This is a genomic window from Escherichia sp. KTE52, assembly GCF_000408325.1.
GTDB classification, from domain to species: Bacteria; Pseudomonadota; Gammaproteobacteria; order Enterobacterales; family Enterobacteriaceae; genus Escherichia; species Escherichia marmotae.
Window position 1 is genome coordinate 2404416 of the sequence record NZ_KE138680.1, and the last position, 115343, is coordinate 2519758.

Genomic DNA, 115343 nt, shown 5'->3' on the forward strand with positions numbered 1-115343 from the left:
TAGGCCGGATGAGGCGCTTGTGCTGCATCCGGTAGCCGTGCACTGATGCCTGATGCGACGCTTTGCGCGTCTTATCAGGCCTACGGTCTACGGGCGAAATGTAGGCCGGATAAGGCGTTTACGCCGCATCCGGCATGAACAACGCGCACAGAATGCCGCCCATCACTGCGCCTTCACCCACTCCATCACTTCCGCCCACTCACCGCGAAAGACAACTTTTTCCGCTTTTTTCTCAAGCTGATAGCGATACATCGGGTCGTAATACTCTTCAAGCAGCGGCACCAGCCAGGCCATATGACCGTCGGTGCTGCCGGTTGCGCGTTGCGTTGTCAGCGCCGCATCCAGCCGTGCCGCCAGTTCGTTATAGCGCTGTAATCCCAGCCGACGTTTAATTGCTGAAAGCCCATGATGCAGGTACTCGCAATACTCTTGCCAGCCCTGTTCTTTACCATATGCATGGGTAAAATCATGATGCATACGCAAGAAATACTCTTCGTTCAGGCGTTCAAGACGGATCTCAAACGGATCTTCTACCACCGCAATCGCCGCCTGAGTCATTCGCTCGCGCAGGCATTCCGGCAGGTGATTCGAACCGATCATCCGGCTTTCATCTTCCAGCACCCACAGGCGCAGCTCCTGACGGGCGTCGGTTTTTAGCATTTCGGCGGCCAGCAGGTTTTCAAAACTCGCCTGGCTAAGTTGTGGTTGTAACGTGCGACCAAAAGCAGAACCACGATGGCGCGCCAGCCCTTCCAGATCAACACCGTTCGGTTGCTGTTGCACTAACAGCGTTTTGCCGCTGCCGGTACAACCGCCAATCAGCACTATCGGTTTTTTTGACAGTTCAATGGTCGCCTGAATCGCGGTCTGGCGCAGTGCCTTATAACCGCCTTCCACCAGCGGATAATCAATCCCTGCGTCATGCAGCCAGCGTTGCACAATATGTGAACGTTGACCGCCGCGGGCGCAGCAGAGAATACCTTGTGGATTTTGCAGGCACGCTGCCCGCCAGGCGTCCATGCGATGCTGACGAATTTCACCCGCCACCAGTTTATGCCCCAACGCCAGCGCCGCCTCTGATCCTTGCTGTTTATAGCAGGTGCCAACGGCGGCGCGTTCATCGTTATTCATTAACGGCAGGTTGATAGCGGCGGGCATTGCGCCTTGCTCAAACTCGATGGGGGCACGAACATCAATAATGGGCGTATCAGCAATCAGCAGGGCACGATAGTCCTGTTCCGTGTATCTCTCTTGCATAGTAAAAAGTGAACCTCAAATCAGCTTGCGCGCTATTTTACGCGCCAACGCGCAAGGAAACTTGATTTTTAACTACGTGGGTTGCCGAAAATTTCTAAAAAACCGCTGATTTCCGGCCTGCGCTGGGTAAACAAGGTCACAATATCTTCCACCGCTTTGCCGCTGCCAAACTTGCGCCATGCCAGACTTAATGGCGAAGGAGGGCGCATCGTCGGGATGACCCGGCTGACCAGTTGTTGATTATCAATCATCGACTGGCAAAGTGATTTTGGCAAAAAACCAATGCCAACGCCCGCCAGATGGGCGGCGATTTTCGTTTCCATATCAGGAACAATAATTTCCTTTTGTCCCGGCAAACGCCAGGCGACGCGTTTGGTTAAGGTTCGGGCGCTGTCTTCAATATTGACCGCCGGAAAGCGCCGTAACTGCGCTTCTGTTAGCGGCTCTTCAACGTTCGCCAGCGGATGATCCGCCGCGATAACAAAGCGCCATTGCACCGAACCTAAAGGATCAAGGCTAAAAGTATTTGCCAGTGCTTCGGTCCCCGTGACGCCGATAGCCAGGGAAAAGCCTTCGTACAATAGCGAATCCCAGACACCCATATAGATTTGTCGGGAGATGTGAAACTGGGTAAAGGGATAACGTTCATTCAGCCACGCCAGCAGTTGGGCGACGGCCTGGGGATTGTAGAGCAGGTTGTTGATGACGATATTCACCTGGCGTTCCACGCCATCATTCACCTGTTGCAGCTCGCTGGGCATACTTTCCAGCCAGCTCAGCCAGTCTCTGGCCTGACAAAGCAGATGCTCGCCTGCCGCTGTCAACGTCACGCTGCGAGTCGTGCGGAAAAACAACGCCACCCCGGTATTCTCTTCCAGAAGTTTAATGCGATAACTGATAGTCGCCGTGGTTTTACATAATCGTTCAGCCGCTTTTGAAAAACTTCCTGTTTCAGCAACAGCAATAAAAGTTCGCAAGGTTTCTGGATCAAACATCTTCAGGTATCCCAATTTAAATCAGCAAGTTGCGTGATTTTCCTGTCCTTTGATTTACCTGTATTTTCACATGATAACCCTGCGTGATTTGTGGACTAAATCTGGTTTTGGAAAAATATTCCAACTTTTGTATTGATGTTGTTCTCTTAAGGTTTTAGATTGCCTGTTATTGAAACCTGGCTGACCGGTCGGCGGTGGTTGAACGGAATTATGTTACAAGGACAAAAAGATGAAACTTCAGGTATTACCGTTAAGTCAGGAAGCCTTCAGTGCTTATGGCGACGTTATCGAAACGCAGCAACGGGATTTTTTCCATATAAACAATGGACTGGTGGAGCGTTATCACGATTTGGCGCTCGTTGAGATTCTTGAGCAAGACCGGACGCTTATCAGCATTAACCGCGCGCAACCGGCGAATCTGCCGCTGACCATCCACGAACTCGAACGCCATCCGTTGGGCACCCAGGCATTTATTCCGTTGAAAGGGGAAGCGTTTGTGGTGGTCGTGGCGTCAGGTGATGAAACCCCAGATCTGTCAACGCTGCGGGCGTTTATCACCAACGGTGAGCAGGGGGTGAATTACCATCGTAATGTCTGGCACCATCCGCTTTTCGCCTGGCAGCAGGTTACCGATTTTCTGACCATCGATCGCGGCGGCAGTGACAACTGTGATGTCGAAAGTATTCCTGAACAGGAACTCTGTTTTGCGTGACGCCTGGAACCGACTTGCATAAGATAAACTAATTGTTCATTGTTTATGCTCACTTGTAGGTCGGAGTTAACGTAGGTATGACGGAAGTTAGACGGCGCGGCAGGCCAGGACAGGCAGAGCCTGTGGCACAGAAGGGCGCACAGGCGTTAGAACGGGGAATTGCGATCCTGCAATATCTGGAAAAAAGTGGGGGAAGTTCATCGGTTAGCGATATTTCTCTCAATCTGGATTTGCCGCTCTCAACGACCTTTCGCTTGCTGAAGGTTTTACAGGCAGCGGATTTTGTCTATCAGGACAGTCAGTTAGGCTGGTGGCATATAGGATTAGGTGTCTTTAACGTCGGCGCGGCGTATATCCATAACCGCGATGTCCTCTCCGTTGCCGGGCCGTTTATGCGCCGCCTGATGTTGCTTTCCGGCGAGACGGTCAATGTCGCAATTCGTAACGGCAATGAAGCGGTTTTAATTGGTCAGTTAGAGTGTAAATCGATGGTCAGGATGTGCGCGCCGCTGGGCAGTCGTCTGCCGTTACATGCTTCCGGCGCAGGCAAGGCGCTGCTTTATCCGCTGGCGGAAGAGGAGCTGATGAGCATCATCCTGCAAACCGGTTTGCAGCAGTTTACGCCAACGACGCTTGTGGATATGCCCACCTTGCTGAAGGACCTGGAACAAGCGCGTGAACTGGGCTATACCGTAGATAAAGAAGAGCATGTTGTAGGCCTGAATTGCATAGCTTCAGCAATTTACGACGATGTAGGTAGTGTTGTTGCCGCTATCTCTATCTCCGGGCCTTCATCACGACTGACAGAAGATCGTTTTGTCAGCCAGGGTGAGCTGGTCAGAGACACCGCCCGCGATATTAGTACGGCGTTGGGACTGAAAGCACATCCATAGTGTCTGTCGCATCCCGCTCTGCGGAGCGGGTTTTTTTGACAAAAAATGAAAGTTGGAAAATTTTTCCAATTAATAGAGGTAGGAATAAAATGGCAAAAATGAGAGCCGTTGACGCGGCAATGTATGTGCTGGAGAAAGAAGGTATCACCACCGCCTTCGGCGTTCCGGGAGCAGCAATCAACCCTTTCTATTCAGCGATGCGTAAGCACGGCGGTATTCGTCACATCCTGGCGCGTCACGTAGAAGGTGCGTCGCACATGGCGGAAGGCTATACCCGCGCAACGGCAGGGAATATCGGCGTTTGTTTGGGGACTTCCGGGCCTGCGGGCACGGACATGATCACCGCGCTCTATTCTGCTTCTGCTGATTCCATTCCTATTTTGTGTATTACCGGTCAGGCTCCGCGCGCTCGTCTGCATAAAGAAGATTTCCAGGCGGTGGATATCGAAGCTATCGCCAAACCGGTCAGTAAAATGGCGGTTACTGTACGTGAAGCGGCGCTGGTGCCTCGTGTGCTGCAACAGGCATTTCACCTGATGCGTTCTGGTCGTCCGGGTCCGGTACTGGTGGATTTACCGTTCGACGTTCAGGTTGCGGAAATCGAGTTTGATCCTGACATGTACGAACCGCTGCCGGCCTACAAACCTGCTGCCAGCCGTATGCAGATCGAAAAAGCGGTAGAAATGTTAATTCAGGCCGAACGTCCGGTGATTGTTGCCGGGGGCGGGGTAATCAACGCCGATGCCGCGGCGCTGTTACAACAGTTTGCTGAACTGACCAGTGTTCCGGTGATCCCAACGCTGATGGGCTGGGGCTGTATTCCGGACGATCACGAACTGATGGCCGGGATGGTGGGGCTGCAAACCGCGCATCGCTACGGTAACGCAACGTTGCTGGCGTCCGACATGGTGTTTGGTATTGGTAACCGTTTTGCCAACCGTCATACCGGTTCGGTAGAGAAATACACCGAAGGGCGCAAAATCGTCCACATCGATATTGAGCCGACACAAATTGGCCGCGTGCTGTGTCCGGATCTGGGTATTGTCTCTGACGCTAAAGCGGCGCTGATGCTGCTGGTTGAAGTGGCGCAGGAGATGCAAAAAGCCGGGCGTCTGCCTTGTCGTAAAGAGTGGGTTGCAGAGTGCCAGCAGCGCAAACGCACTCTGCTGCGCAAAACCCACTTCGACAACGTGCCGGTGAAACCGCAGCGCGTGTATGAAGAGATGAACAAAGCCTTTGGACGCGATGTTTGCTATGTCACCACTATTGGTCTGTCGCAAATTGCCGCTGCACAAATGCTGCATGTCTTTAAAGACCGTCACTGGATCAACTGTGGTCAGGCAGGCCCGCTGGGCTGGACCATTCCGGCGGCGCTGGGCGTGTGTGCGGCTGATCCAGAGCGTAATGTGGTGGCGATTTCCGGTGACTTCGACTTCCAGTTCCTGATTGAAGAGTTAGCCGTTGGCGCACAGTTCAACATTCCGTACATCCATGTGCTGGTCAATAACGCCTATCTCGGTCTGATTCGCCAGTCGCAGCGTGCATTTGATATGGATTACTGCGTACAGCTCGCGTTCGAAAATATTAACTCCAGTGATGTAAACGGTTATGGCGTTGACCACGTGAAAGTAGCGGAAGGTTTAGGTTGTAAAGCCATTCGCGTCTTCAAACCGGAAGATATTGCTCCGGCCTTTGAACAGGCGAAAGCCTTAATGAATCAGTACCGTGTTCCGGTGGTAGTGGAAATTATGCTGGAGCGTGTGACTAATATTTCGATGGGCAGTGAACTGGATAACGTCATGGAATTTGAAGATATTGCGGATAACGCAGTGGACGCGCCGACGGAAACCTGTTTCATGCACTATGAATAAGGGAGATAAATAATGTTACGTTTCTCTGCTAATTTATCGATGTTATTTGGCGAATATGATTTTCTCAGCCGTTTTGAGAAAGCCGCTCAGTGTGGTTTTCGCGGTGTTGAATTTATGTTTCCTTATGACTACGACATTGAAGAATTAAAACAGGTACTGGTGAGTAATAAACTTGAACATACGCTGCATAATTTACCGGCGGGTGACTGGGCGGCAGGCGAGCGGGGTATTGCCTGTATTCCAGGGCGTGAAGAAGAGTTTCGTGATGGCGTAGCAGCAGCGATTCGTTATGCCCGTGCGCTGGGTAATAAAAAAGTTAACTGTCTGGTCGGGAAAACACCAGCAGGCTTCAGCAGTGAACAGATTCACGCAACGCTTGTGGAAAATCTGCGTTATGCCGCGAATATGCTGATGAAAGAAGATATTTTATTATTGATTGAGCCAATCAACCATTTCGATATTCCTGGTTTTCATCTCACCGGAACTCAGCAGGCACTGGAACTGATTGAAGATGTTGGCTGCTGCAATGTAAAAATCCAGTATGACATTTATCATATGCAACGGATGGAAGGTGAATTAACCAATACCATAACCCAATGGGCCGATAAAATTGGTCATCTGCAAATCGCTGATAATCCACATCGCGGCGAACCAGGAACCGGAGAAATTAATTACGATTATCTCTTTACGGTAATTGAAAATTCTGACTACAACGGTTGGGTTGGGTGTGAATATAAACCCAAAACCACTACGGAAGCCGGTTTACGCTGGATGGAACCGTACCGTTAAAACGTAACGCTGTTCAGACAATGCTTTTTTAGGCCGCAACATCGGCAGGGGATCGTGTTGTCTGAATTCAGGAATGGCGACATTTAAAAGAGGTTAATTATGAAACTGGGATTTATTGGCTTAGGCATTATGGGCACCCCGATGGCCATTAATCTGGCGCGTGCCGGTCATCAATTACATGTCACAACCATTGGACCGGTTGCTGATGAATTACTGTCACTCGGTGCCGTTAATGTCGAAACCGCGCGCCAGGTAACGGACGCTGTCGACATCATTTTTATTATGGTGCCGGATACGCCGCACGTTGAAGAGGTTCTGTTTGGTGACAATGGCTGTACTAAAGCTGCGCTGAAGGGCAAAACCATTGTTGATATGAGTTCTATTTCACCGATTGAAACTAAACGTTTTGCTCGTCAGGTAAATGAACTGGGTGGTGATTATCTCGATGCGCCCGTTTCCGGCGGTGAAATTGGCGCGCGTGAAGGGACGTTGTCAATTATGGTTGGCGGTGACGAAGCGGTATTTGAACGCGTGAAACCGCTGTTTGAACTGCTCGGTAAAAATATCACCCTCGTGGGCGGTAACGGCGACGGTCAAACCTGCAAAGTGGCGAACCAGATTATCGTGGCGCTCAATATTGAAGCGGTTTCTGAAGCCCTGTTGTTTGCTTCGAAAGCCGGTGCTGATCCTGTGCGTGTGCGTCAGGCGTTGATGGGCGGCTTTGCCTCCTCGCGCATTCTGGAAGTTCACGGAGAGCGTATGATTAAACGCACCTTTAATCCGGGCTTCAAAATCGCTCTGCACCAGAAAGATCTCAACCTGGCGCTACAAAGTGCGAAAGCGCTGGCGCTGAATCTGCCAAACACCGCGACCTGCCAGGAATTATTTAATACCTGTGCAGCAAACGGCGGCAGCCAGTTGGATCACTCTGCGTTAGTGCAGGCGCTGGAATTAATGGCGAATCATAAACTGGCCTGATAAATGAGCATCATGGCTGATGAAGCTACGATGCCCGCAATAAATAATGGCCGATATCAAATAATTGATTCGGCCTGCAGTAAAAAAGAAAGCAGCCAACGATGTTGCTTCAGTATTAAATCTATTTTTTATTTTATTAGTTCCTCATAGCTAGATTAAAACAGCGTTATTCAATACGTGAAATTAAGAGGGATTTATGGAACATCAGAGAAAACTATTCCAGCAACGTGGCTATAGCGAAGATCTATTACCGAAAACGCAAAACCAGCGGACCTGGAAAACATTTAACTATTTTACCTTATGGATGGGGTCGGTACATAACGTTCCCAACTACGTAATGGTAGGTGGCTTTTTTATTCTCGGCTTGTCTACCTTTAGTATTATGCTGGCAATTATCCTTAGTGCCTTTTTTATTGCAGCGGTAATGGTATTAAACGGTGCGGCGGGCAGTAAATACGGCGTACCATTTGCCATGATCCTGCGTGCTTCTTACGGTGTACGTGGCGCACTGTTTCCCGGATTATTAAGAGGTGGTATTGCCGCTATCATGTGGTTTGGCCTGCAATGCTACGCGGGGTCACTGGCCTGCTTGATCCTGATTGGCAAAATCTGGCCGGGGTTTTTAACTCTCGGTGGTGATTTCACTCTGTTAGGACTTTCTCTACCCGGCCTGATTACCTTCTTGTTTTTTTGGCTGGTTAACGTTGGAATTGGCTTCGGTGGCGGCAAAGTTTTAAATAAATTCACCGCCATTCTTAACCCGTGCATCTATATCGTTTTCGGTGGCATGGCGATTTGGGCGATTTCGTTGGTTGGGATCGGTCCAATCCTCGACTACATCCCCAGTGGTGTACAAAAAGCAGAAAACAGTGGTTTCCTGTTCCTGGTGGTGATAAACGCGGTGGTTGCGGTCTGGGCAGCACCGGCGGTAAGCGCATCCGACTTTACGCAAAACGCCCACTCGTTTCGTGAGCAGGCGCTGGGGCAAACGCTGGGTCTGGTCGTGGCCTATATTCTGTTTGCGGTTGCTGGGGTAAGTATTATTGCCGGAGCCAGTATTCATTACGGCGCTGATACCTGGAACGTGCTGGATATTGTTCAACGTTGGGACAGCCTGTTCGCCTCATTCTTTGCGGTACTGGTTATTCTGATGACGACCATTTCGACTAACGCCACCGGTAATATTATTCCGGCCGGTTATCAGATTGCTGCTATTGCACCGACGAAACTGACCTATAAAAACGGCGTACTGATTGCCAGTATTATCAGCCTGCTGATCTGCCCGTGGAAATTAATGGAAAATCAGGACAGTATTTATCTGTTCCTCGATATTATCGGCGGAATGCTGGGGCCGGTAATTGGTGTGATGATGGCTCACTATTTCGTGGTCATGCGTGGGCAAATTAATCTTGATGAATTGTATACCGCATCCGGTGATTTTAAATACTACGATAACGGCTTTAACCTTACCGCGTTCTCAGTAACTCTGGTGGCGGTTATTTTATCTCTCGGCGGTAAATTTATTCCGCTCATGGAACCATTATCTCGAATTTCATGGTTTGTCGGCGTTATCGTCGCCTTTGCGGCTTACGCTTTATTAAAAAAACGCACAGCAATAGAAAAAACAGGAGAACAAAAAGTCACAGGTTAATTAATCCCGATATTGAACATTGAGTTAAAAAACCAATCTGTATTTTACAAGGAGTTTGTTATGTCTTTTGATTTAATTATTAAAAACGGCACTGTCATTTTAGAAAATGAAGCTCGCGTTGTAGATATCGCCGTTAAAGGCGGAAAAATTGCCGCTATCGGTCAGGAGCTGGGCGATGCAAAAGAAATTATGGATGCGTCTGGTCTGGTGGTCTCTCCGGGCATGGTTGATGCGCACACCCATATTTCTGAGCCAGGTCGCAGCCACTGGGAAGGTTATGAAACCGGCACTCGCGCAGCGGCAAAAGGCGGTATTACCACCATGATCGAAATGCCGCTCAACCAGTTGCCAGCTACCGTTGACCGCGCTTCTATTGAACTGAAGTTTGATGCCGCTAAAGGCAAGCTGACTATCGATGCGGCACAACTCGGTGGCCTGGTGTCTTACAACATCGACCGTCTGCATGAGCTGGATGAAGTGGGCGTTGTCGGCTTCAAATGCTTCGTCGCAACCTGTGGCGATCGCGGTATCGACAATGACTTCCGTGACGTCAATGACTGGCAGTTCTTCAAAGGCGCGCAGAAGCTGGGCGAGCTGGGTCAGCCGGTGCTGGTGCACTGCGAAAACGCGCTGATCTGTGACGAACTGGGCGAAGAAGCGAAGCGTGAAGGCCGCGTAACCGCGCATGACTATGTCGCTTCGCGCCCGGTATTTACGGAAGTGGAAGCGATTCGCCGCGTACTGTATCTGGCAAAAGTTGCCGGTTGCCGTCTGCACGTTTGCCACATCAGCAGCCCGGAAGGTGTTGAAGAAGTGACTCGTGCGCGTCAGGAAGGTCAGGACGTTACCTGTGAATCCTGCCCGCATTACTTTGTGCTGGATACCGATCAGTTTGAAGAAATAGGCACTCTGGCGAAGTGTTCACCGCCGATCCGCGATTTGGAAAACCAGAACGGCATGTGGGAAAAACTGTTCAACGGTGAAATCGACTGCCTGGTTTCTGACCACTCTCCATGCCCTCCTGAAATGAAAGCCGGTAACATCATGAAAGCATGGGGCGGTATCGCTGGTCTGCAAAGCTGCATGGACGTGATGTTCGATGAAGCGGTACAGAAACGTGGTATGTCTCTGGCCATGTTCGGCAAATTAATGGCCACCAATGCGGCGGATATTTTCGGTTTGCAGCAAAAAGGTCGTATCGCCCCAGGAAAAGATGCCGACTTCGTCTTCATTCAGCCGAATAGCAGCTATGTTCTTACCAATGACGATTTGGAATATCGCCACAAAGTCAGCCCGTATGTTGGCCGTACCATTGGCGCGCGTATCACGAAAACCATCTTACGTGGTGATGTGATTTACGACATCGAACAGGGCTTCCCTGTTGCGCCTAAAGGTCAATTTATCCTTAAACATCAGCAGTAATCTGGCCCCTGCAATGCCCGCCGCGTGCGGGCATTCTCCGGTTAAGGTGTGTTTATGTTCAATTTTGTAGTCAGCCGCGAAAGCCTGTTATCAGGGTTTCAGTGGTTTTTCTTTATTTTTTGCAACACCGTTGTGGTTCCTCCTACGTTGCTTTCGGCTTTTCAGTTGCCGCAAAGTAGCCTGCTTACGCTCACCCAATATGCTTTTCTCTCTACCGCGCTGGCCTGCTTTGCTCAGGCATTCTGCGGTCATCGTCGCGCAATTATGGAAGGGCCGGGGGGCCTGTGGTGGGGAACCATCCTCACCATCACCCTCGGAGAAGCGTCGCGCGGTACACCGATCAACGATATCGCCACCAGTCTGGCGGTGGGAATTGCGCTCTCCGGCGTACTGACAATAATGATTGGTGTTAGTGGCTTAGGTCATCGCCTGGCGCGGTTATTTACCCCGACGGTGATGGTGCTGTTTATGCTGATGCTTGGCGCACAACTGACCAGCATCTTTTTTAAAGGTATGCTCGGGCTGCCGTTTGGCATAGCCGATCCTGATTTTAAAATTCAGTTACCGCCGTTCGCGCTCTCGGTGGCGGTAATGTGCCTGGTGCTGGCGATGATTATCTTTCTGCCGCAACGTTTTGCCCGTTACGGCTTGCTGGTCGGCACGATAACCGGGTGGTTGTTATGGCATTTTTGCTTTTCGTCCTCGCATTCGCTTTCCGGTGAGTTGCACTGGCAGTGGTTCCCGCTCGGCAGTGGTGGCACGTTGTCACCGGGAATTATTCTGACGGCGGTGATTACCGGTCTGGTTAATATCAGTAATACCTACGGTGCGATTCGCGGTACAGATGTTTTTTATCCGCAACAGGGCGCGGGGAATGCGCGTTATCGTCGCAGCTTTGTGGTGACCGGATTTATGACCTTGATAACCGTACCGTTGTCGGTAATTCCATTCTCGCCGTTTGTTTCATCAATTGGTTTATTAACCCAGACCGGCGATTACTCGCGACGCTCGTTTATTTATGGCAGCGTTATTTGTCTGCTGGTGGCGCTGATTCCTGCACTTACACGACTGTTCTGTAGTATTCCATTACCGGTGAGTAGCGCGGTTATGCTGGTTTCTTATCTACCGCTGCTCTTTTCTGCTCTGGTATTTAGCCAGCAAATAACTTTTACCTCTCGCAATATTTATCGCCTCGCATTGCCGTTATTTGTCGGCATATTTTTAATGGCATTACCGCCTGTGTATCTGCAAGATCTTCCATTAACGCTTCGTCCTCTACTCAGTAACGGCCTACTGGTCGGAATTTTACTGGCTGTTCTTATGGATAATCTAATTCCGTGGGAACGCATCGAATAATTTGTTGAAAAAGGATTAATAATGAAAATTGTCATTGCGCCAGACTCTTTTAAAGAGAGCTTAAGTGCAGAAAAATGTTGTCAGGCAATTAAAGCTGGATTTTCGACCCTCTTTCCCGATGCGCACTATATCTGTTTGCCGATAGCGGATGGTGGAGAGGGGACGGTTGATGCGATGGTTGCTGCGACGGGCGGCAAAATCGTGACGCATGAAGTCTGTGGACCGATGGGCGAAAAAGTGAATGCTTTTTATGGCATTACTGGGGATGGGAAAACGGCGGTGATCGAGATGGCGGCGGCAAGTGGCCTGATGCTGGTCGCACCTGAAAAGCGTAATCCGCTACTGGCGTCAAGTTATGGCACCGGTGAGTTAATTCGCCATGCGCTTGATAACAGCATTCGTCATATTATTCTCGGCATTGGCGGCAGCGCGACGGTAGACGGCGGCATGGGCATGGCGCAGGCACTCGGTGTGCGTTTTCTCGATGCTGATGGTCTGGTGCTGGCGGCAAATGGCGGTAATTTAGCCCGTGTGGCAAGCATTGAGATAGAGGAGCGCGATCCGCGTCTGGTGAGCTGCCATATCGAAGTCGCGTGCGATGTCGATAACCCGCTGGTAGGGGCACGCGGTGCGGCTACGGTGTTTGGCCCACAAAAGGGGGCAACGCCGGAAATGGTCGAAGAGCTGGAGCAGGGGCTGCAAAATTACGCCCGTGTTTTACAACAGCAAACTGAAATTAACGTCTGCCAGATGGCAGGTGGCGGCGCAGCGGGCGGAATGGGCATTGCGGCGGCAGTGTTTCTCAATGCGGATATCAAACCGGGTATTGATATTGTGTTAAATGCGGTCAATCTTGCGCAGGCGGTGCAAGGTGCGGCGCTGGTGATCACCGGTGAGGGGCGCATTGACTCACAAACGGCAGGCGGTAAAGCGCCGCTGGGTGTGGCGTCAGTGGCGAAGAAATTAAATGTCCCGGTGATTGGGATTGCTGGCGTATTGGGTGATGGCGTGGAAGTGGTGCATCAATATGGTATCGACGCTGTTTTCAGTATACTGCCGCGGCTGGCACCTTTAGCCGAAGTGCTTGCCAGTGGTGAAACCAATCTCTTTAACAGCGCGCGGAATATTGCCTGTGCCATTAAAATAGGTCAGGGAATTAAACTCTGATTCTTACCTTAATAAAGTGGATGCGGTTCATATCGCATCCGTTCAGATTACTGACAACGTGCGTGTTGTGTATGCCGGTTCCGTCCTGGAAATCGCGAAAATTATCATGTAGGCCTGATAAGTGAAGCGCATCAGGTAATGTTGCGAAAAAAAAGCCACGGTATAAACCGTGGCGAAATCCAACATAGCTAAAATAAAAATCTCAGCGAGAGTGGTATTAATTAAATCTCAACGTCGCGGTTGCAATCTTTCGAATAAATATAACTAAACGCTTCACCGCGCCCTACGCCATAACCGGCTTGCAAGGAATATGCGCCCATAAAGATGTAATCGCCTTTTTTCACTGGGATCCAGTTATTGTCGAGGTTATAAACCCCCTGACCGGAAAGAATATAGGCACCGTGTTCCTGAACGTGGGTTTCGATATAACCGTGGCTGGCACCTGGCGCAAAAGAGAGGATATGCATGTTCATATCAAAGCCTAACTCTTTTGGCAGGAAGTCCAGCAGGATCACATCGTCCATACCTTCATAGTGAATACGTTCCAGTTCATTTGCATTGCCAGAAACCAGCCACGGCGCATGGCCTTCTACCGGAATATAACGGCGCTTATATAAGAAGATTTGGCTGTCTTCGGTCTGGGAATTAACAAACGTCATTAAGGAACCTGGCGGGCAATACAGATACCCACCTTCGCTTAAGTCAAATTTTTTCCCTTCAGCTTCGGCAGTGATATTTCCAGAAATCACATACAGGAAAGTTTCTATCCCATCGCCGCCGAAACCCTGCTGATTACCGCCGTTTTGATGCAGCGTGACCAGATAATCGACAAACGTAGCGCCCAGCTTTGGTGTAGACAGGATCGTCGAGTCACAATTTTCAAAGCCCGGAATAATATTTTTCACCAGGCCGTCTGGGGTTAACAGTGCGAAATTACCGTGTTTCACAATCGCGCGGTTAGCCAGTAAATCATCGCGGTAACCCGTGACGTTATTTAAATATCCCATTTATGACTCCTTATTTCTGCCAGGCAAGTTGATAAAGTATGAGTGCCAACGTTTTGACCCCTTCGGCAAGGTCGTTAATATTGGTGCGTTCCGCCGGGTTATGGCTGATCCCGTTAATGCTGGGAATGAAAATCATGCAGGTCGGCACGCGAGGCGCGAAAATTTGCGCGTCGTGTCCGGCACCGCTGTGCATTACCCGATAGTTCAGGGCTTCCTTCTTGCACAGCTCCGTCAGGGTGGCGACCAGTTCTTTGTTCATTGGCACGGGTTCTTCATCCATCCATAAATCGATATCAATACCGATATCCATTTCATCGCAAATCGCCCGCATGTCGTTTTCTAACCGTTGGGTGAAATCACGCAACACGGCGGCGTCAGTATGGCGACAATCAATAGTGAAAGTGGTTTTCCCCGGCACCACATTCACCGTATTCGGGCGCGGCTCCACCTTGCCAAAGGTGAGCACCAGCGGATCGCCCATCTTTTTCGCTTTTTTAACCGCTTGATTGCAAATGCGACTGAACGCGTAGACCGTATCACGACGATAGCCCATCGGCGTGGTGCCTGCATGGTTTGATTCGCCGTTCAGCGTCACCGTGTAGCGACGTTGCCCGACAATTGCATTCACGATGCCAATTGATTGACCATTACTTTCCAGCACACAGCCTTGTTCAATATGCAGTTCGACAAAGGCTTTGATGTCCTCGCGTGGTGGTAGCGGCGCGTTCGGCAGGACAAATCCGCAGGCGAGCATCGCATCAAGGAAGCTGTTGCCTTTGGCATCACAGATATTCCGCACATCGTCAGGATTCGCCAGACCGAAAATGTTTTTACTGCCCCAGAAGACATATGGGAAGCGGCTGCCTTCTTCTTCTGCCATCGCCACCACTTCGACTGTACGCAGCGGCGCGCCGTATTGCGTTTTCAGCCAGTCAATTGCCAGCCACGCCGCCAGTGCGCCGAATTGCCCGTCAAGGTTACCGCCGTTAACAACGGTATCGATATGCGAACCGCTCAGAACCACTTCCTGTGGGTATTCGGTGCCGCTCAGGCGGCCGTATAAATTCCCCACTTTGTCGAAATGTGTTTCCAGCCCGCTGACGGCCATTCTTTTTTTGAATTGTTGCTGGGTTTCCAGCCATTCCGGCGAATAAAGTAAACGGGTCATTCCACCCGTTGGGTCTGCGCCAAAAGAGGAAAGCCAGGGCAGCGTTTCTTCTATGGCCTGGCGAAAATGTGTGATCATAGGAAAGTCCTGTCTCAATTATTATTGTGCAAAGGGATTTTTCGTTTCATATGACGTGTTATAAAGCGCGTCGGAAATTAAATACTGGTAAATATCATCAACAATCTCGATACCTTCGACGGCGGCTTTGCGTTGTTTAATATCTTGATCCTGTCCGGGATAATAAACCTGGCTAAAACCGGGCGCGGGGGTAATGGCATTTAATTCGCACATGGTCTGGCTAAGATGTTGTCGGAATAATTCGCTGGAGGAGAAAAAGTCAGGATTAATTACCAGATGTAATTGCCCCAAATTACGTCCGGCGTGTAAATCGTCATACATTGAACTGACCTGACGCCCGAACGGTAAACCGAGTAACACGCCTGAAAGCAGATCAATCATCATCATCAGGCCATAACCTTTCGGTCCGGCAGCGGGCAGCAGGGCGTTAACCGAGAATGGATCGGCTGTTGGTGCTCCGTTTTTATCGACCGCCCAGGTCTCCGGAATAGACATATTGCGCGAGCGCGCGTCGAGTACTTTCCCCCATGCCTGTACGGTAGTCGCCATATCAAAGGTAAGGATCTCGTCACTTTCTCCCGGCGCGGCAAAGGCCAGCGGGTTAGTACCGTAGTAAATTTCCGCCCCACCAAATGGCACCACCATGGGATCGGACTGACACATCGAAATGCCAATTAATCCGGCGTGAGCTGCCTGCTGCACAAAATAAGAGATTGCACCGCTGTGCCCCATCCGACTAATGCCGACCACGGCAACGCCATTTTGTTGGGCGGTTTTGATGGCATGTTCCATAGCCATTTTTGCGGCAACCTGCCCGGCGGCGTTGTCGGCATGTAAAATTGCCGAGCACGGCCCTGTCTCCTCAAGACGGAATGCCGGTTCGCGGTTAGTGCCGCCTTTTGAAATGCGTTCTGCGTAGTATTCCACGCGTACCGCGCCATGAGAGTGGATCCCTCTGGCATCGGCGTAAACCAATACTTCAGCAACGGTTGCAGCGTGCTCACGTTTTAACCCAGCCAGGCAGAGTTTATTCTCAATTAGCTGGTGGAGTGTTTCCCGACTGATTTTCATCTGTCTTCCTTTTTAACGACGGTGTGAAGCATGACTGCAATTAACATACAGGGAAAATATCTGGATTATGTGATCCAGACAGGCAAAAAAATATAGTTAGAATTTATTTGATAATCCGCCTGTTTTTAATCTGATTTTTAAAATTACGTCGCTTGTTAAAAAATAACACGTAATGCTCTGGCGGTTATTTGATTTATTTTACTAATAATCTCTGTGTGATGTTTATCACCTTATTTACCATCGACCGACGATACCGTAATTGACACATTAATACTGCTCGTGCAATTGCCATGGGTGCAATTTTTAAGGAGTTGTTATGAACCACGCCTTTATTAAAAAAGGGTGTTTTCAGGATTCGGTCAGTTTAATGATTATTTCACGAAAACTCAGCGAATCAGAAAATGTTGATGATGTTTCCGTAATGATGGGTACGCCCGCTAATAAAGCGTTATTAGAGACTACAGGTTTCTGGCATGACGATTTTAATAACGCCACGCCGAACGATATTTGCGTGGCAATTCGTAGCGAAGCGGCGGATGCGGGGATCGCGCAGGCGATTATGCAGCAGCTTGAAGAGGCGTTAAAGCAACTGGCGCAGGGGACGGTCAGCAGCCAGGCGTTAACGCAGGTGCGCCGCTGGGATAGCGCCTGTCAGAAATTACCCGACGCTAATCTGGCGCTGATTTCAGTGGCGGGTGAGTACGCGGCGGAACTGGCTAATCAGGCGCTGGATCGCAACCTCAACGTGATGATGTTCTCCGATAACGTCACGCTGGAAGACGAAATCCAACTCAAAACTCATGCGCGGGAAAAAGGCTTGCTGGTGATGGGGCCGGATTGCGGTACGTCGATGATTGCCTCTACGCCGCTGGCTTTCGCTAATGTGATGCCGGAAGGCAATATTGGTGTCATTGGCGCTTCTGGTACAGGGATCCAGGAATTGTGCTCGCAGATTGCGCTGGCAGGGGAGGGGATCTCCCACGCAATTGGTCTGGGCGGGCGCGATCTCAGCCGTGAAGTGGGCGGCATCAGTGCGCTGACGGCGCTGGAAATGCTCAGTGCAGACGAGAAAAGCGAAGTGCTGGCGTTTGTCTCAAAACCGCCAGCCGAAGCCGTGCGCCTGAAAATTGTTAATGCCATGAAAGTAACCGGCAAACCGACGGTGGCGCTGTTTTTAGGTTATACCCCGACGGCGACTCGTGACGAGAATGTGTGGTTTTCCTCCTCGCTGGATGATGCCGCGCGTCTGGCTTGCCTGCTTTCACGCGTTACAGCGCGACGTAACGCGATAGCTCCGGCCAGCAGTGGATTTATTTGCGGCTTGTATACCGGCGGTACGCTGGCAGCCGAAGCGGCGGGATTACTCGCCGGACATCTGGGCGTGCCAGCCGACGATGCCCATCATCACGGCATGATGCTGGACGCTGATGGTCACCAGATCCTCGATCTGGGCGATGATTTCTACACCGTCGGGCGTCCCCATCCGATGATCGACCCGACGTTACGTAATCTGTTGATTGCCGATCTCGGTGCTAAACCACAAGTGCGTGTATTGCTACTCGATGTGGTGATTGGTTTTGGTGCGACTGCCGATCCTGCCGCATCGCTGGTAAGCGCATGGCAACAAGCCTGTGACGCCCGTCCAGATAGTCAACCTCTGTATGCCATTGCCACGGTGACGGGTACTGAACGTGACCCGCAATGCCGTTCGCAACAAATTGCCACACTGGAAGATGCGGGGATCGCGGTGGTCAGTTCACTGCCTGAAGCCACGTTGCTGGCGGCGGCGCTGATTCATCCGCTTTCGCCAGCCACGCATAAATACACTCCATCATTACTGAAAAACGTCGCTGTGATTAACGCCGGGTTACGCAGTTTTGCGCTGGATCTTCAAAGTGCCAGCAAACCGGTAGTGCATTACCAATGGGTGCCAGTCGCTGGCGGCAATAAAAAACTGGCTCGTTTATTAGAACGTTTGCAATAAGGGGTTCCCATGTTTACATCAGTGGCGCAAGCCAATACTGCGGTTATCGAACAAATTCGTCGCGCTCGTCCACACTGGCTGGATGTGCAACCGGCTTCTTCACTCATTAGCGCGTTAAATCAGGGTAAAACACTGCTTCACGCCGGGCCACCGATGCGCTGGCAGGAGATGACCGGGCCAATGAAAGGAGCGTGCGTGGGCGCATGTCTGTTCGAAGGCTGGGCAAAAGATGAAGCGCAGGCTTTGGCGATGCTGGAGCAGGGGGAAGTGAACTTCATTCCTTGCCACCATGTGAATGCTGTCGGACCAATGGGCGGTATTACCTCTGCCAGTATGCCGATGCTGGTGGTTGAGAATGTGACCGACGGTAACCGGGCGTATTGCAACCTCAACGAAGGTATCGGCAAAGTGATGCGTTTCGGTGCCTATGGCGAAGATGTTCTGACTCGCCATCGCTGGATGCGCGATGTGTTGATGCCAGTATTAAGCGCCGCGCTGGGGCGCATGGAGCATGGTATCGATCTCACCGCGATGATGGCGCAGGGCATTACGATGGGCGATGAGTTCCATCAACGCAACATTGCTTCCTCAGCACTGTTGATGCGTGCGCTGGCACCGCAAATCGCCCGTCTCGATCACGATAAACAGCAAATCGCGGAGGTGATGGACTTCCTTAGCGTGACCGATCAGTTCTTCCTCAATCTCGCGATGGCCTATTGCAAGGCGGCGATGGATGCAGGCGCGATGATCCGCGCGGGCAGCATCGTTACGGCAATGACCCGCAACGGCAATATGTTTGGGATTCGGGTAAGCGGTCTGGGCGATCGCTGGTTTACTGCGCCAGTTAACACTCCACAAGGTCTGTTTTTCTCCGGCTTCTCGCAGGAGCAGGCGAATCCGGATATGGGCGATAGCGCGATTACCGAAACCTTTGGTATCGGTGGAGCGGCAATGATCGCCGCCCCAGGCGTAACGCGCTTTGTCGGTGCGGGTGGCGTGGAGGCTGCAAGAACGGTATCTGAAGAGATGGCGGAAATCTTCCTTGAACGCAATATGCAGTTGCCGATCCCCGGCTGGGATTTCCAGGGCGCATGTCTGGGGCTGGATATTCGTCGCGTTGTGGAAACCGGCATTACGCCGCTCATCAATACTGGTATCGCCCATAAAGAAGCGGGGATCGGGCAGATAGGGGCAGGCACTGTACGGGCACCGCTGGCCTGCTTTGAACAGGCGCTGGAAGCCCTGGCTGAAAGTATGGGTATTGGTTGAGGAACGCGCGATGACGATCATCCATCCTCTGCTTGCCAGTCGTAGCGCACCAGACTATCGCCAGTCCTGGCGGTTAGCGGGCGTCTGGCGGCGGGCGATTAATCTGCTGACGGAAAGCGGCGAACTGTTAACGCTGCATCGTCAGGGAAGTGGTTTCGGCCCCGGAGGATGGGTGCTTCGCCGCGCGCAATTCGATGCGTTATGCGGTGGATTACGTGGCAATGAACGACCGCAAGTTGTGGCTCAAGGGATTTGCCTCGGGCGTTTTACGGTTAAACAGCCACAGCGTTATTGTTTGCTACGTATTACGCCGCCTGCGCATCCTCAACCGCTTGCCGCTGCATGGATGCAACGCGCGGAGGAAACCGGGCTTTTTGGGCCACTGGTGTTGGCGCTAAGCGATCCGCTACCCGCTGAATTGCGCCAGTTTCGTCACTGTTTTCAGACCGCACTCAATGGCGTTAAGACCGACTGGCGGCACTGGCTGGGCAAAGGTCCGGGATTAACGCCAAGTCATGATGACACGCTGAGCGGAATGCTGCTGGCGGCCTGGTATTATGGCGCTTTAGATGCGCGCTCCGGTCGCCCGTTTTTTGCCTGTTCCGACAATCTTCAACACGTTACCACGGCGGTGAGCGTTAGTTATTTGCGTTACGCCGCCCAAGGCTATTTCGCCTCGCCACTCCTGCACTTTGTTCATGCTCTGAGTTGCCCGAAACGTATCGAAGCAGCGATTGATTCGCTGTTGGCGCTGGGGCATACGTCAGGGGCAGATACGCTGCTGGGGTTCTGGCTTGGTCAACAATTATTACAAGGAACACCATGAAAACACTGGTTGTAGCTCTTGGGGGCAACGCCTTACTCCAGCGCGGTGAGGCGCTGACGGCAGAAAATCAATATCGCAATATTGCCAGTGCTGTACCCGCGCTGGCACGTCTGGCGCGTTCTTATCGGCTGGCGATTGTTCACGGCAACGGGCCGCAGGTGGGGCTGCTGGCGTTACAGAATCTGGCGTGGAAAGAGGTGGAACCGTATCCGCTGGATGTGCTGGTGGCGGAAAGCCAGGGGATGATTGGCTATATGCTGGCGCAGAGTTTGAGCGCACAGCCGCAGATGCCACCGGTGACGACGGTGCTGACGCGCATTGAAGTTTCACCTGATGATCCGGCATTTTCGCAGCCAGAGAAGTTTATCGGTCCGGTTTATCAGCCGGAAGAGCAAGAGTCGCTGGAAACGGCATATGGCTGGCAGATGAAACGCGACGGTAAATACTTGCGCCGGGTGGTGGCATCTCCACAACCGCGTAAAATTCTCGACAGCGAAGCCATTGAGTTGTTGCTCAAAGAGGGGCATGTGGTGATTTGTAGTGGCGGCGGCGGTGTTCCGGTGACGGATGACGGAGCTGGGAGTGAAGCGGTGATTGATAAAGATCTCGCCGCTGCGTTGCTCGCCAGGCAGATTAATGCCGATGGGCTGGTGATTCTCACCGATGCTGATGCGGTATATGAAAACTGGGGAACGCCACAGCAACGCGCCATTCGCCATGCCACACCGGATGAGTTAGCGCCATTTGCCAAAGCCGATGGTTCGATGGGGCCGAAGGTGACGGCGGTGAGTGGTTATGTCAGAAGCCGTGGTAAACCCGCGTGGATTGGTGCGTTATCGCGAATTGAAGAGACGCTGGCGGGCGAGGCGGGAACCTGTATTTCGTTGTCGTCGTAGGCATTTGTGCCTGATGCGATGCTTGACGCATCTTATCAGGCCTACAACCGGTGCCGGATCGGTAGGCCGGATAAGGCGTTCCCGCCGCATCCGGCAAGAATATGAGCACCAGGTTAACTGAACTTACTCTGCGCCCAAATCACGCCGCTGGCATACTCCGGCGGCAGCAGTGGGATTAATGCTTCCAGCGTCGCGGTCAGACGCGATGTGTCGCTGTCGGTCAAATTCAGATGCCCCACTTTACGACCTGGGCGTACTTCTTTGTCGTACCAGTGCAGATGCACCAGCGGCAGTTTCAGCCAGTCATAGTTCACATCGCTACCAATCAGGTTGATCATCACCGACGGGCTATTAACCACCGGTTGCGGTAACGGCAGATCGGTAATCGCCCGCAGGTGCAGCTCAAACTGGCTGATGCTGGCACCGTTTTGCGTCCAGTGACCGCTGTTATGCACACGCGGAGCCAGTTCGTTGATCAACAGACCTTGCGGGGTGACAAAACACTCCATCGCCATCACACCGACATAACCCAGTTCCTGCATAATCGCTGACAGCATTTCTTCGGCCTGCGCCTGCTGCGGTGCATTAGCCTGCGGGAAAGCCACGCTGGTGCGTAAAATACCGTCCTGATGCAGGTTGTGCGTCAGCGGATAAAACACTGTGCTGCCATCAAAGCCGCGCGCGCCAACCAGTGACACTTCGCCAGAGAAGTTAATGCCCTGCTCGACAATACATTCGCCGTAGCATTCAGCCGGTAACTGTTCGGTTTCATCGGTGCGTAAACGCCATTGACCGCGACCGTCATAGCCACCAATACGACGCTTAACAATCGCCAGCTCACCTAAACGATCAAACACCGCAGGCCACTCGCTGCGATCGGCAAGTAACTGCCACGGCGCGGTCGGTAGGTGAAGTTTGTCGAAAAGCTGCTTCTGAGTCAGGCGATCGGCAATAATCGGGAATACATCGCGGTTCACAAAGGCCGGATGGCGCGCCAGCTCGCGAGTTAATGCAGTTTCTGGCCAGCGTTCGATCTCAGCGGTAATCACGCTTTGTTGAAAGGGCACCGCCGCCGGTTCAGCGTCCAGCCCGACCGGCCAGACAGCAATGCCTAACGGTTCGCCTGCCTGGCGCAACATACGGCCTAACTGCCCGTTACCGAGGACGCAAACCTGTTTCATGCCGCACCTCGCGGGTCCGGGTTTTCCAGTACTTCGTCGGTCTGGGCTTTGCGCCAGTCATTCAGACGCTGGTGCAGTTCTTTATCATGAGTAGCAAGAATTTGTGCTGCCAGTAACGCCGCGTTTGCCGCGCCCGCTTTACCAATCGCCAGCGTACCCACCGGAATGCCGCGCGGCATTTGCACGATGGAGTAGAGGCTATCGACACCGCTCAGTGCGGCGCTCTGTACTGGTACGCCCAGCACCGGCACCAGCGTTTTTGCGGCAATCATGCCTGGCAGGTGCGCTGCGCCGCCAGCGCCCGCAATAATCACCTGATAACCGTTCTCTTCGGCGCTTTCAGCGAAGCTGAACAGTTTATCAGGGGTGCGGTGAGCAGATACCACTTCTACGTGGTGCGGGACATTCAGGATTTCGAAGATTTCGGCGGCGAACTGCATGGTAGCCCAGTCGCTTTTGGACCCCATCACGATGGCGACACGCGCCGGATTATTGCGGGAAGACATGCGTCTTAAAACTCCTGTGGTGCACAACTCTCGGCTTTAGAGGGCACAGAGAATAGCACGGAAAGAGAGCAAGGAAAACGGTTGCGTAGGCGAGATTAACCGTCATTTGTTGAGTTTTCAATCTGATCTGCGTGTTGATTATGCGCTCTGGATGAACTGGCAAAGAATGCCCATATCAGCACAATGCTCCACGGAAAAAAGCAAATACCGACAATCAATACAAATCTTTCGACAAAACGTTGGTTATGGGGGCGGGTGAGTACTAAGTAAATGAGCCAGAAATAGACTATCCACGAAATGACCGCCGCAGCTACCAGTGACAATACGCCAAAATAGAAGCCGACAAGGCCAAACCAGCTAATACACAGAGGCGCTCCTGCCGTAAGGGCGATGCCAGAAATCAAAAATCCGTTGCAGCGTCGCATAATAATATTCCCTGTTGTTATTTCACTCAGGGACTTATTACCTTGCTGACTCAGAAAAAGATATACAGGTTGCGGTAGTCTGGCGCTTTTTCAGAATCTGTTCATTCGCGGTCAGAAAGGAAAATGGATTAGCTCAACGTCATCTGCCGTGACTTTCACCATCGAACCTTCGGTATGCCAGGCTCCCAGCACGACGCGGAAAGCAGGTTGCGCATTGGCGATGAGTTCATGCACCGCCGGGCGATGCGTATGCCCGTGGATCAGCCATTGCACCTGATGCTTTTCCATCGCACTGACCACCGCGTTTTGGTTAACGTCCATGATCGCCAGCGATTTACTGCTGTTGGCTTCTTTACTGTTTGCGCGCATTCGCGCAGCAATACGTTTACGTAAAAACAGCGGCAGGGCGAGGAATAGCGTTTGCAACCAGGGCTTGTGGACTTTGGCGCGAAAAGCCTGATAACCGACGTCATCGGTGCACAGCGTGTCGCCATGCATAATCAGCACCCGACGACCATAAAGTTCGAGCACTTTTTCTTCTGGCAATAACGTCATACCGCTTTCACGGGCAAAGCGTTTGCCGAGCAGAAAATCACGGTTGCCATGAATGAAATAACAGGGAACGCCGGAGTCGGATACCGCTTTGATCGCCGCCGCCATCTGGCGATGAAACGGGCTGGGATCATCGTCGCCAATCCATGCTTCAAACAGATCGCCAAGAATATACAGCGCGTCGGCCTTGCGGGCTTCTCCCGCTAAAAAACGCAGAAAACCGGCGGTGATCGCCGGTTCTTCCACGCAGAGATGAAGATCTGCAATAAAGAGTGTCGCCACGATTACTCGCTAACGGTCACGCTTTCAATGATAACGTCTTCTTTTGGCACGTCCTGGTGCATACCGCTACGACCGGTTGCGACACCTTTGATTTTGTCGACTACGTCCATGCCTTCAACCACTTCGGCAAATACGCAGTAACCCCAACCTTGCAGGCTCTCGCCGGAGAAGTTCAGGAAGTCGTTATCAACCACGTTGATGAAGAACTGGGCAGTTGCAGAGTGCGGAGCCTGAGTACGAGCCATTGCCAGCGTACCACGGGTGTTTTTCAGACCGTTGTTGGCTTCGTTTTTGATTGGCTCTTTGGTGGCTTTTTGCTTCATGCCCGGTTCAAAACCGCCGCCCTGAATCATAAAGCCGTTGATAACACGGTGGAAAATGGTGTTGTTGTAAAAACCTTCGCGGCAGTAGTCCAGGAAGTTTTTAACTGTTTCAGGTGCTTTATCGTCAAAAGTTTTGATGACAATATCGCCGTGATTGGTGTGGAAAGTAACCATTTTTGCATCCTGTTCCGTTTGATTGGTGCTTCAACCCGGTTCGGGTCATATATAGGGTGGTGTTATAGCATAACCGCACGATCGGATCATCTCGCAATGTATGCTGATTCGCGCGGGAAATATGGGTATTATACGCAACTCAATTACCCACACATGTCTAAACGGAATCTTCGATGCTAAAAATCTTCAATACTCTGACACGCCAAAAAGAGGAATTTAAGCCTATTCACGCCGGGGAAGTCGGCATGTACGTGTGTGGAATCACCGTTTACGATCTCTGTCATATTGGTCATGGGCGTACTTTTGTCGCCTTTGACGTAGTTGCGCGTTACCTGCGTTTCCTCGGTTATAAGCTGAAGTATGTGCGCAACATTACCGATATCGACGACAAAATCATCAAACGCGCCAATGAAAACGGCGAAAGCTTTGTGGCACTGGTGGATCGCATGATCGCTGAAATGCACAAAGATTTCGATGCTTTGAATATCCTGCGCCCGGACATGGAGCCGCGTGCAACGCACCATATCGCAGAAATTATTGAACTCACTGAACAACTGATTGCTAAAGGTCACGCCTATGTGGCGGACAACGGCGACGTGATGTTCGACGTACCGACCGATCCAACTTACGGCGTGCTCTCGCGTCAGGATCTCGACCAGTTGCAGGCAGGCGCGCGCGTTGACGTGGTCGATGACAAACGCAACCCGATGGACTTCGTGCTGTGGAAGATGTCGAAAGAGGGCGAACCGAGCTGGCCTTCTCCGTGGGGCGCGGGTCGTCCTGGCTGGCACATTGAATGTTCGGCAATGAACTGCAAACAGTTGGGTAATCACTTTGATATCCACGGCGGCGGTTCTGATCTGATGTTCCCGCACCACGAGAACGAAATTGCCCAGTCCACCTGTGCGCACGATGGTCAATACGTCAACTACTGGATGCACTCCGGCATGGTGATGGTTGACCGCGAGAAGATGTCCAAATCGCTGGGTAACTTCTTCACCGTGCGCGATGTGCTGAAATACTACGACGCCGAAACCGTGCGTTACTTCCTGATGTCGGGTCACTATCGCAGCCAGTTGAACTACAGTGAAGAGAACCTGAAACAGGCGCGTGCGGCGCTGGAACGTCTCTACACTGCGCTGCGTGGCACAGACAAAACCGTTGCTCCTGCGGGTGGCGAAGCGTTTGAAGCGCGCTTTATCGAGGCGATGAATGACGACTTCAACACGCCGGAAGCCTATTCCGTGTTGTTTGATATGGCGCGTGAAGTGAACCGTCTGAAAGCAGAAGATATGGCAGCGGCGAACGCAATGGCGTCTCACCTGCGTAAACTCTCTGCCGTGCTGGGTCTGCTGGAGCAAGAACCGGAGGCGTTCCTGCAAAGCGGCGCACAGGCAGACGACAGCGAAGTGGCTGAGATTGAAGCGTTAATTCAACAGCGTCTGGATGCTCGTAAAGCCAAAGACTGGGCGGCAGCGGATGCGGCGCGTGATCGTCTTAACGAGATGGGGATCGTGCTGGAAGATGGTCCGCAAGGAACCACCTGGCGTCGTAAGTAACACCCTCACTCTTATCCTCTCCCGCAAGGGAGAGGATACGCTCAGCGCAATTTACGCCTGCGCCACCACAATATTCCCATCACTATTATTCCTGGTAGCCATACCCACATTAGCTCTGAAATAATCACCTGATGCCCATATGGCGTGGTGTAACGCGATAACGCAAACGGCGCGACTTTAATCACCTGCCAGGGGGCGAAAAATCGTTCCTCTGACCACGGCCACAACCAGCCAACACCTTTGCCGCCAGTGGTTACCGAATCCAGCAAGCTGTGTGATAACAGCGATACGGTTAAAAATAGCCAGCAGCGAATCAGCCCCGTCCTGAACCATCGATGCCCAATAAGCACGCATAACAGCGGGACAACAAACGCAAATACCAGCGAATGAGTAAAACCGCGATGGCCAAAAACATTGCCGTAGGCAACGCCAAATTTAAACGACAATACGTCGGCGTCTGGCAGCATCGCCAGGATGATTCCGGCAAATAACAGACGCGGCGGGATGATTTTCGACCCCAACCCTAAACCAATACAAAGGGGGACGGCGGCGTGGGTAATAACGGTTGGCATGATGATTGCTTCGGCAAAATGTTGATGCTAACAGCATGAATGAAAGCAACGAAGAGGGCAAAGGTCTGAAAAGAGAATCGGCCTGCATACAGGCAGGCCGGAATGGGGTCAGGCAACAACCTGTACGCTGTGACCTGCAAAACTCACTGTCTGACCGGCGACGATTTTGCAACGTTTGCGCGTTTCAACTGCGCCGTCGACTTTCACCTGGCCTTCAGCAATCGCGATTTTCGCCTGCGCGCCGCTTTCGCTCCAGCCTTCCAGTTTCAGCAAGTCGCACAGCTCAACGTGCGGATGTTTACCTAAAGAAAATGTCGCCATGTTACTCACCCTGTGGATCATGATATTCAACGCACGCCTGTAGCGTGTTTTCAATCAGCGTGGCAACCGTCATTGGGCCAACGCCGCCAGGAACAGGCGTAATGTATGAGGCGCGCTTAGCCGCTTCTTCAAACACGACGTCGCCCACAACTTTGCCATTTTCCAGACGGTTGATACCGACATCAATCACAATTGCGCCTTCTTTGATCCAGTCACCGGGAATAAAGCCTGGCTTGCCGACGGCGACGATCAACAAATCGGCGTTTTCCACATGATGACGCAGATTTTTGGTGAAGCGGTGAGTCACGGTGGTGGTGCAACCTGCCAGTAGCAGTTCCATGCTCATCGGGCGACCGACGATATTCGATGCACCAATCACCACAGCATTAAGGCCAAAGGTATCAATGTTGTAACGCTCAAGCAGCGTGACGATACCGCGCGGGGTGCAAGGACGCAGGCGCGGCGCACGCTGGCACAGACGACCAACGTTATAAGGATGGAAACCGTCTACGTCTTTGTCCGGGTGAATACGTTCCAGTACTTTGACGTAGTCAATTCCCGCCGGAAGCGGCAACTGCACCAGAATACCATCGATGGTATTGTCGGCATTCAGCGCATCGATAAGCTCAAGCAGTTCTGCTTCGCTGGTGGTTTCAGGAAGGTCATAGGAGCGGGAGACGAACCCGACTTCTTCGCAAGCTTTGCGTTTGCTTGCGACATAAATTTGCGATGCAGGGTTGCTGCCGACCAGCACAACGGCCAGTCCTGGCGCCCGCAGTCCGGCCGCAACGCGTGCCTGAACTTTTTGAGCAACTTCAGAGCGCACCTGCTGCGCAATCGTTTTACCGTCAATAATCTTTGCTGCCATCAGAGAGAGGATTCCATCTGTTACGTAGGTCGAAGGGGATGCGTCTATTTTGTCAGAAGCGTAGCGCGCTGTCAGTTTTCGTTTTCTGAAAAGTAAAACCTTCTGTACCAGGCAGATTAACGCCGATAATGATAACCGCCGTTGGTTTGCCGTCGTAGTGAGATAAATCAGACACGACCGTACACTTGTTCAGCAACCAGTTCAAAAGCCATTGACTCAGCAAGGGTTGACCGTATAATTCACGCGATTACAGCACATCGTGGTATCAATGCGCCCTTAGCTCAGTTGGATAGAGCAACGACCTTCTAAGTCGTGGGCCGCAGGTTCGAATCCTGCAGGGCGCGCCATTACAATTCCACCAGTTACACCTTCTTTACCACCTTCATAATTTCAGAGTGGACGTATTTGGGGCATCATTACCAAAAATATCGTCTATTTTCCTCGCGTGCTCTGTCAAATGATTAGACGTAAGGTGAGCATATCTACGCACCATTTCTATGGATCCCCATCCGCCCATTCCCTGAAGCACTGATGAAGAGCATCAATGAATGCACCAGGGGGAACCAGTGAGTTAAGTTCGAACTGTAGTACAATTCCCTCCGGTATTAACAGGAATGAATATGCTATGAACCCTTATATTTATCTTGGTGGTGCAATACTTGCAGAGGTTATTGGTACAACCTTAATGAAGTTTTCAGAGGGTTTTACACGGTTATGGCCCTCTGTTGGTACAATTATTTGTTACTGTACATCATTCTGGTTATTAGCTCAGACGCTGGCTTATATTCCTACAGGGATTGCTTATGCTATCTGGTCAGGAGTCGGTATCGTCCTGATTAGCTTACTGTCCTGGGGATTTTTCGGCCAACGGCTGGATCTTCCAGCCATTATAGGCATGATGTTGATTTGTGCCGGAGTGTTGGTAATTAACTTATTGTCACGAAGCGCACCACATTAAAAATAGTTTCGTTCGAGTTTAATGAAATACGTCAGCTCGTATGTTTATACGGGCTGCTTTTTTATACTGCAGGTAAATGTTTTTTGGCAAGTGGAGCAGGGGATTGCCATATTTGTGTTTTGAATAGCAATAACAAAGTTGTAGGCAAGAAATACTGTCGGCATTTTGTGATTAAATGGTTTATAGCAATATAACAAGAAACTCTTAAGTCTGTTTGTTTTTTAAACTTCATCCACATCGTGGATAAATATGAGAACCACCCGCTGAACGGGTGGTTTTACGTAAGTTAAATTTTATAATTTCAGTGAATGTTTACGCTACAATAATACAAATGATAGTGGACAAAAACACAATCAGGCGATGGATTCACCGTAGGATGCAACTGCCTGAGCGGTGAAACCCACGCTCAATTCCTGTCTGACCCCATCATTTTTAAGCCAATAATAAATATTATCTTCTTTATTAAAAGCGTAAATTCTACAAATGCCCGCACATTCACTATTTGTTTTCCATCCACTATTAGCTACATCGCCCCATTCCTGGTAAAGTCCTGCGTTAACTTCTCGCTTAATAATATGCCCTGAATCATGATTATTATAATCGTAACTATCGATATCCTGCGCTTCGGGAAATTCTCCGTTCATTTTTTTAACCCACGGTAAAATATCTTTAACTGAATCATAGGCTTCAATGCTGTATTTGAAAAAACGCTTCACGGTAAAAATATAAATACCGGCAGATTTGTTCGTTGATTTATCAGTAGCGAAAATGGCAAAAATATTCCCGATGCACTTTTCGTCAACGTCAGGAAAAGTTACTGTGCCATCCTGACTGATCGCCAGAACATTATTGTCTGCATCAGTGCTACAGCTCCATTTTACCTTGCCATTATTAACCGGGTCATTATCAATGACCATCTTAAAGGTGGCACCTGGAAACAAGCAGTTAGGGAAATGGTAACCATTCGTCATATCATTTTTAATATCATAGATATAGTTGTCAACTAAAACGCCTGTAATTTTACTCATCATTGACTCTCTTTGTTTATTAAATAAAAGGTTTTATTCCTGTGTAAAGGAATATGCTGATATTAATGCGCTTGATGAATAATTGTTCTTATTTAAAAGTCATATAGTGGTATAAATATGATTATATAATCCCTCTGAGAAGTGGTTACGCCGCTTATTTGTGTTATATACGGGAATATCTGGAAAGTGCCAAATCGTCGCAAGCGTAATCCTGAGCCGAAGAATTGCAAGATCTGATGGCAACTATCATGTGGTGACAAATGGTAAAGCGGGTAATGATGTTTATTGTGAATATAATGGTGTAACCGCTGATAAGAATATTTGATTGGAGGGCAGATAATTAAAAGATAACGTATGAAAGAATGAGCTTTGAAGTTTCATGACAAACAGCAGTTTAAAACCTTCCGGTTATCTATTGACCGGTAGGAGAATGAAGACCTCCAGAACAAACAGTTAGTCGATGAAATTAGTTTCACCTATATTCTTCCTTTAACGCCTCCTCTTTCGCAAATTACACTATCACTTTTTGATCGCGGTTTGGTTAAATAATTGAAAAACGTCAGACGCATAAAATGCGTTGAAAACTGAGAATTAATACAGACAGGATTCTGATCAGGCAAGTGAAAAGGAAGGGAGCAAGCAAAGTTGCTCCCTTAAACAATTAATACTCGAGGATGCCACGCGCGACGGGCAAATAGCGCAGAGAGAAATAGAGTGCGTCTTTGCCACAGGCGGAACGTTTTGCTAGTAGCGAGGCGATCTCCGCATTCGGTTTTGGTTTAGCTGCAAACGTTTTACCTTTGCCCGCGACAAACAACTCATAAACAATGCCGCTGGCGGGTGAGGCAGTTTGGCAATCTGCGCTGGCTTGCAGATAACGGTCACGCTGTTCGGCGGTGAGTTTATCAACGCCGCCGCCATCCTGTACCCAGACATTAACGCCTGTCGCTCTAACTTGTTCCAGCAGTTGCCGATAGCCATCGGGCGACATATTGCCAGCGAAAAAGCTACTGATATAAACTGGTTTTGCTGAAGCATTGCTAATCAGTCGCTGCGTATTGTTTAACCATTTTAGTAAAGGTTGTCGGGCGGCTTCACTGCGCCAGTTCAGATCGTCAATTTCCGCACTGATGTACCAGCCATCCGGCGTTACGCCAGGCGCGGCACGCCATAATCTGGCTTGCTGGAGATCGGCGGCCAGCAGGCGATTAAGGTAGCTTTCCAGCGCTGCAGATGACTGCTTCTGATGCAGAAAAAATTCCGGATCGGCGTTCAGACCAACAATCAGCTTCAGACCAGCCTGTTGCGCTGCTGCGGCACGCTTAAACAATAACGCGCGCTGTTCTGGCTGGGTGAATGCATCGCCATAACGAGTCCATTGCAGAATCAGGGTGTCGAAGCCCTGGAGACGCAACTGACTCATCAGTCCCTGCCACTGGGCGTCGGTGACCTGACTGTCACGGTTTTGCGGTTGCCAGATAATACCTTTCATTGCAAAGGAAAAAGGGCTGACCAGGAGCAGTGTCAGCAATACGAAAATGAACTTACGCATTTACCAGTGCACTCCAATGGTGAGAAACGCGTTGTTGCGCTCCCCGCTACGTTGATTAATCACCTTAAAGGTATGCTGATATTCGACGCCGAGACTGACTTTGTGCGGCCAGGCATCGTAATGCGTCTCGCCGGTCCAGATATTCCAGCGCACGCCGACGCCACCAAGCTGTGCGCCCTGAGTGTCTTTATCACGATAGCCGTTATCCTGTATGTGAGCGTAAGGTTCGATTGTCTGCCCGTTCGCGACTTTCTGATGCCAGCTCACACGGTAATCAGCCGTCCACGCCTGAATATCCTGGCGGACATATTGCGCCGCATCGAGATACAGGTTTTGGGCAAACCAGCCTGAACCGTTCGGGTGCCACTCATCGCTGTATTTGCCGCCGTTAAAGAACGAGGCGCTGGCACGCAGCATGGTGTCGGAGGTGCCATTTTGCCCATTCAGCGGGAACTGCTGTTCAACGGCAAGGAAAAAGATCTGATCGCGCAGCGGCTTCCAGCGCAGGCCGGTGCCGGACATCGGATTTTTCACCGGCATCACCACACCGTTTTCTCCGGTATCGGCAAACACACGGCTGTAAACCGAAAGCAGGTCGCCTTCCAGCAGTATATTGCGCCCGATGCGGTATTCGGCTTCCAGTTGTCCGTAGCTACGATAGCTTTTACCTGGCGCAGCGCCACCGACGTTATTGCTAGCTGAACTCATCGCGCCGGAACGCAAGCCGATGGAGGAATCGAAACTGAACGTCCAGCGGCGACCTACGTCCTCATGCAGACGACGGAAATTGAAGCGTTGCTGATTTTGTTCCGGTGTCAGCGGTGTAATCAGCGCCTGGTTATCAATGTCATCAATCACCAGCCGGGCGTAGTGTTGCGTCGCAGGCATATCATCCAGACGCTGATTCACGTAAGCCAGTTGTCTGATGAGTGCCGGATCGTCCGGTAGCCCTTTATGCGCCTGTTCCAGCATCTCCCGCGACTGCGCGATATCGCCGCTATCCCACAAGGCGTAACCGAGCGCCGCCTGGGTATTGCTGTTATTCGGTTCCAGTTCCAGAGCGGCGCGCAAATCGCTCACTGCCGCTGAGACATTATGACGTTGCCGATAAATCGTCGCCCGCGCAACGTAAGCGTTAGCTGAAGGCGCAATGTTAATTGAGCGAGTGAGATCGTTCAGTGCAAGTTCTGGCTGAGCAGGAATATAACGTTGTGCATGTAGCCACCAATACTGAGCATTGTTGCCCAGCCCGCGTTGTTCTGCCTGCTGAAGCCAGCGATCGCGAGCCGTGCCATTTCCAGCCGCCTGAGCGGTATTGGCGGCAGCGAGCAGATCTTCATTGCTCATGTCGTGAAGACTGATTTTCTGCCAGGCCGCCAGTGCGGCGGCGTAGTCTTCAACCTGATACGCCTGATAGGCCACCGCGCGATGTTGCCACGCGTTCGGTTGCCGTTTTTCTGCCTGAAGCCATGCATACAACGCCACACCAGGTAGCGTCTCCCGATAACACTTCGCCAGACGGTTCCAGGCGGCTGCATCGTAAGTCGGTGACATATCGCCCAGTAAACGGACGATTGCCGGGCAATTGTCAGCAATACCCGGCAACTGGCTTTGCCACTGGCGTTGCGCCGCCAGCGGCAACGGTTTCGATAAAATCGCCACTTTCGCTGGCGTTGCCAGGTAAGGATGACTTTCCAACAGAGACGCCAGCCGCGTCATTAACGTATGGCTGGCGCTTGCATCGCCCTGGAAAGGGTAGCGTTGCAGTAACAAATCGGCAGCTTCACGTGACTGTCCGTTCTGCATCAGTTGCCAGGTCAGTTGATCCAGGCGCGTAAGATTTGCTGGTTCTCGCTGATACAGCAACCGCGCCAGACGTAGTGCTTCAACTCTGTTGTGGGTTGCCACACTGACGGCATAACGCTCTTCAAGCATTTCATTGGCGGGGAGGGTGGCGAGCAGTTTTTGCGCCGCGTCGTACTGACCCTCTTTTAACAGCTCCGGAAGCGTTGCGCCAATAACGTACTGGCGGTTATCGGCAAACTGTACCGTGTAATTCGCCAACGCTTGCACCGGAGTGTCACTGTATTTTGATAACAGATAGAGCCAGCTTTTCTCTTGTAAGTCCGTAGTGAACAGAGGTTTGTTTTCAGCGAGATAACGCTGGAGGCGTGCTTTTTCGCCACGATAAGCCAGTGCGGTCGCGTAAGTAATATACGACTGTGGATCGGTGAAGATCCCCACTGATTGCAGCGCCAGGATCCGATCATCCAGATGCCCGGCAAGAAGCACGTCAAACCACTGACGGCGCTCTGCTGCGCTTAATGTATTCTGCTGGCGTGCTTCATTGTATAGCGTATCCGCCTGGGACCATTGTTTCAGGTAGATTGCGCGTTGCAGCAGATCGGTACGTAACGTTTTTCCTTCCGGCGATGCGGCAAACGTCGCATCGTTCAGTTGCGCTTTGGCAACAGATAACTGTGCCAGCCGCAGCGCATTCTGCCCAACTTCACTGCGGCAACGCAGAGTCGGCGCAGCATCGCACGCTTTTTGCTGGGCCAGCAGCTCCTCGACGGTATTCACTGTTTTGACTTCCACAGGAATTGCCGCAAGGCTACGTTGAAGTCGGGCATCGCCGGGAGTTCGTTTAAGCTGATCCTCAAGCAACAGCCGCGCGCGGTCATCATGACCAAAATGGCGATAGGCTTCTGCCAGATATAAAGTCAGCGGAATATTATCCGGCACCTGCTGATGAATATATTCAAATTCACGGATGGCGGTTGCTTCGTCGTTATTTTTCTGTGCTTTCAGCGCCTTATCGAGGCGGGGATAAATAACAAAATGGCGATAGTCGCTAAGCCCCAGCTCTTTGGCGCTGGTGCCAATATTGTCTGCGAGTGCGCCAGTACTCAATAAAGACGTCAGCAGTAAACCAGACCATCCGATGATGCGATTAAGGTTATTTTCCTTCATTTTCGGACCCCAGTTGCGCAACCTGTTCTGTGGTTAAACCTGCTTTGAGTAATAGAGATTGCATCGAAACTTGTAATTCGCGTTGAATTGTCAGTACGCGATCCAGCGTTTCCTGGCTGATGACACCTTCAGTAACCAAAAATTTGCCGAGCGGCAGAGAGCTGCGTTCATGACGCAGTAGCAGCACATTAATCGCTGAACGATTAATATGGCCGAGTGTGGTCAGTATTTCGGCAAACAGGAACTGATGCGGCACATATTGCTGCCAAATATCGCTGGCCTGTTGTTCTGTGAGCCACTGATGCTGAACCGCATTGTACAACATTGCCCGCGGATCGTGACCGCGGCGGCGTGCATACCAGTGGCGTAATCCGGTGACAATTTGCCCGCGCAGAACAATGACGTAGCGCACTTTACGTCCAACCTTGCGCGTCAGTGCCGCCAGTGACACCGGATCAATGCCGTCTTCACTACCGACAATTAACTCATCATTTTCCAGACGCAGCGGCAGCACCGCATAATGCAGCGCTACGGAAGCTGGCATTTCGGCAATCAACGAGGAAGGGATCTGCCAGGCATCGATCGATTCCCATGCCACGCCGTTTTGCTCAGCCAGCGCCTGCGCCAGTTGTTCGGCGCTGATCAACCCCTGCATCAGCATCGAACCGCCGAGACGCAGACCTTCGACACGATTACGCAGTGCTGTATCGAGTTGTTCTTCGGTGATGACCTGATTTTCCAACAAAATTTGACCTAACGGGCGCAACGAACGGGTATCGCCAGTCACGCTGGGGAAATCGTGCGTCGTTTTATCCCACGCTACGCGACGCGGATCGCCATGTTGAAGCACCTGTTTCAACGCGCGCCAGTTAGCCATAAAGTTAATCAGGTTGCCCCAGAATAGCCGCAGGACGGATAGCAGGCCCTGCGTCAGGCCGTAGTAACCAGTGACAAAAATCACCCGTTGCACAATACGGTTAACCATCAAGCCAAAGTTTAGCCATAGCAGGGTCATTAACCATGCGCTGCCGCTGAAAATAGAAAGAAAATGCCAGGCATCAGGCCATAAACTTTCATACGCCAGTAACAGCAAAAGCTGGATCATCACCAGCATCGCGAGGAAACTAACAAAGTTGCTGATTGCCCCTTTGCGGTCACGCCAGAGAAAGTAGTTGAGTGTCAGGCTGGAAGTCCATTTATGGGTTTTAAATCCCTGGAAAACAATGCCGATGATCCAGCGAGACTTTTGCCGCACTGCGGTGGAAAAGGTATCGGGGAAATATTCGCGCACGCAGATCATGTTTGACGTCCGCGCGTGCTGTAAAAATTTACGCTGCTCGCGTTCTTTAGCTTCGTCCACCACCGGAAAACGGACAAAAATCTCCGTCATTCCTTTCTCTTTCAGGCGGAAACCAATGTCGTAATCTTCGGTGAGACTTTGCACGTCAAAAGCAATGCCGTCACCGTCAGCCAACAGCGCGGTCACGGCGCGGCGGCTGAAACAGGTGCCAACACCTGCGCTGGGCACCTGTCCGGCGAGGGCTTCACGCACCGGAACATCTTTGCCATGCAGTTCGGAAAACTCATCGATATAGGTCATGCTGGTGAAGTGCGTCCATTCGCGTTCGAACGGATACACCGGGATCTGAATCAGATCCTTACGCTCGACAAGGTAGTTGAACAGACGCAGTTCCATTGGCGAAATCACATCTTCGGCGTCATGCAGAATAAAACCCGCAAAGGCGAAATTGGCGCTTCGCTCAAACTGGGTGATGGCGTCCAGCACATTGTTCAGACAATCTGCTTTGCTGGTGGGGCCAGGACGTGCGCAGACCACCTTATGCACGTTCGGGAAGCGAGCACACACTTCGTCAACATCACGCTGAGTATCGGGGTCGTTCGGGTAAGTGCCGACAAAGATATGATAGTTTTCATAGTCGAGCGTGGTTGCCGCCAGCTCGGCCATATTGCCGATGACGCCAGTTTCATTCCACGCCGGAACCATAATCGCTAACGGTTTTTCATCTGGTTTGTACAGTTCGCGGTAACTCATTCGTGGGTAGCGCCGATAAACACTCAACTTGCGCTTAATGCGACGAACCCAGTAGACGACATCAATGAAAAAATCGTCCAGTCCGCTGATGAACATTACGACCGCTAACGTTATCGCGATTACTTTTAAGCCATAAAGCCAGGTAGCAAAAACATCAAGAAGCCAGTCCACGCCAAAACCTTACATTAACGCTGCTTATGTTTAGGGTGGCGTATATTAAGGTTTTTTATGAATTGTGACAGCTTTTTACCATTAATAGGTATGACTATTGCGGCACGTTATTTTTACACTGGTGATAAAAGTTGCTGTTTGCTGAATGATTAAGCGGGTAATGAGATCACAAACCTTGTCCCACGCGCATCTGACGTTACCGCAACCGTGCCTTTATGCGCGACAACAATCGATTTCACAATCGCCAGGCCAATGCCGCTACCTTCACCTTTTCGTTGGCGGGAGGGGTCAACGCGGTAGAAGCGGTCGAACAATCGCGGTAAGTGTTCGGGCGGAATGGGCGTACCGGGGTTTTCGACGGTAACCTGTACCTGGCGATCGGTAGTCTGGCAACGCACTACAATTGCCTCTCCGGGCGGCGTATAACGCAGGGCGTTAGAAAGCAGGTTGCTTAACGCCCGACGCAACATCAGCGGATCGCCCGCGACCTGACACTTGTCGCCAACAAATCGCAGTTCCACGCCGCGATCTTCCGCTAACGCCTCGAAAAAATCGAAAACTTTGCTGACTTCATCTGCCAGGTTGAGCATTTTCTTTTCCGGGATTAGCTGGTTGTTATCGGCCTGGGCGAGAAACAGCATATCGCTGACCATTTTCGCCATTCGCGTCAACTCTTCCAGATTAGAGTAGAGCACATCTTCCAGTTCCTTCTGGCTGCGCGACTGACTCAGGGCAATTTCCGTTTGCGTCACCAGATTCGTAATTGGCGTGCGAATTTCGTGGGCGATATCTGCCGAGAAGTTGGACTGGCGGGTAAAGACATCTTCAATACGTTCAATCATATGATTAAACGACAGCACCAGTTGTTCCAGCTCAATCGGCACGGTCTGCGGGGCCAGGCGAACGTCGAGATCTTTCGAAGTGATATTCTGGATCTGGCGGCTGACGCTGCGGATCGGCGCGTGACCTTTATGTACCGCCAGCAGCACGATAAAGACGATCAGGATGCTGATGATCGATGCGGTCATTACGAGTTTATTCATCAAATCATTTATGTAATGAAGATGAAAATCGATCGACAGCGCAATGTAGAGCGTATAAGCCGGTTTGCCGTCCACCAGCGGGCCAACCGACAAGTTAATCATCCGCCAGTTGCTGTGTTCCCTATGCCCGTGACCGTGGCCCGGCATCATAATCGTCGGGCCGGAGAGGAGATACACCTCACCACCACGTGCGTCTTTATCGGGTATGGCATCGCGTGCAAACTCGCGGATATCCGGCGCGCCTGGGGAGTGATATACCGTTTTACCGTGGCTATCTGCCAGGGAAATCAAGACGTTGGAATAACCACTGACGATATCTTCCAGCGTCATTAAGCGTCGGGTTTGTGTCTCGTCAGGGTGATTAAGTACCCGTTCAAGGGTGGTGCTAATCTCTTTTAAATCATTAATATCCTGCTCAGCAAAATGGACTTTTACCGAGTGGATCATGATCCATGCAAAGGCGAAAAATGCCGCGATGGTGGCAAGGCTGATAAAAAAGGTCAGGCGGGTTGCCAGCGAAAACGGGCGCTGAAATGGCTTATTGGCCATCCGGCACCTCAAGCATGTAACCCACGCCACGCACGGTTTGAATCAGCTTTGGCTCAAAATCATTGTCGATTTTGCCGCGCAGTCGCTTCACCGCCACATCAATGGCGTTGGTGTCGCTGTCAAAATTCATGTCCCATACCTGTGAAGCGATAAGCGAGCGGGGCAGTACTTCGCCCTGATGACGGAGGAAAAACTCCAGCAGGGTAAATTCTTTACTGGTCAAAGTGATACGCGTGCCGCTACGGGTGACTTTGCGGCTGACAAGATCGACCATCAGGTCGGCAACCTGAAACTGGCTTTCGATAATCACCGCCGCTCCGCGCCGCAGTAAGGTGCGCACCCGCGCCAGCAGTTCAGCAAAAGCGAATGGCTTCACCAGATAATCATCCGCTCCCAGCTCCAGCCCCTTGACGCGATGTTCAATCGTACCCAGCGCGCTGAGCAGCAGAATCGGCATCCCTTTGTTGGCAGAACGCAACATGCGCACGATATCCCAGCCGTTCACGTCTGGCAGCATAATATCGAGGATTATCAGGTCGTAATCTCCAGTCATCGCCAGATGGTAGCCGTTAAGTCCGTTATCGGCCAAATCGACCACAAAACCGGCTTCGGTTAACCCTTTGGTCAGATATTCGCCGGTTTTCTTTTCATCTTCGACAATCAACAGTTTCATGTTTCCTCCGCATACTGCCCGGCCAATTCTAGAGGAGCGCGATCAGATGGCAATCGCTTATTGGCAAAATGACAATTTTGTCATTTTCCTGTCACCGGAAAATCAGAGCCTGGCGGGTAAAGTTGGCGGCATAAAATCACCAGAAATTATGCGCCTATGTCTCATTGTAAACTCCTGACACTTTGTGTGGCCCTCGCGCTAAGTGGTTGCTCACTGGCACCGGATTATCAGCGCCCGGCAATGCCCGTGCCGCAGCAGTTTTCGTTAAGTCAGAACAGCCTGATCAACCCGGTCGATAATTACCAGAGTGCGGGCTGGCGCACCTTTTTTGTTGATAATCAGGTGAAGACGCTGATTAGCGAGGCGCTGGCGAATAACCGGGATTTGCGTATGGCGGCGCTAAAAGTGCAGGAGGCGCGGGCGCAATATCGACTGACCGATGCCGATCGCTACCCGCAACTCAACGGCGAGGGTAGCGGCAACTGGAGCGGTAATCTTAAAGGCAATACCGCCACGACACGGGAGTTCTCGACTGGCCTTAACGCCAGTTTTGACCTCGATTTTTTCGGTCGCTTAAAGAACATGAGCGAAGCCGAGCGACAAAATTATTTAGCTACTGAGGAAGCCCGGCGCGCGGTGCATATTCTGCTGGTTTCGAATGTCGCGCAAAGCTATTACAACCAGCAACTGGCTTATGCGCAATTGCAAATAGCCGAAGAAACGCTGCGTAATTATCAACAGTCATATGCGTTTGTCGAAAAACAACTGTTAACCGGTAGCAGCAATGTTCTGGCGCTGGAACAGGCTCGTGGGGTGATTGAAAGTACCCGTAGCGATATTGCTAAACGTCAGGGGGAACTGGCGCAGGCGAATAATGCGTTGCAACTGTTATTGGGACGCTACGGCAAGCTGCCGCAAGCGCAGGCAGCAAACAGCGACAGCTTGCAAAGCGTTAAATTACCGGCGGGTTTGTCATCGCAAATCTTATTGCAACGCCCGGATATTATGGAAGCCGAACATGCATTAATGGCGGCCAATGCCAGTATTGGTGCTGCACGCGCGGCATTTTTTCCGTCTATAAGCCTGACCAGCGGAATATCAACCGCCAGCAGCGATCTGTCGTCATTATTTAACGCCAGCAGCGGGATGTGGAATTTTATCCCCAAAATTGAGATCCCCATTTTTAATGCCGGACGTAACCAGGCCAATCTGGATATCGCTGAAATTCGCCAGCAGCAGTCGGTGGTGAATTATGAACAGAAAATCCAGAACGCCTTTAAAGAAGTGGCCGATGCGCTGGCGTTACGCCAAAGTCTGAATGATCAAATCAGCGCTCAGCAGCGTTATCTGGCGTCGTTGCAAATTACCCTGCAACGGGCGCAGACGTTATATCAGCACGGCGCGGTAAGTTATCTGGAAGTGCTGGATGCCGAACGTTCTTTATTTGCTACCCGACAAACCTTACTCGACCTGAATTATGCCCGTCAGGTTAACGAAGTTTCCTTATATACCGCTCTGGGTGGCGGTTGGCAGCAATAATTTTTTAACTCCAGGAGATATAAAATGAAAAAGACACTGCAAGTCGCAATGTTCAGTCTGTTTACCGTTATTGGCTTTAATGCGCAGGCTAACGAACATCATCATGAAACTATGAGCGAAGCACAACCGCAGGTAATTAGCGCCACCGGTGTGGTAAAAGGTGTTGATCTGGAAAGCAAAAAAATCACTATCCATCACGATCCGATTGCTGCCGTGAACTGGCCGGAGATGACCATGCGTTTTACCATCACCCCGCAGACGAAAATGAGCGAAATTAAAACCGGCGACAAAGTGGCGTTTAATTTTGTCCAGCAGGGCAACCTTTCTTTATTACAGGATATTAAAGTCAGCCAGTAACCCAGGTTTAATGAAATGAAAAAAATCGCGCTTATTATCGGCAGCATGATCGCGGGCGGTATTATTTCCGCGGCAGGTTTTACCTGGTTTTCCCAGGCGGAACAGCCAGCAGAAAAAACACCAACCGCAGAACGTAAAATTTTATTCTGGTATGACCCGATGTATCCCAATACGCGGTTCGATAAACCGGGTAAATCGCCGTTTATGGATATGGATCTGGTGCCGAAATATGCCGATGAAGAGAATTCTGCGTCTGGTGTGCGTATTGACCCGACCCAGACGCAGAATCTGGGGGTGAAAACGGCCACCGTCACGCGCGGGTCGTTGACGTTTGCCCAGAGTTTCCCGGCAAACGTCAGTTACAACGAGTATCAGTTTGCTATTGTGCAGGCCCGCGCCGCCGGGTTTATCGACAAGGTTTATCCGCTTACCGTGGGCGATAAAGTGAAAAAGGGCGCGCCGCTTCTCGAGCTGACTATTCCCGACTGGGTGGAAGCGCAGAGTGAGTATTTACTGCTACGTGAAACCGGCGGTACGGCGACCCAGATCGAAGGCATTCTTGAGCGGCTGCGACTGGCGGGAATGCCGGAGGCCGATATTCGCCGCTTGAGCGCCACGCAAAAAATCCAGACTCGCTTTACGCTCAAAGCGCCCATTGATGGCGTGATCACCGCGTTTGATCTGCGCGCGGGAATGAATATCGCCAAAGATAACGTGGTAGCGAAAATTCAGGGTATGAACCCGGTGTGGGTCACTGCCGCGATCCCGGAGTCCATCGCCTGGCTGGTGAAAGATGCCTCGCAGTTTACGCTCACCGTTCCGGCGCGACCCGATAAAACGCTCACCATTCGCAAATGGACGCTGCTACCCGGCGTGGATGCCGCGACCCGCACGCTGCAACTGCGTCTGGAAGTCGACAACGCCGAAGAGGCGCTAAAACCGGGAATGAACGCCTGGTTGCAACTCAATACCGCCAGCGAACCGATGCTGCTGATTCCGTCACAGGCGCTGATCGACACCGGCAGCGAACAGCGGGTGATTACCGTTGATGCCGACGGGCGTTTTGTTCCGAAACGTGTTTCCGTTTTCCAGGCATCACAAGGTATCACCGCGCTACGCTCTGGTCTGGCGGAAGGTGAAAAGGTGGTTTCCAGCGGGCTGTTTCTGATTGATTCCGAAGCCAATATTTCTGGTGCGCTGGAGCGGATGCGCTCTGAAAGCGCTACCCATGCGCATTGAGGGAATAACCAATGATTGAATGGATTATTCGTCGCTCGGTGGCGAACCGTTTTCTGGTGCTGATGGGCGCATTGTTTCTGAGTATCTGGGGCACCTGGACCATTATTAACACGCCAGTGGATGCACTGCCGGATCTCTCCGATGTGCAGGTGATTATTAAAACCAGTTACCCCGGTCAGGCACCACAAATCGTTGAAAATCAGGTCACTTATCCGCTAACCACTACCATGCTGTCGGTGCCGGGCGCGAAGACAGTGCGCGGTTTCTCGCAGTTTGGCGACTCTTATGTGTATGTCATTTTCGAAGATGGCACCGATCCGTACTGGGCGCGCTCGCGGGTGCTGGAGTACCTCAACCAGGTGCAGGGTAAGCTGCCTGCGGGTGTCAGTGCCGAGTTGGGGCCAGATGCCACGGGCGTTGGCTGGATTTATGAATACGCGCTGGTGGATCGCAGCGGGAAGCACGATCTGGCTGATTTACGCTCATTGCAGGACTGGTTTCTTAAATATGAGCTAAAAACCATCCCCAATGTTGCGGAAGTGGCATCGGTGGGCGGTGTGGTAAAAGAGTATCAGGTAGTTATCGATCCTCAGCGCCTGGCGCAATATGGCATCAGTCTCGCAGAAGTGAAAAGTGCGCTGGATGCCTCAAACCAGGAAGCAGGCGGTTCGTCGATTGAACTGGCGGAAGCAGAGTATATGGTACGTGCCAGTGGCTATCTGCAAACGCTCGACGACTTTAATCACATCGTTTTAAAAGCCAGTGAAAATGGTGTTCCCGTTTATCTGCGTGATGTAGCGAAGGTTCAGGTTGGGCCGGAAATGCGCCGGGGTATTGCGGAGCTGAACGGCGAAGGCGAAGTGGCGGGTGGGGTCGTTATCCTGCGCTCCGGCAAAAACGCCCGTGAAGTTATTGCCGCCGTGAAGGACAAACTGGAAGCGCTGAAAAGCAGCCTGCCGGAAGGCGTGGAGATAGTTACAACATACGATCGCAGCCAGCTTATTGACCGCGCTATCGACAATCTCAGCGGCAAGCTGCTGGAAGAGTTTATTGTGGTGGCGGTAGTCTGTGCGCTGTTCCTCTGGCATGTGCGTTCGGCGCTGGTGGCGATTATTTCGTTGCCGCTGGGGTTGTGTATTGCTTTTATTGTCATGCACTTTCAGGGGCTGAACGCCAATATTATGTCGCTGGGCGGTATTGCGATTGCCGTCGGGGCGATGGTCGATGCCGCTATCGTCATGATCGAGAATGCCCATAAACGGCTGGAAGAGTGGCAGCATCAGCATCCTGACGCCCCGCTGGATAATAAAACACGCTGGCAGGTGATCACCGATGCTTCTGTTGAAGTAGGGCCAGCGCTGTTTATCAGTTTGCTGATTATTACGTTGTCGTTTATCCCGATCTTCACCCTTGAAGGACAGGAAGGGCGTTTGTTTGGTCCACTGGCGTTCACTAAAACCTATGCGATGGCGGGGGCTGCGCTGCTGGCGATCGTGGTGATCCCGATCCTGATGGGTTACTGGATCCGTGGCAAAATTCCGCCAGAAAGTAGTAATCCGCTCAACCGCTTTTTGATTCGGATTTACCATCCGCTGTTGCTGAAAGTATTGCACTGGCCAAAAACCACGCTGCTGGTGGCGGCGCTTTCGGTGCTGACGGTAATCTGGCCGCTCAATAAAGTTGGCGGCGAATTTTTACCGCAGATCAATGAAGGGGACTTGCTGTATATGCCTTCGACGCTACCGGGGATTTCCGCGGCGGAAGCGGCGAGTATGCTGCAAAAAACTGACAAGCTGATCATGAGCGTGCCGGAAGTGGCGCGGGTATTTGGCAAGACCGGGAAAGCGGAAACGGCAACTGATTCTGCTCCGCTGGAGATGGTAGAAACGACCATTCAACTTAAGCCGCAGGATCAGTGGCGGCCAGGTATGACGATGGACAAAATCATCGAAGAGCTGGATAACACAGTGCGGCTGCCGGGGCTGGCAAATCTGTGGGTGCCGCCAATCCGTAACCGTATCGATATGCTCTCGACCGGCATTAAAAGTCCCATCGGGATTAAGGTTTCCGGCAACGTGCTGGCGGATATCGACGCGATGGCGGAACAAATCGAAGAAGTGGCGCGAACGGTGCCTGGCGTGGCTTCTGCGCTTGCCGAACGCCTGGAAGGTGGGCGCTATATCAACGTTGAGATTAACCGCGAAAAAGCCGCGCGTTACGGTATGACGGTGGCGGATGTGCAGTTGTTTGTGACATCCGCAGTGGGCGGAGCGATGGTTGGCGAAACGGTGGAAGGGATTGCTCGTTACCCGATTAATCTGCGTTATCCACAAAGCTGGCGCGACAGCCCGCAGGCGCTGCGACAGCTACCGATTCTGACGCCGATGAAACAGCAAATCACCCTTGCTGACGTTGCTGACGTCAAAGTCTCTGGCGGACCGTCAATGCTGAAAACCGAGAATGCGCGACCGACGAGCTGGATTTATATCGACGCTCGCGACCGTGACATGGTGTCGGTGGTTCACGATCTGCAAAAAGCGATTGCCGAGAAAGTGCAGTTGAAACCGGGCACTAGTGTGGCGTTCTCCGGGCAGTTCGAGTTACTGGAGCGCGCGAACCATAAGCTGAAACTCATGGTGCCGATGACGTTGATGATCATTTTCGTGCTGTTATATCTGGCGTTCCGTCGCGTAGGCGAAGCGTTGTTGATTATCAGCAGTGTACCGTTTGCGCTGGTGGGCGGTATCTGGTTCCTGTGGTGGATGGGCTTTCATCTTTCCGTGGCAACGGGCACCGGTTTTATCGCTCTCGCCGGAGTCGCTGCCGAGTTTGGTGTGGTGATGTTGATGTATTTACGTCACGCCATAGAGGCAGAGCCGTCGCTGGATAATCCGCAAACCTTTAGTGAACAGAAGCTGGATGAGGCGTTGTATCACGGCGCGGTACTGCGCGTGCGGCCGAAAGCGATGACGGTGGCGGTGATTATCGCTGGTCTGCTGCCGATTCTGTGGGGAACAGGGGCGGGTTCCGAAGTGATGAGTCGCATCGCTGCGCCGATGATTGGCGGTATGATCACCGCACCGTTGCTGTCGCTGTTTATTATCCCGGCGGCGTATAAGTTGATGTGGCTGCACCGTCATCGAGTTTAGGCAAAATTGCCTGATGCGCTATGCCTTATCAGGCCTACAGCGTGAATTATAATTTATTGAATTTGCACGTTTCTGTAGGCCAAATAAGGCGTTAACACCTTATTTGGCAATAACAGAGTACTTTTTGTCGGCAATTTGCATAAGAAAAGGATACCCGGTTTAACTGTGTGGATTGTGTCTTGCGACGACCAGCACTAAATGTTAAAAGATGCCCCTCATTAAAAAAGACACACAGGGGAAAGGCGTGAAAAACGCGTCAACCGTATCGGAAGATACCGCGTCGAATCAAGAGCCGACGCTTCATCGGGGATTACATAACCGTCATATTCAACTGATTGCGCTGGGCGGTGCAATTGGTACTGGTCTGTTTCTTGGCATTGGCCCGGCGATTCAGATGGCGGGGCCGGCCGTGTTGCTGGGCTACGGCGTCGCCGGGATCATCGCTTTCCTGATTATGCGCCAGCTTGGCGAGATGGTGGTTGAGGAGCCGGTTTCCGGTTCGTTTGCCCACTTTGCTTATAAATACTGGGGACCGTTTGCAGGCTTCCTTTCCGGCTGGAACTATTGGGTAATGTTCGTGCTGGTGGGAATGGCAGAGCTGACCGCTGCGGGCATCTATATGCAGTACTGGTTCCCGGATGTTCCTACGTGGGTCTGGGCCGCCGCCTTCTTTATTATCATCAACGCCGTTAACCTGGTGAACGTGCGCTTGTATGGCGAAACCGAGTTCTGGTTTGCGCTGATTAAAGTGCTGGCGATTATCGGCATGATCGGTTTTGGTCTGTGGCTGCTGTTTTCTGGTCACGGTGGCGAGAAAGCCAGTATCGATAACCTCTGGCGCTTTGGTGGTTTCTTTGCCACTGGCTGGAACGGGCTGATTTTGTCGCTGGCGGTGATCATGTTCTCCTTCGGCGGCCTGGAGCTGATTGGGATCACTGCCGCTGAAGCGCGCGATCCGGAAAAAAGCATCCCGAAGGCGGTAAATCAGGTGGTTTATCGTATCTTGCTGTTTTATATCGGTTCGCTGGTGGTATTACTGGCGCTCTACCCGTGGGTGGAAGTGAAATCTAACAGTAGCCCGTTTGTGATGATTTTCCATAACCTCGACAGCAACGTGGTGGCTTCTGCGCTGAACTTCGTCATTCTGGTGGCATCGCTGTCAGTGTATAACAGCGGGGTTTACTCTAACAGCCGGATGCTGTTTGGCCTTTCCGTCCAGGGTAACGCACCGAAGTTCCTTACCCGTGTTAGCCGTCGCGGCGTGCCGATCAACTCGCTGATGCTTTCCGGGGCGATCACCTCACTGGTGGTGTTGATCAACTATCTGTTGCCGCAAAAAGCGTTTGGTTTGCTGATGGCACTGGTGGTGGCAACCTTGCTGTTGAACTGGATTATGATCTGCCTGGCGCATCTGCGTTTTCGTGCAGCGATGCGACGTCAGGGGCGTGAAACACAGTTTAAGGCGCTGCTCTATCCGTTTGGCAACTATCTTTGCATTGCCTTCCTCGGCATGATTTTGCTGTTGATGTGCACGATGGATGATATGCGCTTGTCGGCAATTTTGCTGCCGGTGTGGATTGTGTTCCTGTTTGTGGCGTTTAAAACACTGCGCCGGAAAGCGAAATAATAGTGTAGGTCGGATAAGGCGTTCACGCCGCATCCGACAAAATGATGTCAACAATTTGAAGCCGCTCTCATCCATTCGATGAGAGCGGTTTTTTAATTACTGCTTAAATGCTTCTGCCAGGGAGCGAATATCATTGCTGGTTGGTGACTGATGAAGTCGCAGACCAAACTCTTCGACGATGGCAAATATGTGGTCGAATATATCAGCCTGAATGCTTTCATATTCCAGCCACACCACAGTATTAGTAAACGCATAGATCTCAAGCGGTAAACCATTATCGCCGGGAGCTAACTGGCGCACCATTAAGGTCATATCTTTACGAATCCGCGGATGATTGCGTAGATATTCGTTCAGATAGGCGCGAAACGTTCCAATATTGGTCATTCGGCGCAGGTTTAATACTGACTCCGTAGAACCTTGCTGGCGATTCCACTCGTTAATTTCCTGATGGCGGCTGGTTAAATAGGGTTTCAACAAATGCGCTTTATTCAGCCGCTGCATTTCGGTTTCATCAAGAAAACGAATACTGGTGACATCAATACTGATGCTGCGTTTAATACGTCGACCGCCAGAGGCTGACATCCCGCTCCAGTTTTTAAAGGAGTCGGATACTAACGACCAGGTGGGAATAGTGGTAATGGTATTATCCCAGTTACGCACTTTGACGGTAGTTAAGCCGATATCGATCACTGAGCCATCCGCGCCGTATTTTGGCATCTCCAGCCAGTCGCCCAGTTTCAACATATCGTTCGCGGAAAGCTGAATCCCTGCAACCAGACCAAGAATCGGATCTTTAAACACCAACATCAGTACGGCAGCCATCGCGCCAAGACCACTGATCAGAATTGCCGGTGACTGACCAATCAGCAGTGAGATCATTAATATGCCGACCAGAATCGCGCCGATCAGTTTGATCCCCTGAAATATCCCTTTTAACGGCAACTGTTTTGCCGCCGGGAATTTCTGAGCCAGATTTAAAATAACATCCAGCAGGGAGAAGACTGAAAGCAGCGCATACATCATGATCCACAACTGCGCACAGGTGGTCAGGATATCAGCCGCTTCGGTGCCTTTTTGCAGCCAGAATACCGCCTGAATATTGACGATAATCCCCTGCAGGGTAAAAGCTAAACGGTGGAAGAGTTTATTCTGGGTAATGATTTGCAACCACAGCCGTGAGCTGGCGATGGCGCGTTTTTCGAAGGTACGCAGTACCACCCAGTGCAAAATAATATGCACTATTACGGCGGTCAGAAAAATAATACCGAAAATCATCACCATTGAGGTGGTGTGATCGATCTCAATACCCGCTAAATCTTCAACCTGGGATATTAAATCCTGCATAACGTCTCCTTTATACAACAGCGGCCTATGATGACGGGTGAAAGGGGGTTATGCAAATAAGTAAAATCTGAGGATAAATAGCCGGGCGGATGCCCGGCAAGGGAGAATTACACTTCGGTTAAAGTGATACTTTGTGGCAGACGAGATTTCGGCAGGGTAGCGTTAAAATCTTCGACGCTATGATGACCCACCGGAACGATCACCAGACTGGTGTAGCCTTTCTCTTTCAGACCAAATTCTTCATCGAGGATCGCGGCGTCAAAACCTTCGATTGGCACCGCGTCCAGACCCAGTGCCGCAACGCCCAGCAGGAAATTACCGACGTTGAGATATACCTGTTTTGCCATCCACTCTGCATCATCTTGCAGATCTTTACGGTGCATATCCGCGAAGAATTTGCGGCCTTTATCGTTCGCGGCTTTCGCTTCCGGCGTGGCAAAGCGGCCATCAGCATCTTCCTGGTCAACAACCAGCTTCAGCCAGGCATCGTCCATTGCGGTTTTCGCGCAGAACACCACGACGTGCGAGGCATCAAGTATTTTACGTTCGTTGAACACGTAATTATCGGCAGCGGATTTGGCGACACGCGCTTTGCCTTCTTCAGTGCTGGCAACGATAAAATGCCACGGCTGGGAGTTGGTGCTGGAAGGGCTGTATTGCAGCAGGGTTTTGATCTGCTCCGCCTGTTCTGGGGTAAGTTTTTTGTTGGCATCGAATGCCTTAGTGGAATGACGCTTTAAGGCGACAGAAATAATATCCATAAAGACTCCTTGTGAAAGACATTTGTGTGCCAGCAGATTACAAGGATCGAAGTAAAATGGTAAGCGAGAAAAATGCTCTATAGATTTACGTTTTAGCCTGGGCGCAGTCTTTTTTGATCGCGTTTGGCTAAGCCATCAACCACTAAATTCCATGAATCGTTGATCAGATCGCGAAGTAACGCTTCGGAGATTTCCTTGCCGGGATACACCGAAATCCAGTGCTTTTTATTCATGTGATATCCAGGCTTAATGTTCGGATATATCTGCTGATTTAACAGGGATTTTTGTGGATCGGACTTCAGATTTATGAAGGGGACGCCGCGCAGTTCTGACGACAGCATAAAAATCTTGCCGCCAATTTTAAAAACATCAAACTCCGGGCCAAACGGCCAGCAAAGCTCGACGAAAGGCAGCTCAAGCGCCAGGCGTTTCGCCGTTTCAAGCAGTGATTGCTTATCCATAAACTTTCCTTAAGGCGAAGGAGAATAAGCAAAGTATGCCGCGAACCGCGGCGATAATCGATGTTTAATCCGCCAGCGAGAACCAGCGTCGCCAGATAAATCTAAGAATAAAATATTCAATAGCGCCCAGCACTAAAAACCACAGACAAAATAACAAAGTGTAAAGCTGACTCAGATCCATCAGATGGAACGTGGCCATCAGTTTCTGTGCCAGCGTCAGCCCCAGCGCGGGGGCGGGCAGCAGCAGGCAAGAGAGGAAAGCCATCAACAAAATGCCTGCTGCGGCGGTCAAGGTTTCTAAAGGATGTTTCATAACATTGTTAAATGTAAGTTAAAACACCATTGTCAGGGATATTCTTCTGTAAGGCAATTCCCGACTTAGTCTCCGGCCCAAATCTCACAATGCTTTTTCACCAGCCCAATCAGCGAGCCGCCATCGGCAACGAAATCACGCATCAACTGTGCTTCATTCAGACCGCTGGCGACCTGGCGATGTAGGGCCTCAACCGCACTCGACGCACCAATTTTATGCGCAGAAGGGGCGATTTTTTCCAGCAATCGTAAGGTGTCTTCTGTTAGTGGCCGACGATCGCCGGTGTGTGGATCGGTAACAACGCCTTCCAGACCATAGCGGCAGGCCTGGAAACGGTTGAACTTATACAGCAGATAATCCTTTTCCTGATGCTTAAAAGGGCGTTCCGTCAGCAGCCAGTGAGCGGTGGACTGAATCAATCCCGCCATATTTATCGCATGGCTAAGGGTTAACGGGGTATCCATCACCCGAACTTCTACTGTGCCAAAATGAGGGCTGGGGCGAATATCCCAGTGCAAATCTTTAATGCTGTCGATCATCGTGGTGTAGCTCAGGCAGCGAAACAGGGCTTCGAATTGCTGCCAGTTACTGACCCACGGCATCGGACCATTATCGGGAAAGGCGGAAAAGATATTTGGCCGTGAGGAGACAAAATGGGTATCTGTTCCCTGCATATACGGCGACGCGGCAGAAAGGGCGATAAAGTGCGGCACAAAGCGCGATAAGCCGTGTAGCAAATAAATGGCGTCATCGCCACTGGCGCAGCCAACGTGAACATGCTGACCAAAAACAGTCGCCTGCTGAATGAGATAACCAAAGTGTTCCAGCGTCCGCTGATAGCGTGCGTTATCGCACACCTCCTGACGCTGCCATTTCTGAAATGGGTGCGTACCGCCACCGCAAATTTCCAGATGATTCTCCGCCGCAGCTTGCAGAACGACTTTCTGCATCGCTGAAAATTGCCCGGCAGCCTGGTTGATATCACGGCAAACACCAGTTGCCAGTTCCAGCATACTTTCGGTGATATCGTGCTTCACTTCCCCGGCGCTAATCTCACTTTTTACCGCATCAATTAGCGTTGAAGAGTCCTGACTAAGATCGTAGCCCGGCGGATTAACCACCTGCATTTCCAGCTCAATACCGAGGGTAAAAGGTTCAGAAATATGAAAATCGGGTAATGACATAGGTTTCTCTTATGTGGGCGTTTTCGTTTCAGTATAGAAGTGGGCGCGGCTGGGCGAGACGCGGAAGTTCTGGAATGTTTCTTTTTTTGGTGATGATGAACCGATTGCTACTGAAGCAATTTGGCTACTTTTGCAATGTGACAAGTTATGGCTGAGCTGGCTGGTGGCGAAGAATTTTGACGGTTGGGGCGTACAGAAAAACTGGCTCAGCTTCAGTTGATCTGATGAATTGTGGAAAGCCCGAAACAGGATTTACTGTATAAACAAACAGTTATTTTACTAAGGAAGGGTAAGATAACCGCGGGTGCCTGAAGCTTTCCGGTTTCAGGTTTACTCTGAGGTCTGGAAAGATGAAGCCCAGGAGATATTTCTATCAACCCTGGGGCTACCTACCCAAACCTGAACAATTTGGATGCTAGTCCCTTCTTCGCATGGAGGCAATATAAACACGCTGACGAAATATGCCCTTGTGGCAGTCATAGTACTGTGTTTGACGGTACTGGGATTTACGCTTCTGGTCGGAGACTCGCTGTGTGAGTTCACCGTAAAGGAACGTAATATTGAGTTTAAGGCTGTTCTCGCTTACGAACCGAAGAAATCGCCGCTGTGCGGGGAGAAATCCCTGCATATCCGGTTGTCAGGTCAGGAATGGTAGGGCACCTGCTTTACACTTTCGCCCGCGCTCAGTGATGGCTGCGGGCGAGCCACAGCAAGAGTTATCCATTAATCGTGTTGGCACAGCGTTATGATGTGTTTTCCTCTTATCTGCCAGTGCACAGCAAACATCTCGTCCTCCCAACGAATAATGATTCGCTGTTTATTCCAGTTAACCACCTGATAATTTAGAAATCCTGCGTCGGTCTGTATCTTGCTTGCCTTAAATGCACTCTCTTTTGCTGAAAATGCCAGTGTAAGTGCCACAGGGAAAGGTAAATTGCAGCCTGTAATAAACTCGCGTTCAGTGGGGGTAATGATGTTATCTGTCAATTCTCTGGCTGTGTGTGCAGAAAAAATTTCTTCGATATCCACACCAATCGGTTGGTGAGAGACGATTGCTATAGCCGTATCCCCGCAGTGACTAATACTGCCGTATAAGCCCGTAGGCCAAAGTGGTTGGCGATGTTCACCGATTGCGGGCACACATTTATAGCCATATCCCCGCAACGCATGAACAGCAGCAATCCGTCCGGCTAAATGTTCGGCTTTGCGTTTACGTCCGGCATGTTGCAGTTGTGCGTAATGCGGCAGCCAGAACAAATCCTGCTCGTGAAAACTTGCAGGATCGAACTCAACAATGTGCAGCGTATGTCCGGCAAAGGGAAGGGAGGTATGCGTGGTTTTCATTTCGCCCATATTAGAGACTGATGACAAACGCAAAACTGCTTGATGCGCTACGCTTATCAGGCCTACGTGGTTCTGCAATATATTTGAATTGGCAAGATTTTGTAGGCCGGATAAGTCGTTCACGCCGCATCCGGCATGAACGACACGCCCTTTGTCAACAATCTGACGTTAGTATCAGAAGTGAGTATTAATGCTCATATACCATGTCCGTCCTGGTTCGTTATAGGTATACGCGCCAGCACCTGCGATATAGTTCGCACCGGCAAGATCACCCGTGGTCTGGGCATTCCCTTCACGCCACAAACGCTTGTCGAACAGGTTATCCACGCCGCCAGTCAGACTGACGTTCTTCGTCACGTCCCAGGTCGCACTCAGGCCAACAATACTGTACGGGCTAATCTCTTTGGTTTCCGGGCCAACCGCTGGCTGGCCTTTGTAGTTATATTTCTTCGGCTGCTGTTTGCCATACCAGGTGAAGGTGGTTTGCATCGACAAATCTTCCCGCGCCTGCCAGCTCAGCGTTGAGTTCAACGTATACTCCGGGATGATCGACAAACGGTCTCCCGTGGTTTTGTTTTCACTCTTCAGCATATAAGTGATGTTGTTGGTCCACATCACCGTCTCGCTAACCGGCACGTTTAACGATCCTTCCAGACCTTCAACCACCGCTTTCGGCACGTTATCCCACTGATAGAGATCGGTGCCTGCCGCATTTTTCCCTACAGCCACATAGCCCGCTTCAATCTTGTTGCGATAGTCGTTACGGAACCAGGTCACGCCCGCCAGCCAGCCGTCGCGTTTGAATTCCAGACCAATCTCTTTGTTGATGCTGGTTTCTGCTTTCAGGTCATCGTTACCTTGTAGATAGCAGCCGCCTGCGCTGGCATAGCAGCCCTGACCTTTACTGTAGAGAATGTAGTTCGGGTTAGTCTGATACAGGCTCGGCGCTTTATAGGCGCGTGCGATACCCATTTTCAGCGTGAAGTCATCGCCTAAGCCTTGCGATACGTTTAACGCCGGGCTCCAGTTATTACCGACAATGCTGTGATGATCGAAACGCAGCCCCGGCGTTACGATGGTGCTGTCGGTCAGTTCTATATTGTCTTCTGCAAACAGCGAGAAAATTTCTGCTTTTGAATATGGGCTACGGTCGGTGGCACTCACACCATCAATAGCACCGCCGGTATTCGTTCCGGTCAGCGCCTGGGTGTTGGAACTCAAGTCCTTCATCCGCTGCTGATTCCACTCCGTACCCAGCGTCAGCGTCTGGTTAACGAAGAAATCAATCGGCAGGTTAACTTCGCTATGCAGCATCACGTCATCGAGATCGATATCGACGAAATCCTGCGTCGCTTTTTCGTTAAATTTTCCTTCGGTGCCGCCCGCCAGACCTTCCGGGATACGCGAGTTACGGGTGTGTTCATACTGCACCCAGTTGCTGGTGGTCACGCCGTTATCCCAGCCGCCGTTCCAGGTCAGCGAGTAGTTCTGGCGATAGAGACGGTTGGTTTCATCGCCGTATTTAGAGCGAGTGTAAGCATCAGAGTTGGTGTTCTGGGTATCGCCCGCATACAGGTTGCCCTGGCGGCTGTAACCTGCTTCCAGTTCCAGCGATTGCAGCGGTGCGAAGTCCCAGCGAACTACGCCGTTAATGTCTTTGTTGATCACCCCTTCGCGCCCGGCTGGTAGGGTAGTTGCATAGGTTCCTGCACGTGCGGACTGATGACCTTTGTTAATATCCCACGCGTCGGCCTGCGTTTTGTCGAGGTTGCCGTACAAACGGAAGCTGAACGCGTCGCCCAGTGGACCGGTGAGGCTGAAGTTGGTGCGTTTGGTGGCACCTTCCTCTTTATGTTCAGGGGCATTGAAATAAGCATCCCAGGAACCGTGCCACTCGCCACTGCCTTTTTTGGTGATGATGTTAACCACGCCACCTGCCGCACCGTTACCGTAACGGGCCGCCGCCGGACCACGCAAAACTTCAATACGTTCGATCATCTCAGGTGGCACCCAGGAGGTATCGCCACGGGTATCACGCTCACCGCGCCAGCCCTGACGCACCGAGTTGCGGCTGCTGACCGGTTTACCGTCAATCAAAATCAGGGTGTTTTCCGGACCCATGCCGCGAATATCAATCTGGCGGTTATTACCGCGCTGACCGCTGGTGGAGTTACCCGTCAGGTTTACGCCTGGCATGGTACGGATGATTTCCGATACATCGCGGGCCACCGGGTTTTTGCGGATTTCATCTGCGGTGATGGTCGAAACGCCGGGAGCCTGCAAGTTCTGCTCGGCGGCGGTCACGACAATGGTATCGTCCTGTGAAACAGGGGTATCGGTTGGCTCTTGTGCCTGCGCTACTCCATAAATCCCCAGATTGACCAACAAGGCCAGGGAATGAATCTTCTTGTTCATTGTTTTTTTTCCTGCATTTTTGCCACGAATTCCAACGGTCTAAAGAGACGTAAGCTGGATTGATGTCGCCCGTCACTGCGAAAACCTTTGATTCCTGAAAGACACGCAGTGCAGTTGGTTAATTAATGCCCGCGCTTGACATAGCGCGCCAATACGCTATTGCAAATGCAAATAGTTATCAATAATATTATCAATATATTTCTGTAATCAATGAAAAAATTCACAATAAACATAAGGTTATGATGTGACGGCGTTAAAGGTGGGAAGTGATAGCTGGTGGCAGTCGAAACATGGCCCGCAATGGCAGCGTCTTAATGACGAAATGTATCAGGTCACTTTCTGGTGGCGTGACCCACAAGGTTCTGAAGAACGCTCAGCGATAAAGCGCGTATGGGTCTATATCACTGGTGTTACCGATCATCATCAGAACAGCCAGCCCCAGTCGATGCAACGCATAGCAGGCACCGATGTCTGGCAGTGGACGACACAACTTAATGCCAACTGGCGCGGCAGCTACTGTTTTATTCCCACCGAACGTGCTGACATTTTTTCTACATCATCACCAGATCGCCTCGAATTACGCGAGGGATGGCAAAAATTACTCCCTCAGGCGATAGCCGATCCGCTGAATCCGCAAAGCTGGAAAGGAGGGCGAGGGCACGCTGTTTCCGCACTCGAAATGCCGCAAGCGCCCCTGCAACCTGGTTGGGATTGCCGGCAAACGCCAGAAAATTCAGCCAGGGAAATTACCTGGAGAAGTGAACGGCTGGGAAATTCACGCCGTGTATGGATTTTTACCACCGGCGATGTACCAGCCGAAGAGCGTCCGTTAGCCATTCTGCTCGATGGTGAATTTTGGGCGCAAAGCATGCCCGTCTGGTCGCCGCTGACTTCGTTGACCCGCCGTCAGCAACTTCCACCTGCTGTGTATGTGTTGATCGATGCCATCGACACCGCGCATCGTGCACGCGAACTTCCGTGTAATGCTGATTTCTGGCTGGCAGTACAGCAAGAGTTATTACCCCTGGTGAAAGCCATTACCCCTTTCAGCGATCGTGCTGATCGTACCGTGGTCGCCGGGCAAAGTTTTGGCGGCCTTTCAGCACTGTATGCCGGACTGCACTGGCCTGAACGTTTTGGCTGTGTATTAAGCCAGTCGGGATCGTACTGGTGGCCGCATCGGAGTGGGCAGCCGGAGGGGCAACTGATCGAACAGCTTAAATCAGGCGATGTTAGTGCTGAAGGCTTGCACATAGTGCTGGAGGCCGGGATTCGCGAACCGGTGATTATGCGAGCTAACCAGGCGCTGTATGCACAATTACAGACCACACAACAATCCATTTTCTGGCGTCAGGTTGACGGCGGACATGATGCGCTTTGTTGGCGCGGCGGTTTGATGCAGGGGCTAATCGACCTCTGGCAACCGCTTTTCCATGACAGGAGTTGAATATGGCATTCAGTAATCCCTTCGATGATCCACAGGGAGCGTTTTACGTTTTGCGCAATGCGCAGGGGCAATTCAGTCTGTGGCCGCAACCGTGCGCGTTACCGGCGGGTTGGGACGTTGTTTGTGAACCGCAGTCGCAGCAAGCTTGCCAGCAGTGGCTGGAAGCTAACTGGCATACTCTGACACCCGCGAATTTCACCCAGCCGCAGGAGGCGCAATGAGTCAGCATTTACCTTTGGTTGCAGCGCAATCTGGCATCTGGATGGCAGAAAAACTGTCTGATTTACCTTCCGCCTGGAGCGTGGCGCATTACGTTGAATTAACCGGAGATATTGATGCGCCATTACTGGCCCGCGCGGTGGTTGCCGGGGTAGCACAGGCTGATACGCTGCGGATGCGTTTTACGGAAGATAACGGCGAAGTCTGGCAATGGGTCGATGACGCGATGACGTTCGAACAACCAGAAATTATCGACCTGCGTACCAACATTGATCCTCACGGCACTGCGCTGGCATTGATGCAGGCTGATTTACACCAAAACCTGCGCGTCGATAGCGGTAAACCGCTGGTGTTTCATCAGCTCATTCAGATTGCGGATAACCGCTGGTACTGGTATCAACGTTATCACCATTTGCTGGTTGATGGCTTCAGTTTCCCGGCGATTACCCGCCAAATTGCCAACATTTACTGCACATGGCTGCGGGGCGAACCAACGCCTGTTTCGCCGTTTACTCCTTTTGCTGAAGTGGTGGAAGAGTACCAGCAGTACCGCGAAAGCGACGCCTGGCAGCGTGATGCAGCATTCTGGGCAGAACAGCGCTGTCAGTTGCCGCCGCCAGCTTCACTCTCTTCCGCACCTTTGCCTGGGCGTAACGCTTCGGCGGATATTCTGCGCCTGAAACTGGAATTTACTGACGGTGAATTCCGCCAACTGGCTACGCAATTACCAGATGTACAACGTACCGATCTGGCTCTTGCACTGGCAGCCTTGTGGCTGGGGCGATTATGCAACCGCATGGACTATGCCGCCGGATTTATTTTTATGCGCCGCCTGGGATCGGCGGCGTTGACGGCAACCGGACCTGTGCTCAACGTTTTGCCATTGGGTATTCACATTGCAGCGCAAGAAACGCTGCCGCAACTGGCAATCCGGCTGGCAGGGCAGTTGAAAAAGATGCGCCGCCATCAACGTTATGATGCGGAACAAATTGTGCGTGACAGCGGACGTGCGGCGGGAGAGGAACCGCTTTTCGGCCCGGTACTCAATATCAAGGTATTTGATTATCAACTGGATATTCCGGGCGTGCAGTCGCAAACTCACACCCTGGCAACCGGTCCGGTTAATGACCTTGAACTGGCGCTGTTCCCGGATGAGCACGGTGATTTGAGTATTGAAATCCTCGCCAATAAACAACGTTACGATGAGTCAACGTTAATCCAGCACGCTGAACGCCTGAAAATGCTGATTGCGCAATTTGCCGCGGATCCGACGCTGTTGTGTGGCGATGTCGATATTATGCTGCTAGACGAATATGCTCAGTTGGCGCAGATCAACGCCACCCAGGTCGATATTCCTGAAACCACACTGAGCGCGCTGGTGGCAGAACAGGCAGCGAAAATGCCGGATGCTCCGGCTCTGGCAGATGCACATTACCAGTTCAGCTATCGGGAAATGCGCGAGCAGGTGGTAGCGCTGGCTAATCTGCTGCGTGAGCGCGGCGTTAAACCCGGCGACAGCGTAGCGGTGGCATTGCCGCGCTCGGTCTTTTTGACCCTGGCATTACATGCGATTGTTGAAGCAGGCGCGGCCTGGTTACCGCTGGATACGGGCTATCCGGACGATCGTCTGAAGATGATGCTGGAAGATGCACGCCCGTCGTTGTTAATCACCAGCGACGATCAACTGCCGCGCTTTAGCGATGTAGCAAATTTAACCCGCCTTTGCTATAACGCCCCACTTACCCCTCACGACAGTGCGCCACTGCAACTTTCGCAGCCGCACCACACCGCTTATATCATCTTTACTTCCGGTTCTACCGGCAGGCCGAAAGGGGTGATGGTCGGGCAGAAGGCTATCGTTAATCGCCTGTTATGGATGCAAAACCATTACCCGCTGACAGGTGAAGATGTCGTTGCTCAAAAAACGCCGTGCAGTTTTGATGTCTCAGTATGGGAATTTTTCTGGCCGTTTATCGCTGGGGCAAAACTGGTAATGGCAGAGCCGGAAGCGCACCGCGATCCGCTCGCTATGCAACGGTTTTTTGCCGAATACGGCGTGACGACCACACACTTTGTACCGTCGATGCTGGCGGCGTTTGTTGCTTCGCTGACAGCGGAAACCGCTCGCCAAAGTTGCGCGACGTTGAAACAGGTGTTCTGTAGTGGCGAAGCATTACCGACCGATTTATGCCGTGAGTGGCAGCAATTAACCGGCACGCCGTTACATAATCTCTATGGCCCTACAGAAGCGGCGGTGGATGTGAGCTGGTATCCGGCCTTTGGCGATGAACTGGCGGCGGTGAGTGGTAGCAGCGTACCGATTGGCTATCCGGTCTGGAACACGGGGCTGCGCATTCTTGATGCGATGATGCATCCAGTACCGCCGGGTGTTGCGGGAGATCTCTATCTCACCGGCATCCAACTGGCGCAGGGTTATCTTGGACGACCCGATCTCACAGCCAGCCGTTTTATTGCCGATCCGTTCGCTCCTGGTGAACGCATGTATCGTACTGGCGATGTGGCTCGCTGGCTGGAAAATGGCGCGGTGGAGTATCTCGGGCGCTGTGATGATCAGCTAAAAATCCGTGGTCAGCGTATTGAACTGGGTGAAATCGATCGCGTGATGCAGGCGCTGCCAGATGTCGAGCAGGCCGTTACCCACGCTTGTGTCATTAACCAGGCGGCAGCAACCGGCGGTGATGCGCGTCAGTTGGTGGGGTATCTGGTGTCGCAATCAGGTTTGCCGCTGGATACCACTGCACTGCAGGCGCAATTGCGCGAAACATTGCCGCCGCATATGGTGCCTGTAGTTCTGCTGCAACTTGCGCAGTTGCCGCTCAGTGCCAATGGCAAGCTGGATCGCAAAGCTCTGCCGTTGCCGGAACTAAAAGCCCATACGTCGGGACGTGCGCTGAAAACGGGCAGTGAATCGATTATTGCTGAAGCGTTTTCGTCATTACTGGGTTGTGACGTGCAGGATGCCGACGCTGATTTCTTCGCTCTTGGCGGTCATTCGCTACTGGCGATGAAACTGGCAGCGCAGTTAAGTCGACAGTTTGCTCGCCAGGTCACACCGGGGCAGGTGATGGTGGCATCAACCGTCGCTAAACTGGCAATGATTATTGATGGCGGAGCAGAAAACGCCCAGCGTCTGGGATTTGAAACCGTTCTTCCACTGCGTGAAAGCAATGGCCCGACGCTGTTCTGTTTCCATCCGGCGTCCGGTTTTGCCTGGCAGTTTAGCGTGCTCTCGCGTTATCTCGACCCACAATGGTCGATTATCGGTATTCAGTCACCGCGCCCCAATGGCCCCATGCAGACGGCGACAAACCTGGATGAAGTATGCGAAGCGCATCTGGCAACATTACTGGCACAACAACCTCGTGGCCCTTATTACTTGCTGGGTTATTCGCTGGGCGGTACGCTGGCGCAGGGTATCGCGGCGCGACTGCGTGCTCGTGGCGAACAGGTAGCATTTCTTGGTTTGCTGGATACCTGGCCACCAGAAACGCAAAACTGGCAGGAAAAAGAAGCCAACGGTCTGGATCCGGAAGTGCTGGCGGAGATTAACCGCGAGCGCGAGGCGTTCCTGGCGGCACAGCAGGGAAGTACTTCAACGGAGCTGTTTACCTCCATTGAAGGCAACTATGCTGATGCGGTGCGATTGTTGACCACTGCTTATAGTGTGCCATTTGATGGTAAAGCCACGCTGTTTGTTGCTGAGCGTACATTACCGGAAGGTGTCAGCCCGGAGCGCGCCTGGTCACCGTGGATTGCAGATCTGGATATTTATCGCCAGGATTGCGCGCACGTGGATATTATTTCTCCGGAGTATTTTAAAGAAATAGGGCCATTAATAAATACACTAATTAATAACTAACCGTACGTTATTAACGAATCTGCCATAACCTCATGCAAAACCATAATCCGACTAAATGATTATGGTTTTTTTATTCTTAAAAATTATTTATTTCTCTGAGAACGGCATCATTGCTGGGATTGCTGAGTTTGCTATTCACTTTTGGATAATAATAGTGAAAGAGTTCTTTCGGATAATTCTCAGATCCTGTTAGAATGTTATAAACATTGTTGTGCTTTTATGGACTAAAATCTCAGGTTCAACCACATGTCATCACTGAATATTAAGCAGGGAAGCGACTCTCATTTTCCCGATTATCACCTGGCGTCGCCCAGTAATAATGAAATTGATTTACTTAATCTAATCGACGTTTTATGGCGGGCAAAAAAAACGATCATGGCAGTCGTTTTTGCGTTTGCCTGCGCAGGTTTACTTATCTCTTTCATCCTGCCGCAAAAATGGACCAGTTCGGCTGTCATCACCCCCGCAGAGGCTGTTCAGTGGCAAGACCTGGAGAAAACTTTCACTAAACTCCACGTGCTGGATCTCGATCTCAATATCGACCGCGGTAGTGTTTTTAATCTTTTTATCAAAAAGTTTCAGTCGGTTAGCTTGCTGGAAGAGTATCTGCGTTCATCACCTTATGTTATGGACCAACTAAAAGAGGCGAAAATCGACGAACTGGATTTGCATCGCGCTATTGTCGCATTGAGCGAAAAAATGAAAGCGATTGATGACAATGCCAGTAAGAAAAAAGATGAGCCGACACTTTATACTTCCTGGACGCTAAGTTTTACCGCGCCCACCAGTGAAGAAGCCCAGACCGTTCTGGCAGGGTATATCGATTATATCTCTACGTTGGTGGTGAAAGAGTCGCTAGAAAATGTGCGTAATAAACTGGAAATTAAAACCCAGTTCGAAAAAGAAAAACTGGCCCAGGATCGGATTAAAACCAGAAACCATCTTGATGCAAACATTCAGCGCCTCAATTACTCACTCGATATTGCTAATGCGGCAGGAATTAAAAAACCCGTTTACAGTAATGGTCAGGCAGTAAAAGACGACCCTGAGTTCTCTATTTCTCTCGGCGCAGACGGTATTGAGCGTAAACTGGAAATTGAAAAAGCGGTCACTGATGTTGCCGAACTGAACGGTGATTTACGTAATCGCCAGTATCTTGTTGAGCAATTAACAAAAGCAAATGTCAGCGATGTCAATTTTACGCCGTTTAAATATCAGTTGCGTCCGAGTTTGCCGGTGAAAAAAGACGGTCCTGGCAAAGCGATTATTGTGATCCTTGCCGCGTTGGTCGGCGGTATGGTTGCGTGTGGCAGCGTGCTTTTGCGCCATGCAATGGCATCCAGAAAACAGGATGCCATGATGGAAGGTCACTTAGTTTAAATCTTCGCGGTTGAAGGTGCCGTTCGTCCGAGCGGCACCACCAATGGTGTTCCTGCCACGGGATCATCAATAATCATGCAGCGCAAACCATAGATACGCTCAATTAATTCGGCAGTGACAATCTCCTTAGGTGCACCCTGGGCGATAATTTTTCCTTCTCGCAGCGCAATCAAATGGCTGGCGTAACGACAGGCCTGGTTGAGATCGTGCAGCACCGCAGCCAGCGTATAGCCTTTCTCGCGGTTTAGTTCACTGAGCAACTCCAGCAAATCAATCTGATGACTGATATCCAGCCAGGTCGTTGGCTCATCGAGCAACATAATCGCCGTTTCCTGGGCCAGCACCATCGCGATCCACGCTCGCTGTCGTTGCCCGCCGGAGAGGGTATCCACGCTTTGATTCGCCAGATGAGTAATTCCCGTGGCCTGCATCGCTTTTGTAACCGCCTCTTCGTCTTCTTTCCGCCAGCGGGTAAACAACGGCTGATGCGGATAGCGCCCACGCGCTACCAGCTCCTGAACGGTGATGTCGCCCGGCGTGGTAGCGTTTTGCGCCAGCAGACCAATCCGGCGTGCGACCTCTTTACTGGCGAAACGCTGAATCTGTTCGCCATCCAGCCAGACATGCCCGTGAGCGGGTGTCATCAGACGACTTAACGTGCGCAGCAACGTGGATTTACCGCAGCCGTTTGGCCCGATAATCGCCGTGAAATGACCGTCAGGGATCTCTACGGTCAGATTTTCCGCAACGGTATATTTGCCATATCCCAGGGTTAACTGCTCGCCGCGCAAACGGGCTACTGATTCGGTCATTTTTTGCGAGACTCCTGAATTAACAAGACGATAAGGTAAATACCGCCGAGGCTGACGGTGACGACGCCAACCGGAAGTTGATACGGCATAAACAGTTGCTGAGCGCAGAGGTCTGCTGCCAGCAGTAACAGCGCGCCACATAGCGCCGCCTGGGTCAGCCCCCAGCGAGCGGTGCCGCTAATGCGTCGGGCAATATGCGGCGCGACCAGCGCAATAAAGGAGATCGGCCCCGCCAGTGCAGTTGCAGCAGCGGTAAGCACCACCGCCACCAGCATCATTAACAGACGCGAGCGTTCGACGCTGACGCCCAGCGCGCAGGCGGTATCATCGCCCATCTCCAGCAAGCGCATCCGCCTTACCAGCAAGGCTGCGGCAATTAACATCAAAATAATGATTGGTGCGGAAGGCCAGGTTTTCGCCCATGTCAGGCCGTTGAGCGAGCCGGCATTCCACAAACCCGCCGTTAGCGCCGTCTCTAATGAGGCTTTAAGCAATAGCCAGGTATTAAAGGCCACCAGCATGGCGCGAACGCCGATACCGATAATAATCAGGCGAAAGGTGTCGATACCGTTACGCCAGGCGAGCAGCCAGACCAGTAGTGAAGTGACAATGCCACCCGCCATTGCTGCCAGGGCGATAGCCGTCAGGTCCTGACCAAACAGTACCATCGCCACCAGCACGCCGCTCCACGCCCCGGTGTTAAAGCCCATCACGTCAGGGCTGCCGAGTGGGTTACGCATCAGCGACTGAAAAATAGCGCCGCTGACGCCCAGCGCCGCGCCAATTAACAGCGCCATCAGCACGCGCGGTAAGCGCCATTCGGTGACGACCATTGTCATACTGCGGGGAGCATCACCCATCAGCGCGGCGAATACCTGCGATGTTTCCAGTGTCACAGCACCACTGCGTAATCCCCAGATGCCCGCCACGATACAGGCGGTAATCAGCAACAAACAGGTTATGAGTAATCTGCGAGAGACGTAAATCATGCGCCACCTCGCGTTTTACGTCGGACGAGGAAGATTAATACCGGTGCGCCAATAAAGGCGCTGACCACGGAAACGCGCAGCTCGCCGGGCACAATCACACGCCCGATGATATCGGCAAACAGCAGCAGGACAGGCGTGGCGAGTAGTGTAACGGGGAGTGACCAGCGATGATCTGCTCCTACCAACCAGCGTGCCATATGCGGCATCATCAGGCCAATAAAGGCAATCGGACCCACCACTGCCGTCGCACTACCGCAAAGCACAGTAATCGCCAGCAGACCAATCAACTGTGTGCGCGCTACGCGGCTACCCAGCGCCGTCGCGGTGTCGTTTCCCAGACTTAAACTATTCAACGCACGACTCAGTAAGAGTGCGGTTGCTCCGGCGATCAGCACCGGGATCAGCACCACTTTTAAGGTATGGAGGTTGCGAATATCCAGTGAACCGGCTTGCCAGAAACGCAACTGATCGTAGACGTCAGGATTAAGCAGGGCGATGCCGCTGGTCAGCCCTTCCAGTACCGCCGCCAGCGCCACGCCCGCCAGGGTTAAACGCACCGGACTTAACTGCCCGCCGCCCTGGCTGCCGGTAAAGGCAACAATCAACGAGGCCACCAGCGCGCCAGCGAAAGCCATCGCCAGTTGTTCCTGGGCGGAAGAGTAACCAAACAGCGCTGCGCCGAGCACAATGGCAAAGCTGGCTCCGGCGTTCACGCCAAGCAAACCGGGATCGGCAAGCGGGTTTCGGGTGAGGGTTTGCATTAACGCCCCGGCAAGGCCAAGCGCTCCGCCCGCCAGCAATCCGGCAAGGGTGCGCGGCAGTCGGGCGTCGAGCACGATGGTGCAGTCGGCGCTCTGGCAGGTGCCGGAGAGTGCCTCCAGTACCACGGAGGCGGGGAGTGATTTTGCCCCAATGAGCAGGCTTAATGCCGTCGCGATAATCAGTAATAACAGCAATCCGGGCACGGCAATGGCGCGTGTCACGGCAACAGAACCAGACATACGAACTTCCATGATAATGAAATTAATTATCGTTATCGATCTTATTTGGATATGTTAGCATGTGCAGCCTAAGAATAGGTATTTAAAATATTTGATGGCAAGGCATTGTAATGAATAAACAATCCTGGCTGCTTAACCTCAGCCTGTTGAAAACGCACCCGGCGTTTCGCGCAGTATTCCTCGCTCGTTTTATCTCAATTGTTTCTCTGGGGTTGCTCGGCGTCGCGGTGCCGGTGCAGATCCAGATGATGACGAATTCCACCTGGCAGGTTGGGCTTTCAGTGATGCTGACCGGCGGCGCGATGTTTGTCGGTCTGATGGTCGGTGGTGTGCTGGCGGATCGTTATGAGCGCAAAAAAGTGATTTTGCTGGCGCGCGGCACCTGTGGCATTGGCTTTATTGGTCTGTGTCTGAACGCGCTGTTGCCGGAGTCATCACTATTGGCAATCTATTTACTCGGTTTATGGGATGGTTTTTTTGCCTCGCTGGGCGTTACGGCGCTGCTGGCGGCAACGCCTGCGCTAGTTGGGCGGGAAAACTTAATGCAGGCCGGGGCGATTACCATGTTGACCGTGCGCCTGGGATCGGTAATTTCGCCCATGATGGGTGGCTTACTGCTGGCGACTGGCGGCGTCGCCTGGAACTACGGGCTGGCGGCGGCAGGAACGTTCATCACTTTACTGCCTCTGTTAAGCCTTCCGGCACTGCCGCCGCCACCGCAGCCGCGTGAGCATCCGCTGAAATCGCTTCTGGCAGCCTTTCGTTTTCTGCTCGCCAGCCCGCTGGTGGGCGGCATAGCGCTGTTGGGTGGGTTGTTGACGATGGCGAGTGCGGTGCGGGTACTGTATCCGGCGCTGGCAATCAACTGGCAGATGTCGGCGGCGCAGATTGGCTTTCTCTATGCGGCAATTCCGCTCGGTGCGGCAATCGGGGCGTTGACTAGCGGGAAACTGGCGCATAGCGTGCGGCCAGGATTGTTAATGCTGCTTTCCACATTAGGTTCATTTCTCGCCATTGGTTTGTTTGGCCTGATGCCAATGTGGATTCCGGGCGTGGTTTGTCTGGCGCTGTTCGGCTGGCTGAGCGCGGTCAGTTCGTTGCTGCAATATACAATGCTGCAAACGCAAACTCCGGAAGCGATGTTAGGGCGGATTAACGGTTTGTGGACGGCGCAGAACGTGACAGGCGATGCGATTGGTGCGGCGTTGCTGGGCGGTCTGGGGGCGATGATGACACCGGTTACATCCGCCAGTGTCAGTGGCTTTGGCTTGTTGATTATCGGTGTATTGTTGTTGCTGGTGCTGGTGGAGTTGCGCCGTTTTCGCCAGACGCCACCACAAGCGGCAGCGTCCGACAGTTAATGCTTAGAACAGCGCCTTAAGTCGTTCCAGCACTTGCATGGCGCTGTAGTAATCCAGACGGAACGTCTCGGTTCCCAGTGCATAAACCTGCTTGTTCTGTACTGCAGGCAGGTGCGCGAGCAGCGGATTAGCATAAATTGCATCGGCATCTTTCTGATCGCCGGCGAACAGGAACAGCGACTCACCGTTTAACCCGGCAGCCAGATTTTCTCCACCAAGCTGAATGATGTCATGGCGTTTGCCCTGACTTTGACTGGCGTTTAAGCCCGCTGGCAGTTTTGCCAGCGTAAAGCCGAGTTGTTCCAGCATCTGCCCTTGTGCTGATTCCGGCGTCCAGAGATTGGCACTGTGTGCAGCGGCGGTATAGACAATGGCAGTGACCGGCTGCGGCGGTAATTTGATTTGCTCTTTCGCTGCCGCCAGTTGCTTATCAAACTGCGCAATCCGCTCTGCCGCTTGTTTCTCATGCCCGGTAATTTCGCCAAGTTGCGTTAACAGCGACTGCCAGCTTTTGTCGTCGTAATTGATAATTAAGGTCGGCGCGATGGTGGAAAGCTGATCGTACAGTGGCATTGCAGAATCGCCGCCGGTTGCGCTAATCAAAATCAGATCCGGCATTTGTGCGGCTACCGCTTCGGCGTTCGGTTCTCCGATATAGAGGCGCTGCAGTTTGCGTTCCTTCGCAACATCGCTCCACTGGCGCAAGAATCCCTGGTCGTCCGCGACGCGGTTATTCGGCGTAGTTGCACCACTGGCAATCACCGGAGCGTCTATCGCCAGCAGCGACCCCGTCAGCGTGACGCTGGTTGAGACGATGCGCTGTGGCTGGCTTTCCAGCGTATGGCTGCCGCGGCTGTCAGTCACCTGACGCGGCCAGTCGGCGGCCTGCACTGCGGATATTCCTGAAAGCAAAAGTCCTGCTAAGAAAAGGGTCTTACGGTAGAGCGGGGCGAGTCTCACGAATCAGCGTCCTGTTATTAGTGAAGTTAATGCTTCTCATTTTCATTGTAACGACAAGCAGATGCAAGCCCGAGTCGTAGATTGTGTTGCGGCAAGAGTTGACATAGTGGCTGTTTGCTTTTAGGTTAGCGACCGAAAATATAAATGATAATCATTATTAAAGCCTTTATCATTTTGTGGAGGATGATATGGATACGTCACTGGCTGAGGAAGTACAGCAGACCATGGCAACACTTGCGCCCAATCGCTTTTTCTTTATGTCGCCGTACCGCAGTTTTACGACGTCAGGATGTTTCGCCCGCTTTGATGAACCGGCTGTGAACGGGGATTCGCCAGACAGTCCCTTCCAGCAAAGACTCACCGCCCTGTTTGCTAATGCCAAATCGCAGGGCATTAAAAATCCAGTGATGGTCGGGGCAATCCCCTTCGATCCACGTCAACCTTCATCGCTGTATATTCCCGAATCCTGGCAGCCATTCTCCCGCCAGGAAAAACAAGCTTCTGCGCGCCGTTTTACCCGCAGCCAGTCGCTGAATGTGGTTGAACGGCAGGCAATTCCGGAACAAGCCACGTTTGAACAGATGGTTGCCCGTGCCGCCGCACTTACCGCCACACCGCAAGTCGACAAAGTGGTGTTGTCACGGTTGATTGATATCACCACCGATGCCGCCATCGACAGCGGCGTACTGCTGGAACGGTTGATCGCGCAAAACCCGGTTAGTTACAACTTCCATGTGCCGCTGGCCGATGGTGGCGTCCTGCTCGGAGCCAGCCCGGAACTGCTGTTGCGTAAAGATGGCGAGCGTTTTAGCTCGATTCCGTTAGCCGGTTCCGCGCGTCGTCAGCCGGATGAAGTGCTCGATCGCGAAGCGGGTAATCGTCTGCTGGCGTCGGAAAAAGATCGCCATGAACATGAACTGGTGACCCAGGCGATGAAAGAGGTACTGCGCGAGCGCAGCAGTGAGTTACACGTTCCCTCCTCTCCACAATTGATCACCACGCCGACGCTGTGGCATCTCGCAACGCCCTTTGAAGGTAAAGCGAATTCGCAAGAAAACGCACTGACGCTGGCCTGTCTGCTGCATCCAACCCCCGCGCTGAGCGGTTTCCCGCATCAGGCCGCGACCCAGGTTATTGCTGAACTGGAGCCGTTCGACCGCGAACTGTTTGGCGGCATTGTTGGCTGGTGCGACAGCGAAGGTAACGGCGAGTGGGTAGTGACCATCCGCTGCGCGAAGCTGCGGGAAAATCAGGTGCGTCTGTTTGCCGGTGCGGGGATTGTGCCTGCGTCGTCACCGCTGGGGGAGTGGCGCGAAACGGGCGTCAAACTTTCTACCATGTTGAATGTTTTTGGATTGCATTAAGGAGTGAGGATGAGCATTCCATTCACCCGCTGGCCGGAAGAATTTGCCCGTCGCTATCGGGAAAAAGGCTACTGGCAGGATTTGCCACTAACTGACATTCTGACGCGACATGCTGAGAGTGACAGCGTCGCGGTTATTGACGGCGAGCGGCAGTTGAGTTATCGCCAGTTGAATCAAGCGGCTGATAACCTCGCGTGTAGTTTGCGCCGTCAGGGCATTAAACCTGGTGAAACCGCGCTGGTACACTTAGGTAACGTCGCTGAACTTTACATTACCTTTTTCGCGTTGCTGAAACTGGGCGTTGCGCCGGTGCTGGCGCTGTTCAGCCATCAGCGTAGCGAACTGAACGCCTATGCCAGCCAGATTGAACCGGCATTACTGATTGCCGATCGCCAACATGCGCTGTTTAGCGGGGATGATTTCCTCAATACATTTGTTGCAGAGCATTCCTCCATTCGCGTGGTGCAACTGCTGAACGACAGCGGCGAGCACAATTTGCAGGATGCGATTAACCACCCGGCAGACGGTTTTACTGCCACGCCGTCGCCTGCCGATGAAGTGGCGTATTTCCAGCTTTCCGGCGGCACGACCGGCACGCCGAAGTTGATCCCGCGTACCCATAATGACTATTGCTACAGTGTGCGCCGTAGCGTCGAGATTTGTCAGTTCACGCAACAGACACGCTACCTGTGCGCGATTCCGGCGGCTCACAATTACGCCATGAGTTCGCCTGGATCGCTGGGGGTTTTTCTCGCAGGCGGCACTGTGGTTCTGGCGGACGATCCCAGCGCCACGCTCTGTTTCCCATTGATTGCCAAACATCAGGTTAACGTTACCGCACTGGTGCCACCGGCAGTCAGCCTGTGGTTACAGGCATTGAGCGAGGGCGAAAGCCGGGCGCAACTCGCCTCGTTAAAACTGTTACAGGTCGGCGGCGCGCGTCTTTCTGCCACGTTGGCGGCGCGTATTCCCGCAGAGATTGGCTGCCAGTTGCAGCAGGTGTTTGGCATGGCGGAAGGGCTGGTGAACTACACCCGTCTTGATGATAGCGCGGAGAAAATTATCCATACCCAGGGCTACCCAATGTGTCTGGACGATGAAGTGTGGGTTGCCGATGCCGACGGAAATCCATTGCCACAAGGGGAAGTCGGGCGTCTGATGACGCGTGGGCCGTACACCTTCCGCGGTTATTACAAAAGCCCGCAGCACAATGCCAGTGCCTTTGACGCCAACGGTTTTTACTGTTCCGGTGATCTGATCTCCATAGATCCAGACGGTTACATCACTGTGCAGGGGCGCGAGAAAGATCAGATCAACCGTGGCGGTGAGAAGATCGCTGCCGAAGAGATCGAAAACCTGTTACTGCGCCATCCGGCGGTGATCTATGCCGCGCTGGTGAGCATGGAAGATGAGCTGATGGGCGAAAAAAGCTGCGCTTATCTGGTGGTAAAAGAGCCGCTGCGTGCGGTGCAGGTGCGTCGTTTCCTGCGTGAACAGGGTATTGCCGAATTTAAATTACCGGATCGCGTGGAGTGTGTGGATTCACTTCCGCTGACGGCGGTCGGGAAAGTCGATAAAAAACAATTACGTCAGTGGCTGGCGTCACGCGCATCAGCCTGAAGGAGAGAACACGATGGCTATTCCAAAATTACAGGCTTACGCACTGCCGGAGTCTCACGATATTCCGCAAAATAAAGTCGACTGGGCCTTTGAACCGCAACGTGCTGCGCTATTAATCCATGATATGCAAGACTATTTTGTCAGCTTCTGGGGCGATAACTGCCCGATGATGGAGCAGGTGATCGCTAATATTGCCGCCCTGCGTGACTACTGTAAGCAACACAATATTCCGGTTTATTACACTGCCCAGCCAAAAGAGCAGAGCGATGAAGATCGGGCGCTGCTGAATGATATGTGGGGGCCGGGCCTGACGCGTTCGCCGGAACAACAAAAGGTGGTGGATCGCCTGACGCCAGATGCTGACGATACAGTGCTGGTGAAGTGGCGCTACAGCGCGTTTCATCGTTCCCCGCTGGAGCAAATGCTTAAAGAGAGCGGACGTAACCAACTGATTATTACCGGAGTGTATGCGCACATCGGTTGTATGACCACTGCGACCGACGCGTTTATGCGCGATATTAAACCGTTTATGGTGGCTGATGCGTTGGCCGATTTCAGCCGTGACGAGCATTTGATGTCGCTGAAATATGTTGCCGGGCGTTCCGGTCGGGTGGTGATGACTGAAGAGTTACTGCCAGCACCGATCCCTGCCAGTAAAGCGGAGCTGCGCGAGGTGGTTCTGCCGTTGCTGGATGAATCTGATGAACCGTTTGATGACGACAACCTGATCGACTACGGTCTGGATTCGGTGCGCATGATGGCGCTGGCGGCGCGCTGGCGCAAAGTGCATGGCGATATCGATTTTGTCATGCTGGCGAAAAATCCGACCATCGACGCCTGGTGGAAGCTACTCTCTCGCGAGGTGAAATAATGAATTTCAGCGGCAAAAATGTCTGGGTAACCGGCGCGGGGAAAGGCATCGGCTATGCCACGGCGCTGGCGTTTGTTGACGCGGGAGCAAAAGTCACAGGCTTTGATCGGGCATTCACGCTGGAGCATTATCCCTTTGCGACTGAAGTGCTGGATGTTGCTGATGCCGGGCAGGTGGCGCAAGTCTGCCAGCGGCTGTTAGGCGAAACGCAGCGCCTGGACGTGCTGGTCAATGCGGCAGGAATTTTGCGCATGGGCGCGACAGACCAACTGAGTAAAGAGGACTGGCAGCAGACTTTTGCGGTCAACGTCGGCGGTGCGTTTAACCTGTTTCAACAGACCATGAATCAGTTTCGCCGTCAGCGGGGTGGAGCGATTGTTACGGTAGCGTCCGATGCCGCACACACGCCGCGTATTGGTATGAGTGCTTATGGCGCGTCGAAAGCGGCGCTGAAAAGTCTGGCGTTGAGCGTCGGGCTGGAACTGGCAGGTAGTGGAGTACGTTGCAACGTGGTTTCGCCGGGTTCCACCGACACCGACATGCAACGCACGCTGTGGGTGAGCGATGACGCGGAAGAGCAGCGTATTCGCGGCTTTGGTGAGCAGTTTAAGCTTGGCATTCCACTGGGGAAAATCGCCCGTCCGCAGGAGATCGCCAACACGATTTTGTTCCTCGCCTCCGATCTCGCCAGCCATATCACGCTACAGGATATCGTGGTGGATGGCGGCTCAACGCTGGGAGCATAACTGTGATCTGGAAACGTCATTTGACCCTGGATGAACTGAACGCTACCAGCGATAACACGATGGTGGCGCATCTGGGAATTGTTTACACCCGTCTGGGGGATGATGTGCTGGAAGCCGAAATGCCGGTCGATACCCGTACTCATCAGCCGTTTGGTCTGCTGCACGGCGGCGCGTCGGCGGCGCTGGCAGAAACGTTGGGATCGATGGCTGGATTTATGATGACTCGCGACGGGCAGTGCGTGGTGGGGACGGAACTTAATGCCACCCATCATCGCCCTGTCTCGCAGGGAAAGGTGCGTGGCGTCTGTCAGCCGCTGTATCTTGGGCGACAAAATCAGAGCTGGGAGATTGTCGTTTTCGATGAACAGGGACGGCGTTGCTGCACCTGTCGGCTGGGTACGGCGGTTTTGGGATGAACCCGACAGAATAAAATGAGATTGCAGGAAAACTCGGTTAATGGAGTGATCGAGTTAACATTGTGAAGTTAATTATTGGTTTTAACTCTTATTTGTTTAGTTATCGCGTTGTTAAATTTTGCAAAGGTGTTATAGAAACAAAATGTAACATCTCTATGGATACGTACACGGATAACAATTATGAACAAGTCAGGGAAATACCTCGTCTGGACAGTGCTCTCTGTGATGGGAGCATTCGCTCTGGGATACATTGCTTTAAATCGTGGGGAACAGATTAACGCGCTGTGGATTGTGGTGGCGTCGGTCTGTATCTATCTCATCGCTTATCGTTTTTACGGTCTGTTTATCGCCAAAAAAGTGCTGGCGGTTGACCCGACACGTATGACGCCAGCCGTGCGCCATAACGACGGTCTGGACTATGTGCCGACGGACAAAAAAGTGCTGTTCGGTCACCATTTTGCGGCCATTGCCGGCGCAGGCCCACTGGTCGGGCCGGTGCTGGCGGCGCAGATGGGCTACCTGCCGGGGATGATCTGGCTGCTTGCCGGGGTGGTTCTCGCCGGTGCGGTGCAGGACTTCATGGTGCTGTTTGTTTCCACGCGCCGCGATGGTCGCTCGTTGGGTGAACTGGTCAAAGAAGAAATGGGACCAACCGCCGGGGTGATTGCGCTGGTGGCCTGCTTTATGATCATGGTGATCATTCTGGCGGTGCTGGCGATGATCGTGGTGAAAGCCCTGACCCATAGTCCGTGGGGAACGTACACCGTTGCGTTCACTATTCCGCTGGCGCTTTTTATGGGGATCTACCTGCGCTACCTGCGTCCAGGTCGCATTGGTGAAGTGTCGATCATCGGTCTGGTGTTCCTGATTTTCGCCATCATTTCTGGCGGCTGGGTGGCAGAAAGTCCGACCTGGGCACCGTACTTTGACTTTACGGGCGTGCAGTTGACCTGGATGCTGGTGGGCTACGGTTTTGTGGCGGCAGTGCTGCCGGTATGGCTGCTGTTGGCTCCGCGTGACTACCTCTCTACCTTCCTGAAAATCGGGACTATCGTTGGTCTGGCGGTGGGAATTCTGATTATGCGCCCCACGCTGACCATGCCGGCGCTGACCAAATTTATCGATGGTACTGGCCCGGTATGGACCGGTAACCTGTTCCCGTTCCTGTTTATCACCATCGCCTGTGGTGCAGTGTCTGGCTTCCATGCGCTGATCTCTTCCGGCACCACGCCAAAGATGCTGGCGAACGAAGGTCAGGCGTGCTTTATCGGTTACGGCGGGATGTTGATGGAATCCTTCGTGGCGATTATGGCGCTGGTTTCCGCCTGTATCATCGATCCGGGCGTGTACTTCGCCATGAATAGCCCGATGGCGGTGCTGGCTCCGGCAGGTACGGCAGATGTGGTGGCTTCTGCAGCGCAAGTGGTGAGTAGCTGGGGCTTTGCAATTACCCCGGATACGTTAAACCAGATTGCCAGTGAAGTCGGTGAACAGTCGATCATTTCTCGTGCGGGCGGTGCGCCAACGCTGGCGGTAGGGATGGCCTACATCCTGCACGGCGCGCTGGGCGGCATGATGGATGTGGCGTTCTGGTATCATTTTGCCATTCTGTTTGAAGCGCTGTTTATTCTGACGGCGGTAGATGCGGGTACGCGTGCTGCGCGCTTTATGTTGCAGGATCTGCTGGGCGTGGTTTCTCCTGGTCTGAAACGGACGGATTCACTGCCTGCTAACCTGCTGGCGACGGCGCTGTGCGTACTGGCCTGGGGTTACTTCCTGCATCAGGGCGTGGTCGATCCGCTGGGCGGCATTAATACCCTGTGGCCGCTGTTTGGTATTGCTAACCAGATGCTGGCGGGGATGGCGCTGATGCTTTGTGCCGTGGTGCTGTTCAAGATGAAACGTCAACGTTATGCCTGGGTGGCACTGGTGCCAACGGCCTGGTTGCTGATTTGTACCCTGACCGCAGGCTGGCAGAAAGCGTTTAGCCCGGATGCGAAGGTCGGCTTCCTGGCAATTGCGAACAAGTTCCAGGCAATGATCGACAGCGGTAATATTCCGTCGCAGTATACCGAGTCACAACTGGCGCAACTGGTGTTCAACAACCGTCTGGATGCCGGACTGACCATCTTCTTTATGGTGGTTGTGGTGGTCCTGGCGCTGTTCTCGATTAAGACGGCACTGGCGGCATTGAAAGAGTCGAAGCCGACGGCGAAAGAAACGCCGTATGAGCCGATGCCGGAAAATGTTGAGGAGATCGTGGCGCAGGCGAAAGGCGCGCACTAAATTATCACTATTACGCTCTCTCTTTTGGGAGAGCGTAAGGCTGATGACAAACGCAAAATTGCCTGATGCGCTGCAACATTTGTAGACAGGATAAGGTGTTCACGCCGCATCCGGCAATATCTCAGCAATCTGATTACCGGAGGTATTGATGTTTGATTCACTGGCAAAAGCCGGAAAATATTTAGGTCAGGCGGCGAAGCTGATGATTGGCATGCCCGATTACGATAACTATGTCGAACATATGCGGGTCAATCATCCTGATCAGACGCCGATGACTTATGAAGAGTTTTTCCGCGAGCGGCAGGACGCGCGCTACGGTGGCAAAGGCGGCGCGCGCTGTTGCTAAATCTGCATGTCAGACGGTAAATGATTCCACTTTTTCGAACGCTGCACGCAACGTATCAGGTGTCAGCGTGACCGGCAGATAATGAATGGACTCCACCGGACGCAAAGTATGGGCAATCACTTTGTCGATTTCCGCCTGATTATTGATATCCACTTCCAGTTCCGCCAGCGTGGTCGGTAGATGAAAACGCTTATATGCCCCGGTTAATTGCGCCAGCACGTCATCCTGTCCCAGCAAGGCGCTTTGTACCAGAATGCCGTAAGCAACTTTGGTGCCGTGGAGAAATTTCTCGGTTTGCGGCAGCACGGTCAGACCGTTATGCACGGCATGAGCTGCCGCCACACGCGTAAAACGATCGCCCAGACCTCCTACCATACCTCCACCGGCGATAATCGCATCCACCACATCGCAAAATGACTGCGTTAACTGCTTGTTTTGCTGATCGGCAAGAGCCTGTTCGCTACTGCTTAACAATACGTCGCGGATGGCCTGTGCGCTATTGAGCCCCAGACGCACAGTCAGCGGCAATGTTTCCGGTTGCGGTGCCAGCACCACCGCTTCATACCATTTCGCCAGCGTGTCACCGATACCCGCCAGCAGATATTCTTGCGGTGCATTGAGGATAATCTCTGGTTCCACCAGCACCATAAAATTGGTGTCGTCGAAAATCTCATAATGTAGCGCCTGTCCGGCGTCGTTATACCAGACGGAGAGCGGTGTCCAGGCAGCGCAGGTAGCGGCGATCGTCGGAACGGCAACAAACGGCAGACCCAGACGGCGGGCGAGGGTTTTCGCGGTGTCGAGCAGTGCGCCGCCGCCGACGCCAATCACGACGCTGCGATTGTCACCAGACTCAGCCGCCAGTTGTTGCACATCGTTTTCGCTGCAATGACCACGAAACAAAATATGTTTTGCGCCGGGCAGCTCAAACGCTGGTGGAAGTTTTGTTTCTGCCGCAGCAATGGCACGTTCGCCATAAATCCACACGGCACGAGCAAGCTGTTCGTTGGTGAAAAAATCATGCAGGTGATTCAGGCTTCCGGGATGAGAAAAGTAGTTAGCAGGGCCGACGACGACGCGGATAGGATTGTGAGGCATGTTGTGTTGTCCTTATTGTTTTATTTAGACATCTAAACGTCTTGATTGCCAAATACTAACATCGTGTTATAGTGCCTTCAACACGCAACTTCGTCAGGCATGATAAAAATGACAAATAACCCTCTGATTCCACAAAGTAAACTTCCACAACTAGGCACGACTATTTTTACCCGGATGAGCGCGTTGGCGCAGCAGCACCAGGCGATTAATCTGTCGCAAGGTTTTCCTGATTTTGATGGCCCGCGCTATTTGCAGGAGCGGCTGGCGTATCACGTTGCTCAGGGCGCAAATCAATACGCGCCAATGACCGGCGTGCAGGCATTGCGCGAGGCGATTGCTGAGAAAACCGCACGGCTGTATGGCTATCAACCGGATGCTGAACATGACATCACCGTAACAGCAGGAGCGACGGAGGCGTTATATGCGGCGATTACCGCGTTGGTACGTAGTGGCGATGAGGTTATCTGTTTTGATCCCAGCTATGACAGTTACGCACCCGCCATCGCGCTAGCGGGTGGGGTAGTGAAACGCATCGCGCTGCAACCGCCGTATTTTCGCGTTGACTGGCAAGAGTTTGCTGCGTTACTGAGCGAGCGTACCCGGTTGGTGATCCTCAATACGCCGCATAATCCCAGCGCCACTGTCTGGCAGCAGGCTGATTTTGCAGCCTTGTGGCAGGCGATTGCCGAGCGCGAGATTTTTGTCATTAGCGATGAGGTCTACGAGCACATCAATTTTTCACAGCAGGGCCATGCCAGTGTACTGGCGCATCCGCAACTGCGTGAGCGGGCGGTGGCGGTGTCATCGTTTGGCAAGACCTATCATATGACTGGCTGGAAAGTGGGGTATTGCGTTGCGCCAGCGCCCATCAGCGCCGAGATCCGCAAGGTGCATCAGTATTTGACTTTTTCGGTCAATACTCCCACACAACTGGCGCTTGCCGATATGCTGCGGGAGGAACCTGAACATTATCTTGCGTTACCGGACTTTTATCGCCAGAAGCGCGATATTCTTGTGAATGCATTACGAGAGAGCAGACTGGAGATCTTACCCTGTGAAGGCACTTACTTTTTGCTGGTGGATTACAGCGCCGTTTCTACGTTAAATGATGTCGAGTTCTGTCAGTGGTTAACGCAGGAGCATGGTGTAGCGGCGATCCCTCTGTCGGTGTTTTGTGCCGATCCCTTCCCGCATAAACTGATTCGTCTCTGTTTTGCCAAGAAGGAATCGACGCTGCTGGCGGCGGCTGAACGCCTGCGCCAGTTGTAATTATTTCACCGTCCAGGCACGGGAATATCTACGGTCGGCAAACAACTCTTGCAGGCCGTTTATTTGCTTGAGGCGTAGCACTTCGTCGCTGTCCATACCCAGTTCTATACTGATTTTATTATCGTCCCATCCCAACTGGCTGAGTTCACGAACGATTTCTGACATTGCTGTGATTTGGTGGCGGCCACGCGCGCGGTTGTGGCGAATCGTTGCAGCGATGCGTTCGTTACGATCCCTTTCCAGACAGGTAACCGGTAAATACCCTTTTAAGCGCGTTTTTAACGTGTTAGAGCCTTTACCAATTTCATGGCGGTGGAAACCATCAACAATTTCAAGCGTATTAGCTCTGGTGTTGGTTACTACAATCGGTTGGGTAAAACCATCAATTTCAATGGATTTTTTTAATAGCTTCTTCTCTGGCGGTGCCACATTATTGGGATTGTAATCGTTTGGCACGAGTTGGCTATTTTTAACCCATAACACACAATCCACCGGCTCGTCGCGAAATGGACTCACTTGATGTATCGCCATCCGGATCTCATTGATCGCCTTAATGCGATCTTCTTCCGCTAAACTGGCGAGAAATTGCGTTAAATCCTGAGTTAATCGCTGTTGCATAATATTCCCCACTCCTGACGTTTTTCTTTCATCCGTTCGTTATAACGTTGATAATTTTTAGCTTTTGTAGGGCTGAATGATAACGCCCGGCACCAATAATCATTGTTGAGTAATACCTTGCAGATACGTCGCCAGGAGGGGACGTCTTTTGAGCCAATATCTCCTTGTTGAGTCTGAGGAATTTCGATTCCTTTTTTTTGATACCAGTGCAAATAAACAGCAATTTTATTGCGATAATGGTCAGCCGTTTTTTCTGGCATGCTGTTAAGCAGTAATAAGGCATATTCCTGCCAGTCTAAATGGTCAGGTTTTAGGATCTTCCTGTGGCCATAGAATTGATTATTGTGACCAGCGTAAATTCCACCGCTTTTTACGCCACTGACCCGGGCGCACATTGCGGCCCATCGATCAGGTTCAAGAACATGATATAGCCACAAACCTTGCCGTTGCTCTGGACCAAAAGGTTCGCAAATTCGCATTTGACGCAGAGGGACGCCAGCCTGGTACATCAGGTTATACAGCGGATTACAGAGGTTTTGGCCTTTAGCGTACCAGGTCCAGATATCAGCGACTTTCCAGTCGTAAATGGGGTAAATGTACCAACAATGACCGCCTGGCGCGGCGGTGGTCCACGGCTTATCGTCAGCAAAACGTTGTTTATTTAAACTGGCAATGGCGACGAAACGATTATAAGACTCGTCGGCACGGATCCCGACCATCATTGCGGCTGGTCGTTGTTGTGAAAACCATTCGGCAAATTCACGCACGAAATGTTCAAACGTCATACCCGATTGATAAAACGAGAAAAATGCCGGGTCGGTTATCGCATCTTCTGGTGGCTGTCGAACCCATTCAGTATCAGGTTGCCAGCACTGCCATTCAGGTTGATATTGGGATAATGAATTTTGTGTTGTTAACGGTAGAGCCACCCAATAAAACGTTTCGATGACATCCGCATATTGTTCCCGTAGCGATTGAACATAGTCAATAGTACAAGAAAACTGTGCTTCCCAGTCGATAAACAGGACGTGTATTTTTTTTCCTATTTTCCTGGCCAGACCGGCGGTCAAATGAAGCATTAAGCCAGAATCTTTACCACCAGAAAAAGAGACGCATACGCGGGGCAGTGTATTAAGTGTCCAGGTGATACGGTCTTGTGCTGCTTCCAGAATATTGAGAGGAAGCGGAATTTTATAAATGGACATCTGTAAACGCTCTCTTAACATGACCGGGAGAAAGTGCAATAGTTTGCTGATTATAATATTAATAAACTTAAATGAAATATCTTATTTTATATTCACTAGGTGAATTTTTTTATGATGAATATTGTTCTTATTGATAGGTTTTCAGGATAAGCTGTCATTTAAGCGATCAATAAATCGAGAGAACGCCAGATTGTTTAATGATGATTTATTATAGGAAATATAAAGTGTATTAGAGGGGAGGTTATGTTTTAGTTTTATTTGTTTTAATTGCAGGTTTTTCTGATGACAACGATATAGTTCAAAGGGAACAATACCCAGTAAATCGGTTACCGCAATAGTATTGATAATAGTAAACAGAGAAGAACTACGGAATGCTATTTTTCGGTTTGCCAGAATCGCTTCTATTTCCATCTGAAAATCTTCAAGGCCAGATGCTTTTGATGTCAGAAAAGTAAACTCTTCATCAAGAATGTCTTCGCGGCTACTGTATTCCGTTATTCTCGGATGAGATGCACTACAGATAAGCGTGTTGCGTATCGATTGAAAAGGTACACAGCTCACCGAGCGACTGATGACTGGTATTAATGTAATAACCAGATCTGCTTTGCGATAAGCCAATAAATTTTCGGCGCTTTCTGCTGACATCATAATGTCATGATGTTCAATTTCTACCGATGTGTCTTGTCGTAGGCATCCGATCAAAAGACTACTGTTGGTTGACGAGATAAGTTGCGGACCATAAATAATAAATTTTTTCTTCAGCTCGGATTTATTGACAATGTTGATGGTTTGCTCAAGGTTTTTGAGATTTTTCTCAAGATGATGATGCAGATTTAATCCTGTCGTTGTTGGTGCAATTCCTTTACCGGAGCGAATAAATAAGGGGTCATTAAATTGCGCCCGTAGACGTTGTAAAGACTGGCTTACCGCAGAAGGCGTTATATATAATGATTCTGCGGCCTTGCTAATACTAAGATGTTGGTAGATGCACTCAAAAATGACAAGCAAGTTTAAATCAAATTTTTTTAAGTCGTAAAGATTAGCCATGATGCACTCCATTCATATGCTTGTTCTCATAATATTCACCAAGTCAATGATATGGCTTTATGTATTTTTATATATTATGTTATTTTACTTAATTCACGATTAAGTTTTTCTAAAATAGCATAGCTGATATGAGAGGGGTGAACAATACTTGCGATTTTTTGGATAACTGAAAAGAGATAAATATTCCAGTTATCCATAGAATGAAGGTTATTTATTTCCCATAATGATATTAAATGTTTTTTGATCTGGTAATCCGACAGCCTGCTGTAATGTGTTTTCTGGGCTCATGTAATAAATAGCAGGGGTAACATTTGCGCCCAGTTCGTCCATCAACGTCTCGTTGGCACTGAGAATCTTCATCTGTTCAGGTGTGATGCTCCCTGAGAGGTTCAGCTTTAACTTGCCGCCAGATGCCTCATACTCTTGCCACGTTTTTGCCGGATCTTTAGACGCGAGGATTGCCGCCGCGGTGGCCGGGCTTTCTGGTTTTATCACGCCAACCAGCAGAGTACGAATCTGAACTTTACCGGCATCAACCCATGGGCGTGCTTGTTGCCAGAATTGTTTGCAATACGGGCAGAAAGGATCGGCAAAAACATAAACCACGACCGGCGCGTCTTTTTTACCGTCAAGTAACCAGTTTGATTGTTCCATACGCTGCCACATTTCGCGTCCGGCAGGTGCGTAAATCTCTTTTTCAATAAGAGCGTTACTGAGGTTTTCTCCCTTTTCGTTGTACATATAGCCAGAGATGGCATGCTTACCGTCTGGCGTAAGGTAGATAGTGACCCCCATATCCTGATATTTCCCCAGATAACCTTTCATACCGCCTGGCGCATCGAACGATTTAATAATCGTAATTCCCTGTTTTTCAATCGCTTTAACGGGCGCAGGAAGCTCTTCGGCGTAAGCAATTCCTGGGAGCAGGGTAAAAAAAATTATCTTTTTTAACATTGTCTTGTCCTTTTCGTTCAGTGCAAATACACAATAAAAGGCTTAACCTATCACTGTCATAGTTAAGACCTTATCTCAGGTGATTGCCCTTTGTTTATGAGGGTGTTGTAATCCCTCTCGTCGTTGCGATTATCATCGCAACACCCTAGCCTGTTGAACAGGCGCTGAAGATACCAAAGGGTAGTTCAGGTTATGCGGTCACCTGGAAAGGGGACCCATTTTACTTTTTATCGCCACTGGCGATGCAAAGTTCACAAAGTTGTCTTACGAAGGTTGTAAGGTAAAACTTATCGATTTGATAATGGAAACGCATTAGCCGAATCGGCAAAAATTGGTTACCTTACATCTCATCGAAAACACGGAGGAAGTATAGATGTCCTTGATTAACACCAAAATTAAACCTTTTAAAAACCAGGCATTCAAAAACGGCGAATTCATCGAAATCACCGAGAAAGACACCGAAGGCCGCTGGAGCGTCTTCTTCTTCTACCCGGCTGACTTTACTTTCGTATGCCCGACCGAACTGGGCGACGTTGCTGACCACTACGAAGAACTGCAGAAACTGGGTGTAGATGTATACGCAGTATCTACCGATACTCACTTCACCCACAAAGCATGGCACAGCAGCTCTGAAACCATCGCTAAAATTAAATATGCAATGATCGGTGACCCGACTGGCGCCCTGACCCGTAACTTCGACAACATGCGTGAAGATGAAGGTCTGGCTGACCGTGCTACCTTCGTTGTTGACCCGCAGGGTATCATCCAGGCTATCGAAGTTACCGCTGAAGGCATTGGCCGTGACGCATCTGACCTGCTGCGTAAAATCAAAGCAGCACAGTACGTGGCTTCTCACCCAGGTGAAGTTTGCCCGGCTAAATGGAAAGAAGGTGAAGCAACTCTGGCTCCATCCCTGGACCTGGTTGGTAAAATCTAAATTTTCTTCGTCTTTCACGCCATAGCAGTGTTGGCGTCGCCCGCTCACCCCGGTCACTTACTTGTGTAAACTCCGGGGGTTCACAGGCTAGCCGCCTTGCTCTGACGCGAAATACTTCGGAAATTCACCTAATTAATCGGGTGCTGCGGCACCCGATTTTCTTCCCCGCACCATGATGCAAGCTGCATCCAGGTAGCCGCAGAGGCCGCTTGCATGATGATGTTTAAAGCCCAGGAGATAAACATGCTCGACACAAATATGAAAACTCAACTCAAGGCTTACCTTGAGAAATTGACCAAGCCTGTTGAGTTAATTGCCACGCTGGATGACAGCGCTAAATCGGCAGAAATCAAGGAACTGTTGGCTGAGATCGCAGAACTGTCAGACAAAGTCACCTTTAAAGAAGATAACAGCTTGCCGGTGCGTAAGCCGTCTTTCCTGATCACCAACCCAGGTTCTAACCAGGGGCCGCGTTTTGCAGGCTCTCCGCTGGGCCATGAATTTACCTCGCTGGTACTGGCTCTGCTGTGGACCGGTGGTCATCCGTCGAAAGAAGCGCAGTCTCTGCTGGAGCAGATCCGCGACATTGACGGTGATTTTGAATTTGAAACTTATTATTCGCTTTCCTGCCATAACTGTCCGGACGTGGTGCAGGCGCTGAACCTGATGAGCGTACTGAACCCGCGCATTAAACACACGGCAATTGACGGTGGTACGTTCCAGAACGAAATCACCGATCGTAACGTGATGGGCGTTCCGGCCGTATTCGTGAATGGTAAAGAGTTTGGTCAGGGGCGTATGACGCTGACTGAAATCGTTGCGAAGATTGATACTGGCGCTGAAAAACGTGCGGCAGAAGAGCTGAACAAGCGTGACGCTTATGATGTGCTGATCGTTGGTTCTGGCCCGGCGGGTGCTGCGGCGGCAATTTACTCCGCACGTAAGGGTATCCGTACTGGTCTGATGGGCGAACGTTTCGGTGGTCAGATCCTCGATACCGTTGACATTGAAAACTACATCTCCGTGCCGAAAACCGAAGGCCAGAAACTGGCTGGTGCGCTGAAAGTTCACGTTGATGAATACGATGTTGATGTGATCGACAGCCAGAGCGCGAGCAAGCTGATCCCGGCCGCGGTTGAAGGCGGTCTGCATCAGATTGAAACAGCTTCCGGCGCGGTACTGAAAGCCCGCAGCATTATCGTGGCGACCGGCGCAAAATGGCGCAACATGAACGTTCCGGGTGAAGATCAGTATCGCACCAAAGGCGTAACCTACTGCCCGCACTGCGACGGCCCGCTGTTTAAAGGCAAACGTGTAGCGGTGATTGGCGGCGGCAACTCCGGCGTGGAAGCCGCGATTGATCTGGCGGGTATTGTTGAACACGTTACCCTGCTTGAGTTTGCGCCAGAAATGAAAGCCGACCAGGTTCTGCAGGACAAACTGCGCAGTCTGAAAAACGTCGACATCATTCTGAATGCGCAAACCACTGAAGTAAAAGGCGACGGTAGCAAAGTTGTTGGTCTGGAATACCGTGATCGCGTGAGCGGCGATATTCACAATATCGAACTGGCCGGTATTTTCGTTCAGATTGGTCTGCTGCCGAACACCAACTGGCTGGAAGGCGCAGTAGAACGTAACCGCATGGGTGAAATCATCATCGATGCGAAATGCGAAACCAACGTCAAAGGCGTGTTTGCAGCCGGTGACTGTACGACGGTTCCGTACAAACAGATCATCATCGCCACTGGCGAAGGTGCCAAAGCCTCTCTGAGTGCCTTTGACTACCTGATTCGCACCAAAACTGCATAAGAAGAAGTAAGATTCACCTGCAATTGTTTAGCCGCCGGGGTCAAACCTGGCGGCTTTTTTTCGTTATAGAAAACCCTGCCGGGATGGCTCCGGGCAGGGCACCATAAATACGTTAATTTGTTAACGAACGACTAATACAGGCAGATGGGCGTGGCGGATCACGCTGGAAGCGTTAGAACCTAACAGATGGGTTGAAATTGATGGATTACGCGAACCGATAACCACAACATCCGCATTCAGTTCTTTGGCTAATTCATTCACCTCATCTCTCACGCTACCAAAACGGACATGTGGTTTGATACGGGAGGGATCAATAGTGAAATGACCCACCATTGTCTGCAGGCGCTCTTCCGCCTCATGTTGCAAATGCTCTTCGAAACGACGCACATCGGCAGCAAAACGGTGCAGACTAAGGCTTGCAGCGCCTGGTAATACATGGAGTAAATGAATTACACCATCATCCTGGGCGAGAAATTCAGCGTGACGAACGGCTTTGTCGCTTAATTCCATTTCAAATACGTCTACTGGCATAATGATTGTTTTGTACATAAGCATTCTCTCCTTGCTGTTGCATGCATGCATACATAACATCATATTATTGATTTTAGATCTGTGATTTGCGACGTTGATTTTATATCTATTAAATATTGATGCTTAAAATGTATTCGTGTTGGCACTACCAGTGTTGCTCAAGGTATAGCACCGCTACAACAATTATTGCTGCGATGAAAATATAAAACGCTGTAATACCAAGAGCTTCACTCATAATGGAGTCCGCAGGTTGATAACCTGTTCAGATTAGAACGTAGCGGGGAAGAGCAAAATGATAAATCTGGTTGATATTTGAGCGGAAAGAGGATGCGGACGCATCCTCTGAGCAAAGCGATTTAACGCTTGTGCAGATGGGATTAAAGCAGGTATTCGCCAGCGGCTTCTGGCTGGTATTCGAGTTCCAGCACTTCAAGGTGGGTGGTAACGCCGCCCGGAAGTTCCCAGTGAATGGTGTCGCCAACGCGCAGCCCCAGCAGTGCGGCTCCAACCGGAGCCATAACGGAAAGCTGAGTATTGCTGTCGGTCATTTTGGCCGGATACACCAGCGTGCGCACACGCACTTCGCCATCGCTAAGATTGCGGAATTTAACCCGGCTGTTCATCGTCACCACATCGTGTGGCATATCTTCTGGCGAACACATTTGGGCGCGATCCAACTCTGCGTTTAACGCGTCAGCGACTGGCAAACCGGCGTAGGCGGGTTGCTCCAGCAGAATATCGATGCGTTCGGCATCCAGGTCGTTAATGATGATAGTTGGTCTGGACATTTTTACTCCATGTCGTCGGTACTGCGAGTGTCGCAGATAAACATACCCAAAAGAAAACCCTCACCGTCAGGCGGCGAGGGTTTAACTCATATGATGATACTGGCTGTTGCTCACACTTTGAAGTGATTTACGTCACATTCAGGGAATTCCTCAATGCAGCGCATTATTGTAGAAATCTTAATCGCCATGTTTCATGAAAAACGTACCACAGCGTTTTGCCTGTCAGATTATTGATAGCCCGCTTTATCAATCACAAAGGCTTTGCCACAGTTACCGGGATGTGGTTGTGGCAAGAATGAGTTTGCGGAAAGCGGTGCGTTGATGGCGTCAGCTTTGAGCGAAATCTGGATTTCAGTCAAATATGCCGGATTACCCTGACACGTTAACTTGACCGCTTTGACGTTCTCTTTCCCCCAGCTTTTGGCGAAGGCGGCGTCAAAGTCATTTCGACTCACGGTTTTACCATAGTTTTCAGCGAGAAATTTTCCAGCGTCGCTTTCTTTGATTTCTTGATTCAGACGCACCATCGTGCCGAAGTAAGCGTCCGGATCAAAACCAAAACAGGCGCCGTGTTTCGCATATTCGTAACGTTCCAGGCAGGAACGCCCACCCGCGCCGGGCATCACTTCACTTAGTTTAGCTGCCGTTTCCAGCGACAACCCCGTTTCCGGTGACGAACACATTCGGCTGGCGCGTGCCTCTGGCAAGTTTGGGATTGGGCGGGTGGCGCAGCCAAAGCGCATCCAGCGGCGTTCATCAACACCGCGTGCCGCAACCGACTTTGGCAACCCAGGCCACAGGCCGTGTACGGTCAAGAAATCAGCTTTGTTGGTCGTTTCGGTTTGCAGACGACATTCATCGCGTTCGTTACGATTGCGATCGTGCTGGCTTTGGCAAAATCCGGTTTGCCAGGAAAGAGCCAGCACATAGCGATCAAAATCGCCGTACTGTTTTGCCTGTAACGCCACGGCGTTAGCTGAAGAGAAGGGGAGCAGAGAAGCCGTCAGTAAAGCGGCGTTACGCCAGAATGCTTTCATAATGGGTGTGGGACTCATACATACACTGAATACTATCTATTAAATCATAAAAAAGCCCGCCGGGTGGGCTTACCTGGCGGGCGTGATGATTTATTCAGCGTTTGGCGAACGTATTAGTTCCACATTGCCAGAATTGGCCAGCCAACCAACAGCAACATGGCGATGTAAATGACCCCGAAGATGGCACCCAGACGCCAGTAATCTTTCGATTTCACATAGCCGCAGCCGTAAATAATAACTCCTGGGCCAGTTGCATATGGAGTCAGGCAGCCCATGATACCGATAGACAGAACCAGCAGGATACACAGTTGTTCCATCGGTACGCCCGGAATACCTTTACCGACGGCCAGAATCACCGGCAGCATGGTTGCGGTATGCGCAGACAGGCTGGCAAACAGGTAGTGCGCAAAGTAGAACACCAGAACCAGTACAATCACTGTCGCGTTTGGTGAGAAACCTTCCAGGTGCGTACTCATGGTGTTGGCAAACCAGTCGATAAAGCCAGAACGGGTCAGGCCATTAGCCATGACAACCAGTGTTGCCAGGTTAACCAGCGTGTTCCATGCGCTGTTATAGCGGGTAATGTCTTTCCACGGCACAACGTGCAGCGCCAGCATCAGCGAAACCGCCAGCAGGCCAACAGCAGTGGCGTTAATGACTTCACTACCAAATACCCATAAACCCAAACTAAGCAGAACAAGACCAATCAGCGTCCACTCTCTGCGAGTCAGGCGACCCATTGTTTTCAGTTCGTCACCCGCCCAGGTTGCCACTTCTTCACTATGAGTGACTTCCGGTTTGTACAGTACATAGGAAAGCCACGGCGCAATGATAAGTAAGATAACGCCAACTGGCAGGAAGCAGAGGAACCACTGCAACCAGCTAATCTGGATACCGGCAATTTTGCTGACAAACTCCAGACCCAGCACGTTCGGTGCAGCACCGGTGACAAACATGGAGGAACTCAGACTGGTACTGATGACCATCATCCACATTAAATAACCGCCAATACGACGTGCAGACGGATCGTTCGGGAATGATTTAAACAGTGGCGGCAGGTTTTTAATGACCGGGAAAACGGTCCCACCTGTACGTGCGGTGTTAGACGGTGTAAATGGTGCCAGCAGAATATCGATGATGACAATCGCATAACCCAACGTCAGTGTGCGTTTCCCCATGAATTTCACCAGGAAAAGGGCGATACGACGACCTAATCCGGAAACTTCATACCCTAATGCAAAGATAAATGCGCCAAATACCAACCAGACAGTGGTACTGGAAAAACCAGCCAGTCCCCATTTCAGCGCCTGTTTTTGGGCATTAAAAGCGGGGTTAGCTAATTCTTTGGCGTCAAAGAGCAGATAATTACTGCCAATAACGCAAATAGTTACTGCAATAAAACTGATTGCTGTTGCCGGAATTGGCTCGAGGATCATACCGACAATCATTGCCACAAACACGGCGAAGTAATGCCATGCCTGCGGCGGCATACCGTCGGGTACAGGGATAAGAAACATGACGCCCATCACCACCAGTGGGGCCAATAATTTCCATATCTTATCTTTTGCTAAAGACATACGGGTTCTCCGAAAATTAATATTTCCAAATTTATCAAGTACTTAAATTTTTAAATCTGTGCTAAAAACCAGGTAAGAATCAGCAGGTCGGCGCTGCCGCCTGGGCTGAGATTTCGTTCGATACACTCCCTGTCGAACTGCCGGAGATAATCGAGATCGGCGGGGGTTCGGATGCCCCCTTTTTGCAATAGTGTTTGCGCCTGGCGTTGTAGCCAGCGCAGCCCCCCTTCGCCACCGCGTGATGCAACGTTGGTATCGCCGTTCATCGCCATCAGCAGCAGTAAGGTATCGAGCAATGCCAGTTCAGGATCTAACCCCTGATCCAGCAGAGTGAGGTAGTGCGGCAGGGCGTGGTTGATCACCAGCGGATAACCCGCTTCGGCTTCGCCGCGCGCGCCGGTTAGGCCAAGTTGTTGATACAACCGTTGACCTGCCGTCAGTTGTTGATTATTGGTACGTAGTTCGCGATCGGTCAGACCGCGGCAGAAACTTGCCGCCGTCGCACAAACGGTTTTGGGCGTTACCGGCTGGTTGAGCTGATGCAAACGACCAATCGCCGCACACAGTAGCCCTAAAGAAAAAATGCTGCCTTTATGGGTGTTTACGCCCGCAGTGGCGCGGAACATATCGCCTTCGCAGGCCATACCAATTGGGCGTAATCCGTTGAGTACCGCTTCCGGTGTCATTTCTGCGCTACAGGCACCAAATTCAATGAAACGCGGTAACCAGCCCTGAATTGCCAGTGCGCTACGGTGGAAATCTTCCAGCGCCATATCTTTGTGCGCACCGCAGTTAATGCGATCCACCAGGCCAGGTTTTGGTGACAGATTGACTTCAGTCAGCATGGCGCGCCAGCCCAGCAGGGCGTAGTCATCGATTAATGACGCAGCAAGCTTTGTGGTTTTAGTTGACGTTGCAGGCATCGACATCGTTCAGCAGCGCCTCCATGCGGTTGAGTAAATCGGTCAGTTGATGGGTTTTCCCACGCGCGCAAACAGCCGCGCTTTGTTCGCACAACAGGCAGCGGCGAGGCGGTAGTGAATAATTGCGGCGGGAGAGAATTTCGCCTTCGGGCGTCAGCACATCGATATCCCACAAACGCCCGAGAGGATGACTATGCTCAAGCTCAATGGTCACGAGCTTGAGGTCGCGAGCCGGGGCGGCAATGCTCAACATGCCCTCCGGCCCGCTGGCAGAAACCAGTGCAGCCTGCTCCTGAATTTGCCAGCCCTGTTTTGCGGCTAAGGCATGCAGGGCAGTTACGCCATGATTAAAAATACGGCGTGTGACCTCGCTGTCTTTAATCGGCCCAGGCGCAACCACGGTAAAGGAGACCAGTGGAACAGGATGGCGCTTGAGCCAGGCGTGTTGCCGTGCTTGCCTTTCATCCCGGCTGATGAGCAACTCGGGAATCGAAACCGCATGGTGGCTGGCGAGTTCAGGGAGCAGGTGCATGGCTTATTCCTTCACCTGATGTACAACATCAATCACCGATCCATCGCGGTAACGCACGACGGCAACGACGCGGTCGGTGAATTCAATCGGCTGTGGTTCACCGGTCAGCAGACGCGCACGTTCACGCAGCCACTCAATGGAAACCACTTTAATTCCCGCTTCCTGCAGACGTTCTGCCAGTTCCGGACGTGCCGGGTTAACAGCGATACCGTGGTCGGTGACCAGAATATCGACGCTGGAGCCAGGGGTAATGCAGGTCAGCACGTTATCCACCAGAGTTGGAATACGACCGCGAACCAGTGGCGCGACGATGATGGAAAGCGCAGAGGCAATTGCGGTATCGCAGTGACCGCCGGAAGCACCGCGCAGTACGCCGTCAGAACCAGTCAGCACGTTAACGTTGAACTGGGTGTCAATTTCCAGCGCGCTCAGTACCACTACATCGAGACGATCAACTGATGCACCTTTAGAACCCCAGTTGGCATACTGGTTGGCGCTGATTTCGATGTGATTCGGGTTACGGGCCAGTGATTGTGCGGCGTGGCTGTCAAAGCTCTGTACGTCCAACAGTTTGCGGATCAGACCTTTTTCATGCAGATCAACCATCGTGGCGGTGATGCCGCCGAGGGCGAAATCGGCGCGAATGTCACGGCTACGCATTTTGTCTTCCAGGAAACGCGTTACCGCCAGCGATGCGCCGCCGGTGCCGGTTTGCATGGAGAAACCTTCTTTGAAGTAGCCGGAGTTGACAATCACGTCCGCGGCGCTGCGGGCAATCAGCAGTTCGCGCGGGTTCGTGGTCATACGGGTCGCGCCAGCGCCGATTTTCGCGGCATCACCAACACGATCAACTTTGACGATCAGATCAACCTGATCCTGTTCAATGCTTGCCGGGTTATGCGGATAAGGCAGCAGCTCTTCGGTGAGCATCACGACCTGTTTTGCATTGTCGGCATCGACCATCGCATAGCCGAGGGAGCCGCAGCAGGCTTTGCCAGTGTAGCCGTTGGCATTACCGAACTCATCACAGGATGGGACGCCGAGGAAGGCCACATCGATGTTCAGTTCACCGCTCTGCACCAAATGCACACGACCGCCGTGGGAGTGGATTTGCACTGGTTCAGCCAGCAGACCACGGGAGATTTCTTCTGCCAGTGGGCCGCGCAGACCGGAAGTATAAATACGGGTTACCACGCCCTGACGAATATGTTCTACCAGTGGCGCGTGGCAATCACTCAGGGAACTGGATGCCAGGGTCAGGTTTTTAAAGCCCATTTTCGCGATGACGTCCATCACCATGTTGACGGTCAGGTCACCACCGCGGAAAGCGTGGTGGAAAGAGACGGTCATGCCATCTTGCAAACCAGAACGACGAATTGCTTCTTCCAGGTTGGCGCACAGTTTGCGATCGCGCGCTTTTTCTGCCTGATAAGTTTGTTTCGGTGAGTTCTGGAAAGCGGCAAGATCGCATTCAGCGTGACGATTCCAGGCCGCTACCCGTTCTTGTCGTTGAGATTGTTCAATTTTATGCGTCATTTTGATTGCCTTATTCTTCGCGGATGCCGGAAAGTTCTGCGCGGGAGAGCACCAGACGGGCGCGATCGATAACCGGACCGTCAACCATCTTGCCGTTCAGAGAAACCACACCGAGGCCTTCGCGAGCAGCGGCTTCAGCGGCTTCTACGACGCGGCGTGCGTGATCCACTTCTTTCTGGGTTGGTGCGTAGAGGTTGTGCAGCAGATCAATCTGACGCGGGTTGATCAGCGATTTGCCATCAAAGCCCAGTTGCTTGATGTGGGCAGCTTCTTGCAGGAATCCGGCTTCGTTGTTGGCGTCGGAATAGACGGTGTCAAACGCCTGAATACCGGCAGAGCGCGCGGCCTGCAAAATGGAGCAGCGAGCAAACAACAGCTCAGTTCCTTCCGGGGAGCGTTCTGTACGCAGGTTGCGCACATAGTCCTCTGCGCCCAGCGCGATACCGATTAAGCGCTCGGAAGCGTGAGCGATTTCTACCGCGCGGGTAATGCCCAGCGGAGATTCAATCGCTGCCAGCAGACCGGTACTACCCGGTTCACGACCGCAGGCTTTTTCAATGCGCAGGATTTCTTTCTCGATATCCAGAACGTCCTGAGCGGTATCGGTTTTCGGCAGACGTACAACGTCTGCGCCGCCGCGAACGACAGCTTCCAGGTCGTTAACGCCCCATTCAGAATCCAGCGCGTTAACACGCACGATGGTTTCGATATCGCGATACAGTGGGTGTTGCAGCGCGTGGTAGACCATGCGGCGAGCGGTGTCTTTTTCGCGCAGTGCCACGGAGTCTTCGAGATCGAACATCAGGGCATCAGCCGGGTAGATGAAAGAGTTGCTGACCATCGCGGCATTAGCGCCAGGTACGAACAACATGCTGCGGCGGGTGCGGGTTTTACGTTGTTGCAACGAAGCGGAAATCATTGGCAATCCTCCCATGGCAGAGCCGGGATACCGCTGGCGCGCGCCAGCAGAGCTTCCAGTCGTGCACGTAAAATGCAGTCCAGTGCGCCTTTGTCATCGACATTTAGCTGTACGCCGCGCACGTTATAGCGGGCAAGAACGTCCAGAATGGTGCTACGAATTGCATCGCCAAACTGTTTCTCAACGCTGCTGTTGATTTGCAGGTCGATATCCTGCGTATCGAGTGGGGCGATGCGTATCATCACATCCCCAGACTCTAGGGTGCCTGCAACGGCGGGCTGGTTTATTTTCATTTTTCACCTGTTTTTTATGCGGGGGTCTTTTGACGAACTGCCGCGTCGTGGCGGGAGTGTTCAAGCAGATTCTGCAAGTAATGCAGCGTGGCTGCCGGGACCAGCGGCGCGATAGCCGTGAGATCGTTTTTCACCAGTAGTTGGCGCACCCGTGAAGCGGATATCGGCATCTCCTGGTAACGCAGTCGCTCAATTTCAACCAGTTCGATGGGCGGTGCTGAGATAGTCGGTGTTTCCAGCCAGTAGCGCATATCCTGGTTGTACTGGGCGGTCACGCGACAATACGGTTCAGTACCGACAAAGCGGTGGGTTACGCCAAGCGCAGGAGCGAGGTACTGACGGAAAATCTTCAGATCAATTTCGGTGTAACAATGGTTAATGACGCTCTGTTCTTTAATGAAGTAGCAAGGGAACGTGGCGCGGGAAATGATGTACTCGGAACCGCGATGCACTGTCAGGCGCGGAATATCAGCGGTGCCTTTCAACACCAAATCCAGCCGGTCTTCATAGGGAAAGCGCGAAGAATCTTCTTTGACTAAAAATAGATGCAGCCAGTCGCACTGTGCTGCGGCTTGTTGAATCAGATAACGGTGGCCGTTGGTAAAGGGATTGGCGTTCATCACTATGCAGCCAATCTTCTTCCCTTCATGACGAAATTTTTTCAGCGATTCAGCATAGCGTTTCAGCCGCGTGGCACTGTTTTCCATCAGTACCATCACGCCTGGTACGCTGGTCAGCGTGGAGAAACCGCACTGGCGGAACAGCGCTTCGTATTCGGTTTTGGTATAAATAAACAGATGTGTGCAGTGCCGTTCATAGGCGAGGTTTATTAGTTCGGTGGCTAATGTCAGCGCCAGTCCTTCACCGCGAACAGATTCACTGATAGCCACGCACTTAATAATATTTCCGGCAATTCCACCGCAAGCGATAAGTTTTTCATTGCGGGTTACGGTAATAAATACTTCGACTGTTGTGTCAACGCTCAAATCATTTTCATGTAGAAATTGCGCGATTTCCGCCATTTTTTTATTTTCTGAACGTTTTACCCGGGTGAAAATATCATTGCCGAACATAATAAGTCGTATCCTGAAGGTATGTGTTGTTATCAATTTGCAATAAATGTTGCAAGTTGGTAATCATTTATTTTCAGTTGGGAGAAAGGGCTGCGAGTGAGGTATATCTGTTTCTCCTTTTGCTATACATCCTAAGGAGTATTGCAGTGAGAAATTTTGATTTATTTCACATAGAGTTAGTGGTTTTTTATTTATTTAATGGTTTTAAGTTTTTTAATTAATGTAATTGCGAATTGGCGCGTGGTTTTAAGTTGTTTAATTGATTTAATGAATGAATTTTGCCACGATTATATTTTATTTTTATCTGTCAAGATTCAACATTTTAATTACATTCACCAAAAACAGGGTTTACCCCGCAAGGAAAACAATGTTGCAGTTTAATGAGAATAAACAGTTTGCTTTTTTCCAACGACTGGCATTTCCGCTGCGTATCTTCCTGCTGATTCTGGTGTTCTCAATATTTGTCATCGCAGCACTGGCGCAATATTTTACGGCCAGTTTCGAGGACTATTTAACGCTCCATGTGCGTGACATGGCAATGAATCAGGCAAAAATTATTGCCTCCAATGACAGCATCATCACGGCGGTTAAAACGCGTGACTACAAACGACTGGCGACCATTGCCAACAAATTACAAAGAGATACTGATTTCGATTATGTGGTGATTGGCGACCGCGACTCGATCCGCCTTTACCATCCTAATCCGGAGAAAATTGGTCATCCTATGCAATTCACCAAACCCGGCGCACTGGAGAAAGGAGAGAGTTACTTCATTACGGGTAAAGGGTCGATAGGTATGGCGATGCGCGCCAAAACACCGATCTTTGATGATGATGACAACGTCATCGGCGTGGTGTCGGTGGGTTATCTGGTCAGTAAAATCGATAGCTGGCGCGCCGAATTTTTATTACCGATGGCAGGCGTGTTTGTCGTGCTGTTGGGCATTCTGATGCTGTTGTCGTGGTTCTTAGCCGCGCATATTCGCCGCCAGATGATGGGGATGGAACCGAAGCAAATTGCGCGCGTGGTTCGTCAGCAAGAGGCGCTATTTAGTTCTGTTTATGAAGGACTGATTGCGGTGGATCCACACGGTTACATTACCGCCATCAACCGTAATGCAAGAAAGATGCTGGGGCTGAGTTCCCCCGGACGGCAGTGGCTGGGCAGACCCATTGCTGAAGTGGTCAGGCCCGCCGATTTCTTCATCGAGCAGATTGATGAAAAACGCCAGGATGTGGTGACAAATTTTAACGGCCTGAGCGTCATTGCTAATCGGGAAGCTATTCGTTCTGGTGATGATTTGCTGGGGGCAATAATCAGCTTTCGTAGTAAAGACGAAATATCCACCCTTAATGCGCAACTGACGCAAATTAAACAATACGTCGAAAGCCTGCGCACATTGCGTCATGAACATCTAAATTGGATGTCTACGCTCAATGGTCTGTTGCAAATGAAAGAGTATGATCGCGTGCTGGCGATGGTTCAGGGAGAGTCTCAGGCCCAGCAACAGCTTATTGACAGCCTGCGCGAGGCATTTGTCGATCGCCAGGTGGCGGGGTTGCTGTTTGGTAAAGTGCAGCGCGCTCGTGAACTGGGGCTAAAAATGACAATCGTCCCCGGCAGCCAGCTTTCCCAACTGCCGCCAGGGCTGGACAGCACTGAGTTTGCGGCGATTGTGGGCAACTTACTCGACAATGCCTTCGAAGCCAGTCTGCGCAACGATAAAGGGAATAAGATCGTCGAATTATATCTGAGCGACGAAGGCGATGATGTGGTGATTGAAGTGGCCGATCAGGGTTGCGGCGTCCCAGAGTCTCTGCGTGACAAAATATTTGAGCAGGGCGTCAGTACGCGTGCTGATGAACCCGGTGAGCATGGCATTGGGTTGTATCTTATTGCCAGCTATGTAACGCGCTGCGGGGGAGTTATCACTCTCGAAGATAATGATCCCTGCGGTACTTTATTTTCAATCTATATTCCGAAAGTGAAACCTAATGACAGCTCCATTAACTCTATTGATCGTTGAGGACGAGACGCCGCTGGCAGAGATGCATGCGGAATATATTCGTCACATCCCTGGATTCAGTCAGATATTGCTGGCGGGAAACCTGGCGCAGGCCCGAATGATGATCGAGCGTTTTAAGCCGGGGCTTATCTTGCTGGATAACTATCTCCCTGACGGTAGAGGTATTAATTTGCTGCATGAGCTGGTGCAGGCGCATTATCCCGGCGATGTGGTGTTTACTACTGCTGCCAGCGATATGGAAACGGTGTCTGAAGCAGTACGCTGCGGTGTGTTTGATTATCTGATCAAGCCAATTGCTTATGAGCGTCTGGGGCAGACATTGACCCGCTTTCGCCAGCGTAAACATATGCTGGAAAGTATTGATAGTGCCAGTCAAAAGCAAATTGATGAGATGTTTAATGCTTATGCTCGCGGGGAACCGAAGGACGATCTTCCGACCGGTATTGATGCGTTGACACTGAATGCAGTGCGGAAACTTTTCAAAGAGCCGGATGTGCAACATACGGCGGAGACGGTAGCACAGGCATTGACCATCAGCCGCACTACCGCCAGACGTTATCTCGAATATTGTGCCAGCCGCCATCTGGTTATTGCCGAGATTGTTCACGGCAAAGTCGGCAGACCGCAGCGTATTTACCACAGTGGGTGAAGAGAGTGCCGGAGGAAGCACGCCTCCGGCCAGAGAATTACTTACCAGTAACGGCGGCGGTTGTACCGGGGACCATCAACTCCGTGGCCACGATGACAATTACCAGCCCAACAAGCACCGGCACCGAGGTGCGTTTTACCACTTCAAAAGGTGAAATTTTCGCCATTCCGGCAACCGCAACCACCACGCCAGAGACTGGCGAAAGTGTACGACCCAGGTTTGATGCTTGTAGCATCGGAATTGTCAGGTATGCCGGGTTAATTCCGGAAGAGTGCGCCAGTTTCGGGATCATCTCAACGAATGCATAGAACGGCGCATTGCCGGAACCAGTAGTCACCGCCGCCAGCATCGTCAGGATAACCAGCACCAGCATGAGGATAATGCTCGCTGAACCGAATGAGGTAGCGATTGAGATCAGGCTCTGGATAAAGCCAATGGTGCTAAGGCCCTGGGCAAAAACACCGGCGGCAACTAATAGCATTACCACGTTAGCGAAGGCATCAGCCATGCCACGATAAGCCACTTCCAGGCCAGAAAAGACTTTTTGCGTATTAAAGCTGCGAATAAATTCCAGAATGGAGGCAATTAGCATACATATCACCAGAATGGTGATGATGTGCAATTGCGGCCCCCATTTGCCGTCAAAAAACAGCACGCCAATGATTGGGGTGAACGGCAGAATGGCGTAAAACGCAGGAGCGGTGGTCGTGATTTCGCTGACATCTAACATTTCATGGGAAATGTGCTCTTTGTTGTCCAGATAGCGCTGCCAGAAAAAGTGGGCAATCGCCATGCCGATAATTGCAGCAATTGAGATTGGCAGTGTCGTTTTGAAGGCGAAGTCAATTAACGGCATTTCGGAAGCCTGCGCCGCCAGTACCACATCACCTGAAGTCGGCGCGAGAATAATCGCCGCAGGTGAGGCACAAATGGCAGCCGCCGCGCCGCGACTGATACCAACGTTCACCATGACCGGGAACAGCGTTGCCATCAGTAAAACGCCCAGGCCGGTTGCGGAGGAAACTGCCAGTGACATCAGACAGGCAACAAAATAGGCGGCAATCATCAGCAGGTAAGGGGAGTTAATGTACTGCAATGGTTTTGACGCCAGTTTGACGACCATATCGTTTGCGCCGATATGGGTCATGTAAGCGGCAAAGCCACACAGCATCATGATCATCATGCCGAGGTCGCCACCGCGACTCATCAGTAATATTTTAATGTATTCAACGATATCCGTGGCGCTATAGCCCGTTGAAGTCTGGCTGGATGGTAAAACTTTGTGCCCCATAATGGCACTGATTATCAGTAATAACAGACCGCCTGCAAATAACACCCCGGTGGCGGAATACCCTTTAATGATGTAGCGAGCTACACCCACAATAACTACAACTCCAATAAGGAGCTCAATAACTGTCAGCATAATTTTTCCTGTTTCCAGACTCCAAGATAAATAATAACAAATTCCTAAAACTAGTGAAAAATATGCCGAACAAATGGGTGGTGAATGCTGATTAAAATCAAGAAAAGCGACCATTAATACATTGATGTTGTTGTTTTTTATACATGAATAACAAAATGAATTTTTATAGTTGGTAATTACCAGTGTGATAATGTGTATTAATTGATAAGTTAATGATGTGATTTTGTTAAATTGCGCGATAGTGGTTTCTTTACTTGTTTAAAAAATATGCGCTCATGTGTGCGCGCTGGTAGTGTTAGTGATATTTATTTGTTAGCTTGTCATTGCATCTGATTAAAAAGCAAGAGATTTTTTCTTTTGTTTATTGCTGTCTATGTCGGGGAAGATTTTTTTTGCTTAAGTTGTCATTTGGAAGGAAATATTGCTTAAGTCTCCAGAATAATTTGGTGATATTTATTTGTGTAAGCCTATAAAATATTAATAGTATTCTTTATGTAGGTGTTAATACGGTTATGTTCATTTTAGTCCAGCTATGCTGGAAGTGAATTTTTGATAAATATTTTATAGTCACTAATGGATATAAGTGAATGTATTACCGTAATTCCCTTTGTTTTTATTAAGTTAATCAGCGTGATGAGATTTCTGTCTGTACAGAACAATGGATTACGGCATTTAGAGAGAATGTCGCAGCAACCTGACGGCAGCCAGAACATATGATTTGTATATTCCTGCCATCACCAGGCATGCACGTTTCGCTTACGATAAAGAAAAAGCTGATCGCTATAACTAAAAACGTGGGGCGGCGGTTTCGGTTAGTCGCGTTGGGATGAGAAAGGCAACTGGCACGGTTTGTACGTGATGACATTTGAGGATTCGTGGAATAAATGGGAGCCTGTTGCTGGATAGGGCCGTGAAAGCCGCTGGCTATCTTTCAGATGACTTACATCCCTGGTATCTACAACAATGGCAATGTTTACTTTGCCTGGATGCGGTTTCAGTTTTAGACAAGTTGCGGTTTTATAAAAGCCTTAAAAAACATAATGTAAGGCAAGGAGCATCAAAAATAACGCGACTTTTATCACTTTTTAGCAAAGTTGCACTGGACAAAGCGTACCACAATTGGTGTACTGGTAACCGACACAGCATTTGTGTCTATTTTTCATGTAAAGGTAATTTTGATGTCTAAGATTAAAGGTAACGTTAAGTGGTTTAATGAGTCCAAAGGATTCGGTTTCATTACTCCGGAAGACGGCAGCAAAGACGTGTTTGTACACTTCTCTGCAATCCAGACTAATGGTTTTAAAACTCTTGCTGAAGGTCAGCGCGTAGAGTTCGAAATCACTAACGGTGCCAAAGGCCCTTCTGCTGCAAACGTAATCGCTCTGTAAGATACGTCAGCAAGAATTCAAAACCCGCTTAATCAGCGGTTTTTTTTTGCCTTTAATGTGCTGTTGACGCCAAAAAAAGCCAGAAAGCCAGCGCGGTCATGGCAAATGAACCTAACAGGTTAACGAAGACGTTCAGTAACGCCCAGCCAAAGCGTCCTTCTTGCAACAAAAACACCACTTCTGCTGAAAATGTAGAGAAAGTCGTCAGCCCGCCACAAAACCCGGTAGTGATTAGCACTTTCCACACGGGATCAATGTTCGTCATCCGGCTAAACCAGGCAAATCCCATTCCAATGATGAATGCCCCAATCAGGTTTGCTGCCAGCGTCCCCAACGGAATAGCCTGATGCAGCGGGTTAAACCGCATACTTAACAGCCATCTCGCCACGCTTCCCGTACCACCGCCAATAAAAACTGCTAAAAGGAGTTGTAACACTGCAAAATCCTGCTATTTGATTTGTATGAGTGATAAGTGTAACGCCGAATAATCGTCGTTGGCGAATTTTACGACTCTGACAGGAGGTAGTAATGCTGGTTGCCGCAGGACAGTTTGCTGTTACATCTGTATGGGAAAAGAACGCTGAAATTTGCGCCTCGTTGATGGCGCAGGCGGCGGAAAGCGATGTCTCTTTGTTTGTCCTGCCGGAAGCCCTGCTGGCACGAGACGATCATGATCCCGATCTGTCTGTTAAATCAGCACAGTTGCTGGAAGGTGAATTTCTCGGACGTTTACTGCGAGAAAGTAAACGTAACATGATGACGACGATTCTGACGATTCATGTTCCTTCAACGCCGGGGCGCGCGTGGAATATGCTGGTGGCCCTCCAGGCGGGAAAAATCATCGCACGTTATGCCAAACTGCATCTTTATGATGCGTTCTCCATTCAGGAATCGCGTCACGTGGATGCCGGGGATATGGTTGCTCCACTGCTGGACATGGAGGGGATGAAAGTCGGTCTGATGACTTGCTATGATTTGCGTTTCCCGGAGCTGGCGTTGGCACAGGCTTTACAGGGAGCAGAAATCCTTGTACTTCCCGCTGCCTGGGTTCGCGGACCGCTGAAAGAGCATCACTGGTCAACCTTACTCACCGCTCGTGCTCTGGATACCACCTGTTATATGGTGGCGGCGGGGGAGTGTGGTAACAAAAACATCGGGCAAAGCCGTATCATTGATCCTTTTGGTGTCACTATTGCCGCAGCGGCTGAAATGCCTGCACTCATTATGGCGGAAGTGACGCCCGAACGTGTGCGTCAGGTGCGCGCGCAACTCCCCGTCTTAAACAACCGACGGTTTGCGCCGCCGCAATTATTATGATGTTTTTTTACTCGGTGCTTGATTCACCTTGTTACAGATTGCTATTGTGTGCGCGCGTCGAATGACCGTTAATATTCTCTGGTTTTTAAGGCGCGTTCTGCTGCCTGTTTTATGTCAAGAAGGTATCTATGGGTGAGATTAGTATTACCAAACTGCTGGTAGTTGCGGCACTGGTCGTTCTGCTGTTTGGGACTAAGAAGTTACGTACGCTGGGCGGAGACCTTGGAGCGGCCATTAAGGGATTCAAGAAAGCGATGAATGACGACGATGCTGCGGCGAAGAAAAGCGCAGATGTTGATCTTCAGGCTGAAAAGCTCTCTCATAAAGAGTGACGTGGCGAGCAGGACGCTCCCTCAATATCTTGTTCGATAAAAAAACCCGCTTCAGATAGCGGGTTTTTTATCAGACAGATGTAAGTAATTATTACAGAATTACTTAACTTCCATCCCTTTCGCCTGCAAGTCGGCGTGGTAAGAAGAGCGGACAAACGGACCGCATGCAGCATGGGTAAAGCCCATCGCCAGCGCTTCGGCTTTCATTTCGTCGAACTCATCCGGGCTAACGTAACGTTGAACCGGCAGGTGATGGCGGCTTGGCTGCAAATATTGCCCCAGCGTTAACATGGTCACGCCATGACGACGCAGATCGCGCATTACTTCAATAATTTCTTCATTGGTTTCACCCAGACCGACCATCAGACCAGATTTGGTCGGGATTTCCGGATGCGCTTCTTTAAAGCGTTCCAGCAGTTTCAGCGACCAGTTGTAATCTGCACCCGGGCGTACCTGACGGTAAATACGTGGTACGTTTTCCAGGTTATGGTTGAACACGTCTGGCGGTGTGGCGGTCAGAATATCCAGCGCGCGATCCATACGACCACGGAAATCCGGCACCAGAGTTTCAATTTTGATTTCCGGGCTTTTTTCCCGGATGGCAGTAATGCAATCTGCAAAATGCTGAGCACCGCCATCGCGCAGGTCATCGCGGTCAACGGAAGTGATAACCACATAGCGCAGTGCCATATCGGCAATGGTCTGCGCCAGTTTCACCGGCTCATTGGCATCCGGAGCTACCGGGCGACCGTGGGCAACGTCACAGAAAGGGCAACGGCGGGTACAAATAGCGCCGAGGATCATAAACGTTGCTGTACCGTGGTTGAAGCATTCCGCCAGGTTAGGGCAGGAGGCTTCCTCGCAGACAGAATGCAGGCCATTTTTGCGCATTGCGGCTTTGATGCCCTGGATACGTGTAGAGTCCGCTGGAAGCTTGATTTTCATCCATTCCGGCTTGCGCAGCAGGGCTTCGCGCTCTGTTGCCACGTTTTTAACCGGGATAAGGGCCATCTTATCGGCATCGCGGTATTTAACACCGCGTTCCATCACAATGGGTTTACTCATAGCGTGCGTGTTCCAGTTGCGAATTACGAAGGAAAGCGTTTCAATTCAATAGATTGTTGTAATTATCAACTATTTTTGAATTAACGACTGGCAGTATATCATTGAAACGAACCTGAAAGCAGCCAAAGCGGTCGCGAAAATGTAAAATTGTTGTTGGATTGTGCCATTTTATCGTTCTACGCTGTGAACTGGCTGTAACAATACTTTTTTCAAAATGCGTTATCGGTAACATCAATCATTCACCGTGAAGTAGGGGGGTGGCGGATGAATCGTTTGTAATGAACAGCAAAATCAATTTGCTCTTCATTTAATGTTGGAAAGGGCTATCTCTCCAGAGGCCAGCAACGGCTAAAGAGGACATAAACGTGGGCGGGAAAGCAATGACCCAGTGTAAGTTGGGCCATTTATGAGAGCCATTAAACAGGGATGTATTCTACGACAGGGTTGTTTAGCAGCATTAAAATATTTGCCAGCAAACGCGGTGCTACATTATCGGTTGTCGCATCAGGTTTCCATTGCGATATTTTAGCCATTTCCATTCCCGCATAGCCACAAGGGTTAATGCGTAAAAATGGAGAAAGATCCATATTGACGTTTAATGCCAGACCGTGAAATGAACAACCGCGACGAATACGTAAGCCGAGTGAGCAAATTTTCTTTTCCCCGACATAGACCCCAGGGGCATCAGCACGAGGATGCGCTTCAATATCCAGTTCAGCCAGGGTATTAACGACCGTTTGTTCGAGTAAGGTCACCAGCTCACGCACGCCCAGTTTGCGGCGTTTAAGATTGAACAGAACGTACATCACCTGCTGACCTGGGCCGTGATAAGTCACCTGACCGCCACGGTCGCTTTGGATCACCGGAATATCGCCCGGCATTAAGATATGTTCTGCTTTCCCCGCCTGCCCCTGAGTAAATACAGGGGGATGTTCTACCAACCAGATCTCATCCAGGGTGTTTTCATCGCGGGTATCGGTGAATTCATGCATAGCCTGTGAAATAGGCTCATAGGGCTGAAGGCCGAGCTGGCGGACAAGAATTTTATCCTGATACAAAACGGCATCTCCGTGGAGAATGAGTAAAAGAGGAGAAAAAGTATATCACAGCGGGGGGAGGGGAGTTACCCGACCAGGGCCGGGTAACGGAGAAACGAATTACAGTACCATGCGGACAATATCGATTTTGCCCAGCTCTTCATACAGAGTTTCAACCTGCTCGATATGAGTGGCGTTGATAGTGATAGATACCGAGTGGTAGTTGCCTTTGCTGCTTGGTTTTACCGTTGGGGTGTAGTCACCTGGCGCATGGCGCTGTACCACTTCAACCACCTGATCAACCAGCTCAGGTAACGCCTGCCCCATTACTTTGTAGGTAAACGGAGTAGGGAATTCAAGCAGTTCGTTAAGTTTGGTTTTCATGTCAGCTCCGGCGTAACGTAATTAAATAGCAACTCCCGCCAGAAGGCGGGAGTTTTTACTGATGTTTAGTATATGGGGGCGGAAATTACACTTTCAAGTGTTCAATTTTTAGCCAAACCAGTGATGGAACATTAATTTAATGTAATCAATGATTTTACCGAAGAAGTTACCTTCCGGAATTTCCTGTAACACTACCAGCGGACGCTGTTCAATGGTTTTGCCGTCAAGCTGGAAGTTAATTGTGCCGACCACCTGATTCTTCTGCAGCGGCGCATGCAGTTCGCTGTTGTTCAGCACGTAACTGGCTTTCAGATCTTTCATGCGGCCACGCGGAATAGTCAGGTAAACATCTTTATCGACACCTAACGAAGCGCGGTCAGTATTACCAAACCATACCGGTTCAGAGGCAAATTCTTTGCCGACTTTCAGCGGGTTAACGGTTTCGAAGAAACGGAATCCCCAGGTCAGCAGTTTTTTACTTTCGGCTTCACGGCCTTTGAAAGTGCGCCCGCCCATGACTGCGGAGATCAGACGCATCTGACCTTCTGTCGCGGAAGCGACAAGATTGTAACCTGCTTTGTCAGTGTGACCGGTTTTGATACCGTCAACATTCAGGCTGTTATCCCACAGCAGGCCGTTACGGTTGAGCTGACGAATACCGTTAAAGGTGAACTCTTTCTCTTTATAGATAGAGTATTCATTTGGCACATCACGAATCAACGCCTGTCCGATCAGCGCCATATCACGTGCGGAGCTGTACTGACCGTCAGCGTCCAGACCATGTACAGTCTGGAAGTGGGTATTTTTCAGACCCAGCGCGTTAACGTAGCTGTTCATCAGGCCAACAAAAGCATCCTGACTACCGGCGGCAAAGTCTGCCATCGCCACACAAGCATCGTTACCGGATTGCAGGTTGATACCGCGGATCAGCTGTGAAACCGGCACCTGCATACCAGGTTTGAGGAACATCAGTGAAGAACCTTTGAACACCGGGTTACCGGTAGCCCAGGCGTCGTTACCGATGGTCACTAAATCCGTTTCTTTAAATTTACCTGCTTTCATCGCCTGACCGATAACGTAGCTGGTCATCATTTTTGTCAGGCTGGCAGGGTCGCGGCGGACATCTGCATTTTGCTCAGCGAGCACTTTGCCAGAGTTATAGTCGATCAGGATGTAGGACTCCGCGTCGATCTGCGGTACACCCGGGATCATAGTTTTGATATTCAGGTCATCGGCATGTGCAGCAGAGATAAAGGCTGTGCAAAGAGCCGTGGTGAGCGCCAGGCGCTGCATGAAACGAGCGGAAAAAATGGTATTCATGGTCTGAACTACGACATCCGTGATGGAATTAAAAAAGTGCCCTACTATAGCAAATGCACTACCGCCAGGCATCTGACTTTCCGCGTGACTTTGTTAATGTCATTTACAGAAATTGACATTTCAGATGCCTGCTTTACGCTACTGCGCGGTGGTAATAAATGACTGTAATTGGGCTTCGGTTTGTAAACGTTGCTGCAAAGCACTGGCTTCGGCTTTGCTGGCAAATGGGCCAAGTTGAATACGCCAGACTGCGCCGTTTTGCGTCACACGCCCGGGTACTCCGAACTTCTGTCCTAACTGCTGCTGATACTGTTGCGCGCGCGCCTGATCGCTAACGGCGCCAACTTGCACCATAAAGTTACCGCTGGAGGCTGGCGACGCGGCTTGTGGTGTCACCATTGCTGACGTTGTAGCCGGTGCTGTGACCACGGGCTGTGGTGCAGGCGTCGGTTCACTGCCTTCCAGCACGCCAGGTGCCAGGGTGGTTGGCGCGCCGAGGAAGCCGCTGCTGGTTACCGGGGCTCCGGTTGGATCTTCGCTTTTCAGCGTCGAATTGCTGACGGGAAGAATATCGCCCTGCGGGCCAGATACTGAACTTGTTCCCGCTCCGCCGCTTAAATCAGGTGGTGCGGGCAGGGCGTAAGTTTGCTTGGCGACGGTGGTGCAGGCCATACCGGGACCAGACAGCGAACCATCTTGCGCCACAATAATGGGATCGATGCGAACTTTGGTGTTGTTCGACGTGTTAAGACGGTCGGCTGCTGCGCGAGAAAGCGAAATTACGCGATCATTGCCATAAGGACCACGATCGTTAATGCGCACCACAATCATCCGACCGTTAGCCAGGTTAGTGATTCGCGCATAGCTGGGGATCGGCAACGTCGGGTGCGCCGCTGTTAGCTGCATCGGATCGAATGCTTCACCTGAGGCCGTCAGATTGCTGCCAGGTTCGGCATCATAAATAGCAGCCAGGCCCGCCTGACTAAAGCGAGAAGGATCCTGCACGATTTTGTAGCTTTTGCCATCGCGCTGGTAATCCTGATTCGCCGTCGCGTTCAGTGGTTCGAAACGCGGTTCTGCCCCGCCAATCTCAACTATTGGGCCGTTACATACCGCAGGCTGCGGCACACTTACCGTCTGTTGCTGACCATCATCGCTTGTACATGCCGCGAGCATTCCTGCCGCGATGCAGATCCCGAGCCACTGCTTACGCATTGCACACCTCTTACACGCTTTTCGACAACATTTTCCTGTGGGTGTGGATTGACATAACAATCCCGAACCCAGCCATCAGCACTATGAGCGCCGATCCTCCATAACTGACCAGTGGGAGCGGAACCCCTACAACCGGCAGAATACCGCTTACCATACCAATATTTACGAAGACATAAACGAATAATATCAGCATTAAACCGCCAGCCATGACGCGACCAAAGGTGGTTTGCGCTCTGGCGGCTATCCACAGTCCGCGCATGATCAACAGAATGTAGAGGGCGAGCAGAATCAAAATGCCTACTAACCCCAGTTCTTCCGCCAGTACCGCGAAGATAAAGTCGGTATGGCGTTCGGGCAGAAATTCAAGCTGTGACTGAGTGCCGTGCAGCCAGCCTTTGCCGCGTAATCCACCGGAGCCAATAGCAATTTTAGACTGAATAATGTGATAGCCCGCGCCGAGTGGGTCTGATTCCGGGTCAAGGAGCATCATTACGCGCTGGCGCTGGTAATCATGCATCAGGAAGAACCACAGAATTGGAATGAATGCTGCTACCAGCACCACCGCAACGCCAATCAAGCGCCAGCTAAGGCCAGAGAGGAAAAGCACAAACAACCCGGAAAGCGCAACGAGGATTGATGTCCCCAGGTCTGGCTGCGCTGCCACCAGCAGTGTTGGCATAAAAATCAGCACCAGCGCGATGGCGGTATTTTTTAACGATGGCGGACAAACGTCACGGTTGATAAAACGAGCTACCATCAACGGTACGGCTATTTTGGCGATTTCCGATGGCTGGAAACGGACGATACCGAGATCCAGCCAGCGTTGAGCGCCTTTGGATATGGCACCAAAGGCATCTACTGCCACCAGTAAAATAATACAGATGATATAGAGATAGGGTGCCCAGCCTTCATAGACGCGCGGAGGGATTTGCGCCATGACCACCATAATGACCAGACCCATTGCGATTTGGCCAATTTTACGCTCCATCATGCCGATATCCTGGCCGCTGGCGCTCCAGATTACCAGAGCACTGTAGACCAGCAATGCCAGTAAGATCAGCAGCATTGTGGGATCAAGATGGACTTTATCCCAGAATGTTTTTTTATTCGGATTATCCGTCATGATTAATGGTCCTCCGCTGCGGTAACCGCTGGATTTTCCGCAGGCAGATCGGTGTTGTTATCGCCAAGCATAATGTGGTCGAGGATCTGGCGCATTAGCGTACCGACCGCCGGGCCCGCGCCGCCGTTTTCCAGAATCATAGCGACAGCCACTTGCGGATTGTTATACGGTGCAAATGCGGTCATCAGTTTGTGGTCACGCAGACGTTCGGCAATTTTGTGCGCATTATAAGTTTCGTTCGCTTTCAGACCGAAGACCTGCGCCGTACCAGATTTCGCCGCAATTTTGTACGGTGCGCTGGCAAAGTATTTATGCGCCGTGCCATTAGGGCGGTTGGCAACCCCGAACATGCCATCTTTTGCCAGCTCCCAGTAACCTGAATGAATATCGCCAACTGGTGGTTCATGTGGCGGCACCCACGGCACCTGTTTGCCATCTTCGGCGGTGCTCATCAGCAAATGTGGAACCTTCACGATACCGTCGTTAATCAGGATCATCAGTGCTTTACTCATCTGGATAGGGGTTGCAGTCCAATAACCCTGACCGATACCGACCGGAATGGTGTCACCCTGATACCACGGTTTTTTAAAGCGTTTCTGTTTCCATTCGCGGGTAGGCATGTTACCGGAACGTTCTTCAGCAAGATCGATACCGGTGTAATGACCGTAACCGAATTTACCCATCCATTCGGAAAGGCGATCGATCCCCATATCGTAGGCAACCTGATAGAAGAAGGTATCCGCAGATTCCTCCAGCGATCTCGTGACATTCAGGCGGCCATGCCCCCATTTTTTCCAGTCACGGTAACGTTTTTCCGAACCCGGTAGTTGCCACCAGCCGGGGTCGAACAAGCTGGTATTGCGGGTAATGACGCCCGCGCTAAGCGCAGAAACAGCCACATACGGCTTAACAGTCGAGGCTGGCGGATAAACCCCCTGCGTGGCGCGGTTCACCAGCGGTGTGTTCGGGTCGTTCAGCAACGCGGAATAATCTTTGCTGGAGATGCCGTCAACAAACAGGTTCGGGTCATAGCTTGGCGTGGAAACCAGCGCCAGAACGCCACCTGTACGCGGATCGGTGACCACGACAGCCGCACGACTGCCTGCCAGCAGTGTCTCAATATACTGCTGGAGTTTGAGATCAATCGTCAGGTAAATATCGTGCCCGGCTTGCGGTGGGACTTCTTTTAACTGGCGGATAACGCGACCACGGTTGTTAACTTCAACTTCTTCATAACCCGTCTGACCGTGCAGCACGTCTTCGTAATAACGCTCAATTCCCAACTTACCAATGTCATGCGTCGCGGCATAGTTGGCCAGTTTGCCGTCATTATTCAGGCGTTCGACATCTTTATCGTTGATTTTCGAGACGTAACCGATGACATGCGTCAGTGCTGAGCCGTAGGGATAGTAACGGCGTTTATAGCCTTTCACTTCCACCCCCGGAAAACGGTACTGATTGACGGCAAAGCGTGCAACTTGTACTTCGGTCAGATTAGTTTTCACCGGAATGGAGGTAAAACGGTGTGAACGTGCGCGCTCTTTTCTGAAGGCTGCAATATCGTCATCGGTCAGATCGACCACGTTGCGCAGGGCATCCAGCGTTTGCTGCACGTTATCGACTTTCTCTGGCATCATCTCTATCTGATAGATAGTGCGATTGAGTGCCAGAGGGATGCCGTTACGGTCGTATATAATGCCGCGGCTGGGGGCGATAGGCACCAGCTTGATGCGGTTTTCATTAGAACGGGTCTGATAATCGGTAAAACGAACAATTTGCAGATTATACAGGTTGGCGATAAGCACGCCGGTCAGCAGCAAAATCCCCAAAAAGGCGACCAGCGCCCGGCGCACAAACAGCGCGGACTCTGCCGTATAGTCGCGAAAAGAGTTCTGTAGTTTCATCCGCTGCGTTTTCTACTCAAAGCTTTCTTATCACTCACGATGATAAGGATGGTTGGTGGTGATGCTCCACGCCCGGTACAGACTTTCTGCGACCAGTACGCGAACCAGCGGATGGGGGAGTGTCAGCGCGGAAAGCGACCAGCTTTGTTCTGCTGCTGCTTTACAGGCAGGCGATAACCCTTCCGGCCCGCCAATAAGCAGGCTGACGTCGCGGCCATCGAGTTTCCAGCGTTCCAGTTCAGCGGCTAACTGCGGCGTGTCCCAGGGCTTGCCTGGAATATCGAGGGTGACAATGCGGTTTTTACCTGCGGCTGCCAGCATTTGCTCACCCTCTTTGTCGAGTATGCGCTTGATGTCCGCGTTCTTGCCGCGTTTTCCGGCCGGTATTTCAATCAGCTCAAAAGGCATATCTTTTGGAAAACGACGCAGGTACTCGGTAAAACCGGTTTGTACCCAGTCCGGCATTTTCGTTCCTACGGCGACAAGTTGCAGCTTCACACATTAACTCCAGAGTTTTTCCAGCTCATACAGGCGACGGCTCTCTTCCTGCATAACATGGACAATCACATCGCCCAGATCGACGACGATCCAGTCAGCGCTGTTTTCACCTTCAACGCCGAGCGGCAACAGACCCGCTGCACGGGACTCCTGCACCACATGGTCGGCAATAGACATGACATGACGGCTGGATGTACCCGTACAGATGATCATGCAGTCGGTGATGCTGGATTTGCCCTGAACGTCTAAGGCGATGATGTCCTGACCTTTGAGGTCATCAATTTTGTCGATAACAAAATCCTGGAGTGCTTTACCCTGCAAGTTTTCCCCCTGGGTGAATCAAAAAAGATAAAAATGGTCTGTCAGTATACCTGAACCAGAGGCGATTTCGGGACAATTGTCTCCGAATCGGCTTCGAAAGTGGGCTATCATCCCACCCCGCGCCGCAGATTGCATCGCCATTTTTGTAAAACAATTTCTACAAAGTCGTGTTTAGCGGAAAAAGTCTGGCTGCGGAGAATATCAGCCTGCCCGGGGCTGTCAATGGTCGTTGCGGCTTACCCGTAAAAAAACAGAAAAGTCATGCGCTCTCGAACCCGATGGCACGGCTATTGAGGACACGCAAGGTTACAAATGTTTCGTTGATATCAATGGCGCTCCAGCATCCCTGGTCGATGCGGAAATGCCACATTGCCCCGGCGGGCATGCCAATTAAACGGGCAATTAACAGGCTCAACACGCCCTGATGGCTGACGACTAATATATTTTTATATTGCTGATATTCCTTAAGCCCGGCGATAAAGCGCTCTACGCGTTGCGAAAACGCCTGAAACCCTTCACCGTTAGTCGGGATGGTATGCTGCCAGTCATCGCACCACGCGCTGTAATTTTCAGCATCTTCTTGCATCAAATCGCGATGGTGCCGCATCTCCCAGTCACCAAAAAACATTTCGTTGAGTTCAGGGACGGTGTGTAGGGAGAGCTGACGATCGCTGAGAACCAGCCGCGCGGTATGCTGCGCACGTTCCAGTTCACTGCATAAAACTATATCGAAGGGAACATCACGCAGCAGGGTATGCAGGCTTTGCGCTTGCTCGACACCGCGCGCGGTCAGTGGCGTTGGCGCATGACCACTATATAAACCATCGACATTCGCTTGCGTTTCTCCATGACGAATTAACCATAGTCGCATCATTCCCTCCGTGATGACAGGTATCAGCGATACAAGCCTTGTTGGTTAATGTAGGTCAATACTGATTCCGGCAACAAATCCTCACACGATTCACCGTTTTGCAAACGTTCGCGGATAATGGTCGCAGAAATGTTAAACCACGGCGTTTCAGCAAGATAAATTTTACCGGCAGACTGAAGATGCAGATCTTCCGGGTTATGCGTCAAATGATCTTCCAACCACTGTTGATACTGTGGTTGCGCCATTTCAAGCGGATAACCGGGACGCCGACAGACAATCAAGTGTGCATTGTCGAGAATAGTTTCGTATTCGTACCAGGTCGGAAAGGTCAGCAATGAATCCTGACCGATAATAAACGCCAGCGGCGCATCTGGTCCTTGCTCTTGCCGCCACTCTTTTAGTGTTTGTGCAGTGTAAGAGGGGGCATTGCGCTTTAACTCGCGTTCATCCAGGGTAAACAGAGGCTTGTCGGCAATCGCCAGTTCAAGCATGTGTTTTCGCTGTGCGCTGTTCGCTTCCGGCTGCGGACGATGCGGAGGAACATTGTTAGGGATGATAGTAACCCGCGTCAGACCAATCAAATTCGCCAGTGTTTCCACGGGTTTAAGATGACCATAGTGCACCGGATCAAAGGTGCCGCCAAACAGAGCCTGTAAAGATTTCATATCAACCATCGATAAATACGTCCGCCAGTGGTTTATGGCTTAACAGAAGAGATAACCCCTCCAGCTCTGCCCACACCGACTGACCGTAATCTTGTTTGAGGGTGAGTTCCGTTCGTGCCAGAAGTTGCACGGCCTGACGTAACTGCGGCTGGCTTAGGCGATTTAACGCCTCACCCATCATGCCCCGGCGGTTCTGCCAAACGCGATGCTTATCAAACAACACGCGTAATGGCGTATGGGCAGACTGGCGTTTCAGGTTAACCAGTAACAACAGTTCACGTTGTAACGTGCGCAACAAAATAACCGGCTCGCTGCCTTCCAGACGCAGTTGCTGAAGAATATGCAACGCGCGCTTGCTTTTGCCCATTAACAAAGCATCAACCCAATGAAAAGGGGTGAAATGCGCGGCATCATTCACCGCTTGCTCAACGCGTGGCAGCGTCAGTTTGCCGTCAGGCCAGAGTAACGACAATCGCTCCAGTGCCTGTGCCAGCGCCAACAGGTTACCTTCATAACAATAGCAGAGTACCTGATTTGCGGCGTCATCCAGTTCCAGGTTGAGCTGTTTGGCTCGCGTGGCAACCCAGCGAGGGAGCTGGGCCTGTTCCGGCGTCTGACAGGTTACCTGCACACTTCGATTGGCAAGTGCGGTAAACCAGGCGGCATTTTCCTGCGCTTTACTTAACTTATTGCCGCGTATGATCAACAGCAGATCGTCATGCAGAAGTCCGGTGAGCGTGAATAGTTGTTCATTGATCGCTGCATTTGGCCCATTTTCTGGTAATAACAGCAACAGCGTTTGTCGACTGGCGAACAGGCTCATGGCCTGGCATAACGAAAAAATCGCATTCCAGTCCGTGTTGGGATCAATGGAGAAAGTGTGGTGTTCTTCGAATCCTTGTGCTGCAGCCACCTGACGAACAGCGTCCTGGCTTTCCTGCAACAACAGGGGATCGTTACCAAGTAAAAGATACGCCGCGCGCAGCCCTTCATTGAGCTGCGCGCGGAGTTGTTCTGGGTACAACCGAATCATCAGTTACCCAGTGTGGTGGAGACGCGTGCAGGCGTTGCTGTAGTATCCGTTGTTGTCGACGTATCTTCGTCGGAACGGATATCCGCAGCGCGAATGCTTGGCAGCTTACGAATAAGCTGTTCGGCGGCACGGTCGTACATCTCTTGAATGATCATGCTCTGCTCATTATCTTTCGCTAACGCCATTTGCGGGTTATCGAAGAACGAACGGAAGACTTTGGCGCTAATCGGGTAGATGTCACGGCCAGGGATCAATACGGTCGCATTCACCGTCATGATCATCTGATACTCTGCTGTTTGACCGTTACGGAATACCGAGGCGGTATCTTTCGCGATGCTCACTTTGCCCAGACGCAGAGATGGGACATCCTTGCGTGTAGTTTCTTTATCAAGTAGCTCAACACCGTTCAGACGCAACTGATTACGCACCGCACGGCTTAACGGCCCGTTCGGGTCGCCAGAGTCCAGGATCATGACTTTCATGGTGGAAGGAATCTGCGTGGTGTTACGCAGATGCCAGCCACACCCGGCGGTGATTAACACCGCCAGAGATAACAACAATGTTGCCAGATATCGCACGCTTCCTCCCGCGCTTAGCCAACGACCAGATTGAGGAGTTTACCCGGTACGTAAATCACTTTACGTACGGTAACGCCATCAAGATATTTTGCCACCAGATGTTCCTGGCCAGCACGTTCGCGAACCTGCTCTTCCGTTGCATCCACCGGAACGGTGATTTTGGCACGGACTTTACCGTTAACCTGCACAACCACCAGCGTGGAATCTTCCACCATCGCTTTTTCGTCAGCAACCGGCCACGGCGCGTTGTCGATATCGCCTTCGCCTTTCAGCTCCTGCCACAAGGTGAAGCAGATGTGCGGCGTGAACGGGTTAAGCATACGCACAACGGCCAGCAGAGCTTCCTGCATCAGCGCGCGATCCTGCTCGCTATCGGTCGGCGCTTTCGCCAGCTTGTTCATCAGCTCCATAATCGCCGCAATTGCGGTGTTGAAGGTCTGACGACGGCCGATATCATCGGTTACTTTAGCGATAGTTTTATGAACATCGCGACGCAGAGCTTTCTGATCTTCAGTCAGTGCATCGACGTTCAGTGCCGCAACATCACCTTTTGCAGTGTGCTCGTAAACCAGTTTCCAGACACGTTTCAGGAAGCGGTTAGCCCCTTCAACGCCGGACTCCTGCCATTCGAGCGTCATATCTGCCGGAGATGCGAACATCATAAACAGACGAACGGTGTCCGCACCATAACGTTCAACCATTACCTGTGGGTCGATACCGTTATTCTTCGATTTGGACATTTTGCTCATGCCGGTATACACCAGCTCATGACCTGCCGCGTCTTTCGCTTTCACGATACGGCCTTTCTCGTCACGCTCAACGATGGCATCAACCGGAGAAACCCAGTTACGCTCGCCGTTTTCGCCAACGTAGTAGAAAGCATCTGCCAGCACCATGCCCTGACACAACAACTGTTTCGCTGGTTCGTCAGAGTTCACCATACCTGCATCACGCATTAGTTTATGGAAGAAGCGGAAGTAGAGCAGGTGCATGATGGCGTGTTCGATACCACCAATGTAGATATCTACCGGCAGCCAGTAGTTAGCCGCTTTGGAATCCAGCATACCTTCTTTGTACTCCGGGCAAGTGTAGCGCGCATAGTACCAGGAGGACTCCATAAAGGTGTCGAAGGTGTCGGTTTCACGCAGTGCTGGCATACCGTTAACAGTGGTTTTCGCCCACTCAGGATCTGCTTTGATTGGGCTGGTAATGCCGTCCATCACCACATCTTCCGGTAGGATCACCGGCAGTTGGTCATCCGGAGTTGGCATTACAGTACCGTCTTCCAGCGTAACCATTGGGATTGGCGCACCCCAGTAACGTTGACGGGAAACACCCCAGTCACGCAGGCGATAGTTAACTTTACGCTCGCCAACGCCCATTGCCGTCAGTTTGTCGGCAATGGCGTTAAAGGCCGCTTCATGGTCAAGACCGTTGAACTCGCCAGAGTTGAACAGCACGCCTTTTTCCGTCAGCGCCTGCTGGGAGAGATCCGGTTCAGAACCGTCAGCCGCCAGGATAACCGGCTTGATGTTCAGACCATATTTAGAGGCAAATTCGTAATCGCGCTGGTCGTGACCCGGAACGGCCATGACTGCGCCAGTGCCGTACTCCATCAATACGAAGTTTGCCGCCCAAACCGGAATTTCTTCGCCAGTTAATGGATGAACAGCTTTAAAGCCGGTATCGACGCCTTTTTTCTCCATTGTCGCCATTTCAGCTTCGGCAACTTTGGTGTTACGGCATTCATCAATAAAGGCCGCCAGTTCAGGATTATTTTCCGCTGCCTTCTGTGCCAGCGGGTGACCTGCCGCTACCGCCAGGTAGGTACAACCCATAAAGGTGTCAGGGCGGGTAGTGTAAACGGTCAGTGTGTTGTCATAGTCGTTAACGTTGAAGGTGATTTCCACGCCTTCGGAACGACCGATCCAGTTACGCTGCATGGTTTTAACAGTGTCTGGCCAGTGATCCAGTTTATCCAGATCGTTAAGCAGCTCGTCAGCGTAAGCGGTGATTTTGATAAACCACTGCGGGATCTCTTTACGTTCAACTTTGGTATCACAACGCCAGCAGCAGCCGTCGATAACCTGCTCGTTCGCCAGTACGGTCTGGTCGTTCGGGCACCAGTTGACCGCAGAAGTCTTCTTATATACCAGGCCTTTTTTATACAGCTCGGTGAAGAATTTCTGTTCCCAACGGTAGTATTCTGGCGTACAGGTCGCCAGCTCGCGGCTCCAGTCATAACCAAAGCCCAGCATTTTGAGCTGGTTTTTCATGTACGCGATGTTGTCATACGTCCACGGTGCTGGCGCGGTGTTGTTTTTCACCGCTGCGCCTTCCGCAGGCAGACCAAACGCATCCCAGCCGATCGGCTGAAGAACGTTTTTGCCCAGCATACGCTGGTAGCGGGCGATCACGTCACCAATGGTGTAGTTACGAACGTGGCCCATGTGTAGTCGACCAGAAGGATAGGGAAGCATAGACAGGCAGTAATACTTCTCTTTGCTCTCGTCTTCGGTTACTTCAAATGTGCGCTTCTCATCCCAGTGAAGCTGTACTTTGGATTCTATCTCTTCCGGGCGGTATTGCTCTTGCATGGCAGCCAGTGGTCCTGTTTTCAATACGGCTACAAATGTAGCGTTGAGGTGGTTTTTCAGATCCGCATAGCATAGCCCAAACGTCCGCGTCAAAACAGCCTTTCGCGCACTCGACGTTGAAATGATGCCCGGATTATTCATACATTAATTTACAGAGTTTGTGGGCGTATTAGCAAAGTAAGGAACAAAGAACGTCTATTATTATAGTCAGTTAACGACCCGGGAGATGAAACGATGAACAAGGTTGCTCAATATTACCGTGAACTGGTCGCGTCACTGAGCGAACGCCTGCGCAATGGCGAGCGTGATATCGACGCGCTGGTAGAACAGGCGCGCGAGCGCGTAATAAAAACAGGGGAGTTAACGCGAACCGAGGTCGATGAACTGACACGCGCCGTCAGACGTGACCTGGAAGAGTTCGCTATGAGCTATGAAGAGAGTCTGAAAGAAGAATCTGACAGTGTTTTTATGCGGGTGATTAAAGAAAGCTTGTGGCAGGAGCTGGCGGATATCACCGATAAAACGCAGCTTGAGTGGCGCGAAGTTTTCCAGGATCTCAACCATCACGGGGTTTACCACAGCGGAGAAGTGGTAGGGCTGGGGAATCTGGTCTGCGAGAAATGTCATTTTCATCTCCCAATCTACACGCCGGAAGTGCTGACGCTATGCCCGAAATGCGGTCACGACCAGTTCCAGAGACGCCCGTTCGAGCCGTAATAGTCTGATTTCGCACAGTAATAAAGATAATTTGGGTCGAATGAAAATCGTCCGACCCTTATCTGTTTTTATCTCTACAGTAAATTTTCAATCTCACGGATTTCTTTACTGACATCTCTTGTAGCGGATGACTGAACTTTACGGTACAAG

Annotated in this window: 104 protein-coding genes, 1 tRNA gene and 6 pseudogenes (1 of these 111 only partly in view); 44 read left to right on the forward strand and 67 right to left on the reverse strand. The window is 51.3% G+C overall.

All coding sequences use genetic code 11. From position 1 onward, the window contains the following. Positions 1–162: 162 nt before the first annotated feature. Both mnmH and allS read right to left on the reverse strand, forming a co-directional pair. Complete coding sequence (gene mnmH, locus A1SC_RS00770) at positions 163–1257, reverse strand: tRNA 2-selenouridine(34) synthase MnmH (protein ID WP_016263014.1); 1095 nt, start codon at positions 1255–1257, stop codon at positions 163–165. Between the two features lie 68 nt (positions 1258–1325). Then, on the reverse strand, positions 1326–2252 hold the full coding sequence (gene allS, locus A1SC_RS00765) for an HTH-type transcriptional activator AllS (RefSeq protein ID WP_000460115.1): 927 nt from the start codon (positions 2250–2252) through the stop codon (positions 1326–1328). A gap of 229 nt (positions 2253–2481) precedes the next feature. Between allS and allA the strand changes: the two genes are divergently transcribed. The 9 genes from allA (at position 2482) to glxK (ending at position 13091) form a co-directional block, all read left to right on the forward strand. After that, entirely contained in the window at positions 2482–2964 is a 483-nt protein-coding gene (allA, locus tag A1SC_RS00760) for an ureidoglycolate lyase (protein ID WP_000776381.1), read from the forward strand. 77 nt (positions 2965–3041) lie between these two features. Continuing rightward, positions 3042–3857: an HTH-type transcriptional repressor AllR gene (gene allR, locus A1SC_RS00755; RefSeq protein WP_000141275.1), complete on the forward strand. Its 816-nt coding sequence runs from the start codon at positions 3042–3044 to the stop codon at positions 3855–3857. Positions 3858–3946: 89 nt separating this feature from the next. After that, entirely contained in the window at positions 3947–5728 is a 1782-nt protein-coding gene (gene gcl, locus A1SC_RS00750; protein ID WP_001515920.1) for a glyoxylate carboligase, read from the forward strand. Positions 5729–5740: 12 nt separating this feature from the next. Then, positions 5741–6517: a hydroxypyruvate isomerase gene (gene hyi / locus A1SC_RS00745; protein ID WP_016263015.1), complete on the forward strand. Its 777-nt coding sequence runs from the start codon at positions 5741–5743 to the stop codon at positions 6515–6517. Positions 6518–6616: 99 nt separating this feature from the next. Beyond that, on the forward strand, positions 6617–7495 hold the full coding sequence (gene glxR, locus A1SC_RS00740; RefSeq protein ID WP_000765824.1) for a 2-hydroxy-3-oxopropionate reductase: 879 nt from the start codon (positions 6617–6619) through the stop codon (positions 7493–7495). 196 nt (positions 7496–7691) lie between these two features. Then, positions 7692–9146, forward strand: a complete 1455-nt coding sequence (locus A1SC_RS00735; RefSeq protein ID WP_000401079.1) for an allantoin transporter — start codon at positions 7692–7694, stop codon at positions 9144–9146. 60 nt (positions 9147–9206) lie between these two features. Continuing rightward, positions 9207–10568 carry an allantoinase AllB gene (gene allB / locus A1SC_RS00730; RefSeq protein ID WP_000006909.1) on the forward strand — a complete coding sequence of 454 codons (1362 nt, stop codon included), beginning with the start codon at positions 9207–9209 and terminating at the stop codon, positions 10566–10568. Positions 10569–10622: 54 nt separating this feature from the next. Further along, a complete protein-coding gene (locus tag A1SC_RS00725; RefSeq protein WP_016263016.1) occupies positions 10623–11924 on the forward strand; it encodes a uracil/xanthine transporter in 1302 nt (433 codons plus the stop codon). Between the two features lie 21 nt (positions 11925–11945). Further along, the gene (gene glxK / locus A1SC_RS00720; RefSeq protein WP_001515924.1) at positions 11946–13091 is read left to right on the forward strand and encodes a glycerate 3-kinase; all 1146 of its coding nucleotides are present in this window, start codon (positions 11946–11948) and stop codon (positions 13089–13091) included. A 221-nt stretch (positions 13092–13312) separates the two neighbouring features. On the opposite strand, the gene allE is transcribed toward glxK, so the two are convergent. The 3 genes from allE to allD are packed head-to-tail and all read right to left on the reverse strand — an operon-like array spanning position 13313 to position 16415. After that, a complete protein-coding gene (gene allE, locus A1SC_RS00715) occupies positions 13313–14098 on the reverse strand; it encodes a (S)-ureidoglycine aminohydrolase (protein ID WP_000540973.1) in 786 nt (261 codons plus the stop codon). 10 nt (positions 14099–14108) lie between these two features. Beyond that, a complete protein-coding gene (gene allC, locus A1SC_RS00710; protein WP_016263017.1) occupies positions 14109–15344 on the reverse strand; it encodes an allantoate deiminase in 1236 nt (411 codons plus the stop codon). A 21-nt stretch (positions 15345–15365) separates the two neighbouring features. After that, a complete protein-coding gene (gene allD, locus A1SC_RS00705) occupies positions 15366–16415 on the reverse strand; it encodes an ureidoglycolate dehydrogenase (protein WP_001515927.1) in 1050 nt (349 codons plus the stop codon). A gap of 316 nt (positions 16416–16731) precedes the next feature. Here allD and A1SC_RS00700 point away from each other — a divergent pair, with 316 nt between their 5' ends. From A1SC_RS00700 to A1SC_RS00685, 4 genes are read left to right on the forward strand one after another with little or no spacing between them, the layout of a single operon-like run. Continuing rightward, positions 16732–18399 carry an acyl-CoA synthetase FdrA gene (locus A1SC_RS00700; protein ID WP_016263018.1) on the forward strand — a complete coding sequence of 556 codons (1668 nt, stop codon included), beginning with the start codon at positions 16732–16734 and terminating at the stop codon, positions 18397–18399. A gap of 9 nt (positions 18400–18408) precedes the next feature. Next, positions 18409–19668 (forward strand): YlbE family protein, encoded by a 1260-nt coding sequence (locus tag A1SC_RS00695; RefSeq protein ID WP_000495419.1) that lies wholly within the window; start codon positions 18409–18411, stop codon positions 19666–19668. A 10-nt stretch (positions 19669–19678) separates the two neighbouring features. After that, positions 19679–20494, forward strand: coding sequence for an oxamate carbamoyltransferase subunit AllH family protein (locus tag A1SC_RS00690; RefSeq protein ID WP_016263019.1), 816 nt, complete (start codon positions 19679–19681; stop codon positions 20492–20494). Then, the gene (locus A1SC_RS00685; RefSeq protein ID WP_000855393.1) at positions 20491–21390 is read left to right on the forward strand and encodes a carbamate kinase; all 900 of its coding nucleotides are present in this window, start codon (positions 20491–20493) and stop codon (positions 21388–21390) included. The genes A1SC_RS00690 and A1SC_RS00685 overlap by 4 nt, the downstream gene beginning before the upstream one ends. A gap of 113 nt (positions 21391–21503) precedes the next feature. Here A1SC_RS00685 and purK read toward each other — a convergent pair whose 3' ends face one another. From purK to ppiB, 5 genes are all read right to left on the reverse strand, one after another. Next, the gene (gene purK, locus A1SC_RS00680; protein WP_016263020.1) at positions 21504–22571 is read right to left on the reverse strand and encodes a 5-(carboxyamino)imidazole ribonucleotide synthase; all 1068 of its coding nucleotides are present in this window, start codon (positions 22569–22571) and stop codon (positions 21504–21506) included. Next, entirely contained in the window at positions 22568–23077 is a 510-nt protein-coding gene (gene purE, locus A1SC_RS00675; protein WP_001295318.1) for a 5-(carboxyamino)imidazole ribonucleotide mutase, read from the reverse strand. The genes purK and purE overlap by 4 nt, the downstream gene beginning before the upstream one ends. A gap of 95 nt (positions 23078–23172) precedes the next feature. Next, positions 23173–23502 carry a hypothetical protein gene (locus tag A1SC_RS00670; protein WP_016263021.1) on the reverse strand — a complete coding sequence of 110 codons (330 nt, stop codon included), beginning with the start codon at positions 23500–23502 and terminating at the stop codon, positions 23173–23175. A 111-nt stretch (positions 23503–23613) separates the two neighbouring features. Then, complete coding sequence (gene lpxH / locus A1SC_RS00665; RefSeq protein WP_000212261.1) at positions 23614–24336, reverse strand: UDP-2,3-diacylglucosamine diphosphatase; 723 nt, start codon at positions 24334–24336, stop codon at positions 23614–23616. 2 nt (positions 24337–24338) lie between these two features. Continuing rightward, on the reverse strand, positions 24339–24833 hold the full coding sequence (gene ppiB / locus A1SC_RS00660) for a peptidylprolyl isomerase B (protein ID WP_000256002.1): 495 nt from the start codon (positions 24831–24833) through the stop codon (positions 24339–24341). Between the two features lie 173 nt (positions 24834–25006). On the opposite strand from ppiB, the gene cysS reads away from it, so the two are divergent. Further along, positions 25007–26392 (forward strand): cysteine--tRNA ligase, encoded by a 1386-nt coding sequence (cysS, locus tag A1SC_RS00655; RefSeq protein ID WP_000912352.1) that lies wholly within the window; start codon positions 25007–25009, stop codon positions 26390–26392. A 41-nt stretch (positions 26393–26433) separates the two neighbouring features. On the opposite strand, the gene A1SC_RS00650 is transcribed toward cysS, so the two are convergent. From A1SC_RS00650 to A1SC_RS25990, 4 genes are all read right to left on the reverse strand, one after another. Next, positions 26434–26964, reverse strand: coding sequence for a metal-dependent hydrolase (locus A1SC_RS00650; protein WP_016263022.1), 531 nt, complete (start codon positions 26962–26964; stop codon positions 26434–26436). A 108-nt stretch (positions 26965–27072) separates the two neighbouring features. Continuing rightward, the gene (gene ybcJ, locus A1SC_RS00645) at positions 27073–27285 is read right to left on the reverse strand and encodes a ribosome-associated protein YbcJ (RefSeq protein WP_000190288.1); all 213 of its coding nucleotides are present in this window, start codon (positions 27283–27285) and stop codon (positions 27073–27075) included. Between the two features lies 1 nt (position 27286). Next, complete coding sequence (folD, locus tag A1SC_RS00640; RefSeq protein WP_000729173.1) at positions 27287–28153, reverse strand: bifunctional methylenetetrahydrofolate dehydrogenase/methenyltetrahydrofolate cyclohydrolase FolD; 867 nt, start codon at positions 28151–28153, stop codon at positions 27287–27289. Between the two features lie 52 nt (positions 28154–28205). Further along, positions 28206–28328, reverse strand: coding sequence for a hypothetical protein (locus A1SC_RS25990; protein ID WP_256734171.1), 123 nt, complete (start codon positions 28326–28328; stop codon positions 28206–28208). 95 nt (positions 28329–28423) lie between these two features. On the opposite strand from A1SC_RS25990, the gene A1SC_RS00635 reads away from it, so the two are divergent. After that, positions 28424–28500, forward strand: a tRNA-Arg gene (locus A1SC_RS00635). A gap of 15 nt (positions 28501–28515) precedes the next feature. Here the strand turns inward: A1SC_RS00635 and A1SC_RS0122640 are convergent. After that, a pseudogene (locus A1SC_RS0122640) lies at positions 28516–28685 on the reverse strand (integrase); the annotation flags it as partial. Positions 28686–28778: 93 nt separating this feature from the next. On the opposite strand from A1SC_RS0122640, the gene emrE reads away from it, so the two are divergent. Then, positions 28779–29111 (forward strand): multidrug efflux SMR transporter EmrE, encoded by a 333-nt coding sequence (gene emrE / locus A1SC_RS00630; protein WP_001070455.1) that lies wholly within the window; start codon positions 28779–28781, stop codon positions 29109–29111. Between the two features lie 353 nt (positions 29112–29464). On the opposite strand, the gene A1SC_RS00625 is transcribed toward emrE, so the two are convergent. From A1SC_RS00625 to cusR, 6 genes are all read right to left on the reverse strand, one after another. Continuing rightward, positions 29465–30142 (reverse strand): hypothetical protein, encoded by a 678-nt coding sequence (locus tag A1SC_RS00625; protein ID WP_016263023.1) that lies wholly within the window; start codon positions 30140–30142, stop codon positions 29465–29467. A gap of 658 nt (positions 30143–30800) precedes the next feature. After that, the gene (locus A1SC_RS00620; RefSeq protein WP_016263024.1) at positions 30801–31691 is read right to left on the reverse strand and encodes a DUF4434 family protein; all 891 of its coding nucleotides are present in this window, start codon (positions 31689–31691) and stop codon (positions 30801–30803) included. Further along, positions 31692–34664 (reverse strand): bacteriophage adsorption protein NfrA, encoded by a 2973-nt coding sequence (gene nfrA, locus A1SC_RS00615; RefSeq protein ID WP_016263025.1) that lies wholly within the window; start codon positions 34662–34664, stop codon positions 31692–31694. Beyond that, positions 34651–36888 (reverse strand): cyclic di-3',5'-guanylate-activated glycosyltransferase NfrB, encoded by a 2238-nt coding sequence (gene nrfB, locus A1SC_RS00610; protein WP_016263026.1) that lies wholly within the window; start codon positions 36886–36888, stop codon positions 34651–34653. Before nrfB ends, nfrA begins: the two co-directional genes overlap by 14 nt. A gap of 149 nt (positions 36889–37037) precedes the next feature. After that, positions 37038–38480, reverse strand: coding sequence for a Cu(+)/Ag(+) sensor histidine kinase CusS (gene cusS / locus A1SC_RS00605; protein ID WP_016263027.1), 1443 nt, complete (start codon positions 38478–38480; stop codon positions 37038–37040). Further along, entirely contained in the window at positions 38470–39153 is a 684-nt protein-coding gene (gene cusR / locus A1SC_RS00600; protein WP_000770938.1) for a copper response regulator transcription factor CusR, read from the reverse strand. Before cusR ends, cusS begins: the two co-directional genes overlap by 11 nt. A 156-nt stretch (positions 39154–39309) precedes the next feature. Between cusR and cusC the strand changes: the two genes are divergently transcribed. The 5 genes from cusC to pheP all read left to right on the forward strand — a co-directional run bounded on the left by cusC (position 39310) and on the right by pheP (position 47064). After that, positions 39310–40692 (forward strand): Cu(+)/Ag(+) efflux RND transporter outer membrane channel CusC, encoded by a 1383-nt coding sequence (cusC, locus tag A1SC_RS00590; protein WP_016263028.1) that lies wholly within the window; start codon positions 39310–39312, stop codon positions 40690–40692. A 24-nt stretch (positions 40693–40716) separates the two neighbouring features. Beyond that, positions 40717–41049 carry a Cu(+)/Ag(+) efflux RND transporter periplasmic metallochaperone CusF gene (gene cusF, locus A1SC_RS00585; RefSeq protein ID WP_000753226.1) on the forward strand — a complete coding sequence of 111 codons (333 nt, stop codon included), beginning with the start codon at positions 40717–40719 and terminating at the stop codon, positions 41047–41049. Positions 41050–41064: 15 nt separating this feature from the next. Further along, on the forward strand, positions 41065–42288 hold the full coding sequence (gene cusB / locus A1SC_RS00580; protein ID WP_016263029.1) for a Cu(+)/Ag(+) efflux RND transporter periplasmic adaptor subunit CusB: 1224 nt from the start codon (positions 41065–41067) through the stop codon (positions 42286–42288). An 11-nt stretch (positions 42289–42299) separates the two neighbouring features. Further along, positions 42300–45437: a Cu(+)/Ag(+) efflux RND transporter permease subunit CusA gene (cusA, locus tag A1SC_RS00575; RefSeq protein WP_000574009.1), complete on the forward strand. Its 3138-nt coding sequence runs from the start codon at positions 42300–42302 to the stop codon at positions 45435–45437. Between the two features lie 244 nt (positions 45438–45681). After that, positions 45682–47064, forward strand: coding sequence for a phenylalanine transporter (gene pheP / locus A1SC_RS00570; protein ID WP_000786335.1), 1383 nt, complete (start codon positions 45682–45684; stop codon positions 47062–47064). 96 nt (positions 47065–47160) lie between these two features. On the opposite strand, the gene ybdG is transcribed toward pheP, so the two are convergent. From ybdG to A1SC_RS26120, 6 genes and pseudogenes are all read right to left on the reverse strand, one after another. Further along, on the reverse strand, positions 47161–48408 hold the full coding sequence (gene ybdG / locus A1SC_RS00565) for a mechanosensitive ion channel YbdG (protein WP_001153127.1): 1248 nt from the start codon (positions 48406–48408) through the stop codon (positions 47161–47163). 107 nt (positions 48409–48515) lie between these two features. Beyond that, a complete protein-coding gene (nfsB, locus tag A1SC_RS00560; protein ID WP_001515940.1) occupies positions 48516–49169 on the reverse strand; it encodes an oxygen-insensitive NAD(P)H nitroreductase in 654 nt (217 codons plus the stop codon). A gap of 92 nt (positions 49170–49261) precedes the next feature. Further along, a complete protein-coding gene (locus A1SC_RS00555) occupies positions 49262–49630 on the reverse strand; it encodes an MmcQ/YjbR family DNA-binding protein (RefSeq protein WP_000360970.1) in 369 nt (122 codons plus the stop codon). 64 nt (positions 49631–49694) lie between these two features. Further along, positions 49695–49943: a DUF1158 domain-containing protein gene (locus tag A1SC_RS00550; protein ID WP_000682506.1), complete on the reverse strand. Its 249-nt coding sequence runs from the start codon at positions 49941–49943 to the stop codon at positions 49695–49697. A gap of 65 nt (positions 49944–50008) precedes the next feature. Next, positions 50009–51127, reverse strand: coding sequence for a YbdK family carboxylate-amine ligase (locus A1SC_RS00545; RefSeq protein ID WP_000056358.1), 1119 nt, complete (start codon positions 51125–51127; stop codon positions 50009–50011). A gap of 212 nt (positions 51128–51339) precedes the next feature. Further along, positions 51340–51607: pseudogene (locus A1SC_RS26120) on the reverse strand (hypothetical protein). Between A1SC_RS26120 and A1SC_RS22830 the strand changes: the two are divergent. Further along, positions 51540–51725, forward strand: a pseudogene (locus A1SC_RS22830) (Hok/Gef family protein); the annotation flags it as partial. The pseudogenes A1SC_RS26120 and A1SC_RS22830 sit on opposite strands and share 68 nt — an antisense overlap. A gap of 125 nt (positions 51726–51850) precedes the next feature. On the opposite strand, the gene entD reads toward A1SC_RS22830, so the two are convergent. Beyond that, entirely contained in the window at positions 51851–52471 is a 621-nt protein-coding gene (gene entD, locus A1SC_RS00540) for an enterobactin synthase subunit EntD (RefSeq protein WP_077633338.1), read from the reverse strand. 174 nt (positions 52472–52645) lie between these two features. Continuing rightward, complete coding sequence (gene fepA, locus A1SC_RS00535) at positions 52646–54886, reverse strand: siderophore enterobactin receptor FepA (protein ID WP_016263031.1); 2241 nt, start codon at positions 54884–54886, stop codon at positions 52646–52648. A gap of 244 nt (positions 54887–55130) precedes the next feature. Here fepA and fes point away from each other — a divergent pair, with 244 nt between their 5' ends. The 4 genes from fes to wzz(fepE) all read left to right on the forward strand — a co-directional run bounded on the left by fes (position 55131) and on the right by wzz(fepE) (position 61812). Beyond that, on the forward strand, positions 55131–56333 hold the full coding sequence (gene fes / locus A1SC_RS00530; RefSeq protein WP_016263032.1) for an enterochelin esterase: 1203 nt from the start codon (positions 55131–55133) through the stop codon (positions 56331–56333). 2 nt (positions 56334–56335) lie between these two features. Next, on the forward strand, positions 56336–56554 hold the full coding sequence (locus A1SC_RS00525; protein ID WP_000885802.1) for an MbtH family protein: 219 nt from the start codon (positions 56336–56338) through the stop codon (positions 56552–56554). Beyond that, positions 56551–60432 (forward strand): enterobactin non-ribosomal peptide synthetase EntF, encoded by a 3882-nt coding sequence (gene entF, locus A1SC_RS00520; protein ID WP_016263033.1) that lies wholly within the window; start codon positions 56551–56553, stop codon positions 60430–60432. The genes A1SC_RS00525 and entF overlap by 4 nt, the downstream gene beginning before the upstream one ends. 246 nt (positions 60433–60678) lie before the next feature. Next, entirely contained in the window at positions 60679–61812 is a 1134-nt protein-coding gene (wzz(fepE), locus tag A1SC_RS00515) for an LPS O-antigen length regulator Wzz(fepE) (RefSeq protein WP_016263034.1), read from the forward strand. Here wzz(fepE) and fepC read toward each other — a convergent pair. Genes fepC through fepD form a run of 3 tightly spaced genes read right to left on the reverse strand, consistent with a single transcriptional unit; the run spans position 61809 to position 64614 of the window. Continuing rightward, entirely contained in the window at positions 61809–62624 is an 816-nt protein-coding gene (gene fepC / locus A1SC_RS00510; protein WP_000140656.1) for an iron-enterobactin ABC transporter ATP-binding protein, read from the reverse strand. The genes wzz(fepE) and fepC overlap by 4 nt on opposite strands. After that, positions 62621–63613, reverse strand: coding sequence for an iron-enterobactin ABC transporter permease (gene fepG, locus A1SC_RS00505; RefSeq protein WP_016248451.1), 993 nt, complete (start codon positions 63611–63613; stop codon positions 62621–62623). Before fepG ends, fepC begins: the two co-directional genes overlap by 4 nt. Then, positions 63610–64614: a Fe(3+)-siderophore ABC transporter permease gene (fepD, locus tag A1SC_RS00500; protein WP_016263035.1), complete on the reverse strand. Its 1005-nt coding sequence runs from the start codon at positions 64612–64614 to the stop codon at positions 63610–63612. Before fepD ends, fepG begins: the two co-directional genes overlap by 4 nt. Before the next feature lie 110 nt (positions 64615–64724). On the opposite strand from fepD, the gene entS reads away from it, so the two are divergent. Continuing rightward, positions 64725–65975, forward strand: coding sequence for an enterobactin transporter EntS (gene entS, locus A1SC_RS00495; protein ID WP_001041811.1), 1251 nt, complete (start codon positions 64725–64727; stop codon positions 65973–65975). A 3-nt stretch (positions 65976–65978) separates the two neighbouring features. On the opposite strand, the gene fepB is transcribed toward entS, so the two are convergent. Beyond that, complete coding sequence (gene fepB, locus A1SC_RS00490; protein ID WP_001515950.1) at positions 65979–66935, reverse strand: Fe2+-enterobactin ABC transporter substrate-binding protein; 957 nt, start codon at positions 66933–66935, stop codon at positions 65979–65981. Positions 66936–67123: 188 nt separating this feature from the next. Between fepB and entC the strand changes: the two genes are divergently transcribed. The 7 genes from entC to A1SC_RS00455 all read left to right on the forward strand — a co-directional run bounded on the left by entC (position 67124) and on the right by A1SC_RS00455 (position 74584). Further along, a complete protein-coding gene (entC, locus tag A1SC_RS00485) occupies positions 67124–68299 on the forward strand; it encodes an isochorismate synthase EntC (RefSeq protein ID WP_016248453.1) in 1176 nt (391 codons plus the stop codon). Between the two features lie 9 nt (positions 68300–68308). Further along, entirely contained in the window at positions 68309–69919 is a 1611-nt protein-coding gene (gene entE / locus A1SC_RS00480) for a (2,3-dihydroxybenzoyl)adenylate synthase EntE (RefSeq protein ID WP_016263036.1), read from the forward strand. Positions 69920–69932: 13 nt separating this feature from the next. Beyond that, positions 69933–70790, forward strand: a complete 858-nt coding sequence (gene entB / locus A1SC_RS00475) for an enterobactin biosynthesis bifunctional isochorismatase/aryl carrier protein EntB (RefSeq protein WP_001515953.1) — start codon at positions 69933–69935, stop codon at positions 70788–70790. After that, positions 70790–71536 (forward strand): 2,3-dihydro-2,3-dihydroxybenzoate dehydrogenase EntA, encoded by a 747-nt coding sequence (gene entA / locus A1SC_RS00470; RefSeq protein ID WP_016263037.1) that lies wholly within the window; start codon positions 70790–70792, stop codon positions 71534–71536. The genes entB and entA overlap by 1 nt, the downstream gene beginning before the upstream one ends. A 2-nt stretch (positions 71537–71538) precedes the next feature. After that, complete coding sequence (entH, locus tag A1SC_RS00465) at positions 71539–71952, forward strand: proofreading thioesterase EntH (RefSeq protein WP_000637956.1); 414 nt, start codon at positions 71539–71541, stop codon at positions 71950–71952. A gap of 180 nt (positions 71953–72132) precedes the next feature. Next, complete coding sequence (cstA, locus tag A1SC_RS00460; RefSeq protein ID WP_001043117.1) at positions 72133–74238, forward strand: pyruvate/proton symporter CstA; 2106 nt, start codon at positions 72133–72135, stop codon at positions 74236–74238. A 148-nt stretch (positions 74239–74386) separates the two neighbouring features. Continuing rightward, on the forward strand, positions 74387–74584 hold the full coding sequence (locus A1SC_RS00455; RefSeq protein WP_000460431.1) for a YbdD/YjiX family protein: 198 nt from the start codon (positions 74387–74389) through the stop codon (positions 74582–74584). Between the two features lie 9 nt (positions 74585–74593). Here A1SC_RS00455 and hcxA read toward each other — a convergent pair whose 3' ends face one another. After that, positions 74594–75682 (reverse strand): hydroxycarboxylate dehydrogenase HcxA, encoded by a 1089-nt coding sequence (hcxA, locus tag A1SC_RS00450; RefSeq protein ID WP_016263038.1) that lies wholly within the window; start codon positions 75680–75682, stop codon positions 74594–74596. Between the two features lie 108 nt (positions 75683–75790). On the opposite strand from hcxA, the gene ybdL reads away from it, so the two are divergent. Then, positions 75791–76951: a methionine-oxo-acid transaminase gene (ybdL, locus tag A1SC_RS00445; protein ID WP_000183958.1), complete on the forward strand. Its 1161-nt coding sequence runs from the start codon at positions 75791–75793 to the stop codon at positions 76949–76951. Here ybdL and A1SC_RS00440 read toward each other — a convergent pair whose 3' ends face one another. The 4 genes from A1SC_RS00440 to dsbG form a co-directional block, all read right to left on the reverse strand. Further along, positions 76952–77581 carry an IbrB-like domain-containing protein gene (locus tag A1SC_RS00440; protein WP_000526876.1) on the reverse strand — a complete coding sequence of 210 codons (630 nt, stop codon included), beginning with the start codon at positions 77579–77581 and terminating at the stop codon, positions 76952–76954. Beyond that, positions 77554–78774, reverse strand: coding sequence for a phosphoadenosine phosphosulfate reductase (locus A1SC_RS00435; protein WP_000029788.1), 1221 nt, complete (start codon positions 78772–78774; stop codon positions 77554–77556). The genes A1SC_RS00440 and A1SC_RS00435 overlap by 28 nt, the downstream gene beginning before the upstream one ends. A 141-nt stretch (positions 78775–78915) precedes the next feature. Next, positions 78916–79821: a DNA-binding transcriptional repressor CitR gene (gene citR / locus A1SC_RS00430; RefSeq protein WP_000002459.1), complete on the reverse strand. Its 906-nt coding sequence runs from the start codon at positions 79819–79821 to the stop codon at positions 78916–78918. 207 nt (positions 79822–80028) lie between these two features. Then, positions 80029–80775 (reverse strand): thiol:disulfide interchange protein DsbG, encoded by a 747-nt coding sequence (dsbG, locus tag A1SC_RS00425; protein ID WP_000913734.1) that lies wholly within the window; start codon positions 80773–80775, stop codon positions 80029–80031. A 373-nt stretch (positions 80776–81148) separates the two neighbouring features. On the opposite strand from dsbG, the gene ahpC reads away from it, so the two are divergent. Then, entirely contained in the window at positions 81149–81712 is a 564-nt protein-coding gene (gene ahpC / locus A1SC_RS00420; protein WP_000052796.1) for an alkyl hydroperoxide reductase subunit C, read from the forward strand. 243 nt (positions 81713–81955) lie between these two features. After that, positions 81956–83521 (forward strand): alkyl hydroperoxide reductase subunit F, encoded by a 1566-nt coding sequence (gene ahpF, locus A1SC_RS00415; protein WP_010380701.1) that lies wholly within the window; start codon positions 81956–81958, stop codon positions 83519–83521. Positions 83522–83641: 120 nt separating this feature from the next. On the opposite strand, the gene uspG is transcribed toward ahpF, so the two are convergent. From uspG to citC, 11 genes are all read right to left on the reverse strand, one after another. Then, the gene (uspG, locus tag A1SC_RS00410) at positions 83642–84070 is read right to left on the reverse strand and encodes a universal stress protein UspG (protein WP_001515959.1); all 429 of its coding nucleotides are present in this window, start codon (positions 84068–84070) and stop codon (positions 83642–83644) included. A gap of 127 nt (positions 84071–84197) precedes the next feature. Further along, complete coding sequence (gene yldA, locus A1SC_RS26285) at positions 84198–84287, reverse strand: small membrane protein YldA (protein WP_353889723.1); 90 nt, start codon at positions 84285–84287, stop codon at positions 84198–84200. A gap of 142 nt (positions 84288–84429) precedes the next feature. After that, positions 84430–84840, reverse strand: coding sequence for a nucleoside diphosphate kinase regulator (rnk, locus tag A1SC_RS00405; RefSeq protein WP_000089740.1), 411 nt, complete (start codon positions 84838–84840; stop codon positions 84430–84432). A gap of 227 nt (positions 84841–85067) precedes the next feature. Continuing rightward, positions 85068–85877, reverse strand: a complete 810-nt coding sequence (gene rna / locus A1SC_RS00400; RefSeq protein WP_010380708.1) for a ribonuclease I — start codon at positions 85875–85877, stop codon at positions 85068–85070. Positions 85878–85990: 113 nt separating this feature from the next. After that, complete coding sequence (gene citT / locus A1SC_RS00395) at positions 85991–87454, reverse strand: citrate/succinate antiporter CitT (protein ID WP_000050312.1); 1464 nt, start codon at positions 87452–87454, stop codon at positions 85991–85993. Positions 87455–87504: 50 nt separating this feature from the next. Then, a complete protein-coding gene (gene citG / locus A1SC_RS00390; protein ID WP_016263039.1) occupies positions 87505–88383 on the reverse strand; it encodes a triphosphoribosyl-dephospho-CoA synthase CitG in 879 nt (292 codons plus the stop codon). Then, positions 88358–88909 carry a citrate lyase holo-[acyl-carrier protein] synthase gene (gene citX, locus A1SC_RS00385; protein WP_001515962.1) on the reverse strand — a complete coding sequence of 184 codons (552 nt, stop codon included), beginning with the start codon at positions 88907–88909 and terminating at the stop codon, positions 88358–88360. The genes citG and citX overlap by 26 nt, the downstream gene beginning before the upstream one ends. A gap of 3 nt (positions 88910–88912) precedes the next feature. Then, the gene (gene citF, locus A1SC_RS00380; protein WP_000149038.1) at positions 88913–90445 is read right to left on the reverse strand and encodes a citrate lyase subunit alpha; all 1533 of its coding nucleotides are present in this window, start codon (positions 90443–90445) and stop codon (positions 88913–88915) included. 10 nt (positions 90446–90455) lie between these two features. Further along, entirely contained in the window at positions 90456–91364 is a 909-nt protein-coding gene (citE, locus tag A1SC_RS00375) for a citrate (pro-3S)-lyase subunit beta (protein ID WP_000622357.1), read from the reverse strand. Continuing rightward, positions 91361–91657, reverse strand: a complete 297-nt coding sequence (citD, locus tag A1SC_RS00370; protein ID WP_000700699.1) for a citrate lyase acyl carrier protein — start codon at positions 91655–91657, stop codon at positions 91361–91363. Before citD ends, citE begins: the two co-directional genes overlap by 4 nt. Positions 91658–91671: 14 nt before the next feature. Further along, positions 91672–92730: a [citrate (pro-3S)-lyase] ligase gene (gene citC / locus A1SC_RS00365; protein WP_000467718.1), complete on the reverse strand. Its 1059-nt coding sequence runs from the start codon at positions 92728–92730 to the stop codon at positions 91672–91674. Between the two features lie 367 nt (positions 92731–93097). Here citC and dpiB point away from each other — a divergent pair, with 367 nt between their 5' ends. Then, positions 93098–94756, forward strand: coding sequence for a sensor histidine kinase DpiB (dpiB, locus tag A1SC_RS00360; RefSeq protein ID WP_000938914.1), 1659 nt, complete (start codon positions 93098–93100; stop codon positions 94754–94756). Then, positions 94725–95405 carry a two-component response regulator DpiA gene (dpiA, locus tag A1SC_RS00355; protein WP_000126491.1) on the forward strand — a complete coding sequence of 227 codons (681 nt, stop codon included), beginning with the start codon at positions 94725–94727 and terminating at the stop codon, positions 95403–95405. Before dpiB ends, dpiA begins: the two co-directional genes overlap by 32 nt. 37 nt (positions 95406–95442) lie before the next feature. Here dpiA and dcuC read toward each other — a convergent pair whose 3' ends face one another. Further along, positions 95443–96828, reverse strand: coding sequence for an anaerobic C4-dicarboxylate transporter DcuC (gene dcuC / locus A1SC_RS00350; RefSeq protein WP_000958609.1), 1386 nt, complete (start codon positions 96826–96828; stop codon positions 95443–95445). 573 nt (positions 96829–97401) lie between these two features. Between dcuC and pagP the strand changes: the two are divergent. Then, a pseudogene (gene pagP / locus A1SC_RS25360) lies at positions 97402–97832 on the forward strand (lipid IV(A) palmitoyltransferase PagP). Between the two features lie 174 nt (positions 97833–98006). Beyond that, positions 98007–98216, forward strand: a complete 210-nt coding sequence (gene cspE, locus A1SC_RS00345; protein ID WP_000034825.1) for a transcription antiterminator/RNA stability regulator CspE — start codon at positions 98007–98009, stop codon at positions 98214–98216. 52 nt (positions 98217–98268) lie between these two features. Here the strand turns inward: cspE and crcB are convergent, their stop codons facing one another. After that, the gene (gene crcB, locus A1SC_RS00340) at positions 98269–98652 is read right to left on the reverse strand and encodes a fluoride efflux transporter CrcB (RefSeq protein WP_016263040.1); all 384 of its coding nucleotides are present in this window, start codon (positions 98650–98652) and stop codon (positions 98269–98271) included. Between the two features lie 92 nt (positions 98653–98744). Between crcB and A1SC_RS00335 the strand changes: the two genes are divergently transcribed. Together A1SC_RS00335 and tatE are read left to right on the forward strand one after the other, a co-directional pair. After that, on the forward strand, positions 98745–99533 hold the full coding sequence (locus A1SC_RS00335) for a deaminated glutathione amidase (protein WP_016248456.1): 789 nt from the start codon (positions 98745–98747) through the stop codon (positions 99531–99533). Positions 99534–99661: 128 nt separating this feature from the next. After that, the gene (gene tatE / locus A1SC_RS00330) at positions 99662–99865 is read left to right on the forward strand and encodes a twin-arginine translocase subunit TatE (protein WP_000503933.1); all 204 of its coding nucleotides are present in this window, start codon (positions 99662–99664) and stop codon (positions 99863–99865) included. A gap of 99 nt (positions 99866–99964) precedes the next feature. On the opposite strand, the gene lipA is transcribed toward tatE, so the two are convergent. From lipA to leuS, 15 genes and pseudogenes are all read right to left on the reverse strand, one after another. Then, positions 99965–100930: a lipoyl synthase gene (gene lipA, locus A1SC_RS00325; protein WP_000042625.1), complete on the reverse strand. Its 966-nt coding sequence runs from the start codon at positions 100928–100930 to the stop codon at positions 99965–99967. 209 nt (positions 100931–101139) lie between these two features. Beyond that, positions 101140–101304: pseudogene (locus A1SC_RS25995) on the reverse strand (LysR family transcriptional regulator); the annotation flags it as partial. A gap of 42 nt (positions 101305–101346) precedes the next feature. Further along, positions 101347–101988, reverse strand: a complete 642-nt coding sequence (gene lipB / locus A1SC_RS00320) for a lipoyl(octanoyl) transferase LipB (protein ID WP_000284037.1) — start codon at positions 101986–101988, stop codon at positions 101347–101349. A gap of 99 nt (positions 101989–102087) precedes the next feature. Then, positions 102088–102351, reverse strand: a complete 264-nt coding sequence (ybeD, locus tag A1SC_RS00315; protein WP_000850550.1) for a DUF493 family protein YbeD — start codon at positions 102349–102351, stop codon at positions 102088–102090. Between the two features lie 108 nt (positions 102352–102459). Beyond that, complete coding sequence (gene dacA, locus A1SC_RS00310) at positions 102460–103671, reverse strand: D-alanyl-D-alanine carboxypeptidase DacA (RefSeq protein WP_010380725.1); 1212 nt, start codon at positions 103669–103671, stop codon at positions 102460–102462. A 138-nt stretch (positions 103672–103809) separates the two neighbouring features. Beyond that, positions 103810–104886, reverse strand: coding sequence for an endolytic peptidoglycan transglycosylase RlpA (rlpA, locus tag A1SC_RS00305; protein WP_001231396.1), 1077 nt, complete (start codon positions 104884–104886; stop codon positions 103810–103812). Positions 104887–104896: 10 nt separating this feature from the next. Next, entirely contained in the window at positions 104897–106009 is a 1113-nt protein-coding gene (mrdB, locus tag A1SC_RS00300; RefSeq protein WP_000131717.1) for a peptidoglycan glycosyltransferase MrdB, read from the reverse strand. Between the two features lie 2 nt (positions 106010–106011). Continuing rightward, positions 106012–107913, reverse strand: coding sequence for a peptidoglycan DD-transpeptidase MrdA (gene mrdA, locus A1SC_RS00295; protein WP_000776176.1), 1902 nt, complete (start codon positions 107911–107913; stop codon positions 106012–106014). A 30-nt stretch (positions 107914–107943) separates the two neighbouring features. Then, on the reverse strand, positions 107944–108411 hold the full coding sequence (rlmH, locus tag A1SC_RS00290) for a 23S rRNA (pseudouridine(1915)-N(3))-methyltransferase RlmH (RefSeq protein WP_000776104.1): 468 nt from the start codon (positions 108409–108411) through the stop codon (positions 107944–107946). Positions 108412–108414: 3 nt separating this feature from the next. After that, the gene (gene rsfS, locus A1SC_RS00285; protein WP_001161664.1) at positions 108415–108732 is read right to left on the reverse strand and encodes a ribosome silencing factor; all 318 of its coding nucleotides are present in this window, start codon (positions 108730–108732) and stop codon (positions 108415–108417) included. Between the two features lie 259 nt (positions 108733–108991). Next, positions 108992–109603: an adenosylcobalamin/alpha-ribazole phosphatase gene (locus A1SC_RS00280; protein ID WP_016248457.1), complete on the reverse strand. Its 612-nt coding sequence runs from the start codon at positions 109601–109603 to the stop codon at positions 108992–108994. A gap of 23 nt (positions 109604–109626) precedes the next feature. Continuing rightward, a complete protein-coding gene (nadD, locus tag A1SC_RS00275; RefSeq protein WP_024214665.1) occupies positions 109627–110268 on the reverse strand; it encodes a nicotinate-nucleotide adenylyltransferase in 642 nt (213 codons plus the stop codon). 1 nt (position 110269) lies between these two features. Beyond that, positions 110270–111301, reverse strand: a complete 1032-nt coding sequence (gene holA / locus A1SC_RS00270) for a DNA polymerase III subunit delta (protein ID WP_000620521.1) — start codon at positions 111299–111301, stop codon at positions 110270–110272. Then, positions 111301–111879 carry an LPS assembly lipoprotein LptE gene (gene lptE, locus A1SC_RS00265; RefSeq protein ID WP_001269683.1) on the reverse strand — a complete coding sequence of 193 codons (579 nt, stop codon included), beginning with the start codon at positions 111877–111879 and terminating at the stop codon, positions 111301–111303. The genes holA and lptE overlap by 1 nt, the downstream gene beginning before the upstream one ends. Positions 111880–111893: 14 nt before the next feature. Beyond that, positions 111894–114476: a leucine--tRNA ligase gene (gene leuS / locus A1SC_RS00260; RefSeq protein ID WP_001366479.1), complete on the reverse strand. Its 2583-nt coding sequence runs from the start codon at positions 114474–114476 to the stop codon at positions 111894–111896. Positions 114477–114710: 234 nt separating this feature from the next. Between leuS and A1SC_RS00255 the strand changes: the two genes are divergently transcribed. Further along, positions 114711–115193 (forward strand): zinc ribbon-containing protein, encoded by a 483-nt coding sequence (locus A1SC_RS00255; protein WP_001044880.1) that lies wholly within the window; start codon positions 114711–114713, stop codon positions 115191–115193. Positions 115194–115267: 74 nt separating this feature from the next. Here the strand turns inward: A1SC_RS00255 and A1SC_RS26000 are convergent. Continuing rightward, positions 115268–115343: pseudogene (locus tag A1SC_RS26000) on the reverse strand (hypothetical protein) (its annotated part continues 29 nt past the right edge of the window); the annotation flags it as partial.

Excerpts from the sequence above, each read along its gene's own strand:
- entA (WP_016263037.1), top strand. The coding sequence starts at position 70,790 with ATGAATTTCAGCGGCAAAAATGTCTGGGTAACCGGCGCGGGGAAAGGC.
- mrdA (WP_000776176.1), bottom strand. The coding sequence starts at position 107,913 with ATGAAACTACAGAACTCTTTTCGCGACTATACGGCAGAGTCCGCGCTG.
- lipA (WP_000042625.1), bottom strand. The coding sequence starts at position 100,930 with ATGAGTAAACCCATTGTGATGGAACGCGGTGTTAAATACCGCGATGCC.
- A1SC_RS00550 (WP_000682506.1), bottom strand. The coding sequence starts at position 49,943 with ATGAAACATCCTTTAGAAACCTTGACCGCCGCAGCAGGCATTTTGTTG.
- A1SC_RS00735 (WP_000401079.1), top strand. The coding sequence starts at position 7,692 with ATGGAACATCAGAGAAAACTATTCCAGCAACGTGGCTATAGCGAAGAT.
- A1SC_RS00335 (WP_016248456.1), top strand. The coding sequence starts at position 98,745 with ATGCTGGTTGCCGCAGGACAGTTTGCTGTTACATCTGTATGGGAAAAG.
- citD (WP_000700699.1), bottom strand. The coding sequence starts at position 91,657 with ATGAAAATAAACCAGCCCGCCGTTGCAGGCACCCTAGAGTCTGGGGAT.
- uspG (WP_001515959.1), bottom strand. The coding sequence starts at position 84,070 with ATGTACAAAACAATCATTATGCCAGTAGACGTATTTGAAATGGAATTA.
- A1SC_RS00695 (WP_000495419.1), top strand. The coding sequence starts at position 18,409 with ATGTTTACATCAGTGGCGCAAGCCAATACTGCGGTTATCGAACAAATT.
- entS (WP_001041811.1), top strand. The coding sequence starts at position 64,725 with ATGAATAAACAATCCTGGCTGCTTAACCTCAGCCTGTTGAAAACGCAC.
- A1SC_RS00255 (WP_001044880.1), top strand. The coding sequence starts at position 114,711 with ATGAACAAGGTTGCTCAATATTACCGTGAACTGGTCGCGTCACTGAGC.
- nadD (WP_024214665.1), bottom strand. The coding sequence starts at position 110,268 with ATGAAATCTTTACAGGCTCTGTTTGGCGGCACCTTTGATCCGGTGCAC.
- fepG (WP_016248451.1), bottom strand. The coding sequence starts at position 63,613 with ATGATTTACGTCTCTCGCAGATTACTCATAACCTGTTTGTTGCTGATT.
- fepA (WP_016263031.1), bottom strand. The coding sequence starts at position 54,886 with ATGAACAAGAAGATTCATTCCCTGGCCTTGTTGGTCAATCTGGGGATT.
- cusS (WP_016263027.1), bottom strand. The coding sequence starts at position 38,480 with ATGGCCAATAAGCCATTTCAGCGCCCGTTTTCGCTGGCAACCCGCCTG.
- cusR (WP_000770938.1), bottom strand. The coding sequence starts at position 39,153 with ATGAAACTGTTGATTGTCGAAGATGAAAAGAAAACCGGCGAATATCTG.
- allS (WP_000460115.1), bottom strand. The coding sequence starts at position 2,252 with ATGTTTGATCCAGAAACCTTGCGAACTTTTATTGCTGTTGCTGAAACA.
- A1SC_RS00525 (WP_000885802.1), top strand. The coding sequence starts at position 56,336 with ATGGCATTCAGTAATCCCTTCGATGATCCACAGGGAGCGTTTTACGTT.
- hyi (WP_016263015.1), top strand. The coding sequence starts at position 5,741 with ATGTTACGTTTCTCTGCTAATTTATCGATGTTATTTGGCGAATATGAT.
- citE (WP_000622357.1), bottom strand. The coding sequence starts at position 91,364 with ATGATTTCCGCTTCGTTGCAACAACGTAAAACCCGCACCCGCCGCAGC.
- cysS (WP_000912352.1), top strand. The coding sequence starts at position 25,007 with ATGCTAAAAATCTTCAATACTCTGACACGCCAAAAAGAGGAATTTAAG.
- dpiB (WP_000938914.1), top strand. The coding sequence starts at position 93,098 with ATGTTGCAGTTTAATGAGAATAAACAGTTTGCTTTTTTCCAACGACTG.
- ybdG (WP_001153127.1), bottom strand. The coding sequence starts at position 48,408 with ATGCAGGATTTAATATCCCAGGTTGAAGATTTAGCGGGTATTGAGATC.
- fepC (WP_000140656.1), bottom strand. The coding sequence starts at position 62,624 with ATGACCGAATCAGTAGCCCGTTTGCGCGGCGAGCAGTTAACCCTGGGA.
- ahpF (WP_010380701.1), top strand. The coding sequence starts at position 81,956 with ATGCTCGACACAAATATGAAAACTCAACTCAAGGCTTACCTTGAGAAA.
- purK (WP_016263020.1), bottom strand. The coding sequence starts at position 22,571 with ATGAAACAGGTTTGCGTCCTCGGTAACGGGCAGTTAGGCCGTATGTTG.
- ybeD (WP_000850550.1), bottom strand. The coding sequence starts at position 102,351 with ATGAAAACCAAACTTAACGAACTGCTTGAATTCCCTACTCCGTTTACC.
- A1SC_RS00690 (WP_016263019.1), top strand. The coding sequence starts at position 19,679 with ATGACGATCATCCATCCTCTGCTTGCCAGTCGTAGCGCACCAGACTAT.
- entB (WP_001515953.1), top strand. The coding sequence starts at position 69,933 with ATGGCTATTCCAAAATTACAGGCTTACGCACTGCCGGAGTCTCACGAT.
- dcuC (WP_000958609.1), bottom strand. The coding sequence starts at position 96,828 with ATGCTGACAGTTATTGAGCTCCTTATTGGAGTTGTAGTTATTGTGGGT.
- purE (WP_001295318.1), bottom strand. The coding sequence starts at position 23,077 with ATGTCTTCCCGCAATAATCCGGCGCGTGTCGCCATCGTGATGGGGTCC.
- ybdL (WP_000183958.1), top strand. The coding sequence starts at position 75,791 with ATGACAAATAACCCTCTGATTCCACAAAGTAAACTTCCACAACTAGGC.
- dpiA (WP_000126491.1), top strand. The coding sequence starts at position 94,725 with ATGACAGCTCCATTAACTCTATTGATCGTTGAGGACGAGACGCCGCTG.
- dacA (WP_010380725.1), bottom strand. The coding sequence starts at position 103,671 with ATGAATACCATTTTTTCCGCTCGTTTCATGCAGCGCCTGGCGCTCACC.
- A1SC_RS00555 (WP_000360970.1), bottom strand. The coding sequence starts at position 49,630 with ATGGATAAGCAATCACTGCTTGAAACGGCGAAACGCCTGGCGCTTGAG.
- cstA (WP_001043117.1), top strand. The coding sequence starts at position 72,133 with ATGAACAAGTCAGGGAAATACCTCGTCTGGACAGTGCTCTCTGTGATG.
- cusA (WP_000574009.1), top strand. The coding sequence starts at position 42,300 with ATGATTGAATGGATTATTCGTCGCTCGGTGGCGAACCGTTTTCTGGTG.
- allA (WP_000776381.1), top strand. The coding sequence starts at position 2,482 with ATGAAACTTCAGGTATTACCGTTAAGTCAGGAAGCCTTCAGTGCTTAT.
- allC (WP_016263017.1), bottom strand. The coding sequence starts at position 15,344 with ATGATCACACATTTTCGCCAGGCCATAGAAGAAACGCTGCCCTGGCTT.
- cusC (WP_016263028.1), top strand. The coding sequence starts at position 39,310 with ATGTCTCATTGTAAACTCCTGACACTTTGTGTGGCCCTCGCGCTAAGT.
- rnk (WP_000089740.1), bottom strand. The coding sequence starts at position 84,840 with ATGTCCAGACCAACTATCATCATTAACGACCTGGATGCCGAACGCATC.
- leuS (WP_001366479.1), bottom strand. The coding sequence starts at position 114,476 with ATGCAAGAGCAATACCGCCCGGAAGAGATAGAATCCAAAGTACAGCTT.
- citX (WP_001515962.1), bottom strand. The coding sequence starts at position 88,909 with ATGCACCTGCTCCCTGAACTCGCCAGCCACCATGCGGTTTCGATTCCC.
- dsbG (WP_000913734.1), bottom strand. The coding sequence starts at position 80,775 with ATGTTAAAAAAGATAATTTTTTTTACCCTGCTCCCAGGAATTGCTTAC.
- ppiB (WP_000256002.1), bottom strand. The coding sequence starts at position 24,833 with ATGGTTACTTTCCACACCAATCACGGCGATATTGTCATCAAAACTTTT.
- rlpA (WP_001231396.1), bottom strand. The coding sequence starts at position 104,886 with ATGCGTAAGCAGTGGCTCGGGATCTGCATCGCGGCAGGAATGCTCGCG.
- A1SC_RS00620 (WP_016263024.1), bottom strand. The coding sequence starts at position 31,691 with ATGCGTAAGTTCATTTTCGTATTGCTGACACTGCTCCTGGTCAGCCCT.
- citR (WP_000002459.1), bottom strand. The coding sequence starts at position 79,821 with ATGGCTAATCTTTACGACTTAAAAAAATTTGATTTAAACTTGCTTGTC.
- rna (WP_010380708.1), bottom strand. The coding sequence starts at position 85,877 with ATGAAAGCATTCTGGCGTAACGCCGCTTTACTGACGGCTTCTCTGCTC.
- allE (WP_000540973.1), bottom strand. The coding sequence starts at position 14,098 with ATGGGATATTTAAATAACGTCACGGGTTACCGCGATGATTTACTGGCT.
- tatE (WP_000503933.1), top strand. The coding sequence starts at position 99,662 with ATGGGTGAGATTAGTATTACCAAACTGCTGGTAGTTGCGGCACTGGTC.
- mrdB (WP_000131717.1), bottom strand. The coding sequence starts at position 106,009 with ATGACGGATAATCCGAATAAAAAAACATTCTGGGATAAAGTCCATCTT.
- cusF (WP_000753226.1), top strand. The coding sequence starts at position 40,717 with ATGAAAAAGACACTGCAAGTCGCAATGTTCAGTCTGTTTACCGTTATT.
- citC (WP_000467718.1), bottom strand. The coding sequence starts at position 92,730 with ATGTTCGGCAATGATATTTTCACCCGGGTAAAACGTTCAGAAAATAAA.
- A1SC_RS00545 (WP_000056358.1), bottom strand. The coding sequence starts at position 51,127 with ATGTCATTACCCGATTTTCATATTTCTGAACCTTTTACCCTCGGTATT.
- emrE (WP_001070455.1), top strand. The coding sequence starts at position 28,779 with ATGAACCCTTATATTTATCTTGGTGGTGCAATACTTGCAGAGGTTATT.
- A1SC_RS00455 (WP_000460431.1), top strand. The coding sequence starts at position 74,387 with ATGTTTGATTCACTGGCAAAAGCCGGAAAATATTTAGGTCAGGCGGCG.
- citF (WP_000149038.1), bottom strand. The coding sequence starts at position 90,445 with ATGACGCATAAAATTGAACAATCTCAACGACAAGAACGGGTAGCGGCC.
- glxK (WP_001515924.1), top strand. The coding sequence starts at position 11,946 with ATGAAAATTGTCATTGCGCCAGACTCTTTTAAAGAGAGCTTAAGTGCA.
- cusB (WP_016263029.1), top strand. The coding sequence starts at position 41,065 with ATGAAAAAAATCGCGCTTATTATCGGCAGCATGATCGCGGGCGGTATT.
- allR (WP_000141275.1), top strand. The coding sequence starts at position 3,042 with ATGACGGAAGTTAGACGGCGCGGCAGGCCAGGACAGGCAGAGCCTGTG.
- entC (WP_016248453.1), top strand. The coding sequence starts at position 67,124 with ATGGATACGTCACTGGCTGAGGAAGTACAGCAGACCATGGCAACACTT.
- A1SC_RS00435 (WP_000029788.1), bottom strand. The coding sequence starts at position 78,774 with ATGTCCATTTATAAAATTCCGCTTCCTCTCAATATTCTGGAAGCAGCA.
- A1SC_RS00670 (WP_016263021.1), bottom strand. The coding sequence starts at position 23,502 with ATGCGACGCTGCAACGGATTTTTGATTTCTGGCATCGCCCTTACGGCA.
- nfrA (WP_016263025.1), bottom strand. The coding sequence starts at position 34,664 with ATGAAGGAAAATAACCTTAATCGCATCATCGGATGGTCTGGTTTACTG.
- allB (WP_000006909.1), top strand. The coding sequence starts at position 9,207 with ATGTCTTTTGATTTAATTATTAAAAACGGCACTGTCATTTTAGAAAAT.
- glxR (WP_000765824.1), top strand. The coding sequence starts at position 6,617 with ATGAAACTGGGATTTATTGGCTTAGGCATTATGGGCACCCCGATGGCC.
- gcl (WP_001515920.1), top strand. The coding sequence starts at position 3,947 with ATGGCAAAAATGAGAGCCGTTGACGCGGCAATGTATGTGCTGGAGAAA.
- ybcJ (WP_000190288.1), bottom strand. The coding sequence starts at position 27,285 with ATGGCGACATTTTCTTTAGGTAAACATCCGCACGTTGAGCTGTGCGAC.
- A1SC_RS00725 (WP_016263016.1), top strand. The coding sequence starts at position 10,623 with ATGTTCAATTTTGTAGTCAGCCGCGAAAGCCTGTTATCAGGGTTTCAG.
- citG (WP_016263039.1), bottom strand. The coding sequence starts at position 88,383 with ATGTCGATGCCTGCAACGTCAACTAAAACCACAAAGCTTGCTGCGTCA.
- A1SC_RS00625 (WP_016263023.1), bottom strand. The coding sequence starts at position 30,142 with ATGATGAGTAAAATTACAGGCGTTTTAGTTGACAACTATATCTATGAT.
- entE (WP_016263036.1), top strand. The coding sequence starts at position 68,309 with ATGAGCATTCCATTCACCCGCTGGCCGGAAGAATTTGCCCGTCGCTAT.
- entF (WP_016263033.1), top strand. The coding sequence starts at position 56,551 with ATGAGTCAGCATTTACCTTTGGTTGCAGCGCAATCTGGCATCTGGATG.
- yldA (WP_353889723.1), bottom strand. The coding sequence starts at position 84,287 with ATGAGTGAAGCTCTTGGTATTACAGCGTTTTATATTTTCATCGCAGCA.
- allD (WP_001515927.1), bottom strand. The coding sequence starts at position 16,415 with ATGAAAATCAGTCGGGAAACACTCCACCAGCTAATTGAGAATAAACTC.
- A1SC_RS00685 (WP_000855393.1), top strand. The coding sequence starts at position 20,491 with ATGAAAACACTGGTTGTAGCTCTTGGGGGCAACGCCTTACTCCAGCGC.
- folD (WP_000729173.1), bottom strand. The coding sequence starts at position 28,153 with ATGGCAGCAAAGATTATTGACGGTAAAACGATTGCGCAGCAGGTGCGC.
- nfsB (WP_001515940.1), bottom strand. The coding sequence starts at position 49,169 with ATGGATATTATTTCTGTCGCCTTAAAGCGTCATTCCACTAAGGCATTC.
- entD (WP_077633338.1), bottom strand. The coding sequence starts at position 52,471 with ATGAAAACCACGCATACCTCCCTTCCCTTTGCCGGACATACGCTGCAC.
- fepD (WP_016263035.1), bottom strand. The coding sequence starts at position 64,614 with ATGTCTGGTTCTGTTGCCGTGACACGCGCCATTGCCGTGCCCGGATTG.
- A1SC_RS00650 (WP_016263022.1), bottom strand. The coding sequence starts at position 26,964 with ATGCCAACCGTTATTACCCACGCCGCCGTCCCCCTTTGTATTGGTTTA.
- A1SC_RS00700 (WP_016263018.1), top strand. The coding sequence starts at position 16,732 with ATGAACCACGCCTTTATTAAAAAAGGGTGTTTTCAGGATTCGGTCAGT.
- mnmH (WP_016263014.1), bottom strand. The coding sequence starts at position 1,257 with ATGCAAGAGAGATACACGGAACAGGACTATCGTGCCCTGCTGATTGCT.
- citT (WP_000050312.1), bottom strand. The coding sequence starts at position 87,454 with ATGTCTTTAGCAAAAGATAAGATATGGAAATTATTGGCCCCACTGGTG.
- ahpC (WP_000052796.1), top strand. The coding sequence starts at position 81,149 with ATGTCCTTGATTAACACCAAAATTAAACCTTTTAAAAACCAGGCATTC.
- A1SC_RS00280 (WP_016248457.1), bottom strand. The coding sequence starts at position 109,603 with ATGCGACTATGGTTAATTCGTCATGGAGAAACGCAAGCGAATGTCGAT.
- cspE (WP_000034825.1), top strand. The coding sequence starts at position 98,007 with ATGTCTAAGATTAAAGGTAACGTTAAGTGGTTTAATGAGTCCAAAGGA.
- holA (WP_000620521.1), bottom strand. The coding sequence starts at position 111,301 with ATGATTCGGTTGTACCCAGAACAACTCCGCGCGCAGCTCAATGAAGGG.
- hcxA (WP_016263038.1), bottom strand. The coding sequence starts at position 75,682 with ATGCCTCACAATCCTATCCGCGTCGTCGTCGGCCCTGCTAACTACTTT.